This is a genomic window from Achromobacter sp. Root170 (genome assembly GCF_001428165.1).
In the GTDB taxonomy this organism is placed as follows: domain Bacteria; phylum Pseudomonadota; class Gammaproteobacteria; order Burkholderiales; family Burkholderiaceae_B; genus Achromobacter; species Achromobacter mucicolens.
Genome location: NZ_LMHN01000016.1, coordinates 228,656 through 343,998, shown reverse-complemented (window position 1 = coordinate 343,998; position 115,343 = coordinate 228,656). Strand labels below are relative to the sequence as shown.

General features: G+C 67.4%; 94 protein-coding genes and 2 riboswitches (2 of these 96 running past the window's edge). Of the genes, 46 read left to right on the top strand and 48 right to left on the bottom strand.

The features are described from left to right. Positions 1-1,054, top strand: partial view of an FAD-dependent oxidoreductase gene (locus tag ASD87_RS19540; protein WP_056325355.1) — the 3' portion only. Its footprint begins 626 nt before the window's first position; only the last 1,054 of its 1,680 coding nucleotides appear in the window; its start codon lies off the left edge, out of view; the stop codon is at positions 1,052-1,054. A 17-nt stretch (positions 1,055-1,071) separates the two neighbouring features. Continuing rightward, positions 1,072-1,272 (top strand): DUF2783 domain-containing protein, encoded by a 201-nt coding sequence (locus ASD87_RS19535; RefSeq protein WP_056325352.1) that lies wholly within the window; start codon positions 1,072-1,074, stop codon positions 1,270-1,272. 41 nt (positions 1,273-1,313) lie between these two features. Here the strand turns inward: ASD87_RS19535 and ASD87_RS19530 are convergent, their stop codons facing one another. Then, on the bottom strand, positions 1,314-2,222 hold the full coding sequence (locus tag ASD87_RS19530; protein WP_056325350.1) for a LysR family transcriptional regulator: 909 nt from the start codon (positions 2,220-2,222) through the stop codon (positions 1,314-1,316). A gap of 166 nt (positions 2,223-2,388) precedes the next feature. Here ASD87_RS19530 and hmgA point away from each other — a divergent pair, with 166 nt between their 5' ends. Beyond that, the gene (hmgA, locus tag ASD87_RS19525) at positions 2,389-3,687 is read left to right on the top strand and encodes a homogentisate 1,2-dioxygenase (RefSeq protein WP_056325347.1); all 1,299 of its coding nucleotides are present in this window, start codon (positions 2,389-2,391) and stop codon (positions 3,685-3,687) included. Between the two features lie 136 nt (positions 3,688-3,823). Beyond that, complete coding sequence (gene fahA / locus ASD87_RS19520; RefSeq protein WP_056325344.1) at positions 3,824-5,140, top strand: fumarylacetoacetase; 1,317 nt, start codon at positions 3,824-3,826, stop codon at positions 5,138-5,140. A 22-nt stretch (positions 5,141-5,162) separates the two neighbouring features. Here fahA and ASD87_RS19515 read toward each other — a convergent pair whose 3' ends face one another. The 3 genes from ASD87_RS19515 to ASD87_RS19505 form a co-directional block, all read right to left on the bottom strand. Next, on the bottom strand, positions 5,163-6,152 hold the full coding sequence (locus tag ASD87_RS19515) for an acyltransferase (RefSeq protein WP_082586380.1): 990 nt from the start codon (positions 6,150-6,152) through the stop codon (positions 5,163-5,165). Between the two features lie 150 nt (positions 6,153-6,302). Continuing rightward, positions 6,303-8,198: an LTA synthase family protein gene (locus ASD87_RS19510; RefSeq protein WP_056325340.1), complete on the bottom strand. Its 1,896-nt coding sequence runs from the start codon at positions 8,196-8,198 to the stop codon at positions 6,303-6,305. A gap of 202 nt (positions 8,199-8,400) precedes the next feature. After that, entirely contained in the window at positions 8,401-9,129 is a 729-nt protein-coding gene (locus tag ASD87_RS19505; RefSeq protein ID WP_056325338.1) for a FadR/GntR family transcriptional regulator, read from the bottom strand. 150 nt (positions 9,130-9,279) lie between these two features. On the opposite strand from ASD87_RS19505, the gene ASD87_RS19500 reads away from it, so the two are divergent. From ASD87_RS19500 to ASD87_RS19480, 5 genes are all read left to right on the top strand, one after another. Then, positions 9,280-10,098 (top strand): NAD(P)-dependent oxidoreductase, encoded by an 819-nt coding sequence (locus tag ASD87_RS19500; protein WP_082586361.1) that lies wholly within the window; start codon positions 9,280-9,282, stop codon positions 10,096-10,098. A gap of 8 nt (positions 10,099-10,106) precedes the next feature. Further along, positions 10,107-10,985: an SMP-30/gluconolactonase/LRE family protein gene (locus ASD87_RS19495; RefSeq protein ID WP_056325333.1), complete on the top strand. Its 879-nt coding sequence runs from the start codon at positions 10,107-10,109 to the stop codon at positions 10,983-10,985. Between the two features lie 112 nt (positions 10,986-11,097). Next, entirely contained in the window at positions 11,098-12,075 is a 978-nt protein-coding gene (locus ASD87_RS19490; RefSeq protein WP_056325330.1) for a TRAP transporter substrate-binding protein, read from the top strand. 7 nt (positions 12,076-12,082) lie between these two features. After that, positions 12,083-12,646, top strand: coding sequence for a TRAP transporter small permease (locus ASD87_RS19485; RefSeq protein WP_082586360.1), 564 nt, complete (start codon positions 12,083-12,085; stop codon positions 12,644-12,646). Then, positions 12,637-13,920, top strand: a complete 1,284-nt coding sequence (locus ASD87_RS19480) for a TRAP transporter large permease (protein WP_056325325.1) — start codon at positions 12,637-12,639, stop codon at positions 13,918-13,920. The genes ASD87_RS19485 and ASD87_RS19480 overlap by 10 nt, the downstream gene beginning before the upstream one ends. Here the strand turns inward: ASD87_RS19480 and ASD87_RS19475 are convergent. From ASD87_RS19475 to ASD87_RS19455, 5 genes are all read right to left on the bottom strand, one after another. Further along, positions 13,913-14,659 carry a phosphatase PAP2 family protein gene (locus tag ASD87_RS19475; protein WP_082586359.1) on the bottom strand — a complete coding sequence of 249 codons (747 nt, stop codon included), beginning with the start codon at positions 14,657-14,659 and terminating at the stop codon, positions 13,913-13,915. The genes ASD87_RS19480 and ASD87_RS19475 overlap by 8 nt on opposite strands. A 62-nt stretch (positions 14,660-14,721) precedes the next feature. Further along, the gene (locus ASD87_RS19470) at positions 14,722-16,062 is read right to left on the bottom strand and encodes a HAMP domain-containing sensor histidine kinase (protein WP_056325322.1); all 1,341 of its coding nucleotides are present in this window, start codon (positions 16,060-16,062) and stop codon (positions 14,722-14,724) included. Then, on the bottom strand, positions 16,059-16,772 hold the full coding sequence (locus ASD87_RS19465; protein ID WP_056325320.1) for a response regulator transcription factor: 714 nt from the start codon (positions 16,770-16,772) through the stop codon (positions 16,059-16,061). Before ASD87_RS19465 ends, ASD87_RS19470 begins: the two co-directional genes overlap by 4 nt. A gap of 20 nt (positions 16,773-16,792) precedes the next feature. Further along, on the bottom strand, positions 16,793-18,208 hold the full coding sequence (locus ASD87_RS19460) for an FAD-binding oxidoreductase (RefSeq protein ID WP_056325318.1): 1,416 nt from the start codon (positions 18,206-18,208) through the stop codon (positions 16,793-16,795). A 112-nt stretch (positions 18,209-18,320) separates the two neighbouring features. After that, positions 18,321-18,953 (bottom strand): BPTD_3102 family carboxylase-like protein, encoded by a 633-nt coding sequence (locus ASD87_RS19455; protein WP_056325315.1) that lies wholly within the window; start codon positions 18,951-18,953, stop codon positions 18,321-18,323. Between the two features lie 315 nt (positions 18,954-19,268). On the opposite strand from ASD87_RS19455, the gene ASD87_RS19450 reads away from it, so the two are divergent. Further along, positions 19,269-20,660: a phosphomannomutase/phosphoglucomutase gene (locus tag ASD87_RS19450; protein ID WP_056325312.1), complete on the top strand. Its 1,392-nt coding sequence runs from the start codon at positions 19,269-19,271 to the stop codon at positions 20,658-20,660. A 7-nt stretch (positions 20,661-20,667) separates the two neighbouring features. Beyond that, positions 20,668-22,215 (top strand): glucose-6-phosphate isomerase, encoded by a 1,548-nt coding sequence (gene pgi / locus ASD87_RS19445; RefSeq protein ID WP_056325309.1) that lies wholly within the window; start codon positions 20,668-20,670, stop codon positions 22,213-22,215. Here the strand turns inward: pgi and ASD87_RS19440 are convergent. The 10 genes from ASD87_RS19440 to coq7 form a co-directional block, all read right to left on the bottom strand. Continuing rightward, complete coding sequence (locus tag ASD87_RS19440) at positions 22,205-23,338, bottom strand: glycosyltransferase family 4 protein (RefSeq protein WP_056325306.1); 1,134 nt, start codon at positions 23,336-23,338, stop codon at positions 22,205-22,207. The genes pgi and ASD87_RS19440 overlap by 11 nt on opposite strands. Beyond that, positions 23,335-24,492 carry a glycosyltransferase gene (locus ASD87_RS19435; protein WP_056325303.1) on the bottom strand — a complete coding sequence of 386 codons (1,158 nt, stop codon included), beginning with the start codon at positions 24,490-24,492 and terminating at the stop codon, positions 23,335-23,337. The genes ASD87_RS19440 and ASD87_RS19435 overlap by 4 nt, the downstream gene beginning before the upstream one ends. Continuing rightward, a complete protein-coding gene (locus ASD87_RS19430; RefSeq protein WP_056325301.1) occupies positions 24,489-25,604 on the bottom strand; it encodes a glycosyltransferase family 4 protein in 1,116 nt (371 codons plus the stop codon). Before ASD87_RS19430 ends, ASD87_RS19435 begins: the two co-directional genes overlap by 4 nt. A 3-nt stretch (positions 25,605-25,607) precedes the next feature. Further along, complete coding sequence (gene asnB / locus ASD87_RS19425) at positions 25,608-27,539, bottom strand: asparagine synthase (glutamine-hydrolyzing) (RefSeq protein WP_056325298.1); 1,932 nt, start codon at positions 27,537-27,539, stop codon at positions 25,608-25,610. Between the two features lie 44 nt (positions 27,540-27,583). After that, a complete protein-coding gene (locus tag ASD87_RS19420; protein ID WP_056325295.1) occupies positions 27,584-28,726 on the bottom strand; it encodes a glycosyltransferase family 4 protein in 1,143 nt (380 codons plus the stop codon). After that, positions 28,727-30,076 (bottom strand): murein biosynthesis integral membrane protein MurJ, encoded by a 1,350-nt coding sequence (gene murJ, locus ASD87_RS19415; protein ID WP_056325292.1) that lies wholly within the window; start codon positions 30,074-30,076, stop codon positions 28,727-28,729. After that, positions 30,073-31,098 (bottom strand): SDR family oxidoreductase, encoded by a 1,026-nt coding sequence (locus ASD87_RS19410; RefSeq protein WP_056325289.1) that lies wholly within the window; start codon positions 31,096-31,098, stop codon positions 30,073-30,075. The genes murJ and ASD87_RS19410 overlap by 4 nt, the downstream gene beginning before the upstream one ends. An 11-nt stretch (positions 31,099-31,109) precedes the next feature. Next, complete coding sequence (gene tviB / locus ASD87_RS19405) at positions 31,110-32,387, bottom strand: Vi polysaccharide biosynthesis UDP-N-acetylglucosamine C-6 dehydrogenase TviB (RefSeq protein WP_128828976.1); 1,278 nt, start codon at positions 32,385-32,387, stop codon at positions 31,110-31,112. A gap of 93 nt (positions 32,388-32,480) precedes the next feature. Then, a complete protein-coding gene (locus ASD87_RS19400; RefSeq protein WP_056325286.1) occupies positions 32,481-33,587 on the bottom strand; it encodes a glycosyltransferase in 1,107 nt (368 codons plus the stop codon). A 768-nt stretch (positions 33,588-34,355) separates the two neighbouring features. Further along, on the bottom strand, positions 34,356-35,033 hold the full coding sequence (gene coq7 / locus ASD87_RS19395; protein WP_056325283.1) for a 2-polyprenyl-3-methyl-6-methoxy-1,4-benzoquinone monooxygenase: 678 nt from the start codon (positions 35,031-35,033) through the stop codon (positions 34,356-34,358). Positions 35,034-35,155: 122 nt separating this feature from the next. Between coq7 and ASD87_RS19390 the strand changes: the two genes are divergently transcribed. The 4 genes from ASD87_RS19390 to ASD87_RS19375 all read left to right on the top strand — a co-directional run bounded on the left by ASD87_RS19390 (position 35,156) and on the right by ASD87_RS19375 (position 39,715). Beyond that, positions 35,156-35,599: an OsmC family protein gene (locus tag ASD87_RS19390; RefSeq protein ID WP_056325280.1), complete on the top strand. Its 444-nt coding sequence runs from the start codon at positions 35,156-35,158 to the stop codon at positions 35,597-35,599. A 115-nt stretch (positions 35,600-35,714) separates the two neighbouring features. Continuing rightward, the gene (locus ASD87_RS19385) at positions 35,715-36,686 is read left to right on the top strand and encodes a thymidylate synthase (RefSeq protein ID WP_056325276.1); all 972 of its coding nucleotides are present in this window, start codon (positions 35,715-35,717) and stop codon (positions 36,684-36,686) included. 408 nt (positions 36,687-37,094) lie between these two features. Next, positions 37,095-39,158 carry a bifunctional diguanylate cyclase/phosphodiesterase gene (locus ASD87_RS19380; RefSeq protein WP_056325274.1) on the top strand — a complete coding sequence of 688 codons (2,064 nt, stop codon included), beginning with the start codon at positions 37,095-37,097 and terminating at the stop codon, positions 39,156-39,158. 71 nt (positions 39,159-39,229) lie between these two features. Continuing rightward, positions 39,230-39,715, top strand: a complete 486-nt coding sequence (locus ASD87_RS19375) for a dihydrofolate reductase (protein ID WP_056325271.1) — start codon at positions 39,230-39,232, stop codon at positions 39,713-39,715. A gap of 8 nt (positions 39,716-39,723) precedes the next feature. Here ASD87_RS19375 and ASD87_RS19370 read toward each other — a convergent pair whose 3' ends face one another. Further along, a complete protein-coding gene (locus ASD87_RS19370; protein WP_056325966.1) occupies positions 39,724-41,142 on the bottom strand; it encodes a PLP-dependent aminotransferase family protein in 1,419 nt (472 codons plus the stop codon). Between the two features lie 158 nt (positions 41,143-41,300). On the opposite strand from ASD87_RS19370, the gene ASD87_RS19365 reads away from it, so the two are divergent. The 10 genes from ASD87_RS19365 to ASD87_RS19320 all read left to right on the top strand — a co-directional run bounded on the left by ASD87_RS19365 (position 41,301) and on the right by ASD87_RS19320 (position 56,366). Continuing rightward, the gene (locus tag ASD87_RS19365) at positions 41,301-42,626 is read left to right on the top strand and encodes an aspartate aminotransferase family protein (RefSeq protein WP_056325267.1); all 1,326 of its coding nucleotides are present in this window, start codon (positions 41,301-41,303) and stop codon (positions 42,624-42,626) included. A gap of 106 nt (positions 42,627-42,732) precedes the next feature. Then, on the top strand, positions 42,733-44,226 hold the full coding sequence (locus ASD87_RS19360; RefSeq protein ID WP_056325264.1) for a CoA-acylating methylmalonate-semialdehyde dehydrogenase: 1,494 nt from the start codon (positions 42,733-42,735) through the stop codon (positions 44,224-44,226). A gap of 211 nt (positions 44,227-44,437) precedes the next feature. Continuing rightward, positions 44,438-45,952, top strand: a complete 1,515-nt coding sequence (locus ASD87_RS19355) for a M81 family metallopeptidase (protein ID WP_056325261.1) — start codon at positions 44,438-44,440, stop codon at positions 45,950-45,952. A 79-nt stretch (positions 45,953-46,031) separates the two neighbouring features. After that, a complete protein-coding gene (locus ASD87_RS19350) occupies positions 46,032-47,597 on the top strand; it encodes an ABC transporter substrate-binding protein (protein ID WP_056325258.1) in 1,566 nt (521 codons plus the stop codon). Between the two features lie 66 nt (positions 47,598-47,663). Beyond that, positions 47,664-48,605, top strand: a complete 942-nt coding sequence (locus ASD87_RS19345) for an ABC transporter permease (RefSeq protein ID WP_056325255.1) — start codon at positions 47,664-47,666, stop codon at positions 48,603-48,605. A 10-nt stretch (positions 48,606-48,615) separates the two neighbouring features. Next, positions 48,616-49,521: an ABC transporter permease gene (locus ASD87_RS19340; protein WP_056325963.1), complete on the top strand. Its 906-nt coding sequence runs from the start codon at positions 48,616-48,618 to the stop codon at positions 49,519-49,521. Positions 49,522-49,526: 5 nt separating this feature from the next. Further along, the gene (locus ASD87_RS19335; RefSeq protein WP_056325253.1) at positions 49,527-51,236 is read left to right on the top strand and encodes an ABC transporter ATP-binding protein; all 1,710 of its coding nucleotides are present in this window, start codon (positions 49,527-49,529) and stop codon (positions 51,234-51,236) included. 27 nt (positions 51,237-51,263) lie between these two features. Beyond that, entirely contained in the window at positions 51,264-52,673 is a 1,410-nt protein-coding gene (locus ASD87_RS19330) for an amidase (protein WP_056325250.1), read from the top strand. A 29-nt stretch (positions 52,674-52,702) separates the two neighbouring features. Beyond that, complete coding sequence (locus tag ASD87_RS19325; protein WP_056325247.1) at positions 52,703-54,178, top strand: M81 family metallopeptidase; 1,476 nt, start codon at positions 52,703-52,705, stop codon at positions 54,176-54,178. A 232-nt stretch (positions 54,179-54,410) separates the two neighbouring features. Next, positions 54,411-56,366 carry a DUF945 family protein gene (locus tag ASD87_RS19320; RefSeq protein ID WP_056325244.1) on the top strand — a complete coding sequence of 652 codons (1,956 nt, stop codon included), beginning with the start codon at positions 54,411-54,413 and terminating at the stop codon, positions 56,364-56,366. 78 nt (positions 56,367-56,444) lie between these two features. Here ASD87_RS19320 and gcvP read toward each other — a convergent pair whose 3' ends face one another. From gcvP to ASD87_RS19280, 8 genes are all read right to left on the bottom strand, one after another. Further along, complete coding sequence (gene gcvP / locus ASD87_RS19315) at positions 56,445-59,318, bottom strand: aminomethyl-transferring glycine dehydrogenase (protein ID WP_056325241.1); 2,874 nt, start codon at positions 59,316-59,318, stop codon at positions 56,445-56,447. A gap of 100 nt (positions 59,319-59,418) precedes the next feature. Then, a complete protein-coding gene (gcvH, locus tag ASD87_RS19310) occupies positions 59,419-59,796 on the bottom strand; it encodes a glycine cleavage system protein GcvH (RefSeq protein WP_056325238.1) in 378 nt (125 codons plus the stop codon). A gap of 99 nt (positions 59,797-59,895) precedes the next feature. Beyond that, positions 59,896-60,996 carry a glycine cleavage system aminomethyltransferase GcvT gene (gcvT, locus tag ASD87_RS19305; protein WP_056325237.1) on the bottom strand — a complete coding sequence of 367 codons (1,101 nt, stop codon included), beginning with the start codon at positions 60,994-60,996 and terminating at the stop codon, positions 59,896-59,898. Between the two features lie 84 nt (positions 60,997-61,080). Further along, a riboswitch (glycine riboswitch) is annotated at positions 61,081-61,203 on the bottom strand. A gap of 43 nt (positions 61,204-61,246) precedes the next feature. Beyond that, positions 61,247-61,348: riboswitch (glycine riboswitch) on the bottom strand. Between the two features lie 65 nt (positions 61,349-61,413). After that, positions 61,414-62,307: a ZIP family metal transporter gene (locus ASD87_RS19300; RefSeq protein ID WP_056325234.1), complete on the bottom strand. Its 894-nt coding sequence runs from the start codon at positions 62,305-62,307 to the stop codon at positions 61,414-61,416. Between the two features lie 30 nt (positions 62,308-62,337). Beyond that, positions 62,338-62,952 (bottom strand): superoxide dismutase, encoded by a 615-nt coding sequence (locus tag ASD87_RS19295; RefSeq protein ID WP_056325231.1) that lies wholly within the window; start codon positions 62,950-62,952, stop codon positions 62,338-62,340. A 181-nt stretch (positions 62,953-63,133) separates the two neighbouring features. Further along, entirely contained in the window at positions 63,134-64,336 is a 1,203-nt protein-coding gene (locus ASD87_RS19290) for an NAD(P)/FAD-dependent oxidoreductase (protein ID WP_056325228.1), read from the bottom strand. A 23-nt stretch (positions 64,337-64,359) separates the two neighbouring features. Then, on the bottom strand, positions 64,360-66,621 hold the full coding sequence (locus ASD87_RS19285; RefSeq protein ID WP_056325225.1) for an arginine/lysine/ornithine decarboxylase: 2,262 nt from the start codon (positions 66,619-66,621) through the stop codon (positions 64,360-64,362). A 175-nt stretch (positions 66,622-66,796) separates the two neighbouring features. Further along, positions 66,797-67,249, bottom strand: coding sequence for a hypothetical protein (locus ASD87_RS19280; RefSeq protein WP_056325223.1), 453 nt, complete (start codon positions 67,247-67,249; stop codon positions 66,797-66,799). Between the two features lie 106 nt (positions 67,250-67,355). Here ASD87_RS19280 and ASD87_RS19275 point away from each other — a divergent pair, with 106 nt between their 5' ends. Continuing rightward, positions 67,356-67,874, top strand: coding sequence for a GNAT family N-acetyltransferase (locus ASD87_RS19275; protein WP_056325220.1), 519 nt, complete (start codon positions 67,356-67,358; stop codon positions 67,872-67,874). A gap of 9 nt (positions 67,875-67,883) precedes the next feature. On the opposite strand, the gene ASD87_RS19270 is transcribed toward ASD87_RS19275, so the two are convergent. After that, positions 67,884-69,125: a diguanylate cyclase gene (locus ASD87_RS19270; protein ID WP_056325218.1), complete on the bottom strand. Its 1,242-nt coding sequence runs from the start codon at positions 69,123-69,125 to the stop codon at positions 67,884-67,886. A 136-nt stretch (positions 69,126-69,261) separates the two neighbouring features. On the opposite strand from ASD87_RS19270, the gene ASD87_RS19265 reads away from it, so the two are divergent. Next, positions 69,262-70,125 (top strand): GNAT family N-acetyltransferase, encoded by an 864-nt coding sequence (locus tag ASD87_RS19265; protein WP_056325215.1) that lies wholly within the window; start codon positions 69,262-69,264, stop codon positions 70,123-70,125. 4 nt (positions 70,126-70,129) lie between these two features. Here ASD87_RS19265 and dcd read toward each other — a convergent pair whose 3' ends face one another. The 4 genes from dcd to apbC all read right to left on the bottom strand — a co-directional run bounded on the left by dcd (position 70,130) and on the right by apbC (position 77,671). Further along, a complete protein-coding gene (gene dcd, locus ASD87_RS19260; RefSeq protein WP_008166733.1) occupies positions 70,130-70,693 on the bottom strand; it encodes a dCTP deaminase in 564 nt (187 codons plus the stop codon). A 109-nt stretch (positions 70,694-70,802) separates the two neighbouring features. Beyond that, positions 70,803-74,627, bottom strand: coding sequence for a translocation/assembly module TamB domain-containing protein (locus ASD87_RS19255; RefSeq protein WP_056325960.1), 3,825 nt, complete (start codon positions 74,625-74,627; stop codon positions 70,803-70,805). 56 nt (positions 74,628-74,683) lie between these two features. Beyond that, positions 74,684-76,579 carry an autotransporter assembly complex family protein gene (locus tag ASD87_RS19250; protein WP_056325212.1) on the bottom strand — a complete coding sequence of 632 codons (1,896 nt, stop codon included), beginning with the start codon at positions 76,577-76,579 and terminating at the stop codon, positions 74,684-74,686. 3 nt (positions 76,580-76,582) lie between these two features. Further along, positions 76,583-77,671: an iron-sulfur cluster carrier protein ApbC gene (gene apbC, locus ASD87_RS19245; protein WP_056325209.1), complete on the bottom strand. Its 1,089-nt coding sequence runs from the start codon at positions 77,669-77,671 to the stop codon at positions 76,583-76,585. A 101-nt stretch (positions 77,672-77,772) separates the two neighbouring features. On the opposite strand from apbC, the gene ASD87_RS19240 reads away from it, so the two are divergent. Continuing rightward, entirely contained in the window at positions 77,773-78,048 is a 276-nt protein-coding gene (locus tag ASD87_RS19240) for a hypothetical protein (protein ID WP_056325207.1), read from the top strand. A gap of 130 nt (positions 78,049-78,178) precedes the next feature. Beyond that, positions 78,179-80,338, top strand: a complete 2,160-nt coding sequence (gene metG / locus ASD87_RS19235) for a methionine--tRNA ligase (RefSeq protein ID WP_255357276.1) — start codon at positions 78,179-78,181, stop codon at positions 80,336-80,338. Between the two features lie 64 nt (positions 80,339-80,402). Here metG and ASD87_RS19230 read toward each other — a convergent pair whose 3' ends face one another. From ASD87_RS19230 to ASD87_RS19220, 3 genes are all read right to left on the bottom strand, one after another. Next, entirely contained in the window at positions 80,403-81,140 is a 738-nt protein-coding gene (locus tag ASD87_RS19230; protein WP_056325201.1) for a sulfurtransferase, read from the bottom strand. 88 nt (positions 81,141-81,228) lie between these two features. Further along, a complete protein-coding gene (locus tag ASD87_RS19225) occupies positions 81,229-82,026 on the bottom strand; it encodes an META and DUF4377 domain-containing protein (protein ID WP_056325199.1) in 798 nt (265 codons plus the stop codon). A 31-nt stretch (positions 82,027-82,057) separates the two neighbouring features. Continuing rightward, entirely contained in the window at positions 82,058-82,585 is a 528-nt protein-coding gene (locus ASD87_RS19220; protein WP_056325197.1) for an META domain-containing protein, read from the bottom strand. A 304-nt stretch (positions 82,586-82,889) separates the two neighbouring features. Between ASD87_RS19220 and ASD87_RS19215 the strand changes: the two genes are divergently transcribed. After that, the gene (locus ASD87_RS19215; protein ID WP_056325194.1) at positions 82,890-84,035 is read left to right on the top strand and encodes an acyltransferase; all 1,146 of its coding nucleotides are present in this window, start codon (positions 82,890-82,892) and stop codon (positions 84,033-84,035) included. Here the strand turns inward: ASD87_RS19215 and ASD87_RS19210 are convergent. After that, entirely contained in the window at positions 84,016-84,414 is a 399-nt protein-coding gene (locus ASD87_RS19210; protein WP_082586358.1) for a helix-turn-helix domain-containing protein, read from the bottom strand. The genes ASD87_RS19215 and ASD87_RS19210 overlap by 20 nt on opposite strands. 570 nt (positions 84,415-84,984) lie before the next feature. Between ASD87_RS19210 and ASD87_RS19205 the strand changes: the two genes are divergently transcribed. Then, positions 84,985-85,800, top strand: a complete 816-nt coding sequence (locus tag ASD87_RS19205; protein ID WP_056325190.1) for a response regulator transcription factor — start codon at positions 84,985-84,987, stop codon at positions 85,798-85,800. A 424-nt stretch (positions 85,801-86,224) separates the two neighbouring features. Further along, the gene (gene kch, locus ASD87_RS19200; protein WP_056325187.1) at positions 86,225-87,436 is read left to right on the top strand and encodes a voltage-gated potassium channel protein; all 1,212 of its coding nucleotides are present in this window, start codon (positions 86,225-86,227) and stop codon (positions 87,434-87,436) included. Here the strand turns inward: kch and ASD87_RS19195 are convergent. Continuing rightward, positions 87,413-89,023, bottom strand: a complete 1,611-nt coding sequence (locus tag ASD87_RS19195) for an EAL domain-containing protein (RefSeq protein ID WP_369818567.1) — start codon at positions 89,021-89,023, stop codon at positions 87,413-87,415. The genes kch and ASD87_RS19195 overlap by 24 nt on opposite strands. A 74-nt stretch (positions 89,024-89,097) precedes the next feature. After that, on the bottom strand, positions 89,098-89,739 hold the full coding sequence (locus ASD87_RS19190; protein WP_056325182.1) for a TetR/AcrR family transcriptional regulator: 642 nt from the start codon (positions 89,737-89,739) through the stop codon (positions 89,098-89,100). A gap of 194 nt (positions 89,740-89,933) precedes the next feature. Between ASD87_RS19190 and ASD87_RS19185 the strand changes: the two genes are divergently transcribed. The 6 genes from ASD87_RS19185 to phbB are packed head-to-tail and all read left to right on the top strand — an operon-like array spanning position 89,934 to position 97,652. Beyond that, positions 89,934-91,439, top strand: a complete 1,506-nt coding sequence (locus ASD87_RS19185; protein WP_056325957.1) for an efflux transporter outer membrane subunit — start codon at positions 89,934-89,936, stop codon at positions 91,437-91,439. Positions 91,440-91,482: 43 nt separating this feature from the next. After that, positions 91,483-92,550 (top strand): HlyD family secretion protein, encoded by a 1,068-nt coding sequence (locus ASD87_RS19180; RefSeq protein WP_056325954.1) that lies wholly within the window; start codon positions 91,483-91,485, stop codon positions 92,548-92,550. Further along, positions 92,550-95,285 (top strand): ribosome-associated ATPase/putative transporter RbbA, encoded by a 2,736-nt coding sequence (gene rbbA / locus ASD87_RS19175; RefSeq protein ID WP_056325180.1) that lies wholly within the window; start codon positions 92,550-92,552, stop codon positions 95,283-95,285. The genes ASD87_RS19180 and rbbA overlap by 1 nt, the downstream gene beginning before the upstream one ends. Before the next feature lies 1 nt (position 95,286). Next, the gene (locus ASD87_RS19170; RefSeq protein WP_056325177.1) at positions 95,287-96,411 is read left to right on the top strand and encodes an ABC transporter permease; all 1,125 of its coding nucleotides are present in this window, start codon (positions 95,287-95,289) and stop codon (positions 96,409-96,411) included. A 46-nt stretch (positions 96,412-96,457) separates the two neighbouring features. Next, the gene (locus ASD87_RS19165; RefSeq protein ID WP_056325175.1) at positions 96,458-96,916 is read left to right on the top strand and encodes a hypothetical protein; all 459 of its coding nucleotides are present in this window, start codon (positions 96,458-96,460) and stop codon (positions 96,914-96,916) included. Continuing rightward, on the top strand, positions 96,906-97,652 hold the full coding sequence (phbB, locus tag ASD87_RS19160; RefSeq protein WP_056325172.1) for an acetoacetyl-CoA reductase: 747 nt from the start codon (positions 96,906-96,908) through the stop codon (positions 97,650-97,652). The genes ASD87_RS19165 and phbB overlap by 11 nt, the downstream gene beginning before the upstream one ends. Before the next feature lie 13 nt (positions 97,653-97,665). Here the strand turns inward: phbB and ASD87_RS19155 are convergent, their stop codons facing one another. The 7 genes from ASD87_RS19155 to ASD87_RS19125 all read right to left on the bottom strand — a co-directional run bounded on the left by ASD87_RS19155 (position 97,666) and on the right by ASD87_RS19125 (position 104,208). Further along, positions 97,666-98,247 carry a WG repeat-containing protein gene (locus ASD87_RS19155; RefSeq protein ID WP_056325169.1) on the bottom strand — a complete coding sequence of 194 codons (582 nt, stop codon included), beginning with the start codon at positions 98,245-98,247 and terminating at the stop codon, positions 97,666-97,668. A gap of 85 nt (positions 98,248-98,332) precedes the next feature. After that, positions 98,333-99,310: a tripartite tricarboxylate transporter substrate binding protein gene (locus tag ASD87_RS19150; protein ID WP_056325166.1), complete on the bottom strand. Its 978-nt coding sequence runs from the start codon at positions 99,308-99,310 to the stop codon at positions 98,333-98,335. Between the two features lie 74 nt (positions 99,311-99,384). Then, entirely contained in the window at positions 99,385-100,626 is a 1,242-nt protein-coding gene (gene tcuB / locus ASD87_RS19145) for a tricarballylate utilization 4Fe-4S protein TcuB (protein WP_056325163.1), read from the bottom strand. Continuing rightward, on the bottom strand, positions 100,613-102,028 hold the full coding sequence (gene tcuA, locus ASD87_RS19140; RefSeq protein WP_056325160.1) for an FAD-dependent tricarballylate dehydrogenase TcuA: 1,416 nt from the start codon (positions 102,026-102,028) through the stop codon (positions 100,613-100,615). Before tcuA ends, tcuB begins: the two co-directional genes overlap by 14 nt. A 77-nt stretch (positions 102,029-102,105) precedes the next feature. Beyond that, positions 102,106-103,032 (bottom strand): LysR substrate-binding domain-containing protein, encoded by a 927-nt coding sequence (locus ASD87_RS19135; protein ID WP_056325157.1) that lies wholly within the window; start codon positions 103,030-103,032, stop codon positions 102,106-102,108. A gap of 3 nt (positions 103,033-103,035) precedes the next feature. Then, positions 103,036-103,734, bottom strand: a complete 699-nt coding sequence (locus ASD87_RS19130) for a glutathione binding-like protein (RefSeq protein WP_056325154.1) — start codon at positions 103,732-103,734, stop codon at positions 103,036-103,038. 42 nt (positions 103,735-103,776) lie between these two features. Then, positions 103,777-104,208, bottom strand: coding sequence for a hypothetical protein (locus ASD87_RS19125; protein WP_056325150.1), 432 nt, complete (start codon positions 104,206-104,208; stop codon positions 103,777-103,779). Positions 104,209-104,388: 180 nt separating this feature from the next. On the opposite strand from ASD87_RS19125, the gene ASD87_RS19120 reads away from it, so the two are divergent. From ASD87_RS19120 to ASD87_RS19090, 8 genes are all read left to right on the top strand, one after another. Further along, positions 104,389-105,825: a M48 family metallopeptidase gene (locus ASD87_RS19120; RefSeq protein WP_235512756.1), complete on the top strand. Its 1,437-nt coding sequence runs from the start codon at positions 104,389-104,391 to the stop codon at positions 105,823-105,825. A 56-nt stretch (positions 105,826-105,881) separates the two neighbouring features. After that, positions 105,882-106,046: a hypothetical protein gene (locus ASD87_RS27210; RefSeq protein WP_175234674.1), complete on the top strand. Its 165-nt coding sequence runs from the start codon at positions 105,882-105,884 to the stop codon at positions 106,044-106,046. Between the two features lie 145 nt (positions 106,047-106,191). Further along, on the top strand, positions 106,192-107,412 hold the full coding sequence (locus tag ASD87_RS19115; protein WP_056325146.1) for a CaiB/BaiF CoA-transferase family protein: 1,221 nt from the start codon (positions 106,192-106,194) through the stop codon (positions 107,410-107,412). 18 nt (positions 107,413-107,430) lie between these two features. Continuing rightward, entirely contained in the window at positions 107,431-108,228 is a 798-nt protein-coding gene (locus ASD87_RS19110; protein WP_369818566.1) for an enoyl-CoA hydratase/isomerase family protein, read from the top strand. An 11-nt stretch (positions 108,229-108,239) separates the two neighbouring features. Beyond that, positions 108,240-109,463: a CaiB/BaiF CoA-transferase family protein gene (locus ASD87_RS19105; RefSeq protein ID WP_056325145.1), complete on the top strand. Its 1,224-nt coding sequence runs from the start codon at positions 108,240-108,242 to the stop codon at positions 109,461-109,463. Continuing rightward, on the top strand, positions 109,460-111,811 hold the full coding sequence (locus tag ASD87_RS19100) for an acyl-CoA dehydrogenase (protein ID WP_056325142.1): 2,352 nt from the start codon (positions 109,460-109,462) through the stop codon (positions 111,809-111,811). Before ASD87_RS19105 ends, ASD87_RS19100 begins: the two co-directional genes overlap by 4 nt. 46 nt (positions 111,812-111,857) lie before the next feature. After that, positions 111,858-112,829, top strand: a complete 972-nt coding sequence (locus ASD87_RS19095) for a tripartite tricarboxylate transporter substrate binding protein (RefSeq protein WP_056325140.1) — start codon at positions 111,858-111,860, stop codon at positions 112,827-112,829. Between the two features lie 69 nt (positions 112,830-112,898). Then, positions 112,899-113,861, top strand: coding sequence for a LysR family transcriptional regulator (locus ASD87_RS19090; RefSeq protein ID WP_056325137.1), 963 nt, complete (start codon positions 112,899-112,901; stop codon positions 113,859-113,861). A 64-nt stretch (positions 113,862-113,925) separates the two neighbouring features. On the opposite strand, the gene ASD87_RS19085 is transcribed toward ASD87_RS19090, so the two are convergent. Together ASD87_RS19085 and ASD87_RS19080 are read right to left on the bottom strand one after the other, a co-directional pair. Further along, entirely contained in the window at positions 113,926-114,849 is a 924-nt protein-coding gene (locus ASD87_RS19085; protein ID WP_056325136.1) for an amidohydrolase, read from the bottom strand. Continuing rightward, a protein-coding gene (locus ASD87_RS19080; RefSeq protein WP_056325134.1) for a carboxymuconolactone decarboxylase family protein crosses the window boundary here: on the bottom strand, positions 114,846-115,343 show its 3' portion. 114 nt of this gene lie beyond the right edge of the window; only the last 498 of its 612 coding nucleotides appear in the window; the start codon falls outside the window, past its right edge; it ends in the stop codon at positions 114,846-114,848. The genes ASD87_RS19085 and ASD87_RS19080 overlap by 4 nt, the downstream gene beginning before the upstream one ends.

Genomic DNA, 115,343 nt, shown 5'->3' with positions numbered 1-115,343 from the left:
TGCCGACGTCAAGATGACGGCGGACTTCCCGTCCGAGCGCTGGTTCTGGTTCGACCCGCCCTTTCACCCCAACCAATCCGTGCTGCTGCACCGGCAGCCCGACAATGTCTGGCGCATCGACTTTCAGCTGGGCTGGAATGCGGACCCCGTCGAAGCCGTCAAGCCGGAGAACGTGCTGCCCCGCATCCGGGCGCTGCTCGGGCCGGACGCGCAGTTCGACCTGGAATGGGTCAGCGTCTACACCTTTGCGTGCGAACGCATGGACAAGTTCCGCCACGGCCGCATCGTCTTCGCGGGCGACGCCGCGCATCGCGTGTCGCCGTTCGGCGCGCGCGGCGCCAACAGCGGCGTGCAGGATGCCGAGAACCTGGCCTGGAAGCTCAAGCTGGTGCTGGCGGGGCTTGCGCCCGATACGCTGATCGACAGCTACAGCGCCGAACGCGAGTTCGCCGCCGACGAAAACATCCTGAACTCGTCGCGCGCCACCGACTTCATCACGCCCAAGAGCGAGATCAGCCGCAGCTTCCGCAATGCGGTGCTGAATCTGGCCAAGGACCATCCGTTCGCGCGATCGCTGGTGAACAGCGGCCGCCTGTCGCTGCCGGCCACCTACGCCGGATCGCCGCTGAACACGCCGGATACCGGCGCCTTCACCGGCCGCATGGTGCCGGGCGCGGTGGCGCTGGATGCGCCGGTGCAAATGCAGGGTGAACCGGGCTGGTGGTTGTCGCAGCTGGATGGCGAGTTTGTGCTGGCGGTGTTCTGCGGCGCCGCGCTGCCCGCCCGCGAGACGCTGGCCGCTTTGCAGGCGCTGCGCATGGCGCCGGTGCCCGTCAAGGCCGTGCTGGTGGCCGATGCGCAGTGCGACGTGACCGCGCTGCCCGCCGAGGTGGCGGTGGTGCGGGACAGCGAAGGCTGCCTGGCCAAGCGCTACGACGCGCAGGCGGGCACCGCCTACCTGATCCGCCCCGATCAGCACGTCGCCGCGCGCTGGCGCGCCTTCGATCCCGACGCCGTCGCCGCCGCCGTTCATCGTGCGACCGGCCGCGCGTGATTTCAGAGGTTATCCCCATGCTTATCACCGACACCAACCTCGCCGCGCCGGACGACTTCTACGAAGCGCTGATCGACGCCCACCGCGACCTGTCCAACGAGCAGAGCCAGGAGCTCAATGCGGCGCTGATCCTGCTCCTGGCGAACCACCTGGGCGATCTGGCGCTGCTGAAGGAAGCCTTGCATCACGCACGCGCTTCCGTGACGCAAACGGCCTGAGCCGCCGACCCCGCCATCACGGCGCGGCGCCACGCGGGCCGCTAGGAACCGACCGCGAAGGTATTGACGATCAGGGCGCGCAGCCACTGATTGCCGCCGTCGCGGTCCACCCGGCGCTGCCAGTACAGGTTGGTCTGCAGCGCCGGCACCTTGAGCGGCGGCGTCATGAAGCGCAAGCCAAACGGCGCGGCGGCGCTGGCCGCCAGCTTTTCCGGCACGGTCGCCAAGAGGTCGGTGGCGCTGACGATGTAGGGCACCGCGGAAAAATGCGGCACGCTGAAATGCTCGGCCAGGTCCACCCCCGCCCGCTCCATCGACTGGTTGACCTGCCCATAGGGCGCCGCGCGCGACACGATGAGGTGACGTTCCGCGCGAAACGCCTTGATCCCCATGCCCGCATGCGCGGTGGGATGCGCCTGGCGAAAGAGCGTGGCGTAGCCCTGGCGAAACAGCATCCGCTGCAACGTGCCCGCCCCCATTTCATCGAACGCCCCGATCGCCAAGTCCACCCGGCCCGACTCCATCTCGCGCGGCAGGTCGGGGCCCAGCACGCGCACGGAGTCGATCCGGACCTGCGGCGCCTTCTGGACACAGACTTCCATGAGGCGCGGCATGAAGTGGATTTCGCCGACGTCCGTCATGGCCACGCGAAAGCGCCGGTTGCTGGTGGCCGCATCGAACACGTCCTGGTCCTGCAACGCCTGCGACAGCAGGCCCAGCGCTTCGCTGACGGGTCCGGCCAGCCGCTGGGCCCGCGGCGTGGGCAGCATGCCCTGCGCCGTGCGCACAAAGAGTTCGTCGCCGAACGCCGTGCGCAGGCGCCGCAGGGCATTGCTGACCGCCGGCTGCGACAGATCCATGCGCCGCGCCACCGCCGACAGGTTGCGGTCTTCGAGCAGATGTTGAAACAGCAGCAACAGGTTTAGGTCGACGTCGCGCAGCTCGGCCATCGGGGCCCCCTACTATTCACAAAATTTATAGTCGCTATTTTTGCATTCCCGTAGCCGCAACAGGGATTTTTTCCGACAATGGCACATCGGCTCGGGCAACGCCCGCGCCGGCCACCACACCAAGCCGCGCGGCCAAGCACCGCGCCCGCCGCCCCAGGAGGATTCCATGGAACTGCAATACCAGACCGGCTTCGGCAACGATTGCGCCACCGAGGCCTTGCCCGGCGCCCTGCCCATCGGCCGCAATTCGCCGCAGCAATGTCCCTACGGCCTGTACGCCGAGCAGCTTTCCGGCACGGCCTTCACAGCGCCCCGCGCCGAGAACCGCCGCTCGTGGCTGTACCGGATCCGCCCGGGCGCGCAGCACAAGCCCTTTGAAGCCTTCGACGGCGCCACCGGCTGGTTGAGCACGTTTGGCCACGGCCCGGTCACGCCGAACCAGCTGCGCTGGAGCCCGATGCCGATTCCGGACGCGCCCACGGATTTCCTTGAAGGCGTGAAGACGTGGGGCGGCAATGGCGGCCCCGACGAACAGGGCGGCGTGGGCATCCATCTGTACGCGGCCAACCGCTCGATGCAGGGCCGTTATTTCTACAACGCCGACGGCGAACTGCTGCTGGTGCCGCAACAGGGCCGGCTGCGCCTGGCCACAGAGTTGGGGCTAATCGACCTGGAACCGCTGGAGATTGCCGTCATTCCGCGCGGCGTGCGGTTCCGCGTGGAGCTGCTGGACGGCACCGCGCGCGGCTACATGCTCGAGAACTTTGGCGCGGCGCTGCGTCTGCCGGAACTGGGCCCGATCGGCTCGAACTGTCTGGCCAACGCGCGCGACTTCAAGACGCCCGTGGCCTGGTACGAAGACGTGGACGGCGACTTTGAACTGATCGCCAAGTTCACGGGCGGCTTCTGGCGCGCCTCGATCGATCACTCGCCGCTGAACGTGGTGGCTTGGCATGGCACGCACGCCCCCTACAAATACGACCTGCGCAACTTCAACACCGTCGGCTCGATCAGCTTCGACCATCCGGATCCGTCGATCTTCACGGTGCTGACGGCGCCGTCGGACACCCCGGGCACGGCCAACATGGACTTCGCGATCTTCCCGCCGCGCATCCTGGCCATGGAGAACACGTTCCGTCCGCCCTGGTTCCACCGCAACATCGCCAGCGAATTCATGGGCCTGATCCAGGGCGTGTACGACGCCAAGGCCGATGGCTTCGCGCCGGGCGGCGCCAGCCTGCACAACTGCATGAGCGGCCACGGCCCCGATGCCGAGACCTTCGAGAAGGCCTCGCATGCGGACACCAGCAAAGCGCATTACATCCGCGACACGATGGCGTTCATGTTCGAGACCCGCCGCGTGATCCGCCCGACGGAGCAGGCGCTGGCGTCGGTAGAATTGCAGGGCGATTACTACCGGTGCTGGCAGGGCATCGCAAAGCACTTCGATCCCAAGAAGGCGTGACGCGCCCGCGTCAGCCTTCATTGCCGGCGGCGATGCGCGAGGAGCGCATCGCCGTTTGGCGTTTCATGCATCCGGCGCGCGGCAGGCCCGTGCGCCCGGCCGGCTCCCATAACCACACTGACCGAGACACGCAGCCATGACCACCATCAACGAAACCCACGACCCGTCCTTGAAGAGCTGGGTCGCCAGCGCCAATTCGGACACGTCGGATTTCCCCGTGCAGAACCTGCCCTACGGCGCTTTCCGCCGCAAGGGCACGCAAGAATCCTTCCGGCCCGGCGTGGCCATCGGCGACCAGATCCTGGACCTGGCCGCGCTGGCCGGCAAGCAGCCGTTCGAAGGCCTGGCCGCTGAAGCCCTGGCCGCCTGCGCCACCGACAGCCTGAATGCGTTGATGGCCCTGGGCCAATCGCACTGGAGCGCGCTGCGCCTGGCCCTGTCGCGCGCGCTGCGCGAAGGCGCCGCCCTGCGCGCCACCGTGGAGCCGCTGCTGGTCGCGCAGGCCGACGCCGAATACACCACGCCCGCCCGCATCGGCGACTACACCGACTTCTATATCTCGGTGCATCACGCGACCGCTGTGGGCAAGCAGTTCCGCCCCGACAATCCCCTGCTGCCGAACTACAAGTGGGTGCCCATCGGCTATCACGGCCGCGCCTCCAGCATCGGCGTGAATCAGAAATTCCCGCGTCCGGTCGGCCAGACCCGCCCCGCGAACGAAGGCGAAACGCCGCAGTTCGGCCCCTGCGCGCGCCTGGACTATGAACTGGAACTGGGGATTTTCGTGGGCACGGGCAACGCCCAGGGTGAACGCATCGAACTGGCCGATGCCGATTCGCACGTGTTCGGCCTGTGCATCCTGAACGACTGGTCGGCGCGCGACATCCAGGCTTGGGAATACCAGCCGCTCGGCCCCTTCCTGTCCAAGAACTTCGCGTCCACGATCTCGCCGTGGATCGTCACGATGGAAGCGCTGGAGCCGTTCCGTACGCAATGGAACCGCGGTGCGGGCGAACCCCAGCCGATGCCGTACCTGTCGTCGGACGCCAACCGCGCCAAGGGCGCCTATGACGTGCAGATGCAAGTGCTGATGACCACCGAGCAATCCCGCGCCGCAAGCACGCCGCCGGTGCAGCTGTCCAGCAGCAACTTCCGCGATGCGTACTGGAACGTGGCGCAGCTCATCACGCATCACACGGTCAATGGCTGCAATCTGCAACCGGGCGACATGCTGGGCACCGGCACGCTGTCCGGCCCGCGCCCGGCGGAAGCAGGTTCGCTGCTGGAATTGAGCAATGGCGGCAAGGCGCCGATCGAACTGCCGTGGGGCGAAAAGCGCACGTTCCTGCAGGACGGCGACCAGATCATCATCCGCGCCGAATGCGTGAAGGCGGGTTATCCGCGCATCGGCTTCGGGGAATGCTCGGGCATCGTGCTGCCCGCGCGCGTCTAAGGCTGCGCCAGCCGCAAACCCGCTAGCCGGAGGAAGGGTTTGGGGCGGCCGGCGATCCGGGGGCCGGCCGTCCGGCGGCCGGCGCACCGGCGGCAGGCGATCCTGCGGCAGGCGATCCGGGCCGCGCGACAAGCGCCTCGATCTCGTCGTCCTTGGCCTGCCACTGCTGGCCGAGCCATTGGTGGAACGTGGTGCGAAACGCCTTGTCGCGCGAGTAATCGGCTTCGCAGAAGGCCGGCGGCACCGGCAGTTGCCGCATCCGCACCACCACCTGGCCAGCGCGTCCGCAGGCAAAATCCCAGAAGCTGGGCACGCCGTCCGGATAGGCGATGGTCGCGTCGATCATCGAACGGAACCGCGCGCCCATCGCATTCAACGACACCGCCAGCCCGCCCGCCTTGGGCTTGAGCAGATGCCGGTACGGGGAACCCTGCGCCGCGCGCTTGGCTGGGCTGAAACGCGTGCCTTCGGCAAATACCATCACGCTGGTGGGCACCAGCGAAAACTTGGCGCAGGCGCGGCGCGCGGCTTCCTGGTCCTGGCGCCCCAGATCCGGGTTCTTGCGCAGGGCCCTCTTGCCGTGCCGTTTCATGAAGGGAAAGTCCAGCGCCCACCACGCCAGTCCGATGACGGGAACATAGATGAGCTGCTGCTTGAGGAAGAACTTGAGCAGCGGGATGCGCCGATTCAGCGCGTACTGCAGCACAAAGATGTCGACCCACGACTGATGGTTGCAATTGACCAGATACCAGTCCGCGTAGCGCAGGCCCTGATTGCCCTGGATATCCCAGGCTTGGGGCTGAATGCGCATGAACCAGCCCGTATTGCACGATACCCACGCCGTGGCGATGCCGTTGAGAATGGGATCGATGCGCCGCCTGACCGCGGCAAACGGCAACGCCAGCTTCAGCAGCGAGACCGGGAACAGTAGCAGGCACCAGAACAGCGTGTTGACGGCCAGCCAGAGGGTGCTGAGCACGCCGGTTATCCACGCCAGCCGGCCGCGCGGCACGGGGATGGCCAGGCGGCGCCGCGATTGCGGCGCCGCGGGTTGGGCGTGCGAAAGCGCCGGGGATGCGGCGCGGGAGGCTCCCGTGGAGGGGTTCGGCGTTGTCATGGCCGCCAGTGTGCTATCGGCCCGCGGAATGAGGCTTGAGTAGGATCAAGGCAGGCGGTACTTCTCTTCGCGGTACGCCCAGCTTGCCCACAGCGCGTGCGCCAGCGCCTCCTGGGTCAAGGCCGGGTCGGCCGGCTCGACCGGCGCGTACGTTTCATCCTGCCCAACCGGCGCCGCCTTGTAACTGAACTGCCGGGGCGCCTTGGCGGGCTCCAGCACCAGCAGCTGATCGCCCTTCAGATAACCGAAGTTGTCCGCGTACTGCATCATCGCGCGGTCGGGATCGCGCTGCGTCAGGTCCACGCCCAGCATGGGGTTCACGTTGTCCAGGCCGATCAGCGACAGCAGCGTCGGGGCCATGTCGATCTGGCTGACCAGGCGATCGTCCTGCCGCGGCGCGATGCCCGCGCCCAGGATCAGCGCAGGAATCTGGAAGTGCCGCACCGGGACGGGAATGGACCCGTACACGCGCGAATCGTGGTCGGCGATGACGAGGAAAACCGTGTTGTCCCAATACGGCGCCTTGCGCGCCTTCTCGAAGAACTGGCCCAGCGCCCAGTCCGCATAGCGCACCGTGTTGTCCACCGTGGCCGGATCGCCCACGGGCTGGATGCGCCCGGACGGATATTCCCAGGGCGAATGGTTGGTCACCGAGAACGCCAGCGTGAACACCGGCTTGTCGCCATCGGCGCGCAGCAGACGGTCGACCTGATTGAACATGTCTTCGTCAGAGGCGCCCCACGATCCTTCGAATACGGGGTCGACGAACTTGGGCCGGTCCACGATCTCGTCAAAGCCGTTGCCCAGGAAGAAGGCGCGCATGTTGTCGAAGTGGGACTCGCCGCCGTACACGAAGCGCGAGTGATAGCCATGCTTGCCCAGCAACTGCGCCAGCGTGAAAAAGCCCGTCTGCGAACGCGGCAGCTTGACCACGGCGTCGGCGACGCTGGGCAAAAAGCCCGCCGTCACGGCTTCGATGCCACGCACCGAGCGCGTGCCGGTGGCGTAGGCGCGGTGGAACATCCAGCCTTCCTTGCCCAAGCGGTCGATGTTCGGGGTGAGGTCGCGCCCGCCCAGGCTGCCGACGTACTGCGCGCCCAGGCTTTCCTGCAGGATGATCACCACGTTCAGCGGCTTGTCCCGCCGCACGGTCGCCTTCTGTTCATGCAGGCTGGGCAGCTTGGGATCCATGGGCGCGCCGGTCATGCCGGCCTTCTCGCGCACGATGGCGTTCATCTCGTCCACGGCCATCTTGGGATACATCGCGGCCGACGAGCGCTCGTCCCGCATGCGGTACGCCGCATCGAACACGCTGTACAACGAATTGAGCGCCAGCGCGTTCACCATGGCGTCCGAGCTGAACGCCACCTTGGCCGGATTGATGGGGCGGTGTTCCAGCGTGCCGCGCGCGCCCAGGAACACCAGAGCCAGAATCACGAAGGACGCGATGGGCCGCTTCCACCACGCCATGAAGGAATCGCGCGAGCGCGTCGGGAAGAACTTGACCGCCAGCCACGCCGCAAGGACCAGCACCACGAACGCGGCAAGCAGCACGCCTTTGTAGCCCTGCCACAGCATCGATCCCACTTCCTTCGGATTGAGCAGGTAGATGAAGTACAGGCGGTTGGGCCGCGTGTCGTATTCGGCGATGAACTGCGGGGTCGATACCTCCAGCAGCACGTACAGCATCCACCAGACGCGGAACCACCAGGCGGTGATGCGCACGGCAAGCGGCCGGTGACCGAACCAGGGCGAAAACACCGCCGGCAGCGCGATCACCATCGACAAGAGGCACACGTCGATGCGCAGTCCGCCAAAAAGAAGCGGGCCGAGGCCTCCGGCCGCTTCGACGCGGTCCCACATCCAGAAGGCCAGCCCCAAGCGCGACAGCGTCAGGAGCGCCAGGATTGCAATGATGAATCGAAGAGTCAGGCGACGCATGCCAGCCCCTCGCGCGCGTGGGGCAATGCCTGCCCCCATGAAGAATGCGTACTGCCGTGTGTGCCGCGCAAAACCATGCCGTTTCGATGATCAAAAAAATAACCGCGCCAAGAGTAACGCGGTTTTGGATTTATCGACGGCGGCCCACACCGTTCAAACGTTGTACGACATCACACTTGCAGCATGCAAGGCCACGAGCGCGCTACTGCGCCCGGCGCAGGCGCTCGCGGCTGTTGCTCAGGTGCGTGCGCATGGCCGCGCGCGCGGCCTCAGGGTCCTGCCGCGTGATCGCGCTGTAGATGTCTTCGTGCTCGAGGTTCACGCGCGCCAGATAGGCCGCGCGGTCTTCGTGGGCAAACTTGGCCGAGTTGATGCGGGTGCGGGGAATGATGGCGGACCCCAGATGCGCCATGAGGTCCGCGAAGTAGCGATTGTCGGTGGACTGGGCCACCAGCAGATGGAACTGGAAATCCGGCGTGATGGTGTCGCCGCCGCTGTCCAGCGCCAGCTTGAAGGCATCGAGCGCCCGCCGCATCGCCTGCAACTGGTCTTCGCTGCGGCGGATGGCAGCCAGGCCCGCGGCCTCGCTTTCCAGGCAGATACGCAGTTCCAGCAGGACCAGCACATCGCGCACGGTGGCGATGTCGGCCGGGTCTACGCGGAAATCGCCGCCCCCGCTGGGTTCCAGCGCATACGTGCCGACGCCGTGATGCGTTTCAACAAGGCCCGAGGCCTGCAACCGCGACAGCGCCTCGCGCACGACCGTGCGGCTGACGCCGAACTGACGCATGATGGCCGATTCGGTGGGAAGCTTGTCGCCGGGACGGATTTCACCGCTGCGGATGCGTTCGGAGATGTTCTCGACCAGGCCTTGCGCCAGGTTGCGGGGACGACGCTGCGGCAGGACAGGGGTATCGACAGGAGCGTTCATCAGGGATTATCCGAAGACGGTTGCGCAGCGCTTGACGCTGGAAAATGGCGATCATTATACTTCGCGACAGTTGTACGATAACGTACCAGACAAGTCCACTCCACCGCGCCATTCACAGAGCGTTGCGTCATGAGCCGAGCTGTCAACAACATGCCTGCATCTTCCCGGTGTCATCGTTTGTTATTGACCGGCGCCGCCGGCAACCTGGGCCTGGTACTGCGTCCCCGATTGAAAGCCCATGCGGACATCCTGCGCGTGTCGGACGTGGCCGCCATGGCGCCCGCGCAGACGGGCGAGGAAGTCGTCCCCTGCAACCTGGCCGACGCCGCCGCCGTGTCGGAACTGGTGCGCGGCGTGGACGCCATCGTGCATCTGGGCGGCGTCTCGGTGGAACGCCCGTTCGAGGAAATCCTTCCCGCCAACATCCAGGGCGTCTACAACGTCTACGAAGCCGCCCGCCTGCATGGCGTGCAGCGCGTGGTGTTCGCCAGTTCCAACCACGTCATCGGCTTCTACGAGCAGGGCCAGACGCTGGACGCGGGCGTACCCCTGCGGCCCGACGGCTATTACGGCCTGAGCAAGGCCTACGGCGAAAACCTCTCCCGCTTCTATTTCGACCGCTACGGCATCCAGACCGTGTGCCTGCGCATCGGTTCGTCGTTTCCCGAACCCAAGGACCGGCGCATGCTGGTCACCTGGCTCAGCCATGACGACCTGACCGACCTCGTCGTCCGCGCCCTGTTCACGCCGGACGTCGGCCACCTCATTGTGTATGGCGCATCGGCCAACCGCGACAGCTGGTGGGACAACAGCGGCGCGGCGGTGCTGGGCTTTGCGCCCAAGGATTCGTCGGAACCATTCCGCGCAAAGGTCGAAGCGCAGCCTGCGCTGGCCGCGGACGACCCCGCTGCGCGGTATCAGGGCGGCGCCTTCGTCAAGGCCGGCCCCTTCCCTTTCCCGAACGCCTGAAGCCTCCCATGTCCACCACCGCCGAACGTCTGGGAACTGTGTTGTGCGGCGTCGGAGAAAGCCCAATCTGGCGCCGGGCCGACCAGGCGTTCTACTGGACCGACATTCCCGGCAAGACCCTTTGGCGCTGGACGCCGGAAACCGGCGCGTTCGCGCAGTGGGCGCTGCCGCAGATGGCGGGCAGCATCGCCATGCGGGAAGACGGCTGGCTGCTGGCGATGGAAGATGGCTTTTATGCTTGCGACGCATTGCGTGAAGGCCAGGCCTGCGCTGCGCGCCCGCTCGCATCCGTTGCCCATGCCGCGCCCGGCATGCGGTTCAACGACGGCCGCTGCGACCGGCAAGGCCGGTTTCTGGCGGGCACCATGGTGATGGACATGGCCCTGGCCTCGCCCGCCGGCGCGCTGTACCGCCATGAAGCGCGCGGCGTGACCGTCCTGCTCGACGGCCTGATCGTGCCCAATGGACTGGCGTTCAGCCCGCAGGGCCGGACGATGTACCTGTCCGATTCGCACCCGTCGCGCGCCACCGTGTGGGCGTTCGACTACGACACCGAGACGGGTGTGCCGTCCAACCGCCGCGTCTTCATTGACGCCCTGCCCGCCGGCCGTCCCGACGGCGCCGCGGTGGACGCGGCGGGCTGCTACTGGATTTGCGGCAACGACGCCGGCAAGGTGTATCGCTACACCCCCGACGGCCGGCTGGACCGCACCCTGGACGTGCCCGCCGCCAAGGTCGCCATGTGCGCCTTCGGCGGCTCCCGCATGGACACGCTTTTCGTGACGTCGATCCGTCCGGGCAATGCCGCGCCCGGCGCGCTGGACGGCGCCGTGTTCGCCCTGCACCCCGGCGTGCAGGGCCTGGAGGAAACCGCCAGCGCCGGTTAGCACCCGACGGGCGCGCCCCTTTGCGCCCACCCCGAGCAGGTCAGTGCATATCAAAGAGCTTCGGGGCCGTCCCGGCCCTCAACGAAACGCCGTACCCCATCCGGAGGTAGACATGCTGCACCCTCACCTGAGCCGCGCCGTTCTGGCCGCGGCCGCCTTGCTGACGCTGATTCCCGCCACTCACGCCGCCGAGCTGCGCTCCGCGGACATCCATCCCGACGACTACCCCACTGTGCAGGCCGTGCGCCACTTCGGCGATCTGGTCAAGCAACGGACCAACGGCCGCATCACCGTGAAGGTGTTCTCTGGCGGGGCGCTTGGCAACGAAGACGATTCGATCGAACAGGTGAAACTGGGCGCGCTGGCCATGGCCCGCGTGTCGAGCGCAGCGATGCACAACATCTGCCAGACCACCCGCGTGCCGTCGCTGCCGTTCCTGTTCCGTTCCAAGGAGCATCTGCACAAGGTGCTGGACAGCGAGATCGGCGATCAGATCCTGCGCTCGTGCGAGGGAGCCGGCTTCGTGGGCCTGGCCTGGTACGACAGCGGTTCGCGCTCGATGTACACGACCAAGAAGCCGATCAAGACGCTGGCCGACGCCAAGGGCCTGAAGATCCGCGTGCAGCAGTCGGACCTGTCCGTGGCGATGGTCGAGGCGATGGGCGGCAACGCCACACCGATGCCGATGGGCGAGGTGTACACGTCGCTCAAGACCGGGCTGGTCGATGCGGCCGAGAACAACTTCCCCAGCTACGAAAGTGCGCATCACTACGAGGTCGCCAAGTTCTATTCGCTGACCGAGCACACGATGACGCCCGAGATCCTGATCTTCTCCAAGCGCCAGTGGGACAAGCTGCCGCCCGACGACCAGAAGATCCTGCGCGAAGCGGCGCGCGAATCGGTGCCCTACATGCGCAAGCTGTGGGACGAGCGCGAGCAGAAGTCGCGCGCGGTGGTCGAGAAGGCGGGCTCGCAGATCTCGCAGGTCGACAAACCCTCGTTCCAGGGCGCGATGAAGCCGGTTTACGAACGCTTCGTCACCACCCCTGAAATGAAGGACCTGGTCGCCAAGATCCAGGCCGTGCAGTGAGGACATCATGTTGGCCACACCCACGAATGAACCAGATGTCGCCGCGGGGGGCCGGGAAGAAGCCCTGGCTGCCCCGCTGGATGCCTACTCCCGCGCCTGCGCCCGATTGGCGCGGATCTGCATGTGGACGAGCGTATTCGGGCTGATCTGCCTGATCGTCGCCGTCTCGCTGCAGATCTTCGGCCGCCACGTGCTGAACAGCACGCCGACCTGGGCGGAAAGCCTGGCGCTCCTGCTGGTGCTGTACGTCACCATGCTGGGCGCGGCGGTTGGCGTGCGCGACGCCGGGCATATCGGCTTCGAGTCCCTGCTCGACGCCCTGCCCGCCGCCGGGCAACGGCGCTTGCGCATCTTCATCCATCTGCTCGTCCTGCTGTTCGGCGTGCTGATGGCCTGGAACTGCGGCGTGCTGGCCGAGTCTGTCGCGGCCTACAAGATTCCCAACCTGGGCATCTCCAACGCGTGGAAGTACGTTCCTGCAACCCTGTCGGGCACCTTGATCGCGCTCTTTTCCGTCGAGCACATCATCGCGATCCTGCGCAACCAGAAGGTGGTACCGGCATGGCGCTGACACTGCTGTCCTTCACCTTCATGGGGTTCCTCGTGATCGGCGTGCCGGTGGCCTTCGCCATCGGCCTGTCGTCCATCACGGCCATCATGTACGAAGACCTGCCGCTGGCAGTGGCCTTCCAGCAGATGACCTCGGGCATGAACGCGTTTTCGTTCCTGGCCATCCCCTTCTTCATCTTCACCGGCGAACTGATGCTGTACGGCGGCATTGCCGACCGCATCGTGGCGTTCGCCAAATCGCTGGTAGGCCATGTGCGCGGCGGCCTGGGCATGTCCAACGTGGTGGCCTGCACGCTGTTCGGCGGGGTGTCGGGATCGCCCGTGGCGGACGTGTCGGCGATGGGGTCGGTGATGATCCCGATGATGAAGCGCGAGGGTTATCACGCCGACTACGCGGTAAACGTCACGACCCACGCGGCGCTGGTGGGCGCGCTGATGCCGACCAGCCACAACATCATCATCTACACGCTGGCCGCGGGCGGCAAGGTGTCCATCGCGGCGCTGATTGCGGCAGGCGTCGTGCCCGCCCTGATCCTGACCGCGTGCAACCTTGCGGCCGCCTACTTCGTGGCGCGCAGCCGGGGCTACCCGGCAGGCACCTTCCCGGGCTGGCACATCGTGTTCCGCTCGCTGGTGGCCGCGGCGCCGGGGTTGTTCGTGGTGGTGCTGATCATCGCGGGCATCCTGAGCGGCGTCTTCACCGCGACGGAATCCGCAGCGGTGGCGGTGCTGTATGCGCTGGCGCTGACGATCTTCGTCTACCGCTCGCTGACCTGGGACCAGTTCGTCCGCGCGGCCAGCAAGGCGGTAAAGACGACGGGCGTGGTGCTGCTGCTGATCGGCATCTCCGCCACGTTCGGCTACCTGATCAGCTTCTATGGCGTGGCCGAAAAGACCGGGCAGCTGATGGCGTCGATTTCGACGGAGCCGTGGGCCATCTTCCTGATGGTCAACATCATCCTGTTCGTGCTGGGCACGTTCCTGGACATGGCGGCCACCATCCTGATCTGCACGCCGATCTTCCTGCCGATCTGCATGCAGTACGGCATGGGGCCCGTGCAGTTCGGCATGGTGCTGCTGCTGAACTGCGCGCTGGGGCTGAACACGCCGCCGGTGGGCACCACGCAGTTCGTGGGATGCGCCATCGGCGGGGTATCGGTGGGAACGGTGATGCGCACCATCTGGCCGTTCTACGGCGCGCTGCTGGCCGCGCTGGCGCTGGTGACCTACGTGCCGGCGTTCTCGCTGTGGCTGCCGGGCGTGCTGCTCAACTGACGCGCGGCGCGCGGGACGGGCCGTGCGCGGTCCGTCCCACGATCACCGGATAGAAGAAGATGGCGGCCAGCAGCCACATCAGGGCGGCGGACCACAGCGTCTGGCTGAGAAAGTGCGCGCCCTGCAGGATGCGCACGACGGAAAAGCCCACGCCCGCCGCCACCCCGATCGCCAGCCCGCTCCAGCGCCACGCAGGCCGGCCCAGCGCCCATCCCGCGAAGTACAGGCTGAGCAGCGCGTAGCCCGCGCCGGCATGCCCGCTGGGCAAGGCGCCGCCGGCGCGCGCACGCGCCCAGGTCCACCAGTGCACCGGATACGGCGTGTAGCCGCCCAGCGTCTCCAGATCGTAGGGACGCGGCAGCGTCGTGTGATGCTTGAGCTGGTTGATGAGCACTTGCCCGGTCAGGCACGATGCCGCCACGGCGATCGCCGCGCCGCGCCAGCGGCGCCATGCCGGGATGCGGTAGCTGGCGGCCGCGATGCCGGCCGCGGCCAGGCCCACGCCGATCGGCAGGGCGAGCACGATGCGGTGGCCCAGCAACTCCAGCCACCGGCTGCCGTGCAGCGGAAAATCGTCGATCACCGGATCAAAGAGCGCACGCGCGATGTACATGTCCAGCCCCGACTCCTTGGCCCACCAAGCCAGGCAGGCAAGCAGCAGCGTCACGGCCCCGACATGGGTGAGCAGGTAAAAGGCTCTCGTCGGCGCGTGCGGCGCCGGCAGTAATGGGGACGGCATGATCGGGATTTTCCGGACGGTTCGGGCCTGCGCACTTTACGGGGCCGACAGTCGAAAATTCGTCAAATTCGCGTGGTAGGCGCTGCCGTCTCGGCCTGCCGGAATCGCAACAGGAAGCGGGTGCCGCGCGCAGGCCCCTCTTGCGAGGACTCGACCGTGAGCGACCAGCCCTGCATGTCGCATACGCGCTTGGCGATCGCCAGTCCCAACCCGCGCGCCGCCTCGTCGCTGCCCGACTCGCCCGAATCGCGCATGCGGCCGCTGAAATACCGGCGGAACAGGAACGGCAGGTCGCTGGCGGCGATGCCCTTGCCGTCGTCGCGCAGTTCCAGCCCGCCCTGCGCATCCAGCGACGCGGTCAGCGTGGCCGGCGCGGCGTGCTCGATGGCGTTGCGCACGAGATTGCGCAGGACGGTCAGCAGGGCGTAGCGGTCCAGCGACAGCACCTGGCTGGCCGGAATCTGGTTATCGAAGCGCAGGTCTGCCAGCGCGGCTTGGGCGGCGTAGCCGCGCCAGGCGTCTTCCATGCAGGCGGCAATGTCGACGGGCTCCGGCTCGCGCAACTGGTCGCGCGCCATCGCGCGCGCGCTTTCCAGGCTGACGATCACGTGGTCCACGTTGTCCACAACGCGCGTCAGGCGCTGCTGCTGATCCGGCGTCAGCGCCTGCGTCAGCAGCATGAGTTCGCTGTCGGACCGTATCGCCGCCAGCGGCGTACGCACTTCGTGGCTGAGATTGCCGGCGAACTCCCGTTCGCGGGCGATCGACCGGTCGACCTGGCCCTGCACGCGGTTGAAGGCTTCGATGAGCCGCCCGGCCTCGTCGTCGCGCGTGACCGCCATGTCGGGCGACCCGGGCGCCCAGGTCGACAGCCGGTCCGTCAGGTCCAGCAGCGGCCCGACCGCCACTGCCGCCACGCGGCGCGACAGCGCATAGGCCAACACCACGCACAGCGCGCCCACGCCCAGCACGATCAGGCCGAAGTCGTGCACCCGCTCTTCGTTGTCGGTGGCGTCGTACAGCAGATACACCTTGCCGCGGTCGGTTTCGGCCACCATCACGTGCCACGTGTACGCGCCCGGTTCGATGAGGTGCAGCCCGTTTTCCAGCGAGAGCAGTTCGGGCGGCATGCCGACGGGCGGCTGGCCGTCCACGCTGAGCCACGCGCGCATGGATCCGCCCAGCTCGCGCGCGCCCCGGCGCGGCAGGAACTCGTCGCTGCTGCGCGCATGCTGGACCAGGCGATCCATTTCGGTGTTGAGGATGTCGTTGACCAGATCGTCCTCCATCTGGTCGAACGTCAGGTAGGCCAGCAGCGCAAGCGCCGTGACAAACAGCGCCACCGCGCCCGTCAGCGCCCAGACGACGCGCTGGGTCAAGGTGCCGGCGGCGGCGCGGCTCATGATGCGGCGCCGGGCAACGCCAGGCGCCAGCCCGTGCCGTGCACGGTCTCGATGCCGTCAAAGCCCGCGTCGGCCAGCGCGCGGCGCAAGAGGTGCACCTGGCTGCGCAGCGCATCGGACGAGGGCGGCTCGTTGCCCCACAACGCGGATTCGAGTTCCTCGCGCGTGACCACGCGGCCCGGATCGCGCAGAAGCACTTCGATGATGAGGCTTGCCTTGCGGGTCAGATGGACCGGCACGCCGCTGACCGACACGACACGGCTGCGCGCGTCGAACTGAAGCGGGCCGAACGTGCGCTCGGCGTCCACCGTCGACCCTTTGGCGCGCTGGATCAGCGCCAGCAGCCGGGCCTCGACCTCGAGCAGCGCGAACGGCTTGGTCAGGTAGTCGTCGGCGCCGTGCGAAAAGCCCGCCAGCTTGTCTTCGAGACTGTCGCGCGCGGTCAGCATCAGCACCGGCACGGCCAGCCGCCGTTCCGTGCGCATGGCGTGCAGCACGGCGTTGCCGTCCATGCCGGGCAGGCCGATGTCCAGCAGCACGGCGTCAAAGCGTTGCGCCTGCAACTGCTGCAAGGCGGCGGGTCCGCTGTAGGCCACGTCGGGAAGAAAGCCGCGCGCCTCCAGGAAGCTGTACAGATTGCCGGCGATGATGTGGTCGTCCTCGACGATCAGCACCCGGTGATTCGCGCCCGCTGCGGGAGGGGTTGCCATGTTCTGCGATCCTGGCCGCGTTACGTGGAAAGCACCTTGCCGGGGTTCATGAGCCCCTGCGGATCCAGCGCGCGCTTGATCCGGCGCATCAGCGCAAGTTCCACGGGATTCTTGTAGCGAGGCAGCTCGTCACGCTTGAGCTGGCCCACGCCGTGTTCGGCGCTGATGGAACCCTTGTGCGCGTGCACGCTGTCATGCACCACGCCGTAGATCTCGCCCTGCAACGCCAGCAGCTCGGCTTCGCTCTGGCCCGGCGCATGCGCCACGTTGTAGTGCAGGTTGCCGTCGCCCAGATGGCCGAAGATCACATGGCGCACGCCCGGAAAGCGCGCCTGCAGCAAGGCGTTGGTCTTGTGCACGAATCCGGCGATGGACGAGATGGGAATGGAGACGTCATGCTTGACCGACTTGCCCAGCTCCGCTTCGGCCAGCGGGATGCTTTCGCGCAGGTGCCACAGCGCCTTGCTCTGCGAGACGTTCGCGGCGATGGCGGCGTCGTTCACCAGGCCCGCCTCGATGGCCTCGCCCAGCACGGCCTCGAAACGCTCGCGGGCGTGGGTTTCGCTCTCGCTGTCGGACAGCTCCAGCAGGGCGAACCACGGCGAGGCCGCCGATTCGCCTTCGAAGGGCAGGCGCTGCTGCGGAAAGAGGCGCACCACGCCCTGCAGGCAGGCGCCGCTCATGAGTTCGAAACCGGTCAGCGAGGCGCCGAACCCCGCGCGGGCGCGCGACAGCACTTCCACGGCGTTATCGATGCTGTCCAGCGTCAGCAGCGCCGTGCAGGACGCCACCGGGCGCGGGTACAGCTTGAGGGTGGCGGCGGTGATGATGCCCAACGTGCCTTCGCTGCCGATGTACAGGTCGCGAAGGTCGTAGCCGGTGTTGTCCTTGCGCAGGCCGCGCAGGCCGTCCCAGATCTCGCCTTCGGCGGTCACGACCTCCAGGCCCAGCGTGAGGTCGCGCGTGTTGCCATAGCGCAGCACCTGCGTGCCGCCGGCGTTGGTGGCCAGGTTGCCGCCGATGGTGCAGCTGCCTTCGGCCGCTAGGCTCAGCGGGAACAGGCGGTTCGCGGCCGCCGCGGCCTCTTGCACGGCCTGCAGGATGCACCCGGCCTCCACGGTGATGGTGTCGTTGTCGGTGTCCAGCGCGCGCACGGCGGTGAGCCGGGCGGTGGACAGGACGATCGCGGTGCCGGAATCGTCCGGCGTGGCGCCGCCGCACAGGCCCGTGTTGCCGCCTTGCGGCACCACCGGCACGCCATGCTGGGCGCACAGCTTGATGGCGGCCGCCACGTCGGCGGTGGAACCGGGGCGGATCACCGCCAGCGCCGCGCCGCGATAGCGGCGGCGCCAATCCAGCACATAGGAATCCGCGTCCGCGCCCGTCAGCACGTGGGAGTCGCCCAGGAGGGCCTGTAGATCGCTCAGCAATGTCATGGATGCCGCACTTGAAGTCGGCCCGGCCGCTGGGGCCGGGCGCAGTTCATCGGATGTGCGGACTATTGTAGGGGCTGGACGGCGCCCGCCGAAGCCCCGCTTGGCCGGGCGGTCAGCCGACCGCCTGATCCAGCCGGGTGCCCGTCATGCCCGAGCAGAAGGCGCGGGAGGCAATGCGCTCCATCAGAAAGGCGCGGTCCACGCCGGCGGGGCCGGGCAGTTCGGACAAGGCGCGATAGGCGCGGCGCAGGGCCTCGCCGCGGGTGGCGCCGCAGACCATCAAATGGGTGCACGGCAGGCGGCGGTCGCCGCAGCCGTCGATGCGCATTTCCAGCACGTGCGGCGCAATGGGATCGTGTTCGGCAAGCGGCATGTCGTGCCCGCGGGCCTGCGTCTGCGCGTCGATGACGCGGAAGACGCCGCTGCGGTCGTCCAGCGAAAACGACACGGTGCCGGCGGCCTGCCAGCCGCGGTCGCGCGCCACGCTGGCGGCCACCGTGCGCAACGCGGTTTCGATCGAGGCCGCCAGATGCGGCGCGGGGCACTCCGCAATGAGGACGCGCGCGTCGCGCCAGACGCTGCGTTCCCAGGCACGGCCGGTGGCCAATTCGCCTGTCGCGGCGGCAGACACGTGGATATCAAGCCGGCGCTCGCGGCCCGCGGCCGGGCCGGCAAAGTCCGTGGGCGGTCCCCGCCTGCTTGTGGCGCCGCCCGATGACATGACTGTGGATACTTTGGCGCCCATGGCCCCTCCTGGTCTTTCTGCTTGCCCGGCAAGCGTATCACCTTCGGATGACGAGCAACTTTTGTGCCATGCGCGGCAGCCCGGGAGCGGGCCTTTGCGCCCGCCGCCATGCACCGCAAACAGGCGGCGGCGCGCCGGGCGCCGCACCACGGCGGGGCAGGCCGCACCGGGTAAATGCCCTACTCCGCCCGAAGGATGAAGCCCCCCGCGCCGATGGGGGATAATCCAACTTTGACCCCTGCCATAGCGGCTTGGATGTACGGGTTTACCATTACCCGGCAGCCGCCGCGCTGTCCCCCTCAACAAGGAACCGTCGTGGGCAACAATACACAATTTCCGGCCTCTGTTTTCAAGGCATATGACATTCGCGGCACCGTGCCGGACCTGATCGACGCAACCTTTGCCCGTTCGCTCGGCGTGGCGCTTGCCGCCCGCGCCCGCGAGCAGGGCGTGCAGACGCTGGTGGTCGGGCGCGACGGCCGCCTCAGCAGCGACATGCTGTCGCTGGCCCTGCAGGAAGGCATGCTGGAAGGCGGCGTCGATACGCTGGACATTGGCATGGTGCCCACGCCGCTCGTCTACTTTGCCGCGAACATCATGCAGACCGGCTCGGGCGTGGCCATTACCGGCAGCCACAATCCCCCCAAGTACAACGGATTCAAGATGATGATGGGCGGCCGCGCGCTGTTTGGCGAAGATGTCCAGCAGCTGGCGCAGACCATGAACGGGCAAGCCCTGGCTCCCGCCCCTGAACCCGGCACGCGCCGCCAGCTCGATCTGGCGCAGACCTACATCGCGCGCGTGGCCTCGGGCGTCAAACTGGCGCGTCCCATGAAGATTGCCATCGATTGCGGCAACGGCGTCGCCGGCGCAGTGGCGCCGCAGCTCTTTCGCGCGCTGGGCTGCGAGGTCGACGAACTGTTCTGCGACGTGGACGGCAACTTTCCCAACCATCACCCCGATCCCGCCGAACCCAAGAACCTGCAGGACCTGATCAAGCACGTCGCCGAGACCGATTGCGAACTCGGCCTGGCCTTCGACGGCGACGGCGACCGCCTGGGCGTGGTCACCAAATCCGGCCAGATCATCTGGCCCGACCGCCAGCTCGTCCTCTTTGCCCGCGACGTCCTCGAACGCAATCCCGGCGCGACCATCATCTATGACGTCAAGTGCAGCCGCCACGTGGGCCTGTCGGTCGAGGCCGCCGGCGGCGCCGCGCTGATGTGGAAGACGGGCCATTCGCTGGTCAAGGCCAAGCTGGCCGAAACCGGCGCGCCGCTGGCCGGCGAAATGAGCGGCCACATCTTCTTCAAGGAACGGTGGTACGGGTTTGACGACGGTCTGTACACCGGCGCCCGCCTGCTGGAAATCGTGTCGCGCGCAGCAGACGCCTGCGCCCCGCTGGAGGCCCTGCCGCAAGACGTGTCCACGCCGGAGCTCAAGCTGGAAATGGAAGAAGGCCAGCCGTTCACGCTGGTCAAGTCCTTGCAGGAGCAAGGCCAGTTTCCCGACGCCAAGCGCGTGATCACGATCGACGGCGTGCGTGCCGAGTACGCCGACGGCTTCGGTCTGGCGCGGCCGTCCAACACCACGCCGGTCGTCGTGCTGCGGTTCGAGGCGCAAAGCGAAGCGGCCCTTGCGCGCATCCAGGCCGACTTCCGCCGCGAACTGGGCAAACTCGCCCCGAACGCCACTCTGCCATTCTGATCCGCTCATGTCGTTAGCCAACAGCCCCGCGTGGCAGCAGTTCACCGCCGCAACACGCACGGCATCCCGGGATGGCCAGAAGCTGCGCGTCATCAATGCGCCCGGGCTGCGCCTGGACCTGAGCGCACAGGCGCAATCGCCCGAACTGCTGGCCGCCTCGCGGGCGCTGCTGGCGCAGCAGGACTTCGATACCTGGCGCGCGCGCCTGTTCGATGGCGGCCAAGCCAATTGGACGGAAGGACGCGCCGCCTGGCACACCGCCTTGCGCGCGGCCGAGCCGCCCGCAATGGTGGCTAAGGCGGTGCTTGCCGAGCGCGAACGCCTGCGCGAATTCGTGCGCGCGGCCGACGCGGCCGGCCGCTACAGCGGCGTGCTGCATCTGGGCATTGGCGGCAGCGATTGGGGACCGCGCCTGGTCACCCGGGCGCTGCGCCACGAGGGCGCGCGCCGCGACGTGCGCTTTGCGTCCAACGTGGACTCGCATTCGGTTGCCGAAGCGATGAGCCACCTGGATCCGCACAACACGCTGGTCATCGTCGCCTCCAAGTCGTTCACCACCACCGAGCCGCTGGCCAACGCCGAGGTCGCGATGAACTGGCTGCGCGAAGCCGGCGTCGCCGATCCGATCAAACAGGTCGTGGCGATCACGTGCAACGTCGAGGCGGCGCTCAACCTGGGCATCCTGCCCGACCACATCTTCCAGATCTGGGACTGGGTCGGCGGGCGCTATTCGCTGTGGTCCGCCATCGGCCTGCCGGTCGCGCTGGCGTTCGGCAACGACACCTTCGACCGGCTGCTGGCGGGCGCGGCGGCCATGGACGACCATTTCCGCAACGCGCCGCCGGACGAGAACGCGCCCGTGCAGCTGGCGCTGGCCGGCGTGGCCAACCGCAGCGTGCTGGGCTATGACTCGCTGGTGATCGCGCCCTACGATTCGCGGCTGCATCACATCGTGCCGTGGGCCCAGCAGCTTGAAATGGAATCGCTGGGCAAGGTCGCGACGGCCGACGGCAGTCCCGCCGGTGTGCCGACCGGTCCCGCGGTGTGGGGGATGCCGGGCACCGATTGCCAGCACACGTTCTTCCAGTGGCTGCATCAGGATGCGGCCGGCGCGCCGGTGGACTTCATCCTGTGCGAACAGCCGGACCATGCGTACGCCCGGCACCACGAATTGCTGGTCGCCAACTGCCTGGCGCAGCGTTCGGCGCTTTTGCGCGGCAAGACCTTTGAAGAAGCCCTGGCGGAAACCTCCGCCACGGAACGCGATCCGGCACGCGCGCGCCTGCTGGCGCAACACCGCGTGCACCCGGGCGGACGGCCGTCGTCGCTGATCGTGCTGCCGCGCCTGGAAGCCTATACGCTGGGCGCGCTGCTGGCCCTGTACGAGCACAAGGTGTTCACGCAAGGCGTGATCTGGGGCATCAACCCCTTCGATCAGTGGGGCGTGGAGTTTGGCAAGGTGTTGGCCAAGAACATCATGCGCGAGCTGGACGCGCCCCAGCCCAGCCAGCAGGACCCGTCCACGCGCTTCTGGATCGACGCGATCAGGCGCTAAGCGCGTCGTACAGCGCGACGTGAATGCGCGCGACCTGGTTGATGTCGAACTCGCGCTCGGCGAGCGCCCGGCCCGCCGCGCCCATCGCCTGGCGCAATGCCGCGTCCTTGGCCAGGCGGGCAATGGCGTCGGCCAGGGCGGCGGCGTCGCGCACCGGCACCAGGAGGCCGGTGACGTTGGGCTCGATCGCGTCACGGCAGCCCGGCACGTCGGTCGTGACGACCGCGCGCCCGCAGGCGGCGGCTTCGATCAAGGATTTCGGCAGGCCTTCGCGGTAGGACGGCAGCACCGCGATGTGCGCGGCCGCATACAGCGCCGCCACATCCGATCGCTCGCCCAGCGCCTGCACGCAGCCATCCTGCTGCCACGCGTCGACATCGGCCTGCGTGGCGGAAGCCGGGTTGCCGGCGTCCAGACCGCCCACCAGTTGCATCGTCACCGGCACGCCACGTTCGCGCAGCAGCCTTGCCGCCTGCACGAACTCCTGCACGCCCTTGTCGCGCAGCAGGCGCGCCACCATCGTGACGACCACGGGCGGCGCAGGCGGCTCGGGCGTGGGACGGAAGGCGTCAAGGTCCACCCCCGCGCCGCGGATGATGACCACCTGCTCATCGCGTACCGCGCCCAGCGACTTGAGCAGGTCGCGGTCGTTGGCGTTCTGGAAGATCACCCGGCTGTTCGGATGGCCCAGCGCGATGCGATACAGGCGCGCCACCACCGCGCGCACCAGCCGCATCTTCAGCGAATTGGACAGGAACACGAATCCCAATCCGGAAATCGCCGCCACCATGCCCGGCACACGCGCCAGCCGCGCGGCGATGCCGCCATACAGCACGGGCTTGATGGTGACCAGGTGCACCACGTCGGGCCGCAGCCGGCGGAACAGGCGGACCAGCGCCAGCAACGTGCCCAGTTCCTGCAGCGGGCGCTTGCCGCTGCGCGTCATGGGAATGGCGTGATGGGTCATGCCCAGCGCCTGGATGTCCGCCACGGCGGGGCCATCCATCGTCGCGACGTGGACGTCGTAGCCCGCCTTCTGCGCGGCCAACGCGACCGGCACGCGGTGCGACATGAAGAACGCCGGGTTGTTGACGACAAACAGCAGGCAGCGTCCGGCGCTCATGCTTGGACTCCAGAAATGCGGCGCCAGACGGCGATATAGCTTTGCACCATGCGTGCAAGATCGAAATGTTCCAGGACGCGCGCGCGTCCCGCCTCGCCCGCGCGCTCGCGGCCTCGCGCGGCCACGTCGCACAGCGCGGACTCGATGCCGCGGGCCAGGGCCTCGGCCTGCTCGGGCGGCACTACCACGCCGGTATCGCCGACGATGTAGGCGGCGTCGCCCACGTCCGTCACCACGCAATACACGCCGCACGCCATGGCCTCGGCCACCACGTTGGGAAAGCCTTCGGCGCAGCTGGACAGCACGTGCAGGTCCAGTCCGTTCATGACGGCCGGCACGTCGTCGCTGGGGCCATTGAGCACCACGCGGTCGCGCAGATCCAATTTGTCGAGCAAGGCGCCAAGCTGCGCGTTGCCTTCGGTCATGTCGCGGCCGATCAGCACGCAGCGCAGCCCCGCGTCGCGGCCATCGCGCACCAACGCGGCCACGGCGCGCAGCAGGTTGGCGTGGTCCTTGAGCGGATCCCAGCGCGCCACGCAGCCGATCACGGGCACGTCCTCGGACAGCCCCCATGAGGCGCGCACGCGCGAGCGCGCCTGCGGATCCGGCGCGTAGCGCGACAGGTCGTAGCCGTTGGCGATCACGACCATGCGGTCGCGGCGGTAGCCTTTTTCAGCGTGGCGCTGCGCGGCATTCTGCGCGGCGCACACGATGGCGCGCGGCACGCTGCCCGACAGCATGGCGCATGCGCGCAGCACGAGGCGCGCCGAGCGGCTGCTGCGTTCAAGGTGTGCCCCGGAATTGCGGATGCCCCAGGCGATGGCGCGCACGCCCGCCAGGCGGGCGGCCAGGCCGCCGATCAGGTCGGCGTGGTACATCCAGGTCTGCACGGCGTCCGGACGGGTCGAGGCGATCAGACGGCGAAGCGCCAGAAAACCGCCCAGGCTGACACGCCCGCGTTTCATGCCCAGCGTGTGCACCGCGACGCCCGCCGCGCGCAGGCGTTCGCCATACAGGCCTTCATCGGTCAGCGAGACCACCGTGTGCTCGACGTCCGCCTGCGGCCAGGTCGTCAGGCGGAACAGCACGGATTCCGCGCCCCCCTGCCCCAGCCCGGTGATGACATGCAGAATGCGCAGCGGCCGGGTGCTCATCGCCCCTCCCGCACCGCTTCGAACAGTTCATCCCATTCGGTCAGCACACTGGCAAGCGCGTAGCGCTGGCGCACGGCCGCGGCGGCGCGCGCGCCCAGTTGCTCGCGCAAGGACGCGTCGCTCATCAGGCGATGCAAGGCATCGGTCATGGCAACGCGGTCGCCCGCCGGCACCAGCAGCGCATCCTGGCCGTCGCGCGTCATCTCGCGCGGACCGCTGGGACAATCGAACGCCGCGCACGGCAGCCCCAGCGACATGGCTTCCAGCAACACATTGGGAAAGCCCTCTACGAGCGAACTGAGCACGAAGGCCTGGCCGCGCGCCAGTTCTTCCCACGGCGCCTCCGTGCGGCCGGGCAGGCTGACGCGCGATTGCAGGCGCAGACGCGCCACCTGTTGTTCAAGTGCGCCGCGCTCGGGGCCTTCGCCCCAGATGCGCAGGTTCCAGTCCGGAAACTCCGGCGCAAGCTGCGCGAAGATGTCGATCAGCAGATTGAATTGCTTGTCGGGCACCAGCCGTCCCATCGCGATCAGCTCGCGCGGGCCGGCGTCCTGGCGCTGCTGCACCAGCGGCGCATCCAGCAGCGGCGCGGGCAGCGGATTGGGAATGACGGCCAGACGCCGGATGCCGGGCACCTGACGCGCGAAAGGACCCGCGGTGTCTTCCGCCTGCACGGTCACCATGTCGGCGCGCGGATACAGCACGCGGCGCAGCTTGCGCCAGACAGAGCCCGTGGTGGTATCGGCGATCGGATTGGTGCGCTCGCAGACGATGAGCGGCACATTCAGGCCGCGCGTGGCCAGGATGGCGGCCACGTTGACGTTGGTGAGAAAGGACACGACCACGTCGGGCCGGGAATCGCGGATGTGCTTGCGCAGGACCAGCAATCGCTTGAACGCCGCCATCGCGCCCGTCGCACGGGTGCCGGCCAGATCCGCCAGCCACGCCAGCTGGACCTTGTCCGACAGGGGATAAAAGCAGGTGCCCTTGGATGAGTAGGTGGGCGTCAGGATGACGGTGTCTCCGCGCTCGGACCATGCGTTGACCAGGGTCGCCGCGACGCGTTCCGCGCCGCCGGCGTGCATGGAGCTGACCAGCATCAGTATTTTCATTCCTCAACGGTCCTCAATCGGTCCCCCTTGATCCATCCCCGCCCGGTAGCGGTCCAGCCAGGCCTGCATCATCAGCACGCCCCACAGATGGCTGTCCCAATTGCGGTGCCCCGACGAGTGCTCGCGCCATTTGCGCAGGATGGGCTCGGGTTCGAACCAGCCTTCCTGGCGCAGGCGCGACGGATTCAGCAGCGCGTCGGCCCATTCCCGCAAGGGACCGCGCAACCACGCGGCCAGCGGCACGGCAAAGCCGCGCTTGGGGCGGTCGACCAGCGCCTGCGGCACGTGGCGGTGCAGGACCTGCCGCAACAGCCACTTGCCCGTGTTGCCGCGCACCTTGTATTGGTGCGGCAGGCTCCAGGCGAATTCATAAACGCGGTGGTCGATGAGGGGCACGCGGGTTTCCAGGCTGACGGCCATCGCCGCGCGGTCCACTTTGACCAGGATGTCGTCGGGCAGGTAGGTCACCGTGTCCAGCTTCATCATCGATTCGAAGAACGACCCCTGCATGGCGCGTTCGAACACCGACTCGGGCTCGACGCCGCCCTTGACCACACGGGCGGGGTCTGACCAATACGATACGAACAGTCGGTAGAACTCGCCTTGCGTGTCCGCGCGCAGCAGTTCGCCCAGCTTGCCGACCTTGCCGCGCCAGGCGCCGCGGCCGGGCAGATGGGTGGAGGCGCTGAGCATCGCGCCGGCCGGCTTGCGCAGCAGGCCGGGCACGCGTTCGAACTGGCGCCACCAGTTGTCCACCCGGAAATAACGCGAATAGCCGCCGAAGAGTTCATCGCCGCCGTCGCCGGACAACGCCACCGTGACGTGCTGGCGCGCCATGCGCGTGACGAGCGACGTGGGGATCTGCGACGAGTCGGCAAAGGGTTCGTCATACATGTCGGCCAGCGTGGGCACGACCGCGAGCGCGTCGTCCGCGGTGACGTAGAGTTCGGTGTGATCGGTGCCCAGGTGCGTAGCCACGGCCTTCGCGTGCTGCGCCTCGTCGTAGCCCTTCTCGTGAAAGCCGATGGCAAAGGTGCGCACCGGCTGCGAGCTCTGCGCCTGCATCAACGCCACGATGGTGGACGAATCGATGCCGCCGGACAGGAAGGCGCCCAGGCTCACGTCGGACAGCATCTGTCCGCCCACGGCCTTGGACAGCACGCGTTCCAGCGCGTCGGAGGCTTGCGCGTCCGAATCGAACGACAGGCGGTGCTGCGCAGCCGTGTCCGCGGCCTCGCGCGCCGACCAGTACACGCGCGGCTCCGGCATGCGGCGGCTGCGGGTGTCGTCCGCCGAGAACTCGACCCAGGTGCCGGGCGGCAGCTTGGCGATGCCTTCGTAGATCGACTGCGGCGCGGGGATGTAGTTGTGCCGCATGAACGATGCGAGCGCGTTGCGGTTCAGGTTGCGCCCGAACCCCGGAATCGGCATCAGGCCCTTGAGCTCCGAGGCGAACACCAGTTCGGCATTGGAGTAGCCGTAGTAGAGCGGCTTTTCGCCCATGCGATCGCGCGCCAGCACGAGCTTGCGCGCGGCCTTGTCCCACAGCGCGATGGCGAACATGCCGACCGCGGCCTGCAACGTGGCTTCGATGCCCAGCGCGGAAAAGCCCGCGAGCAGGGTCTCGGTGTCCGAATGGCCGCGCCAGGCCGGCGCCCGCGCCGAGTCCTCGAGCTGCTTGCGGATGTCCAGATGGTTGTAGACCTCGCCGTTGAACACCATCACGTAGCGCCCGCACGCGGACGTCATCGGCTGATGGCCGGCTTCGGTCAGGTCCAGGATCGCCAGACGCACGTGCGCCAGCGCGACGCCGGCGTCAGTATCTTCCCAGAACCCATTGCTGTCGGGCCCACGGTGGCGGATGCGCCGGCAGCTGTCCGCCAGCACCTGATCCTTGTTCCCCAGGGGGCCCCAAATTCCGACTATTCCACACATGATGAGATTCTCGTGGTCACCGTAGCAACGGCGCGCGCGGGGCCCTAGCGGCCCTTCGCCCGCACGCCGTCAAAAAGTTCCTGCCATTTCCGCAGCACGCGCACGGCCGAGAATCGGTCGCGCACGTCGGTTGCCGCCTGCGCCAGGCGCGCGCGGCCATTGTCATCGCCCATGACCACGCCAAGGGCCTCGCACAGCGCGGGCACGTCGCCGTTGGGCCGCACCAGCACGCCATCGATGCCGTGGCGGATGATCTCGCGCGGACCCGTGTCGCAATCGAACGAGACCGCCGCCAGACCGCTTGCCATGGACTCGAGCAACGTGTTTGACAGCCCTTCGAAGCGCGAGGTCAGCACGTAAAGATCGGCGCTGTCGTACCAGTCGCCGACATTGCCGGCACGTCCCGGCATCGAGATGCGCGATTCGAGCCCGGCCTCGCGCACCTGCGCTTCAAGCGCCTGGCGCTCGCCGCCCTCGCCCAGAATAACCAGATCCCAGCCGGGATGCGACGGCGCCAGCTGCGCGAACGCCTGGATCAGCAGGTCGAAACCCTTGTCGCCGTGCAGCCGCCCGACCGCCAGGAGCCGCTTGCGGCCATCCCGGGGAGCCGGCAGCAACAGAGGTTCGGCGCGCGGCAGCGGGAAGTGTACCGGGTTGGGAATGACTGCCAGCCGCGAGCCCGGCACATGCTGTTCCAGCCACTGCGCGGTGCCACGGGTCAGCGCGACCACGCGCGCGGCGCGCGGATAGGTCAGCCGGCGCAGCCGCTGCCAGAAGCCCGACAACTTCTGGGACGGCGGATGGGTGTGTTCGGTTGCAATGACCTGGCAGTTCAGCCCCGCAGAGGCCAGCACGGCCAGCACCGACGCCGTGGTCATCATGCCCAGCACGATGTCGGGCCGGAACGACTTGATCACGCGGCGCAGCGCGCGCACGCGCTGCAGGTTGCTGAGAATGCCGCGCAGGCCGCCGCCCTCGCCCGCCGTGTGCAGGACCTCGCGGCGCACCTTGGGATGCAGCGCATAGACATCGCCGTCGGCGCTGGCCTGCGTGACCACCATGACCTCGCTGCCCTCGGACGCCCAGTGGGCGCTCAGGTCGGCGGCGACGCGTTCAGCGCCCCCGCCGTGCAGGGAATGGATGAACAGCAACACGCGCGCCGGACGGGCGGGGTCGGCTACGGACATTCAATCGGCCTCCTTGGGTTCGGCCTTGCGCATCGCCACGGCCAGGTAGCAGGCAAAGGACAGCACATACATGAGGCTGGTGGCCAGCATGATGCCGGCCGCGCCCATGCGGGGCGCCAGCACGGTGTTCAGCACGGCCTTCAGCGCAAAATTGGCGACCGCGATGGCGGCCATGATGCGGTAGCGGTTCTGGCTGGCCAGAAGTTGCACCAGGATCAGCACGCCGAAGTAGAACGGCAGCTGCAGCAAGCCCCAGCGCAGCACGTGCGCAACGGCTTCGGTGTTTTCGGCGGTAAAGGCGCCGCGCTGGAACAGCACCGACACGCCCCAGGGCGCCAAAACCCAGCCTAGCGCCACGGCGCCGGCGCCGGCGCCCACCATCAGCAACGACCATTTGAGCGCCATGCTGCGCGCGCGCGCCGTGTCGCCGCGCGCCTGCACGTCGGCCAGCACGGGGAGCGCGGCGCGGCCCACGGACACGGCCCCGATGCCCAGCAACAGGGACAGCAGCCGGCTGGCATAGCCGAGCGTGGCGTTGGCATTGGCACCCAGGTTGGCGGCCGCGTACTGGTCCAGCGGACCCACAAAGCTCATGGCGACCTGGCCGATCAGCATCACGCCGGCCGCGCCCATCAGTTCAGGCCAATGCGGCGACTTCAGTGTCAGTGACGGCGCGCCCCAGAAGCCGCCGTCGGCGCGCGCGGCCAGCCAGGCCAGCCAGACGGTCTGGATGGCGTATCCGACCAGCGTGCCCCACAGCAGCGGTCCCACGCCCTCGGCGCTGGCGGCCAGCATGACCCAGGCCAGCGTTGCCACGGCGGGCACGCTGTCCAGCAGCGTGTTGACGTGGCGTTCCTGCGCTCGCAGCCGCGCGGCGCTGATGCCGGCGATCAGCAGCAACGCCGCCACGGGGGCAAAGGCGATCAGCAGGTCGCCCGTCATGGCGCGCACTTGCGCCGACAGGCCCTGCCCCAGCCAATCCACCACATACGGCCAGGCGAACCACGTCAACAGGGCCAGTGCGACGCCGGCGGCGGCGACCCAGCCCTGAAGTTCGCGAATGAAGAGTTCTTTCTCGGCCCCGCCGGTGCGCGCCAGGCGCACCAGCACCGGAATCAGCACCACCGACAGCACGCCCACGATCGTGACGGGCAGCCAGGTGCCCATGGTCATCGTGAACTGGTAGGCGTCTACGGCGTCGCTGACGCCGTAGCGGTACGCCACCGCCATCTCCTTGATGGCGCCGGCAGCCTTGCCCAGCAGCAGAAACACCGCCACCCGGAACGCGCCTTTGAAGATGCGCTGATGATCCGGGTGGATGTTGCCGAGTTTTCGGACGAGTGCTTTCAACGCAGGAACTGCGTGTACCAGGGCATGGCGACTTCCAGGCCTTGCAGCACCGTGTGCGTGGGCGCATAGCCCAGCAGGCGGCCGGCCTTGCCGATGTCGGCCTGCGAGTGGCGCACATCGCCCGCGCGGAAGTCAGCGTAGACCGGCTGCTTGGTGTAGTTCACGCCCTGACTGCCCAGGGCCTGCACCAGGAAGCTGAACAGCTGGTTCAGGGTGCTGCGGCCGCTGACGGCCACGTTGTAGACCTGGTTGCGGGCCTCGGGCGCGGCCAGCGCGCCCAGGATGTTGGCCTGCACCGCGTTTTCCACAAAGCAGAAGTCGCGGCTGGTCTCGCCGTCGCCATTGATGGTGACGTCCTTGCCCTGGATCATCGCGGCGGTCCACTTCGGGATCACGGCGGCGTAGGCGCCGTCCGGATCCTGCCGCTTGCCGAACACGTTGAAGTAACGCAGACCCACCGTCTCGAAGCCGTAGGAGCGCGCGAAGACGTCGGCATAGAGCTCGTTGACGTACTTGGTCACGGCGTACGGCGACAGCGGCTTGCCGATGTTTTCCTCGACCTTGGGCAGCGCCGGATGGTCGCCGTAAGTGGAGCTGGACGCCGCATAGACGAACGACTTCACCTTGGCGTCGCGCGCCGCGACCAGCATGTTCAGGAAACCGCCGATGTTGACTTCGTTGGTCGTGATGGGGTCATTGAGCGAGCGCGGCACCGAGCCCAGCGCGGCCTGGTGCAGCACGTAGTCCACGCCTTCGGCCGCGCGGCGGCAGGCGTCCAAGTCACGGATGTCGCCCTCGATGAAGGTGAAGCGCGCCCACTGCTGCGGCGAAACCGAAGCCTGGACTTCGTCCAGATTGCGCTGGTGGCCGGTCGCGAAGTTGTCCAGGCCGGTCACGGTCTGGTCAAGCTTGAGCAAGGTTTCCAGCAGGTTCGAGCCGATGAAGCCGGCGCAGCCGGTCACCAGCCACTTGCGCGGCGCGGCGGACAGTTCCTGGGTGACAGTCTCGAAACGTGTGGTCATGGCGAAATCCTTTACAGACGCAGGTCGGATTCAGCGGGCGACAGCACGTACTTCAGGTCGTACAGGATGTGTTGCGGCTTGCCGAGCTTGCGGATGCCTTCGGCGCCCATGTCCTTGAACTGGTTGTGCGCCACGGCGAGGATCACGGCGTCGTACTTGCCTTCCTCGGGCTTGGCCACCGGGGTCAGGCCGTATTCGTGCATGGCTTCGTCGGCGTCCACCCACGGATCGTAGATGTCCACGTCGACGTTGTAGTCGCCCAGCTCACGGACGATGTCCACGATGCGCGTGTTGCGCAGGTCGGGGCAGTTTTCCTTGAAGGCCAGGCCCATCACCAGCACGCGGGCGCCCTGCACGTGAATGCGGCGCTTGGTCATGCACTTGACCAGCTGCGACACCACGTAGCTGCCCATGGAGTCGTTCAGGCGGCGGCCCGCCAGGATGATCTCGGGGTGGTAGCCGATGGACTGCGCCTTGTGCGTCAGGTAGTACGGGTCCACGCCAATGCAGTGGCCGCCCACCAGGCCCGGACGGAACGGCAGGAAGTTCCACTTGGTGCCGGCGGCCTGCAGCACGGCTTCGGTGTCGATGCCCATCTTGTTGAAGATCAGGGCCAGTTCGTTGATGAGCGCGATGTTCACGTCGCGCTGGGTGTTCTCGATCACCTTGGCGGCTTCGGCCACGCGGATGCTGGACGCCTTGTGCGTGCCGGCGGTGATGATTTCCTTGTAGAGCTTGTCGACCAGGTCGGCGACTTCCGGCGTGGAGCCCGAGGTGACCTTCTTGATCGTGCTGACGCGGTGTTCCTTGTCGCCCGGGTTGATGCGCTCGGGGCTGTAGCCGGCGAAGAAGTCCTCGTTGAACTTCAGGCCCGACACGCGCTCCAGCACCGGCACGCAGTCTTCTTCGGTGGCGCCGGGATAGACGGTGGATTCATAGATGACGATGTCGCCGCGCTTGAGGACCGCGCCGATGGTTTCGCTGGCCTTGACCAGCGGGGTCAGGTCCGGCTGCTTGTATTCGTCGATGGGGGTGGGCACGGTCACGATGAACACGTTGGCCTCGCCCAGTTCGGCGCGATCGGCGGTGTAGCTCAGCTGCTTGGCCTCGGCCAGCTCGGCGTCGCTGACTTCCAGCGTGTGGTCGTGGCCCGCCTTCAGCGCGTCGATGCGGCGCGTGTTGATGTCAAAGCCAATGACCGGGCGCTTCTTGCCGAATTCCACGGCCAGGGGCAGACCGACGTAGCCAAGGCCGACGACAGCGAGTTTCACATCCTGGATTCGCAACATAACTCTCCCTTCACCGTAGAACGTTTACGGCATTTTAAAGATGGTCTGGTGATGGATACCGAGCCCCCGGCGGCTATCGCCGGGGCACTCAAACTAATCGGTGGTTCGCAGCACGGACGGCAGCAAGAGCCACCCCGGGCGGCGCCAGGAGACCAGGCGCGCGTACAGCCAGATATAGACGCTGGCAAAGACAACCAGGCTGGCGCTCAGGGCCCAGGCGTTGTCCCACCAGATCGTGGCTGGCACCAGCCCGATCAGCGCCAGGACCCACATGTACGGGGACGCCAGCGCATTGCAAAGCGCGGGGACGGCGTGGCGCCGGCCGCGGCTGAAGGTGACTCGGACCAGCCGGCGGAACACGAGCTGGTGCAGGTGCAGCGCATCGGGCTGATCCACCGGCACGCCACGCTTGAAGCGGCGGCGCCAGATCGAGAAACCGGTTTCGAAGACGGGGTAGAACAGGACCGCCAGCGCGTAGAACGGCGACACGGACGGGTTGCGCACAACCAGCAGCACGGCCAGTTCGGCCAGCATGAAGCCCAGGAAGTACGCGCCGCCATCGCCCAGGAAGACCCGGCCAAAGGGGAAGTTCCACACGAGAAAGCCCAGGGTGGCCGACGCCAGCGCCGCGGCCACCAGGAAGATCGGCACATCGCCGACCTGCAGGGCCACCAGGCTGATCGACACCGCCATCAGCGTGGCGACCATGCCGGCCAGGCCGTTCATGCCGTCAACGATGTTCAGGGCATGGGTACAGCCGCCCACCGCAAACATGGTGAACAGCAGCGAAACAGGCCAGAACGAAAGCACGTAATCCACAGGGGCCATGCCGACACGGCTGACGCCGCCCAGCAGCCACCACGCGATGGCCGCGGATAGAAAAGCGGCCAGCAAACGCTTGCTGGCGCCGATGTCCTTGGTGATGTCTTCAAGCAGGCCGGCCACGAAAACGGGCAACGCCGCGACGAACAGCGCGGGCCACAGCCAGGTAAGGGTCATGTTGCTGGGTCCGAGGACCAGCAGGCCAGCCAGCGTACCGGCAAGCACCGCCAGACCGCCGACGCGGGGCGTCGCGCGGGAATGATTGGCTTGGGGCTTGTTGAGGTCGCTATCGCCGGTAAACGCGCCATGCCAGCGCTCGGACGCCACGATGAGTCCCCCCACCATGAACGCGACCACGCATATGTACAGCCAGGTCACTGGATCACCTCTGGTTGGTCTATCGAGACAGGCCCGCCATTATCGGAGGCAGGTGTAACGCCCATATATGGGAGGGATAAAGAAGTGCAATTCCGCGGCACAGAACGTAACGCGCGCAGGCGGGCAATCCGTCCGCCGCGCATGTGACTGGAACGCGCTGGCGCGCGAGCGCCCGGCAGTACTGGTTTCATGTAGGAGATTGTAGAGCGTTCCGCCTCTGGGCACGCGAATTATCCGAGGGAAAACGCGGGGGCCTGACGGCATCCGCGCGGCGTGGCAACGCGCGGGAATTGCCGCGATCGCTTACAAATAGGGACACAACGATTCGGGACAAAAAAAAAGCCCGAGATCGTGAGATCTCGGGCTAAATCCACCAAAGGAGGAGGGTGGAGGAGACAACCGTGGCATGTTGGGAGCTGGCTTTCTGCTCGCTACGCTTCCGGGGTTTTCACCGCGCCGTCTGCGTTTCAACATCCGATGTGTGAATAGTACCTACGTTTTTTGTGCGTTGCAAGATTTTTTTTGATCTATTTTAGAGGGCCCGGGACGCGTTGCTTTTTTGCTGCAAATTTTTTGCGGCCCTCTCGCAAAGCCGCGCCAATCAACGACCTTGCCCAAAACCGGGTTTTTGCGAAACGGGTTTACCCCTTGCGGAATAACCCTGAATCATCGCGGGTAATCCCACCCTGGCCGCCGCACCAAAATGGTGCCTCAGGCACCATGAGGCGGCGGAATTTGCGCATTGCAACATTTTTTGCAGGCGCGGTTTCAGATCCAGTAGGCGGTGGTCGTCATGACCTTGGACATGGCGCGCATGGCCATTTTCACGGGCGCGGGCAACGGAACGCCCCCTGCCTGCTCGGCGCTGGCGCGGTGCTGGGCCTCGTCGTCCTTCATCTTCTGGACGATCTGGCGCGAGCGCTCATCGTGCACCGGCAAGGTGCGCAGGTGTTCGTCCAGATGGGCCTCGACCTGCTTTTCGGTTTCGGCCATGAAGCCCAGATTGCGGGGCACGCCCGCCACGCTGGCCATCACGCCCAAGGCAAACGAGCCCGCGTACCAGACGGGATTGAGCAAGCTGGGCCGGCTGCCCAGTTCGTTCAGGCGCGCGTTGCACCAGACCAGATGGTCGACTTCCTCGGCGGCGGCGTTCAGCAGCAGCGCGCGCGGCGCGGGCTCTTTGCAGACCGACGCCTGGCCGCGGTAGAGCGCCTGCGCGCAGACCTCGCCGACATGGTTGACCCGCATGAGCCCGGCGGCGTGGCGTTTTTCCTGTGCCGAGAGGGTTTGCGGCGATTCCTCTGCGGTGGCGGGATAGGCCCGGCCGGCGCTGGCGTTGCCGGACAGCACACGCAACGCCCGGTCGGTCTCGGCCAGCAGGGCATCCAGGGGGCCGTGGCGGCGGCGTAGGGAAACGGGACCGGATTGGGACAACGTGGTGGACATGGCATCTCCTGGCAAATCGGACACCCCGCACCCCTGATGCGAGGCGGGGTTCTCATGCCCGGGATTGTACGCAACGGGTATCATCAGCCATTGACTGCGCTCAAGCTCAAGGACTCACCAAAATGGAATGCACGATCGACTGGGGCGGCCCAAGCGGCATGCTCTTTACCGCCAGCACGGGGAGCGGCCACGTGGCCGTGATGGACGGCGCCGTGGACGGCGGCGGCCACAACCTGGCGCCCCGCCCCATGGAAATGCTGCTGGCGGGCACGGGCGGCTGCACCGCCTACGATGTGGTGCTGATCCTCAAGCGCGGCCGCCACGCGGTCACCGGTTGCAGCGTCAAGCTGCAGGCCGAGCGCGCCGACACCGACCCCAAGGTCTTCACCCGCATTCATTTCGCCTTCACCGTTACCGGCCGAAATCTGCCGCGCGCGGCCGTCGAGCGCGCCGTGCAGCTTTCCCACGAAAAGTACTGCTCGGCCTCGGCCATGCTGGAAAAGACGGCCGCCATGACATTTTCCGTCGACATCGTCGACACGCAGGAAGCCGCCGCCACCGCCTGAGCCGCCTCGCGCGGCCGTGGTGTAATTCGGCATTCACTATATATAGGCGCCGCCGCGACGCGTTCGTGGCGGCGCGCTTGCTTCCCGGCCCGGGACAGCAGGCACAAGGATCGCCATGAAACAATACCTGGACCTCGTTCAATCCATCCTCGATACCGGCTCGTGGCAGGAAAACCGGACCGGCATCCGCACCCTCAGCATGCCGGGCGCCTCGCTGCGCTTTGACCTGCAGCAGGGCTTTCCCGCCGTCACCACCAAAAAGCTGGCGTTCAAATCGGCCATCGGCGAAATGGTGGGTTTTCTGCGCGCCTCGCGCAGCGCGGCGGAATTCCGCGATTTGGGCTGCAAGGTCTGGGACCAGAATGCCAACGAGAACGCCCAGTGGCTGGCGAACCCCTATCGCGAAGGCCCGGACGACCTGGGGCCCGTGTACGGCGTGCAGTGGCGCCAATGGCCGGCCTACAAGATGCTGGATGCCAACCGTCCCGCGCAGATCGAGGACGCGTTGTCGCGCGGCTACGCCAAGGTGGCCGACCTGGTTCAGGACGGCGAGCCGAAGGTGCTGCTGTACAAGGCGGTCGACCAATTGCGGCAATGCCTGGACACCATCCACGAACGCCCGGGCGACCGGCGGATCCTGTTCCATGGCTGGAACTGGGCGCAGATCGAGGAAATGGCGCTGCCCCCCTGTCACCTGCTCTATCAGTTCCTGCCCAACGCGACGACCCGCGAAATTTCGCTGTGCCTGTACATCCGCTCCAACGATGTGGGCCTGGGCACGCCGTTCAATCTGACCGAAGGCGCGGCGCTGCTGCACCTGGTCGGCCGCCTGACCGGCTATACCCCGCGCTGGTTCACGTATTTCATCGGCGATGCGCACATCTACGAGAACCACCTGCCGATGCTGCGCGAGCAACTGACGCGAACGCCTTATGAGTCGCCCCGCCTCGTGCTGTCGGACCGCATTCCCGACTTCGCAGTGACCGGCCGCTACGAGCCCGAGTGGCTCGAGAAGGTCGAACCTGGCGATTTCTCATTGTCGGGCTACACGCACCACGCGCCGCTCACGGCCGCAATGGCCGTCTGACCCCGGCGCCGGCCTGGCCCGGCGCCCGCCTTTCAGGGCTGATCCGCAACCCGCCGGACGACCGTCCGGCGCCCCATTCCTTGCACGTCCCGCAGCAGGTGAAGATTGGTGAGCTTCTGGGAGCGTGATTTCGGTATAACCCATCCCTTAGCCTCGGACGCGCGTCCAGCATGCCGCGCGCCCCGTCGCTATCGACCGGCCCTCGCGGCGCGCCATGCCGAACGCCCGAACCGCGCCGACCGCTGGCGTTGCCCCGCCCAATCCCCCATCCCTATAAAGAGAGTGTGAGAATCGCCAGCGACGAGAGCAGGAACCTCCTTGCGACCGTAATGCAACTGTTGACTACCAATTGAATTGAAAATCGTGCCCCGCGCCGCCGCCGCATGCGCTTAGGACAGGACCCCACAAATGCTCGTTGGAACTTATAACCCTTCGCTCGTCCTCGTATCCTTAGGGGTCGCCATCCTGGCGTCGTATACGGCGCTGGGCATGGCCAACCGCGTGAAGGCATCGAGCGGCCTGCCTGCCGCGAAGTTCTGGCTGGCGGGTGGCGCGTTCGCGATGGGCATCGGGATCTGGTCCATGCACTTTGTGGGCATGCTGGCCTTCAGCCTGCCCATCCCGATGGGGTACGACCTGCCGCTGACCGTGCTGTCGCTCGCCATCGCGATCGCCTGCTCCGCCTTCGCGCTGTGGATGGTCTGCAAGGACGAGCTGCCGTGGCGCAGGCTGGCGGCCGGCGCGCTGCTGATGGGATCGGGCATCGCCGCGATGCACTACGTCGGCATGGCGGCCATGCGCATGTCGCCCGGCATCGATTACGACCCGACATGGTTCGCGCTGTCCGTGGTGATTGCCGTCGCCGCGTCGGGCGCGGCCTTGTGGATCACGTACCGGCTGCGGCAGGACGGGCCGCGCGTGGCGCTGTCGCGCCCGGCCGCCGCGGGTGTCATGGGGCTGGCGATCGTCGGCATGCACTACACGGGCATGGAAGCCGCAGGGTTCCCGGCCGGCAGCATCTGCATGGCGGCCGACGCCGGCATCTCGGCCGGCTGGCTGGCCATCGCCGTGACCGCGGTCACGCTGAGCGTGCTGGCCATCGCCCTGGTCGTGGCGGTGCTGGACAACCGTCTTGAGGCGCGCACATCCGCCCTGGCCTCGTCCCTGGCCGAAGCCAATGAAGAGCTGGTGCAACTGGCGCTGCACGACACCCTGACCAAACTGCCCAACCGCATCCTGCTCGAAGACCGGATGGAACAGGCCATCGAAAGCGCGACCCGCCGCCGCGGCCATTTCGCGGTGCTGTTCTTCGACCTGGACGGTTTCAAGGCCGTCAACGACGCCTACGGCCACCATACCGGCGACGCGCTGCTGATCGATCTGGCGCAGCGCATCCGCCAGGCGCTGCGCACGCAGGACACCGTCGCCCGGCTGGGCGGCGACGAGTTCATCGTGCTGAGCGAAGTCATTGAACCGACCGATGCGGCAAACGTGGCGGACCGGCTGATCGAGGCCATCGGCCGGCCGGTCACGGTGTACGGCCACGACGTGCTGGTAACCTCCAGCGTGGGCATCGCCGTCTTCCCGAACGATGGCGAGGACACCCACTCCTTGCTGACCAATGCCGACGCGGCGATGTACCACGCCAAGCGGCTGGGCGGCACCGGCTACAGCTTCTTCGAGCCGTCCATGAACGCGGACGCGCACGAGCAGATCGAGCTGCTGCACGACCTGCGCCTGGCGCAGGAGCGCGGCCAGTTCGTCCTGCACTACCAGCCCAAGTACGAGGCGCCGGCAGGCCCGATCATGGGAGCCGAGGCGCTGCTGCGCTGGAACCATCCCACGCGCGGTCTGGTGGGCCCGGACCAGTTCATCCCGACGGCGGAAAAGACCGGCCTCATCCTCTCCATCGGCGAATGGGTCATCAACGAGGCCTGCCGCCAGATGCGCGAGTGGATCGATGTCGGCCAAGGGCACTGGACCATCGCCGTGAACATCTCGGCGCTGCAGTTCTCGCATTCGAGCCTGGTGGAAACGGTGCGGTCGGCGCTGGCGCGCCATGGCGTGCCGCCTGCCTGCCTGACCATCGAAGTGACCGAATCGACCGCCATGCGCGACGCCGAGACGAGCCTGACGGTGCTCAAGCGCCTGTCCGAACTGGGCGTCACGATCTCCATCGACGACTTCGGCACGGGTTACTCCAGCCTGCTCTACCTGAAGCGGCTGCCGGCGACCGAGCTGAAGATCGATCGGGGATTCGTGAACCAGCTGGACAACGACAATGAAGATGCGGCCGTCGTGTCCGCCATCATCGCGCTGGCGCAGCAGCTGAACCTGCGCATCGTGGCCGAAGGCGTCGAGACCGCCGCGCAGCAGAAATTCCTGACCGGGCTGGGCTGCGACTCGCTGCAGGGCTTCCTGCTGGGCAAGCCCATGCCGGCCACCGAGTTCCTGGAACACGCGGAAAACTGACGGGGCCGGCGCCGCAATTTGCTACGCTTACGGCATTCTTCCGGCCAAATCCTTACCCGTTCAAAGCACGCATGCCCGCCAGCCTTACCCTGATCGTCGCCTATTCCACCAACCGCGCCATCGGCCGCGACAACGCTCTGCCCTGGAAACTGCCGGGCGACCTGGCGCATTTCAAGCGCAGCACGCTGGGCCATCCGATCATCATGGGCCGCAAGACGTGGGATTCGCTGGGCCGTCCGCTGCCAGGCCGCAGCAACATCGTCATCAGCCGCAATCCGGATTTCAGTGCCGCCGGCGCCATCCATGCGCCCACCCTTGAGGCGGCGGTGGCCGCGTGCGGCGACATCGACGAAGCCTTCGTGATCGGCGGCGCGCAGATCTACGCGCAGGCCCTGCCGCTGGCCAGGCGCGTCCTGGCCACGGAAGTCCATGCCGACGTCGAGGGCGATGCGTTCTTCCCGCTGCTGCCCTCGTTCCAATGGAAGGAAACGGCGCGCGAACCGCAGCCCGCCGAAAACGGCTACGACTACGACTTCGTCACGTACGAACGCGCCTGACGCCCCCCCTAGGCCGCGCCCGCATTGCGCATGAAGCGCCACAGCGCGGGCGCCGCCGAGTACGCCACGTTAAAGCGCACCCACGCCGTGTCGGCCTCGTCCGCTTCGAAATAGGAGCCGGGCGCCAGCCAGATGCCGTCCTTGAGCGCCAGTTCCGCCAGGCCGTTTGCGCCGCGCTCGCGCCACTGCCCCGCCACCTTTGCCCACAGGAACAGGCCGCCCTGCGGCCTGCCATGGATTTCAAAGCCGTGCTGACGCATCTGCTCGGCCACTTCCGTATGCGCCTCGGCCAGCCGCTCGCGGGTACGCGCGATATGCGCGCGGTAGCGGCCCTCCCGGATGACCTGGTGCACGATGCGCTCCATGATCTCGGGCGTGGTCAGGCCCACCGCCATCTTGGTGCGGGCGATGTCGCGCACCAGATCGCGGTGCGCCACCACATAGCCCACGCGCACCGACGGACTGATGACCTTTGAGTAGCCGCCCAGGTACACGACCCTGCGCGCGCCATCCAGCGCCGCCAGCATGGGCGTGACACCCGGCGCCAGCTCGCGCGAGATGTCGTCTTCCACCACCCACAGCCCGTGCCGCTCGGCCGCTTGCAGGATGCGGAACGCATTGGCCATGGTGATGCTGGCGCCCGACGGATTCTGCAGGGCGGTGTTGATGAAGAGCGCGCGCGGCCGGTGCTGCGCCGCCACCTGCTCAAGGGCGTCGCAGTCCAGGCCGTCGGCCGTCCTGGGCACCGCGATGACGCGCAGGCCGGCCAGGCGCAGCATCTGCAAGAGATTGGCGTAGGCCGGCTGCTCGACGATCACCGTGTCGCCCGGCCGCAGCAGCGTGCGGATCACCGTGTCCAGCCCATGGGTCACGCCCTGCGTCAGCAGCACCTGCGACGCCTCGACTTCCATGCCCTGCGCGCTCAGGCTGGCCGCGATGGTCTCGCGCAGCGGCGCGTAGCCATAGGGATGCCCGTAATTGGCGATCCGCATCGCGGGCACCCGCCCCATGTGGCGCAGCGCCACGTGCAGGCCTTCTTCGTTCAGCCATTCGCCGGGGAGCCAGCCGCATCCCGATTTGATGGGGATGGAGTGGTCGGCAAAGATGTCCGACAGCAGCCACCCCGCGTTCAGGCGCGGCGGCTCCCAGGACAGCGGTTCGGCGCGGCGCGTGGGCGCGTCGGGCGATGCCACCCGGTAGCCCGCGCCGGGCCGCGCGGCCAGCCAGCCCTGCGACACCAGCCGGCTGTAGGCGCTGGCCACGGTGAAGGTGCTGACGCCGTACTGGCGCGCGAACTCCCGGACCGAGGGTAGGGACATACCCGGACGCAGCGTCTGCGCCTCGACGGCGCGCAGGATCGCCGCGACCAGCTGTTCGACGAGGGTGGGCGCGGCCCCGCGGCCGCGGACGGGTTGGAAGTCGATCACGGGCAAACTGTACAGTTGTGGTGCTGACAACTATACAGTTAGCGGCAAATGCGCGGATCGTATATTTTCATTCCCGGCGGGACGTTCCAGAATCGTCCGAATCCCGCTGGCCGCGCGCGTGTTGCGGCAGCCACGGTTGTCCCTCTTCTGGAGTCACCATGAACGCCCCCGCCCAGTTGCCCGACCTGTCCCATCTCTGGATGCCCTTCACTGCCAATAAGCAGTTCAAGGCCCAGCCGCGCATGCTGGCAAAGGCCAAAGGCATGTATTACACGTCCACCGACGGCCGCCAGATCCTGGACGGCACGGCCGGACTGTGGTGCGTCAATGCCGGGCACGGCCGCGAGGAAATCGTCGAGGCCATCGCCCGCCAGGCCGGCGTCATGGACTACGCGCCGGGCTTCCAGCTGGGCCACCCGCTCGCCTTCGAGGCCGCCACCGCGGTGGCAGGCCTGATGCCGCAGGGCCTGGACCGCGTGTTCTTCACCAATTCCGGCTCCGAATCCGTCGACACCACGCTCAAGATCGCCCTGGCCTATCACCGCGCGCGCGGCGAAGGCCAGCGCACGCGCCTCATCGGCCGTGAACGCGGCTATCACGGCGTGGGCTTTGGCGGCATCTCGGTGGGCGGCATCTCGGCCAACCGCAAGACGTTCTCGGGTGCGCTGCTGCCCGCCGTGGACCACCTGCCCCACACCCATAATCTTGAGCAGAACGCCTACTCGAAGGGCCAACCCGCGTGGGGCGCGCACCTGGCCGAAGAACTTGAGCGCATCATCGCCCTGCACGACGCCTCGACCATCGCCGCCGTGATCGTCGAGCCGATGGCCGGCTCCACGGGCGTGCTGATTCCGCCCAAGGGCTATCTGGAAAAGCTGCGCGAAATTACCGCCAAGCACGGCATCCTGCTGATTTTCGATGAGGTCATCACCGCCTACGGCCGCCTGGGCGCCGCCACGGCATCCGAATTCTTCGGCGTGACGCCCGACATCATCGCCATGGCCAAGGGCGTCAGCAACGCGGCCGTGCCGGCCGGCGCGGTCGCCGTTAAACGCGAGGTGCACGACGCCATCGTCAACGGCCCGGCGGGCGGCATCGAGTTCTTCCACGGCTACACCTATTCGGCGCACCCGCTGGCGGCCGCCGCCATCCTGGCCACGCTGGACATCTACCGCCGCGAAGACCTGTTCGGCCGTGCCCGCAAACTGTCGGGCGCATTCCAGGAAGCCGCGCACAGCCTGAAGGGCGCGCCCAACGTCATCGACGTGCGCAACCTGGGCCTGGTGTCCGGCATCGAACTGGCGCCGCGCGCAGGCGCCCCGGGCGCACGCGCCGCCGAAGTCTTCCAGCGCTGCTTCGACAGCGGCCTGATGGTGCGCTACACCGGCGACATCATCGCCGTCTCGCCCCCGCTGATCATCGACGAGGCCCAGATCGGCCAGATCTTCGAGCAGATCGGCAAGATCCTGAAAGAGGTTGCCTGAGTTGCCATCCTGTCGCGCGCCCTTGGCGGCGCGCCATCCGCACACGGGCGGCCACCGGCCGCCCCGCTGCATTTTCTGACGTATTCCCGCATCGAGCCTTGCACCCATGAAGAAGATTCCGCATTTCATCAACGGCCAGCCCTACGATGGCGGCAGCAGCCGCTACGCCGACGGCTTCAACCCGGCCACCGGCGAGATCGCCTCGTCCATCCCGCTGGCATCGAACGACGACGTGGCGATGGCCGTGGCCGCCGCCAAGGCCGCCTTTCCCGCCTGGTCGGAAACCCCGGCGCTCAAGCGCGCCCGCATCCTCTTCAACTTCAAGGCGCTGCTGGACCAGCACCAGGATGAACTGGCCGAACTCATCACCCGCGAACACGGCAAGGTGTTCTCGGACGCCAAGGGCGAAGTGATGCGCGGCATCGAGATCGTCGAGTTCGCCTGCGGCATTCCGCAACTGCTCAAGGGCCAGTACTCCGACCAGATCGGCGGCGGCATCGACAACTGGAGCATGCGCCAGGCGCTGGGCGTGGTGGCCGGCGTCACGCCGTTCAACTTCCCGATGATGGTGCCGTGCTGGATGTTCCCGGTGGCCATCGCCTGCGGCAACACGTTCGTGCTCAAGCCGTCCGAGCGCGATCCGTCCGCGTCCGTGCGCCTGGCCGAACTGCTTACCGAAGCGGGCCTGCCGCCCGGCGTCTTCAACGTGGTCCATGGCGACAAGCAGGCGGTCGACGCGCTGATCGTGCATCCCGACGTGGAAGCCCTGTCCTTTGTCGGCTCCACGCCGATCGCCGAATACATCTACGCCGAAGGCACCAAGCGCGGCAAGCGCGTGCAGGCCCTGGGCGGCGCCAAGAACCACCTGGTGGTCATGCCCGACGCAGACCTGGATCAGGTGACCGACGCGCTGATGGGCGCGGCCTATGGTTCCGCGGGCGAGCGCTGCATGGCCATTTCGGTGGCCGTGGCGGTGGGCGACGTGGCCGACAAGGTGGTCGAACGCCTGACGCCGCGCGTCAAGGCGCTGGTGGTCAAGGACGGGATGCAATCGGACGCCGAGATGGGTCCGCTGGTCACGGCGCAGCATCGCAAGAAGGTGATGGGCTACATCGAGGACGGCATCGCCTGCGGCGCCGACCTGGTGGTGGACGGCCGCGACCTCACGGTGCCGGGCAACGAAAAGGGCTTTTTCCTGGGCGGCACGCTGTTCGACAACGTCAAGCCGGCCATGAACATCTACCGCGAAGAGATTTTCGGGCCGGTGCTGTGCATCGTGCGCGTGCCGGACTTCGCCAGCGCGGTGGACCTCATCAATGCGCACGAGTTCGGCAACGGCGTGGCCTGCTTCACGTCCGACGGCGGCGTGGCGCGCGCGTTCGCGCGGCAGATCAAGGTCGGGATGGTGGGCATCAACGTGCCGATCCCCGTGCCCATGGCGTGGCATTCGTTTGGCGGCTGGAAGCGTTCGCTGTTCGGCGACCACCATGCGTATGGCGAGGAAGGCATCCGCTTTTACTCGCGCTACAAGAGCGTGATGCAGCGCTGGCCCGACAGCATCGCCAAGGGCGCCGAATTCACGATGCCAGTCGCTAAGTGACGCCCCCCCCCCCGAGGCGCGGAGCGCCTCCCCCCAGGGGGCGTCGCAGCGGACCGGCGGAGCCCGGATCCGCGCGACCCCGCTTGGGAAGGGATTGCTTGAATCGGGGCGCGTCGTTCTTGCCTCGGATTGAGGGGCTTGGCTTGAAGCACTGACACTGCGCGGCGCCTCGCCGCGCCTTCCGAATATCTGTACGACAGGGGGAAACCTGATGCGCATCGGGATCGGCGGCTTTCAGCATGAGACCAATACGTTCGCGCCGTCGCGCGCGGCGTGGGAGGATTTTGCGGACAAGGGTGGGGGGTGGCCGAAGCTGGTCAGTGGCCCTGCAATGTTCGAGGCGGTGGCGGGGGCCAATATTCCGGTGGCGGGATTTATCGAGGCGATGGGCGAGCATGCGTTGATACCCACGACGTGGGCGGCGGCCAGTCCCTCCGGGCATGTGACCCGGGATGCGTTCGAGCGCATCAGCGCGATGATTCTGCAAGGGCTGTCGCAGGCGATGCCGCTGGACGGCGTGTATCTGGACCTGCACGGCGCGATGGTCACCGAGCATCTGGACGACGGCGAAGGCGAACTGCTCAAGCGCGTGCGTGAACTGGTCGGCCCCAATGTGCCCATCGTCGCCAGCCTGGACCTGCACGCCAACGTGACTCGCGCGATGGTGCGCCATGCCGATGCGCTGGTCTGCTATCGCACCTATCCCCATATCGACATGGCCGAGACCGGCCAGCGCGCCGCAAACCTGCTGGCGCAGCGGCTGGGCGGCATGCCGCGTCATTACGTGGCGCTGCGCAGCCTGCCCTTCCTGATTCCGCTGTGCTGGCAGTCCACCGACATCGAGCCGGCCCGCAGCCTGTACCAGCTGCTGGGCGATCTGGAGGCGCGCGGCGCGGCCAGCAGCATCTCCTTTGCGACCGGGTTCCCGGCCGCGGATTTTCCCGAATGCGCACCCACGGTCTGGGCCTACGGCATGACGCAAGCCGAAGCCGATGCCGCCGCCGACGAGATGGCGCGCGCGGTCGAGAATGCGGAACAGGACTTCGGCGGCAAGCTCTACACGCCGGACGAAGCCGTGCAGGAAGCGCTGCGCCTGGCGCGCGATGCGTCCAAGCCCGTGGTCATTGCCGATGCGCAGGACAACCCGGGCGCGGGCGGCAGTTCCGACACCACCGGCGTGCTGCGCGCGCTCATCCGCCACGATGCGCGCGATACGGCGATTGGTCTGATTGTGGACCCGGCCGCCGCGCTGGCCGCGCACCGCGCCGGCGCTGGAAATACCATTCGGATTGCACTGGGTGGACATTCGGGTATTCCCCACGACGAACCCCTGGACACCGAGTTCATCGTCGAGAAAACTTCCGATGGACGCTTCGATACGCATGGTGCGTTCTATCGCGGCTTTCACATGGATCTGGGCCCCAGCGCGTGCCTGCGCATCGGCGGCGTGCGCATCATTCTGGCCTCCAACAAGGTGCAAATGGCCGACCAGGAGATGTTCCGGTTCGCTGGCGTGGAACCCACGCGCGCCGCGATCCTGGTGGTCAAGAGTTCGGCGCACTTTCGCGCAGATTTCACCCCGATCGCGCACACGATCCTGGTGTGCGCGGCGCCCGGTTCCATGCTGATGGATGCGGCAAAACAACCATGGACACGGTTGCGTCCCGGCATCAGAATGGCGCCTTGCGGGCCGGTGTTCGACGGCCGGTCTGCAGCGACAGCCTGACCCTCGCGCGCCGCTTCAGTGCGGCGCGTCAACGACGTAGCGGCCCATGCGCCGCTCACAACGCTTCAAGGGGAAATACATGCTCAAGTTTGTCCGAGCGGCCGCGCTGGCCGGCGTCACTCTCGCGATGGCTCACGGCGCCTACGCCGAGACCGTCATCAAGACGGTGATGCACTCGCCACTGCGCCTGACCGATCCGCACGCCACCACCGCCTACATCACGACGTGGCACGGCTACATGATCTACGACACCTTGCTGGCCACCGACGCCGACAACAAGGTGCAGCCGCAGATGCTTGAGAAGTGGGAAGTCTCGCCCGACGGCAAGACCTACACCATGACGCTGCGCCCCGGCCAGAAATGGCATGACGGCCAGCCGGTGACCGCCGAGGACTGCGTGGCGTCGATCAAGCGCTGGGCCGCCGGCGACGGCATGGGCCGCACGCTGCTCAAGTTCACCGACAAGATCGAAGTCATCGACGACAAGAGCTTTCGCATCGTCATGAAGGAACCCACGGACCTGGCGCTGCGCGCCCTGTCCAAGCCCACCGGCACCGCGCCGTTCATGATGCCCAAGCGCATCGCCGAACAAGCCATCGGCAAGCCCATCACCGACATGACGGGCTCCGGCCCGTTCAAGGTCGCCGAGTTCAAGCCGGGCGTGAAGACCGTCTACGTCAAGAACACCGACTACGTGCCGCGCAAGGAGCCCGTCAGCGGCCTGGCTGGCGGCAAGGTCGTGCACGTGGACAAGGTCGAGTGGGACGTCATGCCCGACGCCCTGACCACTGCCAACGCGCTGCTGGGCGGCGAGATCGATTTCGTCGAGCAGTTCCCGTATGACCTCTTGCCGATGATCGAAGGCAATCCGGACCTGAAGGAAGAGTCGCTCAGCCCGGTCGGCTACTTCACGATGTACCGCTTCAACTTCAAGTACCCGCCCTTCAACAACAAGAAGATCCGCCAGGCCGCCATGTACGCGATCGGCCAGGAAGACGTGATGAAGGCGCTGGTCGGCAATCCCAAGTACTGGAAGACCTGCGCCTCGCTGTGGGGCTGCGGCACGCCGCTGGAAAGCGATATCGGCAAGGACATGATCGTCCCGTCGAACATCGAGAAGGCCAAGGCGCTGCTCAAGGAAGCGGGTTACGACAACACGCCCATCCTGGTCATGCACGCCACCGACGTGGGCACGCTGTCGGCGCAACCGGTCGTGATGGCCGCGGCGCTGCGCAAGGCGGGCTTCAACGTCAACCTGGCGGCGATGGACTGGCAAAGCGTGGCCACGCGCCGCGCCTCGAAGGCCGCACCGGCCGAAGGCGGCTGGAACATCCACAACACCAACTGGTACGCCACCGACGTGATGGACCCGGTGCGCTCCGCCCCCGCGGCCGCCAACGGCGACAACGCGTGGTTCGGCTGGCCCGACTTCCCGCAGATCGAAGAACTGCGCACGAAGATGGCGCTGACCTCGGACCCGGCGGAACAAAAGAAGATCTCCGAGGAAGTGCAGCGCATCGGCATCGACGAAGGCCTGTACGTGCCGCTGGGCCAGATGTCCGTGCCCACCGTCTACTCGACCAAGCTGTCGGGCCTGGTGCACGCGCCGGTCTTCGCGTTCTGGAACGTCAAAAAGGCCCCTTGATGGGCTCGGGGCCTGCGCGCCGCAGCAAGCAGTCCGCGCAGGCCTAATTGGTACAGGGGGAAATACATGCTGGCATTTGTCTCACGCCGGCTCCTCGCGACCATCCCAGTCCTGGTGATGGTCGCGGTGGTGGTCTTTGCGATATTGCGTTTCAGCCCCGGAGATCCGGCCATCATCATGGCGGGCGACGGCGCCACGCCCGAACGTATCGTCCAGATACGGCAGACGATGGGCCTGGACCAGCCGGTGGTCAAGCAGTTCTTCATCTGGGGCGGCAAGCTCCTGCAGGGTGACCTGGGCACCTCGCTGATGTCCGGCGTGCCGGTCACCAAGCTCATCGCGCAGCGCCTTGAACCGTCGCTCAGCCTGGCCGTGCTCACGCTGGTGTTCACGCTGCTCGTCGCCATTCCGCTTGGCGTGCTGGCGGCATGGCGCCAGGGCAAGCTGCTGGACCGCGCCGTCATGGGCTTCTCGGTGCTGGGATTTTCCGTGCCGGTGTTCGTGACCGGCTACTTGCTGATCTGGGCCTTCGCCATCAAGCTGGGCTGGTTCAACGTGCAGGGCTATGTGCCGCTGGAAAAGGGGTTCTGGCCGTTCCTGCACCGGCTCATCCTGCCTTCGCTGGCGCTGTCCACGGTCTACGTGGCGCTGATCGCGCGCATCACGCGCACCAGCGTCATCGAGGTCATGGGCGAGGACTTCATCCGCACCGCCCGCTCCAAGGGCCTGGGCGAAACCGGGGTGCTGCTGGGCCATGCCCTGCGTAACGCGGCCGTGCCCATCGCCACCGTCGTGGGCGTGGGCATCGCGCTCCTGATCAGCGGTGTCGTCGTCACCGAGTCGGTGTTCAACATCCCGGGCCTTGGCCGGCTGGTGGTCGAAGCCGTGCTGGCGCGCGACTACCCCGTCATCCAGGGCCTGACGCTTTTCTTCGCGTTCGTCTACGTGTTCATCAATCTTGTTGTCGATTGCGCCTACACGGTGTTCGACCCGCGGATCAGGTACTGACACCATGAGCATGCAAACGCCAACCGATGCCGCCGCGCAAGCGGCCGCCGACCTCCCCGGAGGCGGCACCCCGCACATCACCGCCTGGCGGCAGATCCGCCAGGGGCTCAAGAGCTGGCCCGTCATGCTCGCGCTGGTGGTGCTGGCGGCGATCGTCTTCGTCGCCGTATTCGCGCCGCTCCTGGGCACGGTCGATCCCACCCTCCTCAATCCGGGCGCGCGCCTGAAGCAGCCCTTCACCGACTATCTGCTGGGCACCGACGCGTTCGGCCGCGACGTGTGGTCGCGTGTCGCCTACGGCGCGCGCATCTCGCTGATCGCGGGCCTGGGCGCCGCCGTGGTCAGCGTGGTCATCGGGCTGGTCATCGGCGTCATCGCCGGCTGGTTCCGGTCGCTGGACGGTCCGATCATGCGCACCATGGACGCCATCATGGCGATCCCCGGCATTCTGCTGGCGATCGCGCTGGTGTCGGTCACGGGCGCCAGCATCACGACCGTGCTCGTGGCCATCACCATCCCGGAAATCCCGCGGGTGGTGCGCCTGGTGCGCGGCCAGATCCTCAGCGTGCGCGGCGAGCCCTACGTCGAGGCCGCGCTGGCGCTGGGCACGCCGCTGCCGCTGCTCTTGTGGCGGCACATGGTGCCCAGCACGATCGCGCCGCTGACGGTGCAGGGCACCTACGTCTTTGCATCCGCCATGCTGACCGAGGCCATCCTGAGCTTCCTGGGCGCGGGCATCCCGCCCGAGATCGCGTCCTGGGGCAACATCATGTCCGAAGGCCGCATGTATTTCCGCATGCTGCCCGGCCTGATCCTGTTCCCCGGACTGTTCCTGTCGCTGACCGTGCTCAGCGTGAACATCCTGGGCGACGCCTTGCGCGACGCGCTGGACCCGAAAATGGTGCGCAGGATCTGATGCCGATGAACTATTCCCCCAATCCCCCCGCGGGCGATACCTCGTCCGCCATCCTGGCCATCCGCAACCTGTCGGTCGAGGTCGCCGGCGCGGGAAACCGCGTCGTGCGCAACCTGAGCCTTGACGTGCATGCCGGCGAAACGGTGTGCGTGGTCGGCGAGTCCGGTTCGGGCAAGTCCGTCACGTCGCTGGCCGTCATGGGCCTCTTGCCGCAAGGCATCCTGGGCATCAGCGCGGGCTCGATCCGCGTCGAGGGCGAGGACGTGGCCACGGCCACGCAGCGCCGGCTGCGCGAGCTGCGGGCCACGCGCATGGCGATGGTCTTTCAGGAACCCATGACCGCGCTGAACCCCGTGCACACGGTGGGCAAGCAGGTCGACGAGGTGCTGCGCCTGCACCGCAAGAACATGTCGGCGGCCGAGCGCCGAGCCAAGGTGCTGGACATGTTCCAGTCCGTGCACCTGCCCGACATCGAACGCATCTACGACGCCTATCCGCACCAGTTGTCGGGCGGGCAGCGGCAGCGCATCGTCATTGCGATGGCGCTGATCCTGGAACCCAAGCTGCTGATCGCCGACGAGCCGACCACGGCGCTGGACGTCACCACGCAAAAGCAGATTCTCGCGCTCATCAAGGAGCTGCAGGTCAAGCACCGGACGGCAGTGCTGTTCATCACGCACGACTTCGGCGTGGTGGCCGAGATCGCGGACCGCATCGTCGTCATGAACCGCGGCGACCTGATCGAAAGCGGCTCGCGCCACGAGATCCTGGCCGAGCCCAAGCAGTCCTACACGCGCCGGCTGGTGTCCTCGGTGCCCAGCCTGGTGCCCTCGCGCCGCGAGCCGCCCGGCGGCACGCCGGTGCTGCACGTCAAGGGCCTGGGCCGCACTTATGGCGCCAAGGGCTCGCTGTTCTCGCGCAAGGCGGCGCAGCACGTCATTGCCGCCACCGACGTCAACCTGACATTGCGCAAGGGCGAGATCCTGGGCATCGTCGGCGAATCGGGATCGGGAAAGTCGACGGTCGCGCGCTGCATCGTGCGGCTCATCGAGCCCACCGCCGGCCACATGATGATGGGCGGCGAAGACCTCAGCACGCTGTCCGGATCGGCGCTGCGTCCCGTGCGCCGCCGCATCCAGATCGTGTTCCAGGACCCGTACCGGTCGCTCAACCCGCGCCGCACGGTCGGCGAATCCATCATCGAAGGCCTGCTGAATTTCGGCGTGCCACGCGACGAGGCGCTAAAGCGCGCCAGCGAAACCCTCAGCGTGGTGGGGCTGAGCCCCGACGCGATGCGGCGCTATCCCCACCAGTTCTCCGGCGGCCAGCGCCAGCGCATCTGCATCGCACGCGCCCTGGTCATGGACCCGGAGATCCTGGTGGCCGACGAGGCCGTCTCGGCGCTGGACGTGTCGGTGCAGGCCCAGGTGCTGGAGCTGCTGGAACAGGTGCGCGAGCGCACCGGCGTGGGCGTGCTCTTCATCACGCACGACCTGCGCGTGGCCGCGCAGATCTGCGACACCATCATGGTGATGCAGCGCGGGCAGGTGGTGGAAACCGGCTCGGCCGAGACCGTGCTGACCGAGCCCCGCCACCCGTATACCCGCGCCCTGATCGATGCCGCCCCGGGGCGCGACTGGGACTTCCGCAACTTCCGGCCGATCGCGCCTGGCCTCTTGCCTGTCGCTCCCCCAGCCGCCTCCCCGGCCGCCTGACGCCTTTTTCGCATCACTGGAACCGAGATGCCGCAACCGCATGAAATGTCCGCCCAGGAACTCCTGCAGGCGTATCGCAGCAAGACCCTGTCGCCCGTCGAGGCCACGCGTGCCGTGCTCGATCACATCGAGCGCTGGGAGCCCCGGCTGCACGCGACCTATGCGCTGGATCCGGAAGGCGCGCTGGTCATGGCCCGCGCCTCGGAAGCCCGCTGGATGAAGGGCGAGCCGCAGTCCTGCGGCGGATTTTCGCTCGATGGCGTGCCCGCCACCATCAAGGAAAACATCGCCACCCGCGGCGTGCCCGTGCCCCTGGGCACCGCGGCCACCGACCTCACCCCCGCAGCGGCCGACGCCCCGCCGGCGGCGCGCATGCGCGAGGCGGGCGCAGTCCTGCTGGGCAAGACCACCATGCCCGACTACGGCATGCTGTCCTCCGGCCTGTCGAGCTTTCATGAACTGACGCGCAACCCCTGGGACCTGACCAAGAATCCGGGCGGCTCCAGCGCGGGCGCCGGGGCGGCCGCCGCCGCCGGCTATGGCCCCCTGCATATCGGCACCGACATCGGCGGCTCGGTGCGCCTGCCCGCCGCCTGGTGCGGCATCGCCACGCTCAAGCCCAGCCTGGGCCGCATTCCCATCGATCCGCCCTTCATGGGCCGCTGCGCCGGCCCCATGACGCGCACCATCACCGATACGGCGCTGATGATGGGCGTGCTGTCGCAGCCGGACGCCCGCGACCACATGAGCCTGCCCTTCCAGGAGATCGACTGGCTGAACCTGGACCAGGACGTGCGCGGCCTGCGCATCGGCCTTTTGCTGGACGCAGGCTGCGGACTGCCGCTGGATCCGGAAACCCGCGATGCGGTCGAAGCCGCCGCGCGCGCCTTCGAAGCGGCGGGCGCCATCGTCACGCCCATGCAGCCCTGGATGACGCCCGGCATGCTGGACGGCGTGGACCGCTTCTGGCGCACCCGTTCGGCCATCGACCTGGCCGCGCTGTCCGAAGAACGCCGCGCGAAGATCCTGCCCTTCATCCGCGCCTGGGCCGAAAGCGGCGGCGGCCACAGCGGCGAAGACGTGTTTCGCAGCTACTACGAAACGCTGAACGTGCGGGCACGCACGGTCGCCGCCTGCGCGCCGTTCGACTACGTGCTGTCGCCGGTGGCGCCGGTGGTGGCCTACAACGCCGAGTGGCCCTCGCCCACCAACGAGGTCGCCACCACGATGCACCACATCGGGTTCACGCTGCCCTTCAACATGAGCGAACAGCCCGCGGCTTCGGTCAATTGCGGCTACACGAAGGCGGGCCTGCCGATCGGCCTGCAGATCGCCGGCGCGCGCTTTGACGATCTGGGCGTGCTGCGCGTGGCGCGCGCGTGGGAACAGATGCGTCCCGCGCAGCGCCCCTGGCCGAAGCCGGTGTCGGCCCACTGACTTTCCACGGCAACCCACAGGAACATCCCATGCGTTGGCTTTTGGCAATGATCAAGCACGAGACGAACACGTTTTCGCCCGTGCCCACCCCCCTTGAGCGCTTCTTTCGCGGCAGTCCCGAGATCCTGGCCGGCGAGCGCGCCATCAAGGCCTACGAGAACACCGACAGCGGCCTGGGCGGCTACATCGAGGTCGCCCGCCGCGAAGGCGCGGAAATGGTCGTGCCGGTCGCGGCCGAATCCTGGCCCAGCGGTCCCGCCAGCGCGCAGACGCACGAGCGCCTGTGCACGCTGATCCTGGACGAGGTCAAGCGCGGCGGTTTCGACGCCATCCTGCTGGACCTGCACGGCGCGATGGTCGCCGAGGGCGTCGAGGATGCCGAGGGCGACCTGCTGCGCCGCCTGCGCGAGATCGATCCCACGACGCCCGTCGCCGTGACGCTGGACATGCACGCCAACATCTACGACGACATCGTGCGCAACGCCACGGTGATCAGCGGCTTTCATACGTATCCGCACGTGGACATCCGCGATGCGGGCGTGCGCGCGGCGAACGTCATCGTCCGCACGCTCAAGGGCGAGATCAAGCCGGTGATGACCTGGGCCAACAAGCCCATGCTGCCGCACATCATGTGCCAGGGCACGCATGCCGCGCCCAACAAGCCGCTGCAGGAGCGGTGCAAGGAACTGGAGGCCGGCGGCGTGCTGGCGGCCTCGGTTTTCGTGGGCTTTCCCCACGCGGACATCCGCGAGGCCGGCCTGAGCGCCGTCGTCTGTACCGACGGCAACCTGGCCGAAGCCGAACAGCATCGCGACGAATTGCTGGACCGCGCCTGGCGCGGCCGCGCCGACTGGGTGTTCCATTCCGAGCCGCTGGCCCCCACGATCGCGCGCGCCAAGGCCATCGAACAAGGCCCGGCCGTGCTGCTGGACCACTACGACAACACCGGTTCGGGCGGCACGATGGACACGACGGCCGTGCTGGCCGAGGTGCTGCGCCAGGAACTGGACAACGTCGTCTTCTACGCCATCTGCGATCCGCAGGCCGCGCGCGAAGCCGCCGCCGCGGGCGTGGGCAACACCATCACGCTCAAGCTGGGCGGCAAGCTGCCCATGCCGGCCATCAAGCAGCCCAGTGAACCGCTGGAGGTCACCGGCCGCGTCAAGCTGGTGTTCGACGGCGTCTACCTGAACCGGGGCCCCATGTATCGCGGCGTGCGCAACGACACGGGCCTGACGGTGGTCATCGACACCGGCCGGGTGGAGATCGTGGTGGTGTCCCGCCACCAGGAGCCCTTCGACATCAACTGCCTGCTGTCGGCCGGCATCGACCCGCTGCAAAAGCGGTATGTGGTGCTCAAGAGCCGCATCCACTGGCGCGCGGGATTCTCGGACATGGCCACCGAGATCATCGAATGCACCGGCGTGGGCGTCACGACCTCCGACTATGCCCAGCTTGATTTCAAGCACGTTCGGCGACCGATCTATCCGCTGGACCCCATCTGAATCCAGGCACTTTGTCGACAAAAAAGCCGGCGCACCCGCGCCGGCTTTCATTTTGAAATCTTCGGTAACTGCGCGCCTGCTTGGCGGGACACGTGTCTCGGTATACTCCGCCGCGGGCCTGACAGGCCGATGAACACGCGTATCCAGGACGGTTCCGCTAGCGCGGACGCGAGTGGCGCACCAAGCCACCGCTGCCGGATATGACTCGACAATCAACGATATAAGCAGAGCGATGAAAAAGAGCGTAGCGATCACCCTGGGCGTGGTCATAGTGGGAGCGGGAAGCTGGGTCGGCGCCACGTGGTACACCGGCAAGCGCATCGAAGAAGACGCGCAGCGTTACCTGGCGCAAGCCAACGAGAAGCTGGCCAAGGTCACGCCCCTGTTCGGTCTGCGCATCGACCAGCTCAAGTACGAGCGCGGCCTGTTCTCCACGCAAGCGCGCTATGGCGTGTCGTTCATCAAGAACGACAAGGGCCTGGACGACCTGCCCGGCGGCATGATCGAGTTCGACGCAAACGTCGAGCACGGCCCCTTCCCCAAGAGCGCCCTGGCGCGCGGCGCCATTGCGCCCAAGCTGGCGTTCATCCACACCGAAATCGCCAAGACGGACAACATCAAGCCCGTCTTCGAGCTGACCAAGGACGTGTCCCCGCTGATGAGCGACGCGATCGTCAGCTACAGCGGCAATGCGGTGACGACCGCCGCGGTCGCCCCCGTTACTGTCACGCACGACGGCAACGCGCTCGACTTCAGCGGCATGCGCATCGAAGGCACCTTCGACCGCGCCACCCAGGCGGTCACCGCGCACGGCGTGATGGACAAGCTGGCCGTCGACGGCACCAAGAGCAGCGACCCGGTGAAGATGACCGTGGCGGGCCTGACCATGGACGTCGACAGCCGCATGGGCAAGTTCGGCATTTCCATGGGCAATTCGGACCTGAAGATCAAGCGCGTGGACGTCCTGCGCCCCACCGACGACATGAAGGTGGCGCTGGACAACTTCAGCTATGGCGTGAAGCTGTCCGAGGACGACAAGGCGATCAACGTGCAGGCCGCCTATCAGACGGGCGACCTTACCGTGAACGACGTCGTGCTGGGCAACGGCCAGGCCGTGGTGAAGCTTGCCCGCCTGGACGGCCAGGCAGTCAAGCAACTGTCGGACACCTACAACCAGCTCATGCGCCAGTACATGCTGGGCGCCAGCGACGAAGGCCTGAAGGACGAACAGTTCGACGTCCTGCTGGACAACGCCGGCAAGCTGCTGGCCGGCAATCCGTCGTTCAGCATCGATCCGCTGAGCTGGAAAACGGCCAAGGGCGAAAGCAAGCTGACGTTCACGCTTGAAATGGCCAACCCGGCCAACGCCAAGGACCTGACCCCGCAGGAAATCGCGGTGCAGGCGATCAAGAAGATCGACGCCTCGCTGGTGATCTCCAAGCCGATGGTGCAGGACCTGATGGTGCAGTACGCCATGAAGAAGGAAGGCCTGACCGCCGAGAAGGCCGCGGCCGACGCCGACGAGAGCATCCGCCAGATGGCCGGCATGGCCGAAATGATGAACGTCGGCAAGAACGACGGCGACAACATCGTCGGCAAGTTCACGTTCGCCGATGGCATGGGCGACCTGAACGGGCAGAAGATCCCCGCCGATGAACTGTTCAGCGGCCTGCTGGGCGCCACCGGCATGAACGGCATGGACGACGACGATGAGCTGTCGGGCATCGGCATGGATTCCGACGAGGAATCCACCGCCGCCGCACCGGTGGCGGGCGTCATGCAGGACTTCAACCTGGAAGACGTCGCCAACATGCTGGACGACATGGGCTACACCGTCACCCGCACCGATGGCACCGACGGCCCCGTGCTGGTCCTGAACCCGGGCACCACCGGCGCCACCGACCTGCGCCTGGAGTTCCTGTGCAACGACTTCACGGAAAAGTGCCTGGACCTCGTGGCGACCGCCACGTATGCCACCAAGAAGCCGATGTCGCTCAAGGCGATCAACGCCTGGAACCAGGAATACCGCTGGAGCCGCGCCTACCTGGATGACAAGAACCAGGCTGTGCTGCAGATGGACATGAACGCCGAAGGCGGGCTGGGCAAGGACAACCTGCAGATCCTGCTCAACACCTTCATCAGCATCGCCGAAGACTTCGGCGCCGCGGCGAAAGCGCCCGCGAAATAATGCGCGGCCGGCCTGACGCCGGCCCCAGACAAAAGCCCCCGCCTGTGAAGGACGGGGGCTTTTTTATGCTGCCAAGGACTATGCGTACGCCTCGATCGGCAGGCAGGCGCAGACCAGGTTGCGATCGCCGTAGGCGTTGTCGACGCGGGCGACCGGCGGCCAGTACTTGCCGTCGCGCAGCGTGGCCACCGGGTAGGCGGCCTGCTGGCGCGGGTAGTCGTGCAGCCATTCCTCGGCCAGCAGCATCTGGGCGGTGTGCGGCGCGTTCTTCAGGACGTTGTCGTCACGGTCGCGTTCGCCGCGTTCGACCTGCGCGATCTCTTCGCGGATGGCGATCATCGCGTCGATGAAACGGTCCAGTTCGGCCACGCCTTCGGATTCGGTCGGCTCGACCATCAGCGTGCCGGCCACCGGGAAGCTCATCGTGGGCGCATGGAAGCCGTAATCCATCAGGCGCTTGGCGATGTCTTCGGCGCTGATGCCGCTGGTTTCCTTGAGCGGGCGCACGTCCAGGATGCACTCGTGCGCCACACGGCCGTTGCGGCCCGCGTACAGGACCGGATAGTGGTCGCGCAGGCGGGTGGCAATGTAGTTGGCGTTCAGGATGGCGACTTCGGTGGCGCGGCGCAGGCCGTCCGCGCCCATCAGCGCGATGTACACAAACGGAATCGGCAGGATGCCGGCCGAGCCGAACGGGGCGGCCGAAACCGGGCCGACCTTGGCGTCGCCGGGCAGCTTGCCCTGTTCGTTCACGACGCCCGGCAGATACGGCGCCAGGTGCGCGCGCACCGCCACGGGGCCCACGCCGGGACCGCCGCCGCCGTGCGGAATGCAGAAGGTCTTGTGCAGGTTCAGGTGGGACACGTCCGAGCCGAACTTGCCGGGCTTGGCCACGCCGACCATTGCGTTCATGTTGGCGCCGTCCAGGTAAACCTGGCCGCCGGCCTGATGCACCAGATCGCAGATTTCGGTCACGGCTTCTTCGAACACGCCGTGCGTGGACGGGTACGTGATCATCAGCGCGGCCAGCTTGTCGCCGACCTGCGCGATCTTGGCGCGCAGGTCCGTGAGGTCCACATTGCCATTGGCGTCCGAGGCCACCACCACCACGTCCATGCCGGCCAGCTGCGCCGAGGCGGGGTTGGTGCCGTGCGCCGACGACGGGATCAGGCAGATGTTGCGCTGGTGCTGGCCGTTGGCCTGGTGGTAACCGCGAATGGCGAGCAGGCCCGCGTATTCGCCCTGCGCGCCCGAGTTGGGCTGCAGGCTGATGTTGTCGTAGCCGGTGATTTCGCACAGCGCGGCCGACAGGCGGTCGATCAGTTCGACGTAGCCCTGGCTTTGCGAGGCGGGCGCGAACGGGTGGATCAGCGCGAATTCGGGCCAGGTGATGGGGATCATCTCGGCCGTGGCGTTCAGCTTCATGGTGCACGAACCCAGCGGGATCATCGTGCGGTCCAGGGCCAGGTCCTTGTCGGCCAGCTTGCGCAAGTAGCGCAGCATGTCGGTTTCGGACTGGACGCTGGAGAAGATGGGATGCGTCAGGATGGCGCTTTCGCGGGCCACCGAGGCGGGGATGCCACTGGGGGCTGCGGCGTCGAGCGCGTCGATGTCGAGTTCGACGTCATCGCGCTCCAGGCCGGCGGCGAAGACGTTGACCAGCGACTGCAGGTCGTCCACGGTGACGGTTTCGTCCAGCGAAACCGCCAGGCGCGCGCCGTCGACGCGGCGCAGGTTGATGTGGGCGCAGTCGGCGGCCGTCAGGATGGCAGGCGTCGCGGCGCCGGTTTCCAGCAGCAGCGTGTCGAAGAAGGTGTCGTTGACGACCTTGACGTCCAGCTTGATGAGTTCGGCGCGCAGGATCGCGGTGGCGCGCTGCACGCGCTCGGCGATGCGGCGGATGCCGGCGGGACCGTGCCACACGGCGTACATGCCGGCCATCACTGCCAGCAGCACCTGCGCCGTGCAGATGTTGGAGGTGGCCTTCTCGCGGCGGATGTGCTGTTCGCGCGTCTGCAGCGCCAGGCGCAGCGCGGGGTTGCCCTGCGCGTCCTTGGACACGCCGACCAGGCGGCCGGCCATGTTGCGCTTGAAGGCGTCCTTGCAGGCCATGAAGCCCGCGTGCGGGCCGCCAAAGCCGAACGGCACGCCGAAGCGCTGAGCCGAACCGACGGCGATGTCGGCGCCCCACTCGCCCGGGGCGGCCAGCACGGCCAGCGCCAGCAGGTCCGTCGCGCACGCCACCACGGCGCCTTGCGCGTGGGCGGCTTCGGCCAGCTTGCGGTAGTCGGACACGGCGCCCGTGCTGTGCGGGTATTGCAGCAGCACGCCAAAGCACTCGGGCAGGCCTTCGGCTTCGTCGCCGATGCGGATCTCGATGTCCAGGCCTTCGGCGCGCGTGCGCACGACTTCGATGGTCTGCGGATGCACGTGGCGCGAGATGAAGAACACCGGGCTCTTGGACTTGGCGCTGCGGCGCGCGAGCGTCATCGCTTCGGCGGCGGCCGTGCTTTCGTCCAGCAGCGAGGCGTTGGAGATGTCCAGGCCGGTCAGGTCGGCGACCATGGTCTGGTAGTTCAGCAGGGCCTCCAGGCGGCCCTGCGAGATCTCGGGCTGGTACGGCGTGTAGGCCGTGTACCAGGCGGGATTTTCAAGAATGTTGCGCAACACCACGTTGGGCGTCTGCGTGCCGTAGTACCCCTGCCCGATGTAGCTGCGGTAGACCTTGTTGCGGCCCGCCACCTGCTTCAGTTCGGCCAGCACGTCGGCTTCGCTGCGCGAGGCGGGCAGCGCCAGCGGCGCCTGGCTGCGGATCTTGGGAGGCACGACTTCTTCGATCAGGGCGTCCAGGCTGTCGCTGCCGATCACGGCAAGCATGGCGGCCTGGTCGGCGTCGGAGGGGCCGATGTGGCGGGGAATGAAGTCGGTATGGGTGTCTAGGGCGCGCGACATGGGGAGATCTCGGGGTAACGGGTGTCGTCCTGGGGACGGACGGTATTGCGTCTGGCGAGGGCGGCGGCGCCAAGGCGGCCCGCCTCCCTCGCGGGCGGCATCAGCCGTTGGCGACGGCTTCGTAGCCGGCAGCGTCCAGCAGCTTGTCGGCGTCGGCCGCGTTGTCCGGCTTGATCTTGAAGATCCAGGCGGTGAAGGCCGATTCGTTGATCAGGTTGGGGTTGCTTTCGAGTTCTTCGTTGAAGGCAACGATTTCGCCGGACACGGGCGCGTAGATGTCCGAGGCGGCCTTGACCGACTCGACCACGCCGGCGGTTTCGCCCGCGTTCAGCTTCGCGCCGACGTTCACGTCGCCGACGAAGACCAGATCGCCCAGCTGATCCTGGGCGGTGTCGGTGATGCCGACGACGAACACGTCGCCCTCGGCTTTGACCCATTCATGGGACTCGGTGTACTTGCGATCGGTGGGCAGACTCATGGGAACTCCTGAGGGAATGCGGGTAGATGAATGGTGTTGCGCGCCTCGCGCGGGCGGCCGTCGCCCAGACAGGGGCGGCGCACGCGCGAAGCTTCGAGTTTACGAGTGTTCGACGGCTTTGCCGTTACGCACGAAGGGCAGCTTGCACGCCACGGCGGGCACCCACTTGCCGCGGATATCGACCTCGACCGTATCGCCCGGGGCCACGCCTTGCGGCAGGCGGGCAAAGCCGATCGACACGCCCAGCGTGGGCGACATGGTGCCGCTGGTGAGTTCGCCCATGCCTTGCGGGGTGCGCACGGCCATGTGCGCGCGCATGACGCCGCGGTCCTTGAGCTTTAAGCCCATGAACGTGGCGGGCGTGGCGAATTGCTCGAGCGCATCGCGGCCGATGAAGCGGCGCTCGGCGTTCTTGAGGGACACGGTCCAGGTCAGGCCGGCCTGGCCGGGCTGGGTCAGTTCGTCCATGTCCTGGCCGTACAGGTTCATGCCGGCTTCCAGGCGCAGTGTGTCGCGCGCGCCCAGGCCTGCCGGACGCACGCCCTGGGCGGTCAGGTCACGCCAGAGCTGGACCACGTCGGCGGCGGGCAGGACGATTTCAAAGCCGTCCTCGCCGGTGTAGCCCGTGCGGGCGACCAGCGTGTCGTCGTCCAGGCGGGCGGCGACGAAGGGCGTCAGCGGTTCGGTGGCGGCTTGCCAGGACGGGCGGGCCGCCCAGACCTTGGCGCGGGCGTTGGGGCCCTGCACGGCCACCATGGCCAGATCGCGGCGCGGCGTGATGGCGACGTCGAACGCGCCGGCCTGCTTGACGCGCTGCATCCAGGCCACGTCCTTGTCGGCCGTGCCGGCGTTGACCACCACACGCCATTCGTCGGCGGCGAAGAAATAGATGATGAGGTCGTCGATGACGCCGCCCTGCGGGTTCAGCATGCAGCTGTAGAGCGCCTTGCCCGGCACGGTCAGCTTGGACACGTCGTTGGCGACCAGGCGCTGCAGGAATGCGAACGCGCCGGGCCCCTTCACGTCGACGTTGAGCATGTGCGAGACGTCGAACATGCCGGCGTCCTGGCGCACCGCGTGATGCTCTTCGAGCTGCGAGCCGTAGGCAAGCGGCATGTCCCAGCCGCCGAAATCGACCATGCGGGCGCCAGCGGCGATGTGTTCTTCGGCCAGCGGGGTGCGTTTGAGGGGTGCGGACATGCGGGGAACTCCGGGACGGCGTGATGCCAGGGTTACGGAATGCCGCTGATTGCGGGCGGATGGCGCCCGCGCAACGGCTGAATCTTCCGCCCCTCTGTCCTTTTGCCTGAGAGTTGCCCCGCGTGGCGGGTTTGCACCTTCGGCGCCTGGGCTGCTCGCCATGTCCCTGTTTCAGGGGCGGCGCCAGGTCTCTCCAGAGTACTGTTTTGCCGCATCCGCATGGCCGTGAGGCAACAAATGCGGGACGGGGCAAGCCTGCGCGGTATCGGTTACCTGAGCGATTCTGGGCGAATTGCGCCTTCGGCGGCGGCCGGGCTTGATGCCTTCGGCCACTCTCTCCCGCAGCATGCGTGACAGCGCCGAAAGCATACAACGAAAGCCCGGGGTAAGCCTAGGCCTGTCGCGCGGGGAGCGGCGCTAGCCCAGCGCCGTGTCCAGCAGCATCATCAGGACGAAACCCAGCATCAACCCGCAGGTGGCGTAGACCTCGTGCCCCTTGCGGTGCGATTCCGGGATGATCTCGTGGCTGATGACGAACAGCATGGCCCCCGCGGCAAAGCCCAGCCCCCACGGCAGCAGCGGCGCCGACCACCCGACGACCGCGGCGCCCAGCACCGCGCCCACGGGCTCGATCAGCCCGGACAGCATGCCCAGCGCCACCGCGAAGGTCCGCTTGTAGCCGGCGGCCAGCAAGGCGACCGCCACCACCAGTCCTTCGGGGATGTCCTGGATGGCGATGCCGGTGGCCAGCGCCGTGCCGCGCACCGGGTCGCCCGCGGCATAGCCCACGCCGATCGCCAGCCCCTCGGGCAGGTTGTGCAGCATGATCGCGAACACGAACAGCCAGGTGCGGCGCAGACGGTGCGCCTCCATCCCTTCCCTGCCCTTGATGAAATGCTCGTGCGGCAGCGTCCGGTCCATGAGCAGCAGCACGCCCCCGCCCAGCAGGATCGCGGCGCCCACGGTCAGGCCCGCGCCCCACGGGCCGTAACCCAGGTCCTCGCCCGCGGCGATGCCCGGCGCCACCAGCGAAAACGCGCTGGCGGCAAGCATGACGCCGGCGCCAAAGCCGAACATGCTGTCCTGCGCCTTTTGCGGAATGGTGCGGGCAAAGAGAATCGGCAACGTGCCGAGCGCGGTGGCGCCGGCCGCGACAAGCCCGCCAAGCAGCGCGTCCGCCACGTGCGGCGCCCGCACGTCCAGATAAACCCAGAGCTGGTAGAGGGCCAGGCAGGACACCATCACAGCCAGCGTCCAGACGCTGATGCTGGTGGCTGCCGGCCGTACGCGATGACGGCTGAAGGTATTCATAGGCGGCTGCGCTCCTTCGTGAAGATGCGCTCAGCCCCGTGCTGCGGCGTAGCGGCGCGAGACCTCGGGCCAGTTCACCACGGTGTAGAAAGCGCCGATGTATTCCGGCCGGCGGTTCTGGTACTTCAGATAATAAGCGTGTTCCCAGACATCCAGCCCCAGAATGGGCGTGTTGTCGTCCATCAGCGGGCTGTCCTGGTTGGCGCTGCTTTCGACCACCAGCTTGCCGGCGGGCGTCACGCTCAGCCAGGCCCAACCGCTGCCAAAGCGCGTCAGGGCCGCCTTGGTGAAGGCTTCCTTGAAGGCGGGCAGTCCGCCCAGGTCGGCGTCGATGGCCGCGGCCAGCGCGCCGTTCGGCTCGCCGCCACCCTGCGGCGACATGACGGACCAGAAGAGGCTGTGGTTGGCGTGGCCGCCGCCGTGGTTGCGCACCGCGCCGCGCACGGCGTCGGGCAATTCCTTGATGCGGGCGACCAGCGCCTCGACCGGCTCGTCCGTGTCGATGCGGGCGCCTTCCAGCGCGGCATTCAAACCGTTGACGTACGTCTGGTGATGCTTGGTGTAGTGGATCTCCATCGTCATCGCGTCGATATGGGGTTCCAGCGCGTCATAGGCGTACGGCAAGGGAGGAAGGGTGTAGGCCATGCGAGTCTCCGGCTGATCCGTCCCGGGCGGGACGAGCTTGATAAAGATCAAAACATAAATGATATGTATTTTTATTTGATATCACAATGCCGGATTGGCGATGGGTGCCGCAGCGGCGTCCGTAGCGGCGTCCGCAAAAGCGGAATGCGCGTCGCAGATTGGCGCTAAGCGCGCCGCGAAATCAAAGCGCCTGTCCGCAGGCGACGCCCGACGCCCACGCCCATTGGAAGTTGTAGCCACCCAGCCAGCCGGTGACGTCCACGGCTTCGCCGATGAAGTACAGCCCCGGAACCGACTTGGCCTGCATCGACTTCTGATCGAGGCCGCGCGTGTCCACGCCGCCGCGCATGACTTCGGCCTTCTTGTAGCCCGCCGTGCCGCTGGGCACGAGCGTCCACTGGTGAATATCCTGCGCCAATGCGCGCAGCGTCTTGTCGGGCGCGTCGGCCAGGCGCAGGGCCGCCAGGCCGGGCTTGCCGCCCTGCTCGGCCAGGTGCAGCCAGCGGTCGGCCAGCCGCTTGGGCCACAATCCCCCCAGCACCGTGTGCAACTGCTGGCGGTTGCCGGACTTGGAGGCCAGCAGTTCCTGCGCCAGGTCGCGTCCCGGCGCCAGGTCGATCACGATGGGTTCGCCCGGCTTCCAGTAGCTGGAGATCTGCAGGATCGCCGGACCGGACAGCCCCCGATGCGTGAACAACAGGTCTTCCAGGAACTCGCCGCGCGCCTTGCCCTGCCCGGTTTGCAGGTTCACTTCCAGCGCGACGCCAGACAGTTCCGACAGCGGCTGCCATTGCACGGGGTCGAAGGTCAGCGGAACGAGCGCCGGGCGCGGCTCAACGACCTTCAGGCCGAACTGGCGGGCAATCTTCAGCCCGAAATCCGTTGCGCCCAACTGGGGAATCGCCATGCCGCCCGTCGCGACGACCAGCTTGGCGGCCCGGATGACACCCTGGCTGGTGCGCAGTTCGAAGCCGGCCTCGCCCTGCGCGATCTCGGCCACCGAGCAGCCCATGCGCCATTGGACATTGCCCGCGCCGCACTCGGCGCGCAGCATGTCGATGATGTTTTCGCTGGAGTCATCGCAGAACAACTGGCCGCGATGTTTCTCGTGCCAGGCGATGCGGTGGCGCTTGATGAGCGCCAGGAAGTCCTGCGGCGTGTAGGCCGACAGCGCCGAACGGCAGAAATGCGGGTTTTCCGACAGGAAACTGGCGGGGCCGGCGCCGATGTTCGTGAAGTTGCAGCGCCCGCCGCCGGAGATCCGGATCTTCTCGGCCAGGCGCTGCGCGTGGTCGACCAGCACCACGCGCAGGCCGCGTTGACCGGCGACCGCCGCGCACATCATGCCCGCGGCGCCCGCGCCAAGCACTGCAACATCGAACATCAAGATTTCCGGCCCGCCCGTGCTTACTCTTCGATCAGGCAGTCAACGTAGTAACGCTTTTCGCCGTCCGGACCCACTTCGTCGGCCAGGCCGTGGATGTAGGTTTCGAAACCGGGGAAGCGTTCGTTGAACTCGCGCGCGAACTGCAGGTACTGCACGATGGTGCGGTTGAAGCGTTCGCCCGGGATCAGCAGCGGAATGCCCGGGGGATACGGCGTCAGCAGCACGCCCGTCACGCGGCCTTCGAGCTTGTCGATGTCGACGCGCTCGACCTCGCGGTGCGCCATGCGGGCAAACGCGTCCGACGGCTTGAGCGCGGGCACCATGTCGCTCAGGTACATCTCGGTCGTCAGGCGGGCCACGTCGCGCTCGCGGTAGGCTTCGTGGATCTGCTGGCAGAGGTCACGCAGGCCCATGCGCTCGTAGCGGCGATGGTCGCGGCAGAACTCCGGCAGGATGCGCCACAGCGGCTGGTTGCGGTCGTAGTCGTCCTTGAACTGCTGCAAGGCGGTCAACAGCGTGTTCCAGCGGCCCTTGGTAATGCCGATTGTGAACAGGATGAAGAACGAATACAGGCCGGTCTTTTCAACCACCACGCCGTGCTCGGTCAGGTACTTGGAGACCAGCGCCGCGGGAATGCCGGTTTCACCGAAGCTGCCCGACATGTCCAGCCCCGGCGTGATGACCGTGGCCTTGATCGGGTCCAGCATGTTGAAACCTTCGGCCATTTCGCCGAAGCCGTGCCAGTGGTCGTTGGCTTCCAGGATCCATTCGTCGCGGTTGCCGATGCCTTCGGACACCAGGCGGTTCGGGCCCCAGACCTTGAACCACCAGTCGTTCTTGCCGAACTCGGATTCCACCTTGCGCATGGCGCGGCGGAAGTCCAGGGCTTCGCGGATGCTTTCCTCGACCAGCGCGGTGCCGCCCGGCGGCTCCATCATGGCGGCCGCCACGTCGCAGGACGCGATGATCGCGTACTGGGGCGAGGTGGACGTGTGCATCAGGTACGCCTCGTTGAAGACGTTGCGGTCCAGCTTGCGGGTCTCGGACTCCTGCACGATGATCTGCGAGGCCTGCGAAATGCCGGCCAGCAGCTTGTGCGTGGAGTGCGTGGCAAAGACCATCGCGTCCTGGCTGCGCGGGCGATCCTGGCCGATGGCGTGCATGTCCTGATAAAACTCGTGGAACGACGCGTGCGGCAGCCAGGCTTCGTCAAAGTGCAGCGTGTCGACGTAGCTGCCGAGCTGCTGCTTGATCATTTCGACGTTGTAGATGACGCCGTCGTACGTGCTTTGCGTCAGCGTCAGGATGCGCGGATTCTTGTTGACCGCTTCGCGCGCGAAGGGGTTGGCTTCGATCTTCTTGCGGATGTTGTCCGGGTGGAATTCTTCCAGCGGGATCGGCCCGATGATGCCCAGGTGGTTGCGCGTGGGGCGCAGGAACACGGGGATCGCGCCCGTCATGGTGATGGCGTGCAGGATCGACTTGTGGCAGTTGCGGTCCACCACCACCACGTCGCCGGCCGCAACGTTGGCGTGCCACACGACCTTGTTCGAGGTCGACGTGCCGTTGGTCACGAAGAAACAGTGGTCCGCGTGGAAGATGCGCGCGGCGTTCAGCTCGGACTCGGCCACCGGGCCGGTGTGGTCCAGCAGCTGGCCCAGTTCGTCCACGGCGTTGCAGACGTCGGCGCGCAGCATGTTCTCGCCAAAGAACTGGTGGAACATCTGGCCCACCGGGCTCTTCAGGAACGCCACCCCGCCCGAGTGACCCGGGCAGTGCCACGAATACGAACCGTCCTGCGCGTACTTCACCAGCTCGCGGAAGAACGGCGGCGGCAGGCTGTCGACGTAGCTGCGGGCCTCGCGGATGATGTGGCGCGCCACGAACTCGGGCGTGTCCTCGAACATGTGGATGAAGCCGTGCAGCTCGCGCAGGATGTCGTTCGGAATGTGTTCCGACGTGCGGGTTTCGCCGTACAGGTAGATGGGAATGTCCGCGTTGCGAAAGCGCAGTTCGCCGATGAAAGCGCGCAGGTTCTTGATCGCGCTGGCCACGTCCTCGGGCGAGTCCACGTCGAACTCTTCATCGTCGATCGACAGGATGAAGGCGCTGGCGCGGCTTTGCTGCTGCGCGAACGAGCTCAGGTCGCCGTAACTGGTCACCCCGATCACCTCGACGCCCTCGGCCTCGATTGCTGCGGACAAGGCACGGATACCCAAACCGGACGCGTTCTCGGAACGGTAGTCCTCGTCGATGATGAAAATGGGGAAGCGGAATTTCATGCAGGCGCTCCTGGGGGCATGGCGAATCGGACGCGTATCGCGGCGCGAATGTACTGCGAGTAAAAAACCGTCCGAAGTCAGACGGCGCGAGCACCCGCCGGCGGCGGGAATTGCGGAATTGTAGGGCTGTTTTTCTTACAGCCCTAAGGGAAATCCCCAGAAGCGCCGGATCGGCCTATCGGATGGTCCGGGCTTCGCCCGTTTGCAGGGCTGTCATGAACATTTCAAAGTAGGCGGGGATGGCCTCGGCGGCCCCGTAGCGGATGCGCCGTTCGACCTTGGCAATGGCGCCAAAGCAGACTTCCGAGCCCGGTTCTCCGCAGACGAGAACCACGGGATCTTCGTCGTCGCAGACCTCGTACAGTCCGCCGTGCGCACGGCGGCCGACTTCGTAGAGATAGGCGGCGGCGCCGACGGTTTGCATGGGGGTCAGAGGCAGCGTGCCCAGATGGGCGGCCTCCAGCGCGTCGTCCAGCGCATGGACGCTGGACGGGGAGTAGTCCAGCAAGGCGCCGGTGGAACCGGCTGCCTCTACAAAGTCCTGCGCGGCACCCGCGACACGTGCCACGAACTCTTCCTGCACCTCATGGCGCGTCGCATCCTGGTTTGTCTTGAGGAAACCGAACATCAGTGGCTCCTTGTTCAAAACCGCAAGCGGCGATGGGGCCATTATAGGCAAGCCCGTCCTCCTATACTGCCCAAACGTTCCCTATTCCCAACACTTTGATTCCGCCATGAACGCCCCTGCCGTCCGCCGCCTGACCGCCCCCGATGCCGCCGCCCTGCGGCAATTGCGTCTGAACGCGTTGGTCGAAACGCCCGAGTCCTTCGGATCGAGTTACGAAGAGGAACACACGCTGACATTGGCGGACATCCGCGCGTGGATCTCGCCGGCCGACGACGGCGCCATGTATGGCGTGTTCCTGGGGGACACGCTGGCCGGCATCGTGGGCGTCAGCCGCCAGCGCAAGCTGAAGCTGCGCCACAAGGCGCATATCTGGAGCATGTATGTGGCGCCCGCTCATCGCGGACAGGGGCTGGGCCGCCTGCTCATGCGCGCGGCGATCGACCACGCGGCAACCATGCGCGGCGTCCGGCAGGTGCAGCTGAGCGTGACCGCCAACAACACGGCGGCGTCCGCGCTGTACGCCAGCCTGGGGTTCACGGTGTACGGCCACGAACCCGAAGCGCTTTGCGTGAACGGACAGCTCTACGATGAAACGCTGATGGCGATGCCGTTGTCGGACGGATGACCCGGCCGGTCAGCCCGCGCCTGCCCGGCGCCGCGCGCCGAACGCGCATACCTGATTGCGCCCGCCGTCCTTGGCCTTGTAGAGCGCCTGGTCGGCCGCCTTGATGACGGCGTCGGGCGCGCGCAGGGCATCGCTGCGCTCGGCCACGCCGATGCTGACCGTGACGCGCAGGGGCCGGGCGCCGCGCCCTCCCCGTCCGCCACGCCGGCGCTGGCCGATCTGGTCCGCCTTGGGACGGGCCGGCTTGTCGCGCAGGCGCATCTGGTAGGCCTCGATGGCGCGCCGGACCGTTTCCAGATGCGGCATGGCTTCGGCCGCGGTCTTGCCGGGAAACACCAGCGTGAATTCCTCGCCGCCGTAACGATAGGCTTGGCCGCCGCCCGGCACGCGCCGCAGCTGCGAGGCCACCATGCGCAGCACCTGGTCGCCCACGTCGTGGCCGTGCGTGTCGTTGAACGCCTTGAAATGGTCGACGTCGGCCATCGCCAGCGTGTAGACGCGGCCCATGCGTTGCAGCCGTTCGTTCAGCGCGCGGCGGCCCGGCAGGCCGGTGAGCTCGTCGCGAAACGCCATGTGAAAGCCTTCATGCGCCAGCGAGATGCACAGGGACGTCAGCGCCGCGGCGGACATGAGGGCCAGTTCGAGCGGCTGGGCCGCCCCGCGGGGCAGCGCCCACGCCATGCAGACAAAGCCCAGCCACTGCCCCGCCTGCTGCGGACGTCCATAGCGCAACAGCAACAGCGTCAACGTCAGGCCGGTGGCCAGCAGCGCAATCAGCGCCTCGGCCGGCACGCCCATGCGCGCCAGCGTGCCCTGCAGCGCAATGGTGCTGAACAGCTCTTCCACGCCGTCCTTGCCGGCCAGCGCGATGATCGCCGCGCCCGCGGCCATCAGGCCGACGCGCAGCGCCACGTCGATCAGCATGCTGGACCGTTCGGACCACATGGCGTTGATGGTGTAGACGAGCGACCACCAGGCCAGCACAGGCCCCATCGCCCACGGCGCGTCCCGAACCAGCGTGGGCCATGCCGCCGTGACGGCCAGCACGCACAGCATCAGCGCCATCGTTTGAGAGCGCTGATACATCAGGCAGATCGCCGAGCCGATCAGCGCCATCACCCACGGCACGAACGGCACGATCAGGCTCAACGCCGGCGGCCATTCCCGCCAGAACAGCAGTCCGATCGCGGCGGCCACCGGCAACGCGGGATAGAACAACAGGGGCAACCAGGGGATGTGGGGGTAACGCACGGATTGGGCCTTGCTAACGCTTGCAGAAATGACGTCGCCAAATCGGCAAACACATGTAATCTTTTTACGGACGCGGCAGGAGGTTCTTTAGCGCAGGCCGCGTAACGACGCGGCGCCCCACCATCACAAGGCCTCCATGAGAATCCTGGTCAATATCGATGTTCCTGATCTCGAACACGCCATCGGCTTTTATCAGGCCGCTTTCGGTTTGACGCTGAACCGCCGGCTGGGCGCGACGGGCGCCGAACTGCAGGGCGCCGACGCCCCCATCTACCTGCTCGAGAAAGCCGCCGGCACACCGGCGGCCGGTGCAGTGCGCCAGCCGCGCGACTACGCGCGGCATTGGACGCCCGTGCATCTGGACGTGGTGGTGGACGACGTGGACAGCGCGGTCGCCCGCGCGGTGGCCGCCGGCGCGCGCCTGGAGGATCCGCCCGCCACGCACGCCTGGGGCCGCATCGCGCATCTGGCGGACCCTTACGGCCACGGCATCTGCATCCTGCAATTTCTGGGGCGCGGCTACGACGAACTGGCCAGCGACGCGCAGGCTGGCGCCGCGCCGCTGCGCTTTACGCCCGCAACGCAGGCGGATTTCGAGGCGCTGCTGGCCTTGCGGATCGACGCCATGCGCGACAGCCTGGAGCGGCTGGGCCGCTTCGATCCGGACCGGGCCCGTGAGCGGCTGCGCGGCACCTTCCGCCCCGAGTGCACCTGGCACATCGAGGCAGACGGCGATCGCATCGGGTTTTATTGCCTGCGCCCGGACGGCGAAGGGTTGCGGCTGGATCATCTGTACGTGCATCCCTGTGCGCAAGGACGAGGCGTGGGCGGCCAGGTGCTGCGCCGGATCTTGCGGGACGCCGACCGCGACCGCCAGGCAGTGACCCTGAGCGCGTTGCGGGGCAGCGATTCAAACCGCTTCTATCGCCGGCACGGCTTCGTGCAGACCGGCGAAGGAGAATGGGACATCGAATACCTGCGGCCGCCGGCCGCAGGCTGAGGGATCAGGTGCGCGGCAGCGTGACGCCGCGCTGGCCCTGGTACTTGCCGCCACGGTCGCGGTACGAGGTCTCGCAGACCTCGTCGCTTTCCAGGAACAGCATCTGCGCGCAGCCTTCGCCGGCGTAGATCTTGGCAGGCAGCGGCGTGGTGTTGGAGAACTCGAGCGTGACGTGGCCTTCCCATTCGGGTTCCAGCGGCGTCACGTTGACGATGATGCCGCAGCGCGCGTAGGTGCTCTTGCCCAGGCAGACCGTCAGGACGCTGCGCGGAATGCGGAAGTATTCCACCGTGCGCGCCAGCGCGAACGAGTTGGGCGGAATGATGCAGACGTCGCCCTTGAAATCCACGAACGAGCCTTCGTCGAAATTCTTGGGATCGACGATCGTGGAATTGATGTTGGTGAAGATCTTGAATTCGTCGGCGCAGCGCACGTCGTAGCCGTAGCTGCTGGTGCCGTAGCTGACGATGCGCCCGCCATTGGCCGTACGGACCTGACCCGGTTCGAAGGGTTCGATCATGCCGGCTTCGGCCTGGCGGCGGATCCAGCGGTCGCTCTTGATGCTCATGGTGGGTGTGGTGCTAGGGATTTGAATGGGCGTCATTTTATCCCGACCGCGCCGGCCGCCTTGATTTGAGGCGGGACAGGCTTGTCCCGCCTCAAGCTTGGGCGTCTGCTCAATTGCCGAACAGCGTGCGATAGACCAGCGAAATCCCGTTGACCGAGCCGCCCTTCAAATCCAGGGACAGACCACGCGCCAGCCGGTAACTTGCCCGGCCCACGGTGTCGCTGCCCGAGAGCGCCTGCTCGACGCTCAGCGTGATGCCATTGGCGAAGTTCTTGCTGGCCACCAGGAATTGCGTGGACAGGTCGCTGCCGATGTCGCGGTTCACGTTGCCGGCCACCGTGCGGTCGGGCAGGATGCTGCCCGAGCTGCCCATGTTGCCGGTGCGCACGGCCACGTCGTCCAGGCCGAACTGCTTGTAGAACGGCTGCCCGCCGCCCAGGAGCGCCGTGCCGATCGATACGAGCAGGGCCGCGTCGCCGCCGCTTTCGTCCGGCCCCCGGCCCAGCAGCAGCCACGACAGCTTTTCGACGTCGCTGACTTCGGGATAGGACACCAGGTCGATGCGCGGCCGCTGGGCCGTGCCCACCACCCGCACGCCGGCCTCGACCAGTTCGCCCGTGCGCAGGGCCTCGATGTCCAGGATGGGATTGTCCAGCCGGCCCTGGAAGGTCAGCGTGCCGCGGCTCAGGCGCAGCCGCTGGCCATAGGCCTCGATGCCGCCGCCGCGCGTGCGCAACTGGCCCCAGCCCGTCAGCCGGCCCTCATTCAGGCGGATCTGGATGGAGCCGAGCAGACCGGCGTCCAGCCCCATGCCGGTGATGTAGAAGCGCGGCCCCATGTCGAACTTCAGGTCCATGCTGGTCTGCAGGGGCGTGGACACCTTGCCGGGTTCGTCGCCCGCGCGGATCACGCGCACGTCATCGTCCAGCGTCGGCACGCCCTGCAGGATTTCCAGGCTGAACCAGCCGGCGTCTGCGCTCAGATCGCCCACGATTTCCAGGCGCGGCATGGCCGCCCGCACGTCGACCGTGCCGGATACCATGGCGTAGCGGTCCGAGCGCTGCAATGCCGGGAAGCGGAACAGCGTCAGCCGGATTGCGCCGCCGCCGTCCATGATGTTCCAGTCGCCCTTGGCTTCCGCGTACCCGCCCTTCGCGCCGGGGTTCGTGGTGATCCATTCCTTGGTGCGCCATTCGGCCGGCATGACGCGCAGCGACGCCGGAAAGCGCAGGCTGTCCAGGATGAGCCGCTGGCCGTCCAGACGCGCGGACAGCGTGCCGTCGATCAGCCGCACGCCGTCGTCGATGCGGACCAGCCGCAGCTTGTCGCCCCGGATGGTGCCCGTCGCGCCCCATTGGCCCGCCAGCGTGCCCTGCACGTCGATGTTGGCCTTGAGCGTGCCGCCGACCTCCATGGCGTCGCCCACGAAGAGGCCCACCCAGGCGAGGTCCGCGATATCCGCGTTCAGCCGCGCCCGCAGCGGCTGGCGCGTATCCAGCGCCATGCCGCCTTGGGCGTCCACCAGCAATACCGCCGTGCCAGTGCCGTTGATCGAGCCCATCTTGTCCGTCGACAGATCCAGGCGGGCATCCAGCCGGCTGGCGTTGGCCGACGTGGGCGTGGCGGTCACGTCGACGACCAGCGTCTTCACCCCCAAGGGGATGGGCGGGTCGCCCGGAATCAGCAGATCGCCCGTACGGCGCGCGATCCGGGCGCGGCCCGCCAGGCGCCCGTCGAATTTCAGATCCCACAACAGGTCGAGCGCAATGCGGCGCTGGCCGTCGGGCACCACCGCGTTCACGCGGCCGGCATTGCGGCCCAGCTTGGCCGCGGCTTCCGGGTCGAACGCGCCGATCACCTGGCGTGCCACGGTCGCGGTGATGACCAGATTGTCGGACTGCCCGGCGGTTTCCCAGCGCTTGCCGCCGCCGCGCGAACCCTGGTGCGCCACGGTGAGGCGCTCCTTGCCCGGCAGGACGAGGCTCAGCGCGGTCTGGCCCACCTGCCATTGCCACTGCGGCGCCACCGCCGCAGGCAGGAAGGACAACGTGACCGGCCGGTCCACGGAGACGGCGAACCCGGCGGTATCCGCGCCCAGCCGCGAGAACGTGCCGCGCCAGCCCACCAGCGCCGCATCCGGCTGGCCGGCAGGTCCCCTGCCCCAGCCGCCGTTGAAGGTCAGGTTGGCCTGCGCGCGCGATTGCCCGATGATGCCCGGCCGGGGCCGGGGCGGCGTGTAGCTGGCGGTGATCTCGCCGCGGTGCGCGGCCACCGTGCCGTCGATGCGGGCGCGCACCTCCGCGCCGCCCGGCACATCCGGCCAGAAGGCGTCTAGCTGCGGGGCCTGGGCGTCCAGCGTGATCGCGCCGTTTGCCGCGCCCAATTCGCCCGTCGCGCGCACGCGGTTGCGGCCCAGCCGCAAATCCACGTCCAGGTCGTGGATCCGCAGGCCGGCCAGCGGGTCTACCGACGGATCCGGCGCGGCGCTGCGGGCAGGCGCCGGCGGGGCGCCTGTTGCAGCGGCATTGGTCGCAGCAGCAGGTTGCGCAGCGTCGGCTGCCGCAGCACCGGCTGGCGCAGCACCGGCTGCCGCGGCGACGTCCACCTGCGCCTTCAGATTCCCGCTCAGTGCTTGCCGGTTCCAGCGGCTGCCTTCTTCAAACCGCAGACTGACGGCCGCATGGCGCAGCTCGCTCAGGTTTTCGATATCGGCCTGTACATCGGCGCGTACGGTAAGCAGCGCCGGCGGAATGGCTGGGCCCGTCCACGGCGCAAGATCCAGCCGCTGCGCGTCCAGCGAGCCGACGATCCGGTTGCGCCCGGGCGCATCACCCGCCTGCAGGTCAAACTGCGCGGCCAGCGTGGACTTGTCCGGCAGCTGCGCGCGCGCCCGGGCACTGCGCAGCACCAGCGCCGTGCGCGGCGCCAGATCGGCCACCACATCCAGCACCAAATTCGAACCCGTGCCGTCCACCTTCGCCTGAATGCCGTCGAGCGATCCGGCGGCGTCGGCGCGCAGCACGACAAGGCACGTGGGCGCGGGCGGGCCCATCGCCGGCGCCGCGGGCTCGGTTTTGTCCTTGTTGCTCTTGTCGCCTTCCGCGGCGTCGGCAGGGGCCTTGGCCGCCGCTGCCGGCTTGACGGCAGTTGCGCCCTTCGCGCCCTTGCCCCCCGCATCCGCCGCACGCGCGCCTGCGCGCTTCGCGCCGTTCTGGGCTTTGGGCGCTTCCACCTTTTTCACCGGTTCGCCGTCCTTGGCGCCGGGCTGCGCCTGCCCGGCCACCGGCCCGAACACGCCGCTCAACCGGTCGGCCTGGCACAAGGGGGAATCGGGGCCCGCGCCGCGCGCCGTGACGTCCAGGCGCGCCGCGAACGGCCACGGGTCGGCCAGGTCCTGCAATTGCGCCTGGCCCGTCACATCGGCCTCGCCCACGTCGTGTCCGACCCGCAAGCTGGCAATACGCAACTGCGCGCCCTGCTGGCCCGCGGCGAACGTGGCGTTCAGGTCGTTCAGGGTGACGGGCAGCGGCTGGCCGTCCTGGGTGAACTGGAAATCGCCCAACGCCAGCCGGTCCACGGCGATGGTCACCGGCAGCTTGGGCAGGGTGAAGGGTTCGCCGTCGTCTTCGGCAGGCGGCGCCTCGGGCGAGGACACCATGTCCACGCGCACCGAACTGGCCGACAGATTGCGCACGTGCAGCAGCCGGTCGCCCAGGGCGCGCCAATGCACGGCCAGGTCCAGATCATGGATATCGATGTGCGTGCCGCTGGCCGTCAGCGTCAGCTGGCCCACGGTCACCCCGCGCAGGAGCGAGCCATTCACGTCCAGCGCCTGGCCGTCCAGCTGCTGCGCGGCCGTCGTCAGCAAGAGGCGCGTGCCGTTCTGCGAGGCCACGAGCCAGAAGATGAATCCGGCCGCCAGTGCGGCCAGCATGGCAAGCCCGGGCAGCCACCACACCAGCACATGGCGCAGGAATTTACGCACGAACTTCAAAACGCGATCCCCAACGAGAAATGCAGGCGCAGGTCGCGTTCACGCTGGCCGTAGGCCACGTCCAGGAACAACGGGCCGGCCGGCGTGCGCACGCGCGCGCCGACGCCGTAGCCCACGGACATCTTCATGTCGCCGAACGATTCGGCGGCATCGCCCGCATCCACGAACACGCCCATGCCCCAGCGCTCGTCAAAATAGTGGTCGTATTCAATGCTGCCCACCAGCAGCGTGGGCGCGCCCACCACGGCATTGTCGCGGTGCACGCCAATGCTTTGGTAACGGTAGCCGCGGATGGTGCGCGCCCCGCCCGTCCGAAAGCCAAAGTCGTCCGGGACCTGCACGTCGCCGTTGGACCACACGCGGCCGACTTCGCCGCGGATCGTCAGCACGTCCAGCTTGCCGATCGGCCACCACTTCTGGCCGCGCAGCCGCAGGCGCGTGTAGGGCTCGCCCGTATCCAGCGTAATACCCACGCCGCCGCCCACGGCAATCAGGTTGCCTTCGCGCGGATCGTATTTGTTGTCCACGTCGCGCCGCAGCCATTCGGCCGTGGTGGTCACGGTGGGCAGCGTGTAGCTGTCGCCGCCGTCGATCTTGACGTGGTCCTGCGCCAGCAGCACGCCGTAGCGCGTTTCGTATTCGACCCGGCTGTCGCCCGCGCCCTTGCGCTCCTGCGTTCGCGTGGCGCCCAGCGCGTAGCGGGTCACCTCCAGCCCCTGGATGTCGGAGCGGTCGGCCAGGATCCCGAAGGAATCGCGGTAGCCGCGCTCGGACGGCGGCAGCAGGATATCCATGAAGGCGCGCTGGCGCAGCCGGTCCACGCCAAAACCGGTTTCCATCGTGACCGGCTGGCCGAACACGACGTTCTGACGATACAGGGACTCCACCCGCACGCCGGCCTCGTCGTCCACGCCGATCGACGCGGAAAAGCGCTTGGGCGGCGCCTCCACCACGCGCACCTGCACAGGCAGCGTGATTTCGCCGTCCGAATCGAACTGCGCGGGCGGCGGGGGCAGGCCGCCCGACACCGTGGGATCGCCCGCCGGCGCGGCCGCGGCGGCGTCTTCGGCGCCCGGCCCGCGGGCACGGTCAGAGATCGGGTCCGTGGGCTGATCGGTCTGGCTGGGCGGCTCCTGCAGCGAAACGAACGCGCCGCGGAAGAAGGCGGTCGATTGCAGGTCCTGCTGCCACTGATCGAGCCGGTTCTGGTCGAACGCGGCCCCCACGTTGTAGCGGACGTAGCGATCAATCAGCGTCTCGGGCACCCGCTTCAAGCCCTGCGTGTTGAGTTCGCCCATGCGCACCTGCGGGCCGCTGTCGATGGTGACGTGCAGATGCGCGACCGCGTTGTCGGCGTCGATGTCGGCGCGCGAGGACGTCATGCGCGCCAGCAGGAAATCGCGCGTGGAAATCTCGTCCAGCAGCGTGGCCTTGGCGCGGTTCCAGTCGCTATTGATGAAGGGCTGCCCTTTGCGCAAGCTCCAGTCGTCGCGCAGCCGCTGCACGCGCTGCGCGTACTCGGGGCGCGTGATGCGGCCCGTGAACGCCAGGTTCACGGATTCGACGGTCGTGCGCTTGCCGGGCACGATGGCGATGTCCCAGGTTTCGCCTCCGATATCGGTGCCGGCCTCGAGCGTGACCTTGGGCGAAAAATAGCCCTGGGTGGCCAGCGCCGCCAGCGTCGCATCGCGCGCGCGCCGGCGCAGGCGGTTGATTTCACCGCCGTCCTGGTCTTCGGCCAGCCGCGCAATCGCATCGACCGCCTGGGTGATCGCCTGTAGCGCGGCCGGGGGCACGCCCCCCGGGTCCACAATGACTTCGGGGCGCTTGGCCAACGCCTCGCCCGCCAGCATGCACAGTCCTGCCAAAAAGGCGCGGGCAGCCCACCGCATGCTTCAGGTCGGTTGCTGGACGACGATGGAAGGAAACTTTCCGGCCATGTCGCGCGGAAGCGCCGCAACGCCCGCGGCCAGCTTTCGAGCGATCGCGCGGTACAGCGACGCAGCCTCGCTGCCGGCGTCGGACACCACCGTCGGCGTGCCGGCGTCGGTCTGCTCGCGAATCGCAAGCGTCAGCGGCAGGCTGCCCAGCCACGGCGTCTGATACTGCTCAGCCATGCGCTGGCCGCCGCCCTCACCGAAGATGTGCTCGGCGTGGCCGCACTGCGAGCAGATGTGAATGGCCATGTTCTCGACCACGCCCAGAATCGGCACTTCGACCTTCTGGAACATCTTCAGGCCCTTGCGCGCGTCCAGCAGCGCCACGTCCTGCGGCGTGGTGACGATGACCGCGCCCACGACCGGCACCTTCTGCGCCAGCGTCAGGGCCACGTCGCCCGTGCCGGGCGGCATGTCGACGATCAGGTAATCCAGATCGCGCCAGTTAGTCTGGCGCAGCAGTTGCTCCAGCGCCTGCGTGACCATCGGACCGCGCCAGATGGCGGGGGAATCGGCGTCGATCAGGAAACCGATGGAGTTGGCCTGCAGGCCGTGGCCGGTCAGGGGCTCCATGCTCTTGTTGTCCAGGCTTTCGGGACGCCCGGAGATGCCCAGCATCGTCGGCACGCTGGGGCCGTAGATATCGGCGTCCAACAGTCCGACCTTTGCGCCCTCGGCCGCCAGGGCCAGGGCCAGGTTGACGGCGGTGGTGCTCTTGCCCACGCCGCCCTTGCCGGAAGCGACCGCAATAATGTTGCGCACGTTGGGCAGCGGCTTCAGGCCCTTCTGCACCGCATGGGCGGCTACCTTCCAGGTGACGGTGACCTGCGCATCGGGCGCGCCGGCTTGCGCCAGCGCGCGCACGGCGATGTCGCGGACCTGTTCGCGGACGGCGTCGGCGGGATATCCCAGCTCCAGCGTCAACGCGACACGGCCGCCAGCCATTTGAATGTCACGATCTTTTACAGAAACGCCCAAATCCAAACCGGTATTCGGGTCTTGCGCGGCGCGCAGTGCGGCGCGGATGTTTTCTATCGTTATACTCATGTCACTATGGTTCCGTAGGCAGCGCGGCGTCTGCGGGCCGCCATCCCCTAAAGGATAGCGGATACACGGGAACCTTTCGCTGCGTTTTGCATCCGACATTCATGACCAACACACTTATCCGCTTCTTTCGTGCCGTCCTATTCGCCGCCCTGGCCTTGATCGGCATGGCGATGGCGCTGGTGTTCATGCTTTCCACGGCATTCGCCGTGGCGATCCTTTATGTGGTCGCCAAGGTGCGCGGCAAGCCCTTCGGCGTTCGCGCCTATTGGAGCCAGCGCCAAGGCGCCCGCCCTGGACCCTTCCAGTCCGCCACCGCTCCGTTTGCCACGCAACCGCGTGGCGACGTGATCGACGTCGAGGCCCGCGAAATCCGCTGACGGCGGTTTTCCACTGGCTTGCGCGTCATTGCGCGCAAGCTGGCCGTTTCGTGTTGCGCAAGGTCGCACCAGACGCCACGGCCGCTTTTCCCTCAACCCGCCTGATTCGCATCGATGCGATGGGCGGGTTGTGTGCTTTCCGGGGCCCCGCCGCGGGCAGGCCTGCGCGCTTGCCCTAAAATGGCCGCCAAATCCCTTTTCCCCTCAACCTCAGTCGACAACCATGTCTCGCACCCTCTTTGTCACCACTGCGCTGCCCTACGCCAACGGATCCTTCCACATCGGCCACATCATGGAGTACATCCAGGCCGATATCTGGGTTCGTTCGATGCGAATGGCGGGCCACACGGTGCACTTTGTGGGCGCGGACGATGCGCACGGCGCGCCGATCATGCTGAAGGCCGAAAAGGAAGGCATCACGCCGCAGGCGCTGGTTGCGCGCTACGCGGCCGAGCGCCCCCAGTATCTGAACGGCTTTCACATCCGCTTTGACCACTGGCACTCGACCGACTCGGCGGAAAACGTTGCGCTGTCGCAGGACATCTACCGCGCCCTGAAAGCCCAGGACCTGATCGAAACGCGCTCCATCGAGCAGTTCTACGATCCGGTCAAGGGCATGTTCCTGGCCGACCGCTACATCAAGGGCGAATGCCCCAAGTGCCACGCCAAGGACCAGTACGGCGACTCCTGCGAGGTCTGCGGCGCGGTCTACGCGCCCACCGACCTGATCAACCCGTACTCGGCGCTGACGGGCGCCACGCCCGTCCTGAAGTCGTCCGACCATTTCTTCTTCAAGCTGTCCGACCCGCGCTGCGTTGAATTCCTGCAGCAGTGGACCACGGGCGCGAACCGCCACGGCGGCAAGCATCTGCAGCCCGAAATGCTGGCGAAGACGCGCGAGTGGCTGGGTGGCGAAGACGGCGAGGCCAAGCTGGGCGACTGGGACATTTCCCGCGATGCGCCTTACTTCGGCATCGAAATCCCCGACGCGCCGGGCAAGTATTTCTATGTCTGGCTGGATGCGCCGGTGGGCTACCTGGCGTCGCTCAAGTCGTATTGCGCGGTCAAGGGCATGGACTTCGACGCCCTGCTCGACCCCAACGGCGACACCGAACAGGTTCACTTCATCGGCAAGGACATCGTGTACTTCCACGCGCTGTTCTGGCCCGCCATGCTGAAGTTCGCCGGCCGCAAGACGCCGGACGCCGTCAACGTGCACGGCTTCATCACCGTCAGCGGCGAAAAGATGTCCAAGAGCCGCGGCACCGGCATTTCGCCGCTGCGCTACCTGGAACTTGGCATGAATGCCGAATGGATGCGCTACTACATCGCCGCCAAGCTGAACGCGCGCGTCGAAGACGTGGACTTCAATCCCGAGGACTTCATCGCCCGGGTGAACAGCGACCTGGTCGGCAAGTACGTCAACATCGCGAGCCGCGCCGCCAGCTTCATCACCAAGCACTTTGACGGCGTGCTGGGCTATTCGGGCGACACGGCCGCGCTGTCCGCCGAATACGCCGAGCAGGCCGAGTCGATCCGCGCCGCGTTCGAGGCCCGCGAATACAACCGCGCCATCCGCGAGATCATGGCCTACGCCGACCGCATCAACCAGGCGTTCGACACGGCGCAGCCGTGGGTGCTGGCCAAGGGTCTGGCCACGGCCGAAGACGCGCAGAAGGCTGCGCTGCAGGACATCTGCTCGCGCTCGCTGGCCGGCTTCAAGGCCCTGTCGGTGATGCTGGCCCCCGTGCTGCCCCAGCTCGCCGAACGCGTTGCGCTGGAATTGTTTGGCGCGCAGGCGCCGTTCACGTGGGCCGATGCCGCGGTGCTGCCGCAGCGCGTCGCGCCGTTCAAGCATCTGATGCAGCGTGTCGAGCCGCAGATGCTGGAAGACCTGTTCGAGCCGCCCGCCGCGCCCGTCGTGGTGCCCGGCGGCGAGCCGGTGGCCGAGACCATCTCCATCGACGACTTCGCGCGCGTCGACCTGCGCATCGCGCAGATCGTCAATTGCGAACACGTCGAAGGCTCGACCAAGCTGTTGCGTCTGACGCTGGACGTGGGCGAAGGCCGCCACCGCAACGTGTTCTCTGGCATCAAGTCGGCCTACAAGCCCGAAGACCTGATTGGCAAGCTGACCGTCATGGTCGCCAACCTGGCCCCGCGCAAGATGAAGTTCGGCGTGTCCGAAGGCATGGTGCTGGCTGCCAGCCATGCGGATGAAGCCGTGGACGCCGGCATTTACGTGCTGGAACCGTTCCCCGGCGCCAAGCCCGGCCTGCGCGTGCGCTAAGCGGCGCCCCCCATGCAAAGAGCCCGCAAACGCGGGCTCTTTTTCGTTGCAGCGCCGGATCGGATCAGGCGTTGCTGGGCGCCAGCGCCGGATCCAGCGAGATGCGCTCGTCGAAAACGAAGCACTTGCCTTCGTAGCCGGGCCCGCCCGTTTCCTCGAAATACTTGAGAATGCCGCCGTCGAGCTGATAGACGTTTTCGATACCGGCCTCGTTCATGAAGATGGCGGCCTTTTCGCAGCGGATGCCGCCCGTGCAGAAACTGACGACGGTCTTGCCCTCGAGCTGGGCGCGGTTCGCCTGCACCGCCGCAGGAAACTGCGTGAAGCGATCGATGCGCCAGTCGATGGCGTTCTTGAACGTGCCCTCGTCCACCTCGAAGGCGTTGCGCGTGTCCAGCATGACCACGGGACGGCCCTCGTCGTCCACGCCTGCCGCCAGCCAGCGCGCCAGCGTGTGGGCGTCGACACCGGGCGCGCGGCCCGCCGCCGGACGGATGGCGGGATGGTTCATGCGGATGATCTCGCGCTTGATCTTGACCAGCAGCTTGCGGAACGGGACTTCGGTGCTGTGGCTGAACTTGACCTCCAGGTCCGCGAAGCGCGGATCGGCACGCAGACCCCGCAAAAAGGCGTCGATGCCGTTGGCCGCCCCCGCGAGGAACAGGTTGATGCCTTCCTCGGCCAGCAGGATCGTTCCCTTGAGCCCGGCGGCGGCGGCCTCGGCGAGCAAGCGTGCGCGAAGGTCGGGCAGGTTATCCAGCGAAACGAATTTGTAAGCGGCGATATTGACGACGGCAGTCATGGCAAAGCAGTGAAGATGGGCGATGAAGCCCGTAATAGTAATCGCTGGGCGGCGCACGCCTTCCCGGCCGCTGCCCCAGCCGCTGCACTCAAGGGCTGACGACCTGCTGCTCCACGACGGCGTCCAGCACCCAGCGCAGCGGGGACGCCCCCATCGGCGGATTCGGATCCTCGATTTCCACCACCCGCAGGCGATACCGCACCCCGGGCTGGAAGTTGAAACCGGTGATCTCGCCGTGCCAGACCTGCCAGGGTTGCGATGCGCTGTCGCGAACCTGATAGCACAGGGCGCGGCCAGCGCCGGTCTGGCAAGGCACACGCTCGGCGTTCACATAGACCAGTTTGGCGGCGCCCAGCTGGCCACCCGCGACGGGATCCACGCGCCGTCCGAAATCCAGCGTGTCGCCGGTGCTGAGCTTCCACGTCATGCGCTGCGGGTTATTGGTGTTGTCGAACGACGTGGCGGTGATGCGTGTGAGCGCCGCCAGATACGCGTGCTCGATCTGCATGACGTTTGGGGCGCAGACCATCCGGGTGGATACGGGATCGGCGCGCACGATCAACAGTCCGTTGGCGATGGTGTAGGGAGCGTTGTAGGTATTGCAGCCGGCAAAACCCATGAGGCGCGGCGAGCCCTGGTCATGGATGAACGCGGCTGTGATGGGGCGTTGCGATGCCGAAGGATGCGGCACGGGGCGCAGCGCGCCCCCGGGCAGCGTCCAGCGCGCCAGCTCCCAGTTCGTCTGCACCAGAACGTCGGATGCCGAGGCCGGCTGGAACCGTGGATCCTGGCCATCGGCCGCGCGCATCGGCGGCGACGAGCAGGCCACGAGACTCGCGCACAGCAGGCCGGGCGCCAGGCGGCGCAGAAAAGTTGGGTTGCGCATGCAGGTTCTCGAATCGCGCCTGGGCGTCGGGTCAGGGTGTCGGCGGATCCTGGCGGCGCTCGAACTCCAGCACGTCGCCGCCACGCAGATTGAATGTCAGGTGGCGCGGCGCGCCACCGCTATCCAGCGTGAACGTGTCGATGGCACGCAGCGCGCGCAGGTAATCGGCTTCCAGCTTCGCGCGCTCGGCGGGCACGCACGCCATGCGCGTGGAGGCAGGCGCGTCGATGACGAGCTTGTTGCGCTCGAGCTTGTACGTGCCGGTGTAACGGTTGCAGCCGGAGAATCCGTTGACCTGGTATTGCTTGCCCTGCGCGAGAAAGGTCAGGCGAATGGGTTCGCCGTTGTCGCCGTGCGGAATGTCGCGCAGCGCGCCGCCGGGCTGCGCCCAACGGACCAGTTCCCAACTCGTCTGCGCCAGCGAATCCTTGCTGGTGGCGGCGCTGGCGGCTGCGGCGCCTTCAGGGCGCGCACCGCCGGTGCCGGCGCAACCGGCCAACGCCGCGGTAAGCAGCGCGAGGCAGAGCAATCTGCCGTGCGGGGACAGGATGGTGGGCATGGACGGGACTCCAATGGTTCGTACCGTCGTACTGTAACCGGCCTCGCCCAGAGACGCGATTTTCTCCGTCCGACAGCGGTATCCAAAAGATGCACGATTGAGCCGGAGGTTCTAACGCTGATGATCTCCGGTTCTGCATCGAATGCCGCATGGCGGGGGGTCAAGCCGACGCGCAGAATCGATGACAGTTGATGACTCCGGCCTAAAAAGTAATACAGGGAAAGAGGAGCGGAGCCCGCGACTACCGCATGCGCAGTGTCCGGCCCATCGGGCCTGAGAACAATATCCAACGGGGAGATGCGCGATGGGCTTTTTGAGAACCTTACTGGCACTGTCAGTGGTGCTGGACCATCTGGGTGGCGGCTACGCAGACCAGTTGGTCGGCGGCAGGCTTGCCGTGCAGCTCTTCTATGTCATCTCCGGCTTCCTGATCTCGTACGTGCTGACGGCCACGGATCACTACCAGGGCGCCACCGGCAAATTCTACGCAAACCGCTTCCTGCGGCTTTTCCCCATCTACCTGTCGGTGGCGGCGTTGACGCTCACGGCCCACATCGTGAGCGGCGGCTCGTTCTTCCGCATCTACGAAGCCCTGCCCTTCAGCGCCGAAGTCTTCCTGTTCTTGTCGAACCTTTTCATCTTCGGCCAGGACTGGCTGATGTTCTTCGGCATCCGCGACTCGGCCCTGGCCTTCACGGGCAGCTTCGCTAACAGCGACGTGCCGCTGTACAAGGGCCTGCTGGTGCCGCAGGCCTGGACGCTGGGCGTCGAAATGAGTTTCTACCTGGTGGCCCCGTTCATCCTGCGTTCGCCGCGCAAGCTGCTGGCCTTGCTGGCGGCATCGCTCGCCCTGCGCGCCATCCTGATCTGGACTGGGGTCGGGCGTTCCGATCCCTGGACCTACCGGTTCTTCCCCACGGAGCTGGCGCTGTTCCTGATCGGCTCGCTGTCGCACCAGGTGGTGTTGCCGCGAATGAAGGCGTGGACACAGCGCGTCAAGCGCCTGCCCGAGCTGGGCACGGGCATCCTGTTCCTCTACGTCGTGGCGCATTTCTCGATCGGCATCAATCCGACCGTGCGCGATGGCCTGGCTGTCCTGCTGTTTGCCGCGCTGCTGCCGCTGGCGTTCCTGTTCCAGTCGCGCCACCGGCTGGACAAGGCAATCGGCGAGTTGAGCTATCCGCTCTACATCTGTCACATGCTGGTGATCATGGCGTTCAGCTGGCTGATGCACGACGTGCAGGAACACCAGCCCATGCTGTTTGCGGCCATGTCGATCACGGGTTGCATCGGATTCTCGGCGGTCTTGAACTACCTGATCGCGGATCCGGTGGAGCGCCTGCGCAGCCGTCTACGTACCGATCCGGCGGGCGGCACCGCGCCCGCGGACGCCTCGCGGCGCCCGCAAGCGCCCGCGCAGCCGATTGGGACTATTCACCGCGTGCCTTGATGTAGGCGCTGAGCACCAGCTCGATCTGCCGTTTTTCCTGTTGGCTGAGGCGGGCGTAGGCCGAATACGAGATTGTCTCGAAGGGCCAGGCGGCGGGGTTGGGGGTCTCGGCGGCGGAACCGGCTGCAATGTGTCCGTGCGGTGCGTCCACCATGGGGCCTTCGCCGGTACTCAGCCACAAGGGATTGACGCGCAGCGCGCGCGTCAGCTTGATGAGCGCATCGCTGGAAGGCTGCTGGCGCTGCCCGCTTTCGTAGTTGCCGATGGCGCTTTGCGACAGGTTGCTTGCGACCGCCAAGTCTTTTTGAGTCCATCCCTGAAGCATTCTTGCGTTGCGCAGACGATGGCTAAACGTGTCCAATCGATCAACCCGAGACATTAATTGTTTGGTTTTATTTGATTAAAGCATTTCAGTTCCGCGGCCAAATAAACGGATTAGGCCCCTATTTCCGGGCTAATCCATAAATCGCCGTGAGGCCCCCCTGGCCCCGCGTACAAGCTGCAGCGTACGCGCCCCTTCCGATGCAAGCCGCCCTTAAAAAATTCATATATTTCATTGGCTTGCAATACTTCACCAGTCATCGCGCCGGCCCCACGAGCGAGCCCGCGACAATCGCAGTGAGCAAAAAAGACGCATGAGTTTATGAGCGCAGCCGCTGGCGGAAGAGAAAATAATGTATCGGTAATACATAATACTTTTCTGATGCAAATTGGGGATCAAACGCCGTTTCAATGGCTGCAGGCGAATTCCTCCCCGGACGGGCTGTTACTGTCCGAAACCATAGAAACGTATCTTCACAAAAAAACACGCCCGTGTTTAAATGAAACACAGGCGTGCCTCCCATGAGGACTCGCGCCCACAACGGCCGGCAACGGCATGGCATGAGCCAGGCGTCCGGCATTTTCCTGGCGCCCACGGCCTGCCCGCGCCGCCTCATTGGAAGCATCAATGAACAACACGCTGGATGTCATTTTTCTTGGCAGCGACGACGCCAGGCATGCCAGACTGGTAGAGTCCCTGTCCCATCTGGGATTCAACGTCCGCCGCTGCGCCGATCTGGTGGACGTCTACGACAGATTTTCCCGCCGGCCCAGCCCGCTGGTGGTCCTGGAAGCGCCGCTTCCCGATGTGCACAACGCCGCCGTGCGCCTGCGCGCGATCGACCGCAGCCTGGGCATCGTGGCCATCGCTCCATTCCTCGACGCCGAAAGCCGCATCCGCACGCTGCTGTGCGGGGCGGACGCGTGTCTGCCGCCGGATGTCACGGGCCTGGAACTCGCAGCCGTCCTGCAGGCGCTGGTGCGTCGCGCGGTCGGGCTGGATGGCCTGGAGACGGGCGCGGATCCGCACACGGCCGAGGAATCGGCCCAGGAAGGCTGGCGGCTGGCGAACAAGGGGTGGACCCTCATCAGTCCCAAGGGCAGGACGCTGGGGCTGACGACGGGCGAACGCGACTTCCTGTCCAGACTGGTCAACGCGCCGGACCGCAAGGTCAGCCGCGACGCATTTCTTGCCGATGGGGCGGACGAAGCCGACAGCGGCATCACGCGCCGGCGCTTTGTGGATGTGATGATCAGCCGATTGCGGCGCAAGGCCGCGGCCAACCAGATGACGCTGCCGATCCGCGCGGTGCACGGATGGGGCTACATGTTTGCGGCCGACATCACGCTGGATCTGGAATACCGGGTCACGGCGCCGACCCCGCGCGCCGACGGGCGAGACGCCTGGCGCAGCGAAGAAGCGGACGCGAACGCGTCCGTGTAACCGAAGCAGCGGACGCGCCACGCGTGGCTGCAAGGGTGGCCCGGCACGAATCGCCGGGCGAAAAAAACGCGGCGCTGCCCCCGAAGGGTAAGACGCCGCGCTAAAACAACACGTGAACCCGGAGTCATCGGCCGGCACCGATGCCTTCTACCTGGATCACGCGATTCCAACATTCGTGCCTCATACTACTCACGCACGGTCCAACCGTGGCCCGCGCCGGGTCTCTAGTCCCTGCACTGGCTGCAACGTGATCAACGCCTGGCAATTCGTCCACCCTGACTGCTGGTAGGCTTTACTGCCATATCGGCGGGGTTCCTTCCGGATAGCCGCCTGATGAGGAAAGTTTATGACCTCGGACGCGTTTGCAGTAATTCTTTGTTGATAGTCTTCCATACCATATTGATATAGGAAGCTTGTGCCCTCGATGCCCCTGCCCCAGCCTCCCCTGCGCCATCGGCTCCGTAAGATACTGGCGTTCTTCCCGCCGAACTGGTGCCTCGCCTTCCTGGTGGCGCTGGATGGATACGCCTTCATGCACCCGGTGCTGCGCGAAGTCCGCGCACGCGAATATTCGTTCTGGCTTGCGCTGGACAACTGGCACGAGATCATGCGCGTGGTCGGGTTGCTGGAGATTCCGCGCCTGGTGCTTGGCGTGGGCCTGCAGGTGATTGCGCTGGGCCTGATCCTGAAAGCGCGCATTGCGTGGGCGTTCTCGCTGGTGCTGCTGATCGGCATCGGCACGTTCGCCATCCTGGGCGATGGCGGCCGCGCGGGGCTGGGCATCTATACCTTGGTGCTGGTGATCGCGCTGGTGGCGTACTGGCGCCGTTTCGACCGCGCCAGCGTGACGGCCGGGTCGCTCTTCGCCCTGGTGAGCGTGCTGTCGCTGATGATCTACGCCGTGTTCGGCACGCTATATCTGGGCAACGAATTCAATCCGCCCATCCTGGATGCGGGCACCGCGCTCTACTTTTCGATCGTCTCGATGTCCACGGTGGGCTATGGCGATATCACGCCGCACAGCGGCACGGCGCGGCTGTTCACCGCGTCGATTATCATCCTCGGCATCACCGTCTTCGCAACCTCCGTCAGCGCGATCGCCGGCCCGGTGATCGGCGGCAACCTGAAACGGCTCGTCAAAGGCAGGTTTTCCTCGGCCATGAGAAAGAACCACATCATCATCGCCGGCGCCACGCCCCTCGCGTTGAGCGTCTACCAGGGCCTGCGCAGCCGCAACGAAGAAGTCACCGTCATCGTCCCGACCGGCGTGGCGCACGACTACCCGGCCGCCACCGACCTGATCGAAGGCGACCCCTCGAGCGTGGACGTGCTGCACGTAGCGGGCGTGGCGCGGGCGCGCTATGTGCTGGCGCTGCGCGACGACGACGCCGAGAATGCGTTCATCGTGCTGGCCGCCAAGGAAGCAACCGGCGCGGACGGCGCCAAGACCGTGGCGCTGGTCAACACCAGCAAGCACCTCGAAAAGATCCGCCGGGTGCAGCCCGACCTGGTGTTTTCGGTGCAACTGCTGGGCGCGGAAATGCTGACCCGCGCGATCAACGGCGAGCCAATGGACAGCCAGGCCATCACCGACCTGTTCTTCGCCAAGCCATCAACCGACGCCAAGCCCGCTTGACCGCAGCTGCGGCTCGCCCAACGGCGCGTGCCGCGCATACCACGCCACGAATTGATCCGACGGCATGGGCCGCGCAAACAGGTAACCCTGGATGAACGCCACGCCGCGGCCGCTGAGATAGCGGAACTGCAGGTCGGTTTCGACGCCTTCGGCCAGCACCGCCAGACCCAGCCGGTGCGCGAGTGTGATGATGACGTCCAGCACCGGCGCGTCTTCGCCCGTGGGTTCGATGGCATGCACGAACCCCTTGTCGATCTTCAGGTAATCCACCGGAAACCGCTGCAGATACGACAGCGAACAATGGCCGGTGCCGAAATCGTCGATGGCCACACGCACGCCCTGCGCGCGCAAGGCCTCGATATTGCGCCGGGCCTGCCCGTCGTCGGTGACCAGACTGCGTTCTGTGATCTCCAGCACCAGGGTTGGTTCACGCTGGGCGATGTTGGCCGCAAAGCGCTCGATGTCGCCGGTGAATTCGGGGCAGGACAAATGCGCGGCGGCAATGTTGACGCCCACATGAAAGCCGGGCGGCGTGTCCCAGTCGCGCATGTCCCGCTCGATCAGCGCGAACAGATGGCGCGTCAGCGGGACGATCATGCCATTGGTTTCGGCGGCGGCGATGAAGACGTCGGGCCGCACGGCGCCCACGCCCGGCCGCTCCCAGCGCAACAAGGCCTCGACCCCGCTGCACTGGCCCACCGCATGGCCGAAAACGGGCTGGTAATGCACGCGGAATTCATCAGCGACGATGGCGCGGCGCAATTGCTCCTTGAAGGACTGGCGGTTGACCTGCTGGCGAAACGCCGCCACGGCCAGGCCGAGGCCGAGCAGCGCCGCGGCGGGCAGGTAGGTCATCAGCAGTTGCTGCCACGCTTGCACGACCGCTTCGGCCGGCGCGCTGACACTGAGGGTGACCGGCGCGCGGCCGTCGGGGTTCGTCGTCTCGGTGTAGATCACTTCGCGGGGCGCGCCCGCTGCCCCCTTGAGATCATTGTGGATGGGCACGCCGCCCTCTCCCACTTGCACGTCGATCTGGTAATCGCGCAGATTGGATAGCGCGTTCAGCAGATCCTGCACGTACCTGCCGTCGACCACCACGACCGCGCTGTGGCCTTCGACCCCGGGCCGGCCCAACAGCACGGCGGGACGTTCCGGCGCCAGCGGAGTTCCGGCCACCGTGATGAGCCAGCGGTCCGGGGATCCGCCCACCGACCATCTGCGAAATTCCGACACCGCGTAATCGACCTTGCCGACCGCCGACGAGCAATACATGCGCTCGCCGCGGACCAGCACCAGGGACCGGACATACGGGTTCAGCGACCCCCAGCGTTGCAGATCGGGCAGTGCCTCGTCGCAGGACAGGGCGGTCAGCGGCGCCACGCGGTCCAGAAGTTCCCAGGACTGCGTCAGGATGAGTTGCGTCTGGACTTGAACGATGCGCGCGGCCGACTCGGCGTCATGGCGCTGTTCCTTCTGGGCATGCCACCAGGTCCAGGCCACGCAGACGATCACTGGCAGCACCAGCGCCAGGGCCACGGGCAGATAACGCCACGACGGTACGCGTTCCATCAGGCCTGGTGTCGGCAAGGGGTCTCCGCGGCAGTAAAGGGGCCATTAGTGCGGGTGCATCGATGCGATGGGACACCATGCGCGGCGCGGCGTCAAGAACTGCGTGCAGCCCGCCGCTGCCGGGCCGCCGGGGCCAACAGTTCGACGATCATCGCCACATGGGCCTCGCGGCGCGCCGCGAGGCCGAGCTCGTCGTCCGGCCCCAGCAGCGCGGCCATGACCACGGTGTGCACCACCGGCGCCAGCAGCAGCCAGGGTTCGCGCAGCGCAACGCTGTCGCGGCACAGCCCCCGCCGGCGGGCCAGCGCCAGCAGACGGCCCAGGTCGGCAAGATGCGCCTCGGCGGTTTCGTGGCGCCAGCGCGCCGCCAGATGCGGCACCCTGCCGCTTTCGGCTAGCAGCAGCCGCAGCGTGCTGATCATGGCGGGATTGGCGAGGCTTTCATGCAGATGATCAGCAATGCGCTCGGCCAATGCCTGCACCGAGGCGGCGCTGTCGACGATGGCCGGGATATCGAGGGGCGCGGGCGCGAGGTGGCGTTCGAGCAGCGCCTCGAAGATGGCTTCTTTGCTTGCGAAATGCGCGTACAGCCCGCCCTTGGACACGCCGGCGCACAACGCGATGTCGTCCATGCGCGTGCCCGAGTAGCCCGCTCGTGAAAATTCCCGCAGCGCGGCGTCCAGAATCTGGCCGATCCGCACCGGCGGCGGCAGGCGAGTGCGCGGCCTGTCCATGTCTGATTGCTCCAGGGTCACGATGCGCCCATTACATACCGACCAGTCAGTCGCTAGATTGATTCGCGTCAAGGAATTTTGCGGCCGGATGGGCACAATAGGCACACGCCCTGGCGCCGGAACCGTCCGTGCCGCAAGGCCAAAAGCCTGCCGCGCGCGAGACGCTTCCGCCCCCCGAGCCGGAGACCCGCCGCATGACAGCAACCGCGTTTTCCGCTTCGATACCTCCTCGTCTAGCCGCCGCCGCCCTGACGCTGCTGATGGCCGCCGGCTGCACCTCGCTCGCGCCCGACTACCAGCGCCCAGCCTTGCCGGTGCCGCAGGCATATCCCCGCGACAGCCAGCCGCCAGCCGGCCCGCTGGACGCCGTCCAGCCCGCGGCGGCCCCCGCGTCCATCGCCGCGCCCGCCGCCGCCCGCATCGCCTGGCAGTCCTACTTTCCCGACCCCGCGCTGCAAGGCCTGATCGCCACCGCGCTGGAAAACAGCCGCGACCTGCGCGCGGCGTTGCTGCGGGTCGAGGAAGCGCGGGCGCTGTACGGCATCCAACGTTCCGACCAGTTCCCCACCGTGGGCGTGCAGGCGCAAGGCTCGCGGGCGCGCGTGCCGGGCGACCTGAATGTGACGGGCCAGCCGCAGGTTTCCAGCCAGTATCAGGTCGGCCTGGGCATGGCGACCTGGGAACTGGATTTCTGGGGACGGGTGCGCAGCCTTAGCGATGCGGCGCTGGAAAACTATCTATCGACGCAGGCGGCGGCGCAGGCGGCCACGCTGAGCCTCATCGCCCAGGTGGCGGACGGCTACCTGCGGCTGCGCGAACTGGACGAACGCCTGGAGCTCACCCGCGAGACCATCGACTCGCGCGCGGAATCGCTGCGCATCTTTCGCCGCCGCTTCGAGGAAGGCGCCATCTCGAAGCTGGACCTGACGCAGGTCGAGACGCTGTGGCAGCAGGCCAAGGCATTGGGCACGGAACTGGAACGTTCGCGCGCCGCACAGGCGCACACCCTGGAGTTGCTGGTGGGTGCGCCGCTGGATCTGCCGGCCGGTCCGGCGCGGCTGAATGACGAGGCGGTGATGCGCGACCTGCCGGCGGGGCTGCCGTCCGACCTGCTGACCGACCGGCCCGACATCCTGGCCGCGGAGCATCGGCTAAAGGCCGCCAACGCCAACATCGGCGCGGCCCGCGCCGCCTTTCTGCCCAGCATTATGCTGACCGGGGCCTTCGGCACCGCCAGCGCCGAACTGGACGGACTGTTCGCGGGGGCAAGCCGCGCCTGGAATTTCGCGCCCAGCATCAACCTGCCGATCTTCGATGCCGGCCGCCGGCAGTCCACGCTGGACCTGACCGAAGCGCGCCGGGATTTGGCCGTCGCCAGCTACGAACAGACCATACAAAGCGCATTCAGGGACGTGTCCGACGCGCTGGCGTCGCGCCGCTGGCTGGCCGAACAGGTGGACGTGCTGCGCGCCACCGTGGCGGCGCAGGCCGAGCGCACCCGCCTGGCGCAGTTGCGCTACGACCATGGCGCCTCCCCGTACCTGGAAGTGCTCGACGCCAAGCGCGATCTCCTGGCCGCGCAGCAGCAGCTGGTCGAAACGCGCCGCGCGCTCCTGTCCAGCCGCATCGGCCTGTATGCCGCGCTGGGCGGCGGGTCGCTGGCGCCTGAAGCGCCTGACGCGGGCACGGCCCAACGCTGACGGGCCCGACGCTGAAAAGCCCAAAGATCAAGGACACGCCGACATGCCTCTACCCAAACGAAAACTGGTCTTGCTGATTGCCCTTGTGGTTGCCGCAGCCGCCGGCTACTACGGCTGGCGCATGTTGGCGGACACCGGGCCGGGGCCTGGCTTTGTCAGCGGCAACGGCCGGATCGAAGCCACCGAGATCGACGTGGCCACGAAGCTGGCGGGCCGCGTGCAGGAAGTGCTGGTCACGGAGGGCGACTTCGTCGCGGCGGGCCAGCCGCTGGCGCGCATGCAGATCGACACCCTCCAGGCGCAGCGCGAGGAAGCGCGGGCGCAGCATCAGCAGGCGGTCAATGGCGCGGCCAGCGCGGCGGCGCAGGTGGCGCAGCGCGAAAGCGACAAACGGGCCGCCGAAGCCGTCGTGGTGCAGCGCGAAAGCGAGCTGGACGCGGCGCGCCGGCGCCTGGCCCGTTCGCAGACGCTGTCCAAGGAGGGTGCCTCGTCGATCCAGGAACTGGACGATGACCGCGCCCGCGTGCGCAGCATGCAGGCGGCGGTGAACGCCGCCCGTGCGCAGGTCACGGCAGCCGCCGCAGCCATCGACGCGGCCCGGGCCGCGCAGGTCGGTGCCCAATCGGCAATTGCGGCCGCGCAGGCCACGGTGTCGCGCATAGACGCCGACATCGCCGACAGCGAACTACGGGCCCCGCGCGCCGGCCGCGTGCAATACCGCGTGGCGCAGCCGGGCGAGGTCCTGGGCGCGGGCGGCAAGGTACTCAACATGGTCGACCTGGCCGACGTCTACATGACGTTCTTCCTGCCCGAGCAGGCCGCGGGCCGCGTCGCGCTGGGTCAGGACGTGCGCATCATCCTGGATGCCGCGCCGGAATACGTTATTCCCGCCACGGTGTCGTTCGTGGCCAGCACCGCGCAATTCACGCCCAAGACCGTCGAAACCGCCAGCGAACGCCAGAAGCTGATGTTCCGCGTCAAGGCGCAGATCAGCCCCGACCTGCTGCGCCGCCACCTCACGCAGGTCAAGACCGGGCTGCCCGGCGTGGCGTGGCTGAAACTGGACCCGGATGCCCAATGGCCCGGCTATCTTGACGTCAAGGTGCCCTGATGTCCCCGGCCGTCCCGCCCGTCGCCTCGCTGTCCGATGTCGGCCTGCGCTATGGCAAGACCCAGGCGCTGGACGGCATCACGCTGGATATTCCCGCCGGACGCATGGTCGGACTGATCGGCCCGGACGGCGTGGGCAAGTCCAGCCTGCTCGCGCTGGTGGCGGGCGCGCGGGCCGTGCAGCAGGGCAAGGTCATGGTGTTGGGCGGCGACATGGCCAGCCGAAGGCACCGCGAGGCCGTCTGCCCGCGCATCGCCTACATGCCGCAGGGCTTGGGCAAGAATCTCTACCCCACCTTGTCCGTGGAAGAAAACCTGCAGTTCTTTGGCCGCCTGTTCGGCCATGACGCGGCCGAGCGCCGCCGCCGCATCGACAGCCTGACCCGCAGCACCGGCCTGTCGGCCTTCCTGTCCCGGCCCGCGGGCAAGCTGTCGGGCGGCATGAAACAGAAGCTGGGGCTGTGCTGCGCGCTGATCCATGATCCGGATCTGCTCATCCTTGACGAGCCCACGACCGGCGTGGACCCGCTGGCGCGCGCGCAGTTCTGGGATCTGATCAACGAGATTCGCGCGCAGCGGCGCGGCATGAGCGTGATCGTGGCGACTGCCTACATGGACGAGGCGCAGCGTTTCGATTGGCTGATCGCCATGGACGACGGCCGCGTTCTGGCCACCGGCACGCCCGCAGAATTGCAGGACCGCACCGGCGCGCAGACGCTGGAAGCGGCCTTCATTGCGCTGCTGCCCGAGCAAAAGCGGCGCGGCCACAAACCCGTCGAGATCGTGCCGCTGGCCCTGGACGAGGACGCCGGCATCGCCATCGAGGCGCGCGACCTGACCATGCGCTTTGGCGACTTCGTGGCCGTGGACCACGTCAACTTCCGCATCCGGCGCGGCGAGATCTTCGGGTTCCTGGGTTCGAACGGCTGCGGCAAGTCGACCACCATGAAGATGCTGACGGGCCTCTTGCCCGCCAGCGAAGGCCAGGCCTTTTTATTCGGGCAGGAGGTCGATCCGCGCAACATCGACACGCGCCGGCGCGTGGGCTACATGTCGCAGGCCTTTTCGCTGTACGGCGAACTGACCGTGCGGCAGAACCTGGTGCTGCACGCCCGGTTGTTCCACGTGCCGGAGGCCAACATCCCCGCGCGCGTGCAGGAGATGGTCACGCGCTTCGGGCTGGACGGCGTGCTGGACGCGCTGCCGCAGAACCTGCCCATGGGCGTGCGCCAGCGGCTTTCGCTTGCCGTGGCGATGGTGCACAAGCCCGAGCTGCTCATCCTGGACGAGCCAACGTCGGGGGTGGATCCGGTCGCGCGCGACGGATTCTGGAACCTGCTGATCGAACTGGCCCGCAAGGATCACGTCACGATCTTCATCTCGACGCACTTCATGAACGAGGCCCAGCGATGCGACCGCATTTCGCTGATGCACGCGGGCAAGGTGCTGGTCAGCGCCGCGCCCGACGAAATCATTCGCTTGCGCGGCGCAAGCTCGCTGGAAGCCGCCTTCATTGCCTACCTGATCGACGCAGGCGCCGGCACTGCGGCCGACACGGGCGCGGCGCCCCCCATGGAGGACGCCGCCCCGCCCGCCCAGCCGGCCCGGCGCGGGTTCAGCCTGCATCGCGCGTTCAGCTACATGTGGCGCGAATCGCTGGAACTGCAGCGCGACCCCGTGCGCGCCACGCTGGCGCTGCTGGGCTCGCTCTTGCTGATGTTCGTGATGGGCTACGGCATCAGCCTGGACGTCGAAGACCTGCGCTATGCGGTCATGGACCGCGACCAGACGGGCCTGAGCCAGAACTACAGCCTGAATCTGTCGGGGTCCCGCTACTTCATCGAACATCCGCCCATTGCCGATTACGCGGACCTGGACGCGCGCATGCGCAGCGGCGAGCTGTCGCTGGCCATCGAGATTCCGCAGGGCTTCGCGCGCGACATTGAGCGCGGCAAGCCCGTGCAGATCGGCGTCTGGATCGACGCGGCCATGCCGCAACGGGCCGAGACCATACGCGGCTATGTGCTGGGCATGCATCAGGGCTGGCTGGCGCAGCAGGCGCGCGAGCGGCTGGGCGCCAGCGCGCAGCTTCCCGTCAGCGTGGAGACGCGGTTCCGCTACAACCCCGATGTGCGCAGCCTGCCCGCCATGGTGCCTGCCGTCATTCCGCTGCTGCTGCTGATGATGCCGGCCATGCTGACGGCGCTGGCCGTCGTGCGCGAAAAGGAATTGGGCTCGATCACCAATCTTTACGTCACGCCGGTGACGCGGCTGGAATTCCTGCTGGGAAAACAGGCGCCGTATGTCGCGCTGGCGATGCTGAACTTCCTGCTGATGGCCCTGCTTGCCGTGACGCTATTCGGCGTGCCCATCAAGGGCAGCTTCGGCACGCTATTGCTCGCCGCGCTGATCTACAACGTGGTGGCCACCGCCATTGGCCTGTTGGCCTCCACGTTCACGCGCAGCCAGATCGCCGCGCTGTTCTTCACGATGATCGGCACCCTGGTTCCGGCCGTGCAGTTTGCCGGGCTGCTCAACCCCGTGTCGTCGCTGGAAGGCGCGGGCCGGCTGATCGGACAGGTCTATCCCGCCACCCACATGCTCATCATCAGCCGCGGCGTGTTCAGCAAGGCGTTGGGGCTGCATGACCTTTACCCCTCGTTCTGGCCGCTGCTGATCTCCATTCCCATCATCCTGGGCGCGTCGGCGCTGCTGTTGAAAAAGCAGGAGACCTGACATGCGGCACCTGGCGAACATCTACCGCCTTGGCGTGAAAGAGCTCTGGAGCCTGGCGCGCGACCCGATGATGCTGGTGCTGATCGTCGTGTCGTTCACGTTGATGATCTACACGGCGGCCACCGCCGTGCCCGAAACGCTGCACAACGCGCCCATCGCCGTCGTGGACGAGGACCAGTCGCCGCTGTCCGCGCGCATCGTCTCGGCTTTCTATCCGCCGCATTTCACGCCGCCGCAGCTTGTGACCCCGGCGCAGGCGGACGCCAACATGGACGCGGGCCGCCAAACGTTTACCGTCAACATCCCGCCCAACTTCCAGCGCGACGTGCTGGCCGGCCGGCCGGCGCAGATCCAGCTGAATGTCGACGCCACCCGGATGAGCCAGGCGTTCACGGGCAGCAGCTACATCCAGCAGATCATCACCGACGAGATCAACGAGTTCGTCAGGCGCTATCGCGCGCCCACCGAGCTGCCGGTTGAACTGGCGGTGCGCATGCGATTCAACCCGAACCTCACCCAGTCGTGGTTCGGCGCGCTGATGGAGATCATCAATAACGTCACGATGCTGTCCATCATCCTGACCGGCGCCGCGCTGATCCGCGAGCGCGAACACGGGACCATCGAGCACCTGCTGGTCATGCCCGTCACGCCCACCGAAATCATGGTCGCGAAGGTCTGGTCGATGGGGCTGGTCGTACTGGCGTCCGCTGGGCTATCGTTGACGTTCGTGGTGCGGGGCCTGCTGCACGTGCCGATCGAAGGATCGGTCGCGCTGTTTCTGGCCGGCGTGGCGCTGCACCTGTTCGCCACGACCTCGATGGGCATTTTCATGGCTACGCTTGCACGCAGCATGCCGCAATTCGGCATGTTGCTCGTACTAGTGCTCTTGCCCCTGCAGATGCTGTCCGGGGGCACCACGCCGCGCGAAAGCATGCCGGCGTTCGTGCAGAACATCATGCTGGCCGCCCCCACGACGCATTTCGTGGAACTCGGCCAAGCCATCCTCTATCGCGGCGCGGGCATCAGCGTCGTATGGCAACCCTTCCTGGCGCTGGCGCTGATCGGCGCCGTCCTGTTTGCGTTATCCCTGGCGCGTTTTCGCAAGACCCTCAGCCAGATGGCATGAGGCCCGTGTGTATTCGTTTCCCCTTACCACTTTCATAAAAGGACGGATGATGAAGAAAGCAAATGCCTCCCTGCCCGATGGCCTGACCGGCGCCAACGTCGCCTTCTGCCAGCGCCTGGCCCAGCTTGCGCAGGAAAGCCAGCAGCGCTGGCTCGAAATGGGCCAGCGGCTGGCCAGCGACAGCTCCGGCCTTGCCGCCCTTTCCCCCTTGCCCCCCACCGCCAACTGGCAGGACGCCATGCCCGCCATGGGCGAACTCGCGCGCAAGCGCTGGCAGACCCAGCTGGAAGCCAGCCAGGCCCTCACGCACGCGGCGCTGCAGGAGCAGGCCACCTTGGCCGCCGGCGTGGGCGAAGCGATGTGCGAATGGTTCAAGCAGGCCAACGGCGCGGCTGCCGACAATTCACCGCTCGCGCAGATGTGGTCCGTGATGACCAAGCAGATGGCGGCCGCCTGCGCCGCCATGCAGGACGCCAACCAGCAAGGAGGCCGCCATGACCTCTAAGCGCACCGCGCTCATCACGGGCGGCACCGGATGCCTGGGCCGCGCCATCGCCGTGGCGCTGCACGACGCGGGCCACGACGTCATCGTCACCTACCATTCCAGCGAGGCCGCCACGCGCGGCTGGATCAAGGAAGAAGCGGCGAAAGGCCGAACCTTTTCCTCGTACAAGGTGGACGTGGCGGACTTCGACGCCTGCCAGGCGCTGGCCCGGCGACTCGAAGAGGACGGCCGCCAGATCGACATCCTGGTGAACAACGCGGGCATCACGCGCGACGCGAGCCTGCGCAAGATGAGCGCGCAGGATTGGGCGGACGTCATGCACAGCAATCTGGATTCCATGTTCAACATGACCCAGCCGCTGTGCGGTCCGATGGCGGATCGGGGCTGGGGCCGCATCGTCAACATCTCGTCGGTGAACGGCAGCAAGGGCGCATTCGGGCAGACCAACTACGCTGCGTCGAAGGCGGGCATTCATGGGTTCACGAAGTCGCTGGCGCTGGAAATGGCCCGCAAGGGCGTGACGGTGAACACGGTGTCGCCCGGCTATCTGGCCACGCGGATGGTGCAGGCCGTGCCGCCGGAAGTCATGCAGGAAAAGATCCTGCCGCAGATCCCGGTGGGGCGGCTGGGCGAACCCGATGAAATCGCCGCGCTCGTCGCGTTCATCTGCAGCGATGCGGCCGGTTTCATGACGGGCAGCAACGTGGCCATGAATGGCGGCCAGCATATGTATTGATGCGGCCGTTCTCTCAGCGTCCCGGCGCCTTGCGCTGCGCCTGCATCTGCGCCCGCAACGAGATCGCGTCCGGCCGCATGGGCAGCGCCAGCCGGCCCTGGCGGTCGATGGCGCCCCATTCTCCGCCCGTCACGAAGCTGTGTTCGCCGTCGCGCGTGCGCTCGATGCGGCAGCCCTTGCAGACCGCGGCCAAACCGCCTTCGAAGCGGTCGACCCAATCGTAGGGCGTGGCCAGCACGCGGTTGAGCTGCTTGTCGTAGTAGGCCATGCCGCCGGCCCAAGGCCCGCGGGTGAGGCCTTCCTCGAAGTCGTCGGCGCTGTTGTCGAACGTGACCACGGCCACGGCGCGTCCGTCGGGCCGCACCCAGTGCCACGAGCCGTTGGCCGTGGCGGGCGACAGGCCATCGTCGCCGAAATCCATGCGCGCCAGCACGGCGGGCCGGAATTCGACGCTGTCCTTCGTGGCGCGGGCGCAGTGCTCGACGTGTTCCAGCGAGCCTTGCGCCTGCCTGTCCGCAAAGAAGCACGCGACGTCATATTCAACGGCGTGGCCCGGGGTGAGGGCCAGCGAGGTGAGCAGGGCGGCGATCAGCATGCGGGGCATCCTAGCATGGCGCCCGCGTGCCGATCGGCATGCTCGCCGTCCAGAAAAAGGCGGCCCGCGGGGACCGCCCTGCCCTTCAGTTGGCCGTGGCGCCCGAATCCTTGACCGCCTTGGCCCAGGCCGCCATCTCGGTCTGGATGAACTTGCCGAATTCCGCCGTGTTCACGCCGGAGGCGCGCGCGCCCTCTTCCATCAACCGCTGCTTGACCTCGGGCGCCGCCAGCGCGCCGGTCAGCGCCTGGTTCAGCCGCGCCACCACCGCGTCCGGCGTGCCGGCCGGCGCGACGATGCCGTGCCAGGACACCGCCTGGAAGCCGGGCAGGCCGGACTCGGCCATCGTCGGCACGTCGGGCATCGCGGACGAGCGCTCCGGCGAGGTCACGGCCAGGGCACGCAGCGATCCTGCCTTCACGTGCGGCAGCACGCCCGGAATGGTGGTGAACATGAAATCGATCTGCCCGCCGATGAGATCCGTGATGGCGGGGCTGCCGCCCTTGTAGGGCACGTGCGTGAACTGGAGCTTGGCTTCGCTCTTGAACATCTCGCCGGCCAGATGCCCCGGCGTGCCCGCGCCTGCCGAGCCCATGTTGGTCTTGTCGCCTTGCGACCGGATGAAGGCGATGAGTTCCTGCACGTTGGCGGCCTTGACGTTGGGACCGACGACCAGCACGTTCGGCACGGTGGCCAGCAGCGTGACGGGCGTGAAGTCCTTGACCGCGTCGTAGGAAATGCGCGAATAAAGCGACGGGTTGATGCCGTGCGTGCTGGCGGTGGCCAGCAGCAGCGTGTAGCCGTCCGGCGCGGACGAGGCCACCTGCTTGGCGGCGATGGTGCCGTTGGCGCCGCCCTTGTTGTCGATCACGATGGTCTGGCCCAGCGTCTTGGCGGCTTCGGCAGCGACGGTGCGCGCCAGAATGTCGGACGTGCCGCCGGCCGAATGGGGCACGACCAGCGTGATCGGCTTGGCGGGATAGGTTTGCGCCATCGCCGCAGGCAGGGCGGGCGTCAGACAGGCGGCCAGCGCGCAGCGCGCCAGCAAACGAGTGCGGAACATTGATGTCTCCAGGGTTGTGGCCGGCTGCGGCGCCTCGTGCGGGCGCCGTCAGGCTGGCGATAAGGCCGGTCCGGTCAGTCCGAACCGAGCTGCAGCTTGTTGGGCTGGCGTTTCTCGATGGACCACTTCAAGAGCGCGGCCGAGCGGTAGATGCCATGCGCGAACTTGCCGTAGGGCAAGGTCAGAAACAGCGCCATCACGACGCCCAGGTGGATCGCCAGCAGCAGCGCCATTGCGCTGCCGTCGCGGCCGGCCAAGAGCGCCAGGCCCGTCGCGCTGGTCAGGAACAGCAGCACGATGAAGCCACGGTCCATCGGCTTTTGCGCCGCGTCGCCCTGCAGCGGATGGCGCTTGACGTTCAGCCACAGCAAGCCGGCCGGCCCGATCAGAAGGCCAATGCCGCCCGCGGTGCCCAGCAGCACGGGCGCGCTCAGGATCGGATACGGCGCCTGCTGGCCCAGCAGATAGTGGTACAGCGTGGCGACACAGGTGGCCGCAAAGCACAGCATGAAACCGTAGAAGGTGAAATGGTGGAACCGCCGGCGCCACAGCGTGAAGGCATCGTCGGCGTTGTTGCAGCCCTTGCCATGGCCGCCGTCCAGATAGCGCAGCCGCAGCGCGTCGTGTGCCGCCTCGGCCACCGCCGCGCCGGAGGCCGCCCCCGGGCTGACGTTGCGCCAGAAGCGGGTCACCCCCACCGCCAGCGCCAGCATCGAAAAGCCGAACACCACGCCGAACATCAACGCCAGCGTGTTGTGCGGAAAGACGGCGTAGAAGTTGCCGGCCATCGGCTCATGGAAAAGGCCGCCCGCCATCACCACCGCCAGCACCAGGAACAGCGCCAGACCTGCGGCCGTGGCCAGCGACAGCGCCAGGCCATTGCGCTTGTACAGCGTGCCCAGCGCGGCGGGCCAAGCGTAATCGGTGTACGTCTGCATCCGCACCTTGGCCATGGCTTGCGGCACGTTGACGGCGAATTCGTGAGGCGGCGCGTACTGGCACGCGTGCAGACAGGCGCCGCAGTTGTGGCACAGGTTGGCCAGGTAGTTCAGGTCCGCCTTGCCGAATTCCAGGCGGCGGGTCATGGCGGGAAACACCGCGCAGAAGCCTTCGCAGTAGCGGCAGGCGTTGCAGATCTGCATGACGCGCGACACTTCGGTTTCGTCGCCGGTCAGCGTTTCGGTCAGCGGCCTGGCGCCCCGGGCATGAAAGCGCACCGGCTGCTCGGCCGGGGCCGCGGGCTGGGCAGGCATTGAACCCGTCTGACTGCTGGAAAAGGACTGCGCCTCGCGGGCCAGGGCTTCAAGCTGCTTCATGGTGTGCTCCCGCATGTTTCTGGCTGAGCGCCGCCGCCGCGGCGCGGGTGCCGGCAATGCGGCCAAATGCCGTGCCGATGGACATGCCCACCCCGGCGGTATAGCCCTTGCCCAGCACGTTGCCGGCCATCATTTCGCCGGCGACAAAGAGGTTGTCGCTGGGCGTGTCGTTGAACCGGACCGCGGCGGTGTCGTCCACCTTCAGGCCCAGGTACGTAAAGGTGATGCCGGGACGCAGCGCGTAGCCGTAGAACGGCGCAGTGTCGATTGGGCGCGCCCAGTGCGTCTTGGCGGGCGTCACGCCTTCGGTATGGCAATCGTCCAGCGCCGTGTGGTCGAACTTGCCCACGCGGCACGCGGCGTTGTAGTCGCCGATGGTCTTGGCGAAGGTGGCCGGATCCAGGCCCAGCTTTTCGGCCAGTTCGGGCAGCGTGTCGGCTTTCACGCCCGGAAACACGGGCGGCATGAAGCGGCCGATCGCCTTGGCGTCGATGATGGAATAGGCGATCTGGCCGGGCTGCATGGCGGTCAGGCGGCCCCAGATCGCGTAGCGCTTGGGCCAGAAGTCCTCGCCTTCGTCGTAGAAGCGCTCGGCGTCGCGGTTGACGACCACACCCAGCGACACGCAATCGATGCGCGTGCAGATGCCGCCGTCGTACAGCGGCGCGCGGGCGTCGATCGCCACGCAGTGCGATTGCGAAGGATCGCCGATGCCGTCGGCGCCGGCGTCCAGCATGAACTTGAGCAGCACGCCCATGTTGAAGCGCGTGCCGCGGATCAGGAAGTTGTCGGCCGGCCATTCGCCGCGCTCGTTCTGGCCCCAAGCCTCGCGCAGCCATTCGCGGTTGGACTCGAAGCCGCCCGCGGCCAGCACACAGGCGCGGGCCTCGATGCGTTCGGCGCCGATGCGCGCGGCCACGAAGCGGCCGTTGTCCAGCTCTAGCGAATCGACCGGCGCGTTGTAGCGGACCTGTACGCCCAGCGCTTCGGCGCTGCGGTAATAGGCGTTGACCAGCGCCTTGCCGCCGCCCATGAAGAACGCATTGGTGCGGGCCACGTGCAGCGCGCCCGACAGCGGCGGCTGGAAGTTCACGCCGTGACGGCGCATCCAGTCGCGGCAGGTGGAGGATTCGCGGATGACCAGCCGAGCCAGGTGTTCGTTGGTCTGCCCGCCCGTCACCTTGAGCAGGTCCTGCCAGTATTCTTCTTCGGGATACGCGTCGATCAGCACGTCCTGCGGCGCATCGTGCATGCAGCGCAGGTTGCGCGTGTGCTGCGAGTTTCCGCCCCGCCATTCCTTTGGCGCCGCTTCCAGCAGCAGCACGCTGGCGCCGGCTTCGCGCGCCATCAGGGCCGCGCACAGCGCCGCATTGCCCCCACCAATCACCAAGACGTCAACCATGCCATCTTCCCCAGTTCAAGGGGCAGACTCTACGCAGGGGCGCGCCGCTGCGATAGCAGGCGGGCGTCAACGGGTGTTCACGATTCGTGAAGAGTCACCACCGCCCACTTGCCCTCCCGCGCCAGGGTGCGAGAGACATCGGCCATGACCAGGCGGGCGGCCAGCGCCGCGGGCGACAGTTCCTCGTCGGACAGGCTGGCCAGCAGGTTCGAACGAAACAGGTGGGCATCGTCGATGCGCGCCATCTGCAACTGGCCGGGCGCGATGCGCGCGGTGGCCGAGCTGGGCTGGATCGTGGCCGCGCCGCCCTGCCGCACCACGTCCATGAGCAGCGACAGGCCGTCGACCTCGGCCACCACCCGGGGCGTGTGCCCCAGTTGCTGGAACGCATTGTTGACCAACGCCCGCAGGCCGTGGCGGCCGCTGGGCAGCACCAGCGGCAGGTCGGCAATCGCCTCCAGCCGCGTCGTGTCGCCAAACGGCACGCCGGGCATGTCGGGCCGGGCGAACAGGAACAAGGGTTCGTCCAGCAGCGGCATCACGCTCCAGCGGCGCGCGGATTCGGCGTGGAACACGATGGCCAGGTCCAGCAGGCGGCCGTTGAGCATGTCGGTCAGATGCCCGGACAGCGCCTCGACCAGGTGCAGCCGGATATCGGGGTAGCGCTCGTTCATGGCCTGCAGGAACGGCGCCCCCAGCACGGCGGCCGTGGTGGACGGCAGGCCGACGCTGACGTGGCCCGCCAGCCGCGCCTGCTGGGCCGCCTGGACGGCGTCGTCGGCGTGGCGCAGGGCCAGCTGCGCCTGCCGGAAGAACGCCAGCCCCGCGTCCGTGGGCACGACGCCGCTGGCGCTGCGCTGCAAGAGGCGCGTGGAGAGCTCGCCTTCAAGGCGGCTGATCTGCTGGCTGAGCGCCGAGGTGACCATGCCGATCGACATGGCCGCCCGGCCGATGCTGCCTGCCTCGACCACCCGCACAAAATAACGAAGCTGGCGCAGTTCCATGGGTCAGCCCGGGATGGTCAGTCCCTTGGCGACCGCCGGGCGCGCAACGAATGCGTCCAGCACGCGCGCGACGTTCTTGAACGACGAAAAGCCGACGAGATCGCCGGCGTCGTAGAACCCCACCAGGTTGCGCACCCAGGGAAAGATCGCGATATCGGCGATGGTGTACTGGTCGCCCATCACCCAGTCGCGCCCTTGCAGGCGCTGGTCCAGCACCGTCAGCAGGCGCTTGGACTCGTCGACGTACCGGTCGCGCGGCCGCTTGTCCTCGTAGTCCTTGCCCGCGAACCGATGGAAAAAGCCCAACTGGCCGAACATCGGTCCGATGCCGCCCATCTGGAACATCACCCATTGCAGCGTTTCAAAGCGTCCGGCCGCGTCGGCAGGAATGAACTGGCCGGCCTTGCTGGCCAGGTACACCAGGATCGCGCCGGACTCGAACAGGCCAAGCGGCTTGCCGTCCGGCCCGTTCGGGTCGAGGATGGCCGGAATCTTGTTGTTCGGGCTGAGCGACAGGAACTCGGGCGTGAACTGATCCTTGGTATCGAAGGCGACACGGTGGACCTCGTAGGGCAGACCCGTCTCTTCCAGCATGATCGACGCCTTCACGCCGTTGGGCGTCGGCAGCGAATAAAGCTGGATGCGGTCGGGGTGCTGGGCGGGCCACTTCTTGGTGATGGCAAAGTCGTCTAGGGAGGACATGCGGGGTTTCTCCGGGGCAGGCGGGGTTGGGTGACGACAATCCTAGCGCAAAACCCGGTGCAATCCCCACCGCAGCGCGGTTGCCGCCACCGCAATGGGCAGCACCATGGGCCATTGCGCCAGGAACAGCTCGCGTGTCGCCTCGCCGGGAGCCCAGGTGTTGCCAAACACCTGCGGCGACGGCGGCGCCAGATACAGGGCAACGAGGGCCGCGGCAAAGGTCGCCAGCAGGCGCCAGGGGGGGGATCGCCGCAGCCGGGCCGGGCGCTCGGCCAGGATCAGTACGATGACGCCCGCCAGCCCGGCCAGGACGGCCTCGGCGTAGAAGTCGCGCACGCCGTACAGGTAAGGCGCGACGGGGACGACCCAGCCATAGGCGCCGGTCGTCAGCACGGAGGTCAGGCAAGCGCCGAACAGCGCGGCGGCGAAGGACAGGAGAAGCAGGTCGAGGGTTCGCGCTAGGAGTTTGGGCATGAGCGGATGGCGGCAAAGGCGTGGCGGGAGGATGCCATACGTTCCTGCCGAGCGCTGGCCGGGGCGTGGAACGGGTTTGTGATGCACAATCCGCCTCGCGCCCGCAAGGCGGCGCCCTGCCCCGCAGGTCACCCCATACCGCCGTGGCGCCCGCCGCGCCCGGCGCCACTGGCAGTCTCCATGAAGCACCCGCAGCAACGTTCCGGACAACCCGCCACTTTCCATCGCCGCCTCATCCCGGCCCGCGCAGATTGGCGCATGGGGGCCGCGGCGTCATGCCTGGCCGCCGCAGCGTGGCTGACCGGTCCGGCCGCGCACGCCGCGGGCCAGAACACCGCGCAAGCGGTATCCGGCACCCCGGCGTCGCCGGCGGCCGACACCCTGCGCACCACGCGCAGCCTGACGCTGACGCTGTGGGACGGCAAGCGCGCCGCCCCCGCGCCCAACACGCCGTACCGCGCCTTCGTCACCGGCAAGGACGACGCCATCCTCGATACGCCTTCCGGCGACGGCATCCTGCACGGCGTCACCGATGGCGAGGGACGCACGGCGCCGATCCGGACGACGCTGCCGCACGCGGAGGACGACTTCACCCTGATCCGCCGCATCGGCGATGGCCCGTGGGGCCACTTCTTTCAGCTGCACAGCAGCGGCTCCCCCGAGCCCTTGCCCGGCTGGCCGTACATCATGACCATGCGCCAGCGCTGGGGCGAAGCCTGGGTGGACCTGGGCTACACCAACCGCCAGGGCGCGACGGCCTACTTCAGCCACGACGTGCCGGCCGGTGCGATCTCGCTGCACATCGACGCGCAGGTCACGCGCGACGGGCCGTGCTTTGCCGAGCTGGACGCCGTCAACCGCGCGTTCGCCCGGAACGACGCCGAGGGCGCCCGCGCCCTGATCGACGGCATGCGCTGCACCCGCAGCGCCGACCAGAAGCTGGACCTGGCGCGGCTGCTGCTGGCCGCCGGCCAGCCCGGCCTGGCGCGCCATTGGCTGCTGCAGGCGCGCCAGGGGCCATTTCCGGACATGTTCAAGCCCGTCGACCCGGGCGAGCGGCGCAAGCGGCTGGAAGTGGCGCGCCTGCTGGGCATGCCGGATCTGGTGTTGCAGGAGTCGAACGTGCTGCAGGACAGTGCGGCCGGCAAACGCGGGGCGCGTGCCGCCGGCGCGGTGGACCTGGCGAACAACACGGCCTATTACCTGGCGGACTTCCCGGACTACCTGCCGCAAGCCGAGGAGCAGGCCCGCCGCTCGCTCGACCGCGTCGGCCCGCGTCCGTACAACCAGGGCACGCTGGGGTGGATTTTGGCCTTGCGCGGGCAGACCGCCGATGGCCTGCGCCTGATGCACACGGCGTACCGCGACCTGCCGCGAGACGAGGAGATGGTGGCCGACTACGGCCTTGCGCTGTGGCGTAGCGGACAACCGGACCAGGCCACACGGCTGTGGGACGAGGCGCAGCGCGAATGCGTGTGGGGCGTGCGCATGCACGCCGCCTTGCGGGAGGCGGGATACCCGCACCCGTACTTCCTGCCCGCGGATTCCGATGCGGTGAACGGCTATCGCGCACGCTGCGCGAAACCGCGGATCAAGGCGAAGACGGCAGGCCTATAATCCGCCCATACGCTGCGAGTAACGCGCCTGCTGAGGGGCAGCCGCAGGAGACCTTTATGAAATCCTTCCCGACGCGCCTGCTTTCTCTCGTTGCCGCCGCACTGCTCCTTGCCGGCTGCGGCACTGGCCCCGGCGGACCGCCCCACCCCGGCGCGATCAATCCCTACAGCACCGGCGGCTTCCGTGACGCGGGGCCCAACTATCCCGATACCGGCCGCTGACGCCGCCGCACCCGCCCGGCGTGCAGGCCCCCCTGCCGCCGCCGTGACGGCCCGAACCGCATAACAGCTTTGCGCCCGCGGGCCCCTCCCGCGGCGCCCGCCAACTCCTAGACTGCCTGCACATACCGCAGTCAAGGAGAAGGCTTTGCAGCCGCTGTTATCGAATCTCAAAGTGCTGGACCTGAGCCGCATCCTGGCCGGTCCGTGGGCCAGCCAGATCCTGGCCGACCTGGGCGCTGACGTCATCAAGGTCGAGCGGCCAGGCCAGGGCGACGACACGCGCACCTGGGGCCCGCCGTTCCTGAAGGATGAAGACGGCCAGGACACCCGGGACGGCGCCTATTTCATTGCCACCAACCGCGGCAAGCGCTCCATCACGCTGGACCTGCAGACGCCCGAAGGCCAGGCGCTGGTCAAGGACCTGTGCCGCGACGCGGACGTGGTGCTGGAGAACTACAAGGTCGGCACGCTGGCGCGCATGGGGCTGGACTACGAGTCGCTGTCCAAGATCAATCCGCGCCTGGTGTATTGCTCGGTGACCGGTTTCGGCCAGACCGGACCGCGCGCCGCCGAACCCGCGTACGACTTCCTGATCCAGGCGATGGGCGGCCTGATGAGCGTCACGGGCGAACGCGACGACCGCCCCGGCGGCGGCCCCCAGAAGGTGGGCGTGCCGATCGTGGACCTGACCACCGGCGTGTACGCCGCGCTGGGCATCGTGGCCGCGCTGTTGCGCCGCGCGCAGACCGGCAAGGGCGAGTACATCGACGTCGCCATGCTGGACGTGCAGGTGGGCCTGCTGGCCAACCAGGCCATGAACTTCCTGCTGGGCAACAAGGTGCCGCGCCGCACCGGCACCGCGCACCCGAACATCCAGCCGCAGCGCACGTTTGCCTGCGCCGACGGCGACATCGTCATCGTGGTGGGCAACGACGGGCAGTTCGCCACGCTGTGCGAGATGCTGGGCAAGCCCGAACTGGCGCAGGACCCGCGCTACATCACCAACAGTCAGCGCGTGCGCAATCAGGACACGCTGGATCCCGTGCTGGACGCCATCTTCGCCAGCCAGCCGCGTGCCCACTGGCTGGCCGCGCTGAAAAAGGCGGGCGTGCCGGCGGGGTCGATCAATACCGTGCCCGAGGTCTTCGAAGACCCGCAGGTCGTGCACCGCGGCATGCTGCGCCGCCTGCCGCATCCGGCCGCCGGCTCGGTGCCGCAGGTGATGAACCCGCTGCGATTCGGCAGCTCGGCCCTGCGCGCCGATGCCGCGCCGCCGCTGCTGGGCCAGCACACCGCCGACGTGCTGGCCGAACTGGGCCTGTCCGCCGAGCAGATCCAGGACTATCGCGACCGCAAGATCATCTGAACAACAAAGGAGAGAGACATGAGCATGCCGGAGAACCTGGCCGGGCCCTACACGGCGCTGGACGTCGCGATCGCCGACGGCGTTGCCACCATCCTGCTGGCCAACCCGCCCGTCAACGCGCTCAGCACCGAGATGATGAACGAGCTGTCCTGGGTGCTGGACCGCATCTCGGAAACGCCCGAGGTGCGTGCAGTGGTGCTGTCGGGCCAGGGCAAGACGTTCTGCGCGGGCGCCGACCTGAAGAACCGCGCGGCCACCATCAAGGGGCCGGGCGACCTGCCGCAACACTCGCGCCGCACGCGGGAATGCTTTCATGCGATCCGCGAGTGCGCCAAGCCCGTGGTGGGCGCAATCAACGGCCCGGCGCTGGGCGCGGGGCTGGCCATCGTGGCCTCGTGCGACATCCTGATCGCCGCCTCCACCGCAGTCGTGGGTCTGCCGGAAATCAACGTCGGACTGCTGGGCGGCGGCCGCCACGGCATGCGGCTCTTTGGCCATTCGCGTCTGCGCCGCATGATGCTGACGGGTCTGCGCGTGGACGGCGACGAACTCTACCGGCTGGGCATCGTCGAGGCCAGCGTCCCTGCTGAAGCACTGATGGACCGCGCAATGGAACTGGCGCGCGAGCTGGCCAGCAAGAGCCCGCTGGCGTCCGTGCTGGCCAAGCAGACGCTCAACGCCATCGAAGACATGAGCCTGCGCGACGGCTACCGCTACGAACAGGACATGACGGCGGCCATCGCCAAGACCGAGGACGCGCAGGAGGCGCGCCGCGCCTTCCTGGAAAAGCGCGCGCCGGTGTTCCAGGGCAAATAACGGGAGCCGCCATGACCAGTGCATTGGAAGGCGTGAAGGTCCTGGACCTGAGCCGCGTGTTTTCCGGGCCGTGGGCTGCGCAGATGCTGGCCGACTTCGGCGCCGAGGTCATCAAGGTGGAGCGCCCCGGCCGCGGCGACGACGTGCGGCACCAGGGCTATCCCATGCCGGACCGCGACGGCAAGCCCAGCCGGGAGACTTCTTCGTTCGTCGCGATGAACCGCGGCAAGAAATCCGTGACGCTCGATATCTCGCGGCCCGAAGGCCAGGCGCTGGTGCGCCAGCTTGCGCAGAAGGCCGACATCGTCATCGAGAACTTCAAGGCGGGCGACCTGAAGCGCTACGGGCTGGACTATGCCTCGCTGTCGGAACTGAATCCGCGGCTGGTGTATTGCTCGATCACCGGCTTTGGCCAGACCGGGCCCTACAGCCATCTGCCGGGCTACGATCCGATCTTCCAGTCGATGAGCGGCCTGATGAGCGTGACCGGCGTGCCGGACGGCGAGCCCGGGGCGGGACCGGTCAAGGCGGGTTATTCCGTGTCGGACCTGACCGCGGGCTTTTATGCGGTGGCGGCCATTCTTGCCGCGCTGCGGCACCGCGACCAGATCTCCGGCGTGGGCCAGCACATCGACCTGGCGCTGCTGGACGCGCAGATCGCGGCCATCTCGCACATCGGCATGAACTACCTGGCCAGCGGCCAGCTGCCCGCCCGCATGGGATCGGCCTCGCAGATCACCGCGCCGTTCCGCGCCTTCGAGTGCCGCGATGGGCATCTGATGGTGGCGGTGGGCAACGACTCGCAGTTCCGCAGCTTCTGCAACGTGATCGGCCTGCCCGACCTGGCCACCGACCCGCGCTTTGACACCAACCCCAAGCGCGCCGCGGCGCAGGCCGACCTGTCCCGCCAGATCGAGCCGGCGATGCTGGCGCGCACGGTGGCGGACTGGAACCAGGCGCTGGCAGCTGCCAATGTGCCGTGCGGCCCGATCTACACCATGGATCAGGTCTTCGAGGATCCGCAGGTGCGGCATCGCCAAGTGCTGGGCAGCGTGACGCATCCGGCGCTGGGCCGCATGCCGGTTGTGCGCAATCCCATTCATTTTTCCGGCACGCCCATCGCACTGGGATTGCCGCCCCCCATGCTGGGCGAGCACACGGCCGACGTCCTGCGCGCCGAGCTGGGTCTGACCGACGCGGCGATCGCGCAACTGCAGGCTGAGGGCATCGTATGAGCGCCGCCGACCACGAACTGATCGAGGAAATCCGCGACAGCGCGCGCGACTTTCTGCAGCGCCGCGACCAGCGGCAACGCAAGCGCCGCACCCCGGGCGGCGATCGCGCGTACTGGCAAAAGATTGCCGCCGTCGGCTGGCTGGGCATGAGCGTGCCCGAAGCGCTGGGCGGTCTGGGACTGGGCTGGCACGCCATGGCCGCCGTGCTGGAGGAAGCGGGTCGCGCCCAATTACCCGAGCCGCTCGTCGGGGCGGGCGTGCTCAGCACGGCGCTGCTGGCGCGCGTCACCCCGGCGGGCGATGCCGCTACCCGCGACGCGTTGCTGCAAGCCTTGTGCGCAGGTGAAAAAGTGGTGGGCCTGGCCTGGCAGGAAACCGAAGGGCAGCTTGAGGCCGGCGAATCCGCCGGGGCGTTCGGCGTCACGTTCACCGCGCGCGAAGGCGCCTATGTGCTGAACGGCGAAAAGCGCCACGTCGTTCCCGGCGCGGACGTGGACGGCTGGCTTGTCACGGCCGATGGCGAAACGGGGTCTGCGCTCTTCCATCTGCCCGCCGGCACGCCCGGCGTCACGGTGCAGACGCACGAACGCGCGGACGGCTCACCGGCCTGCCATCTGACGATCGAGTCCGCGGTGGTTGGCGGCGAGGCGTTGCTGGCGCGCGAGGGCGTGCTGGACGCGGTTGACGAGGCGCTGGACTACGGCCGCCTGATGCAGTCCGCGGAACTTGTGGGCATCGCGCGGCAGGTGCTGGCCGATTCGGTGGCCTACCTGAACACGCGCAAGCAGTTCGGCCAGACGCTCTCGTCGTTCCAGGCGCTGCAGCACCGTCTGGTGGACGCGACCCTGCAGGTCGAGCTGGCGTCCAACAGCCTGCTGGACGCGTTGAACGCCCTTGCCGCGGCGCCGGGCGACGTCAAGGCGCGCAAGGCGGCGGCCAGCCGGGTCAAGGCCCGCGCCGCACGCGCCGGCATCGACGCGGCGCGACTGGCCATCCAGCTGCACGGCGCCATCGGCTACACCGACGAATGCGACGTCAGCCTGTATTTCCGCAGCGCCCTGCACCTGGCCGCCTGGCTGGGCAACGCCACGGCGCATCGACAGCGTTATGGCGTGCTGGCAGCCGACCCGGCGCCGGAGACGGACGATACGGCGGAGGATGCCGCCGACGGCAACGACACCACCGATTTCCCGCGCGACGCAGATTGGAACGCCATGCCGGAAGCGGCGTTCCGCAAGCTGCTGCGCCGGTTCTTCCGCGCGCATTACCCCGATCACCTGCGGCACGTGCCGTGGCGGCTGCATTGGGACGAGATCAAGGCGTGGTACTTCACCTTGTCGCGACAAGGCTGGATTGCGCCGTCGTGGCCGCGCGAGCATGGCGGCATGGCGCTGTCGCCCGCCCGGCAGATCGCGTTCATCGAGGAAGCCGAACGCTACGGCGTGGCGCGCGCGCCGGACCAGGGCCTGGTCATGCTGGGTCCCATCCTCATCCGCTACGGCACCGAGGCGCAGCGCGCGCGGTTTCTGCCGGGCATCCTGTCCGGCGAGGCGGTGTGGGCGCAGGGCTACTCGGAACCAAACGCTGGATCGGACCTGGCCTCGCTGCGCTGCGAGGCGGTGATCGACGGCGACGAACTGGTGGTCACCGGCCAGAAGACCTGGTCCACGCTGGCGCAGGACGCGACGCATATGTTCATGCTGGTGCGCACCGACAAGACCGTGAAGAAACAGGCCGGCATCAGCTTCCTGCTGGTGGACCTGAATAGCCCGGGCGTCAGCCGCCGGCCGATCCGCACGCTGTCGGGCCACGAGGAGTTCTGCGAGGTCTTCTTCGACCAGGTCCGCGTGCCGCGCGCCAACGTGGTCGGCGAACTGAACGCGGGCTGGGGCATCGCCAAGGCGCTGCTGGGGTTTGAGCGCCTGTTCAGCGGCAGCCCCAAGCACGCCAGCCACGCCCTGCAGCAGATCTTCAGCCTGGCGCGCCAGCGCGGCCTGCTGGCCGACCCGGCGTTCACCGACCGGCTGGCCGAGTTGCGGCTGGACAGCGCCGACCTGACCGCCATGTACCGCGTGTTTGCGGACATGGCCAAGGCCGGCCGCCCGCTGCCGCCGGAACTGTCGCTGCTCAAGATCTGGGCCACCGAGACGCACGAGCGGCTGGGCGCCCTGCTGATCCAGATCGCCGAGGAATACGGCGGCGCGGCGATGCGTCTGGGCTATGGCAACGGCGGCGTGCAGGCGCTGGCGCCTTACGTCAACGCGCTCGCGGCCACCATCTTCAGCGGCACCAACGAGATCCAGCGCAACATCTACGCCAAGCAGGTTCTGGGCCTGCAGGGCGCCTGACAATGACAACGCGCCGGCCCGAGCCGGCGCAACCGGAGAGAGACACATGAAAAAAGCAACCGTACTGGCGGTGGCGGCAATGATCCTGGGCGGCGCCGCCGCGCCTGCCGCCCACGCGGCCCAGCCGTGGCCAAGCCAGCCGATCCGGCTGATCGTGCCCTACCCGCCCGGCGGCTCGGTGGACAACCTGGCGCGCCTGCTTGCGCCGTCGCTGGGCGAGCGCCTGGGCCAGACCATCGTGATCGAGAACAAGGCCGGCGCCAGCGGCACCATCGGCGTGGACGCCACCGTGCGCGCCACGCCCGACGGCAACACGTTCGGCTTTGGCGTGCCGGGCGCAATCACCGGGCTGCCCCACGTCATGAAGGTGCCGTACGACGTGTCCAAGATCCAGTACGTGTCGCTGGTCGCGCGCATTCCGCAAGTGATCATGGTCAACCCGTCGTTGCCGGATACCACCCTGGCCGCCTTTGTCGACAGCGCCAAGAAGCATCCCGGCAAATACAACTACGGCTCGGCCGGCAATGTCACCACCCCGCACCTGGGCGGCGAACTGCTCAAGCAGCAGACCGGCATCGACATCATGCACGTGCCCTACAAAGGCGCCGCGCCGGCGGTGACCGCGCTGCTGTCCAACGAGGTGCAGATGTTCCCCGGCGATGCCTCGGCCGCGCTGGGCTTCATCAAGGCCGGCAAGCTGCGCGCGCTGGCCGTGGCCAGCCCCGAACGCTTCGAGGGCCTGCCCGACGTGCCCACCACCAAGGAGGCCGGCTTTCCCGGCATCGTCGTGGAGTCGAACTACGGCGTCATCGCGCCCACCGGCACGCCCAAGGACATCGTGGACAAGATGTCGGACGCGATCGCCAAGTCGCTGGCCGACCCGGCGCTGCGCCAGAAAATGATCGACCAGGGCGCCATCCCCGTCGCCACGTCGCCGGACGCCTATCGCGCCCTGATGGAGGCGGAGTCGAAGAAATGGGGCGAGGTCATCAAGCGCGGCAAGCTGGGTCTGCAATAACGCCATGCCCGCGCGCTTTTGCCGTACGCTTATGCCGATTCCACCGACTGCCGACCTGCGCCATCGACCATGCCATCCGCAAAAGCCACGGGCCTGAGCCTGGACCTGACCGCCGACCTTCACAAATGGCGGGCCTTCCTGGCCATCGCGGAACTGGGCAGCATCACGCGCGCGGCGCTGTATCTGGACCAGGACCAGTCGGTGCTGAGCCGCCGCATCAATGCGCTGGAACGCGAGTGCAATGCGCGGCTCTTTAACCGCACCGGGCGCGGCGTGAACCTGTCGGAAGTGGGCGAGCGCCTGTTCCCGCTGGTGCAAACGCTGCTGGGCGACGCCGAACGGCTTGAGCTGGAACTGAACGGCGAGGCCCGCGAACCTGCCGGCGAGGTCACGCTGGGCCTGTTGCCATCGACAGCGCACCCGCTTATCCGCCGGCTGTTTTCGCGGCTGCGCCAGCAGTTTCCCAAGGTGCATCTGAAAATCCTGGAAGGCTCCAGCGGCCAGATCGAGGAATGGCTGACCGACAGCCGCGTGGACATCGCCATCCTGTACCGCTACGGCGACAAATGCCCGCCCGGCGAGCAGGCGTTGGCGTCCGTGGACTCTTATCTGGTCGGCGCGGCGGGCGATGCGCGCACGCAGGCCGGCGAAGTGACGTTTGATCAGCTGGACGGGCTGCCGTTCATCCTGCCCGGCGCGCCCAATGGCCTGCGCAACGCGCTGGACGGCCTGGCGCGGGCGCGCAAGATCACCATCGCGCCCCTGATCGAGGCCGACTCGCTTCCGCTCATGAAGTCCATCGTCGAACACGAGAAGATGTACACCGTGCTGCCGCTGCACGCCGTCTGGCAGGAAGTGCAGGAGGGACGCCTGAGCATCGCCGCGCTGCGCGATCCCACGATGAGCCGCATCATCTCGATGGCGTTCTCGCGATCGAAGGGACCCGGACGCACGGTCACGGAAGTTGCCACTCAGATCGAGGCGCTGGTGCGCGAGATCGGCGGCGAAGGCGTCTGGCACGCCAGCCCGTAAGCGGCGTCCACCAGTGGGCTAAGGATGCGGGTTCAGCGCGGGGGCTCAGCGCCCCCGCTTGTATTTATGCGAAGCCGTACAGACGCTCGGGGTTGTCCACCCAGACCTGCTTACGCAGCGCGTCGTTGCCCAGCCAATCGTGCGCCAGGTCCACCAGCGCGTCGGCCGACGGCGCCGCCGCCCCCATGCGCACGAAGGGCCAGTCCGATCCCCACAGCACCTGATCCGGATTGGCGGCAGTGAAGGCATCGTGGATGAAGCGCGCGTTTTCATAATCGGGCGCGGCCCCCACCCGGCACACCGTCAGCTTCATCCAGATCCTGCCGTCGGCCAGCAGCCCGCGCAGCAGCTGGAACACCGGATCGGCCTCGCCGCGCGCCGGCACCAGGCTGCCGAGGTGGTCGATGACCAGCGGCAAATCCAGCTTTGCCAGCTCGGGCAGATGGCGCAAATAGATATCGCACGGCGCCCACAGCTGCGCGTGCAGGCCGAACTGTTTCATGCGCGGCGCAAGCGCCGCGACCTGATCGAATCCCACGCTGCCGGGAAACAGGTTTCCCGCGGGGTCGCGCGCCTCGACGAAGCGCAGGCCGCGCACGCCGCCGTCATGCAAGGCTTGCAGCTGTGCATCCGTGACGGACGGGTCTGCCACCGCGATCCCGCGCAGGCGGCCTGCTCCCTCGCGCAGCGCGTCCAGCAAGGCATCCGGGTTCGTGCCATAGGGCGCCGGCTGCACCAGCACCCCGCGCGATGCGCCCAGCGTGTCCAGCATGCGCAGATAGCGCGACGCCGGCGCGTCCGGCGCGGCGTAGGACGAGGGATGCTGCAGGGGAAAACGGTCGTAGGGACCAAAGACATGGCAATGCGTGTCGCACGCGCCCGCCGGCAGGGCGTGGCGCGGCGTCACCGGCATGCGGGGCGTTTCCACGCTGTCCGGCACATAGGCACGGGCCTGCCCGCCTGCGGCGGGATTTGCGGCGGCGCTCATGGCTGGCTCCCGGTCAGGGGCGCAAGCCGGCTCAGCACCGGCGCGCCCGCCTGGCGCGGCGTATCCAGCGGCGGCGGCGCGTCGTCGGGCATCGGGATCTCGTGCGCGTTCAGCGTCATGGACACCATCGTGTAGTAGCCGATCACGGCGGTCAGTTCCACCACGCCCACGGCGTCCCAGCGCGCGACGGCCTGCGCATACAGGTCGGGGTCGACCTGGCCAGTCTCCTGGATCTGCCGCGCAAACTCGTAGACCACCGCATCGTCGGCGTTGTCGAACACGGGCGTTTCGCGGGCCTGGATCGCGTCCAGCACGGCGTCCGAAATGCCGGCGGCGCGCGCCGCCTGCGCATGAATGTGCCATTCGATCTGGCTGTTCCAGCGGCGCGCCGTCACCACAATGGCCAGTTCGCTGACGCGTGGCGCCAGGCTGGTGCCAAAGCGCAGCAACGCGCCCAGCGCCTGCCAGCGCTCGGCCAGTTCCGGGCTGTGCAG

Coding starts and splice junctions, on each gene's coding strand:
- ASD87_RS19535 (WP_056325352.1), top strand. CDS start 1,072: ATGCTTATCACCGACACCAACCTCGCCGCGCCGGACGACTTCTACGAA.
- ASD87_RS19530 (WP_056325350.1), bottom strand. CDS start 2,222: ATGGCCGAGCTGCGCGACGTCGACCTAAACCTGTTGCTGCTGTTTCAA.
- hmgA (WP_056325347.1), top strand. CDS start 2,389: ATGGAACTGCAATACCAGACCGGCTTCGGCAACGATTGCGCCACCGAG.
- fahA (WP_056325344.1), top strand. CDS start 3,824: ATGACCACCATCAACGAAACCCACGACCCGTCCTTGAAGAGCTGGGTC.
- ASD87_RS19510 (WP_056325340.1), bottom strand. CDS start 8,198: ATGCGTCGCCTGACTCTTCGATTCATCATTGCAATCCTGGCGCTCCTG.
- ASD87_RS19505 (WP_056325338.1), bottom strand. CDS start 9,129: ATGAACGCTCCTGTCGATACCCCTGTCCTGCCGCAGCGTCGTCCCCGC.
- ASD87_RS19500 (WP_082586361.1), top strand. CDS start 9,280: ATGCCTGCATCTTCCCGGTGTCATCGTTTGTTATTGACCGGCGCCGCC.
- ASD87_RS19495 (WP_056325333.1), top strand. CDS start 10,107: ATGTCCACCACCGCCGAACGTCTGGGAACTGTGTTGTGCGGCGTCGGA.
- ASD87_RS19490 (WP_056325330.1), top strand. CDS start 11,098: ATGCTGCACCCTCACCTGAGCCGCGCCGTTCTGGCCGCGGCCGCCTTG.
- ASD87_RS19485 (WP_082586360.1), top strand. CDS start 12,083: ATGTTGGCCACACCCACGAATGAACCAGATGTCGCCGCGGGGGGCCGG.
- ASD87_RS19480 (WP_056325325.1), top strand. CDS start 12,637: ATGGCGCTGACACTGCTGTCCTTCACCTTCATGGGGTTCCTCGTGATC.
- ASD87_RS19475 (WP_082586359.1), bottom strand. CDS start 14,659: ATGCCGTCCCCATTACTGCCGGCGCCGCACGCGCCGACGAGAGCCTTT.
- ASD87_RS19470 (WP_056325322.1), bottom strand. CDS start 16,062: ATGAGCCGCGCCGCCGCCGGCACCTTGACCCAGCGCGTCGTCTGGGCG.
- ASD87_RS19465 (WP_056325320.1), bottom strand. CDS start 16,772: ATGGCAACCCCTCCCGCAGCGGGCGCGAATCACCGGGTGCTGATCGTC.
- ASD87_RS19460 (WP_056325318.1), bottom strand. CDS start 18,208: ATGACATTGCTGAGCGATCTACAGGCCCTCCTGGGCGACTCCCACGTG.
- ASD87_RS19455 (WP_056325315.1), bottom strand. CDS start 18,953: ATGGGCGCCAAAGTATCCACAGTCATGTCATCGGGCGGCGCCACAAGC.
- pgi (WP_056325309.1), top strand. CDS start 20,668: ATGTCGTTAGCCAACAGCCCCGCGTGGCAGCAGTTCACCGCCGCAACA.
- ASD87_RS19440 (WP_056325306.1), bottom strand. CDS start 23,338: ATGAGCGCCGGACGCTGCCTGCTGTTTGTCGTCAACAACCCGGCGTTC.
- ASD87_RS19435 (WP_056325303.1), bottom strand. CDS start 24,492: ATGAGCACCCGGCCGCTGCGCATTCTGCATGTCATCACCGGGCTGGGG.
- ASD87_RS19430 (WP_056325301.1), bottom strand. CDS start 25,604: ATGAAAATACTGATGCTGGTCAGCTCCATGCACGCCGGCGGCGCGGAA.
- asnB (WP_056325298.1), bottom strand. CDS start 27,539: ATGTGTGGAATAGTCGGAATTTGGGGCCCCCTGGGGAACAAGGATCAG.
- ASD87_RS19420 (WP_056325295.1), bottom strand. CDS start 28,726: ATGTCCGTAGCCGACCCCGCCCGTCCGGCGCGCGTGTTGCTGTTCATC.
- ASD87_RS19410 (WP_056325289.1), bottom strand. CDS start 31,098: ATGACCACACGTTTCGAGACTGTCACCCAGGAACTGTCCGCCGCGCCG.
- tviB (WP_128828976.1), bottom strand. CDS start 32,387: ATGTTGCGAATCCAGGATGTGAAACTCGCTGTCGTCGGCCTTGGCTAC.
- coq7 (WP_056325283.1), bottom strand. CDS start 35,033: ATGTCCACCACGTTGTCCCAATCCGGTCCCGTTTCCCTACGCCGCCGC.
- ASD87_RS19390 (WP_056325280.1), top strand. CDS start 35,156: ATGGAATGCACGATCGACTGGGGCGGCCCAAGCGGCATGCTCTTTACC.
- ASD87_RS19385 (WP_056325276.1), top strand. CDS start 35,715: ATGAAACAATACCTGGACCTCGTTCAATCCATCCTCGATACCGGCTCG.
- ASD87_RS19380 (WP_056325274.1), top strand. CDS start 37,095: ATGCTCGTTGGAACTTATAACCCTTCGCTCGTCCTCGTATCCTTAGGG.
- ASD87_RS19375 (WP_056325271.1), top strand. CDS start 39,230: ATGCCCGCCAGCCTTACCCTGATCGTCGCCTATTCCACCAACCGCGCC.
- ASD87_RS19365 (WP_056325267.1), top strand. CDS start 41,301: ATGAACGCCCCCGCCCAGTTGCCCGACCTGTCCCATCTCTGGATGCCC.
- ASD87_RS19360 (WP_056325264.1), top strand. CDS start 42,733: ATGAAGAAGATTCCGCATTTCATCAACGGCCAGCCCTACGATGGCGGC.
- ASD87_RS19355 (WP_056325261.1), top strand. CDS start 44,438: ATGCGCATCGGGATCGGCGGCTTTCAGCATGAGACCAATACGTTCGCG.
- ASD87_RS19350 (WP_056325258.1), top strand. CDS start 46,032: ATGCTCAAGTTTGTCCGAGCGGCCGCGCTGGCCGGCGTCACTCTCGCG.
- ASD87_RS19345 (WP_056325255.1), top strand. CDS start 47,664: ATGCTGGCATTTGTCTCACGCCGGCTCCTCGCGACCATCCCAGTCCTG.
- ASD87_RS19340 (WP_056325963.1), top strand. CDS start 48,616: ATGCAAACGCCAACCGATGCCGCCGCGCAAGCGGCCGCCGACCTCCCC.
- ASD87_RS19335 (WP_056325253.1), top strand. CDS start 49,527: ATGAACTATTCCCCCAATCCCCCCGCGGGCGATACCTCGTCCGCCATC.
- ASD87_RS19330 (WP_056325250.1), top strand. CDS start 51,264: ATGCCGCAACCGCATGAAATGTCCGCCCAGGAACTCCTGCAGGCGTAT.
- ASD87_RS19325 (WP_056325247.1), top strand. CDS start 52,703: ATGCGTTGGCTTTTGGCAATGATCAAGCACGAGACGAACACGTTTTCG.
- ASD87_RS19320 (WP_056325244.1), top strand. CDS start 54,411: ATGAAAAAGAGCGTAGCGATCACCCTGGGCGTGGTCATAGTGGGAGCG.
- gcvP (WP_056325241.1), bottom strand. CDS start 59,318: ATGTCGCGCGCCCTAGACACCCATACCGACTTCATTCCCCGCCACATC.
- gcvH (WP_056325238.1), bottom strand. CDS start 59,796: ATGAGTCTGCCCACCGATCGCAAGTACACCGAGTCCCATGAATGGGTC.
- gcvT (WP_056325237.1), bottom strand. CDS start 60,996: ATGTCCGCACCCCTCAAACGCACCCCGCTGGCCGAAGAACACATCGCC.
- ASD87_RS19300 (WP_056325234.1), bottom strand. CDS start 62,307: ATGAATACCTTCAGCCGTCATCGCGTACGGCCGGCAGCCACCAGCATC.
- ASD87_RS19295 (WP_056325231.1), bottom strand. CDS start 62,952: ATGGCCTACACCCTTCCTCCCTTGCCGTACGCCTATGACGCGCTGGAA.
- ASD87_RS19290 (WP_056325228.1), bottom strand. CDS start 64,336: ATGTTCGATGTTGCAGTGCTTGGCGCGGGCGCCGCGGGCATGATGTGC.
- ASD87_RS19285 (WP_056325225.1), bottom strand. CDS start 66,621: ATGAAATTCCGCTTCCCCATTTTCATCATCGACGAGGACTACCGTTCC.
- ASD87_RS19280 (WP_056325223.1), bottom strand. CDS start 67,249: ATGTTCGGTTTCCTCAAGACAAACCAGGATGCGACGCGCCATGAGGTG.
- ASD87_RS19275 (WP_056325220.1), top strand. CDS start 67,356: ATGAACGCCCCTGCCGTCCGCCGCCTGACCGCCCCCGATGCCGCCGCC.
- ASD87_RS19265 (WP_056325215.1), top strand. CDS start 69,262: ATGAGAATCCTGGTCAATATCGATGTTCCTGATCTCGAACACGCCATC.
- dcd (WP_008166733.1), bottom strand. CDS start 70,693: ATGAGCATCAAGAGCGACCGCTGGATCCGCCGCCAGGCCGAAGCCGGC.
- ASD87_RS19255 (WP_056325960.1), bottom strand. CDS start 74,627: ATGCTGGCCGCACTGGCGGCCGGATTCATCTTCTGGCTCGTGGCCTCG.
- ASD87_RS19250 (WP_056325212.1), bottom strand. CDS start 76,579: ATGCGGTGGGCTGCCCGCGCCTTTTTGGCAGGACTGTGCATGCTGGCG.
- apbC (WP_056325209.1), bottom strand. CDS start 77,671: ATGAGTATAACGATAGAAAACATCCGCGCCGCACTGCGCGCCGCGCAA.
- ASD87_RS19240 (WP_056325207.1), top strand. CDS start 77,773: ATGACCAACACACTTATCCGCTTCTTTCGTGCCGTCCTATTCGCCGCC.
- ASD87_RS19230 (WP_056325201.1), bottom strand. CDS start 81,140: ATGACTGCCGTCGTCAATATCGCCGCTTACAAATTCGTTTCGCTGGAT.
- ASD87_RS19225 (WP_056325199.1), bottom strand. CDS start 82,026: ATGCGCAACCCAACTTTTCTGCGCCGCCTGGCGCCCGGCCTGCTGTGC.
- ASD87_RS19220 (WP_056325197.1), bottom strand. CDS start 82,585: ATGCCCACCATCCTGTCCCCGCACGGCAGATTGCTCTGCCTCGCGCTG.
- ASD87_RS19215 (WP_056325194.1), top strand. CDS start 82,890: ATGGGCTTTTTGAGAACCTTACTGGCACTGTCAGTGGTGCTGGACCAT.
- ASD87_RS19210 (WP_082586358.1), bottom strand. CDS start 84,414: ATGTCTCGGGTTGATCGATTGGACACGTTTAGCCATCGTCTGCGCAAC.
- ASD87_RS19205 (WP_056325190.1), top strand. CDS start 84,985: ATGAACAACACGCTGGATGTCATTTTTCTTGGCAGCGACGACGCCAGG.
- kch (WP_056325187.1), top strand. CDS start 86,225: ATGCCCCTGCCCCAGCCTCCCCTGCGCCATCGGCTCCGTAAGATACTG.
- ASD87_RS19190 (WP_056325182.1), bottom strand. CDS start 89,739: ATGGACAGGCCGCGCACTCGCCTGCCGCCGCCGGTGCGGATCGGCCAG.
- ASD87_RS19185 (WP_056325957.1), top strand. CDS start 89,934: ATGACAGCAACCGCGTTTTCCGCTTCGATACCTCCTCGTCTAGCCGCC.
- ASD87_RS19180 (WP_056325954.1), top strand. CDS start 91,483: ATGCCTCTACCCAAACGAAAACTGGTCTTGCTGATTGCCCTTGTGGTT.
- rbbA (WP_056325180.1), top strand. CDS start 92,550: ATGTCCCCGGCCGTCCCGCCCGTCGCCTCGCTGTCCGATGTCGGCCTG.
- ASD87_RS19170 (WP_056325177.1), top strand. CDS start 95,287: ATGCGGCACCTGGCGAACATCTACCGCCTTGGCGTGAAAGAGCTCTGG.
- ASD87_RS19165 (WP_056325175.1), top strand. CDS start 96,458: ATGATGAAGAAAGCAAATGCCTCCCTGCCCGATGGCCTGACCGGCGCC.
- phbB (WP_056325172.1), top strand. CDS start 96,906: ATGACCTCTAAGCGCACCGCGCTCATCACGGGCGGCACCGGATGCCTG.
- ASD87_RS19155 (WP_056325169.1), bottom strand. CDS start 98,247: ATGCTGATCGCCGCCCTGCTCACCTCGCTGGCCCTCACCCCGGGCCAC.
- ASD87_RS19150 (WP_056325166.1), bottom strand. CDS start 99,310: ATGTTCCGCACTCGTTTGCTGGCGCGCTGCGCGCTGGCCGCCTGTCTG.
- tcuB (WP_056325163.1), bottom strand. CDS start 100,626: ATGAAGCAGCTTGAAGCCCTGGCCCGCGAGGCGCAGTCCTTTTCCAGC.
- tcuA (WP_056325160.1), bottom strand. CDS start 102,028: ATGGTTGACGTCTTGGTGATTGGTGGGGGCAATGCGGCGCTGTGCGCG.
- ASD87_RS19135 (WP_056325157.1), bottom strand. CDS start 103,032: ATGGAACTGCGCCAGCTTCGTTATTTTGTGCGGGTGGTCGAGGCAGGC.
- ASD87_RS19130 (WP_056325154.1), bottom strand. CDS start 103,734: ATGTCCTCCCTAGACGACTTTGCCATCACCAAGAAGTGGCCCGCCCAG.
- ASD87_RS19125 (WP_056325150.1), bottom strand. CDS start 104,208: ATGCCCAAACTCCTAGCGCGAACCCTCGACCTGCTTCTCCTGTCCTTC.
- ASD87_RS19120 (WP_235512756.1), top strand. CDS start 104,389: ATGAAGCACCCGCAGCAACGTTCCGGACAACCCGCCACTTTCCATCGC.
- ASD87_RS27210 (WP_175234674.1), top strand. CDS start 105,882: ATGAAATCCTTCCCGACGCGCCTGCTTTCTCTCGTTGCCGCCGCACTG.
- ASD87_RS19110 (WP_369818566.1), top strand. CDS start 107,431: ATGAGCATGCCGGAGAACCTGGCCGGGCCCTACACGGCGCTGGACGTC.
- ASD87_RS19105 (WP_056325145.1), top strand. CDS start 108,240: ATGACCAGTGCATTGGAAGGCGTGAAGGTCCTGGACCTGAGCCGCGTG.
- ASD87_RS19100 (WP_056325142.1), top strand. CDS start 109,460: ATGAGCGCCGCCGACCACGAACTGATCGAGGAAATCCGCGACAGCGCG.
- ASD87_RS19095 (WP_056325140.1), top strand. CDS start 111,858: ATGAAAAAAGCAACCGTACTGGCGGTGGCGGCAATGATCCTGGGCGGC.
- ASD87_RS19090 (WP_056325137.1), top strand. CDS start 112,899: ATGCCATCCGCAAAAGCCACGGGCCTGAGCCTGGACCTGACCGCCGAC.
- ASD87_RS19085 (WP_056325136.1), bottom strand. CDS start 114,849: ATGAGCGCCGCCGCAAATCCCGCCGCAGGCGGGCAGGCCCGTGCCTAT.